106 protein-coding genes and 2 riboswitches (2 of these 108 only partly in view) are annotated in these 115,343 nt (G+C 59.3%); of the genes, 39 read left to right on the top strand and 67 right to left on the bottom strand.

Translation table 11 applies throughout. The annotated features are described in order from the left end of the window. On the bottom strand, positions 1-137 hold the 5' portion of the coding sequence (locus O8B93_RS04715; RefSeq protein ID WP_269708599.1) for an AGROH133_08824 family phage infection protein. 250 nt of this gene lie to the left of the window's left edge; the window shows 137 of its 387 coding nt (coding positions 1-137); it begins with the start codon at positions 135-137; its stop codon lies beyond the left edge, outside the window. Positions 138-217: 80 nt separating this feature from the next. Next, a complete protein-coding gene (locus O8B93_RS04710) occupies positions 218-2,434 on the bottom strand; it encodes a primosomal protein N' (RefSeq protein ID WP_269708598.1) in 2,217 nt (738 codons plus the stop codon). A 121-nt stretch (positions 2,435-2,555) separates the two neighbouring features. Between O8B93_RS04710 and O8B93_RS04705 the strand changes: the two genes are divergently transcribed. Both O8B93_RS04705 and O8B93_RS04700 read left to right on the top strand, forming a co-directional pair. Beyond that, on the top strand, positions 2,556-3,503 hold the full coding sequence (locus O8B93_RS04705; RefSeq protein WP_269708597.1) for a tyrosine recombinase XerC: 948 nt from the start codon (positions 2,556-2,558) through the stop codon (positions 3,501-3,503). An 80-nt stretch (positions 3,504-3,583) separates the two neighbouring features. Next, on the top strand, positions 3,584-4,681 hold the full coding sequence (locus tag O8B93_RS04700; RefSeq protein WP_269708596.1) for a TraB/GumN family protein: 1,098 nt from the start codon (positions 3,584-3,586) through the stop codon (positions 4,679-4,681). On the opposite strand, the gene O8B93_RS04695 is transcribed toward O8B93_RS04700, so the two are convergent. From O8B93_RS04695 to sdhC, 16 genes are all read right to left on the bottom strand, one after another. Continuing rightward, entirely contained in the window at positions 4,665-5,153 is a 489-nt protein-coding gene (locus O8B93_RS04695) for a DUF2867 domain-containing protein (RefSeq protein ID WP_269708657.1), read from the bottom strand. The two genes, O8B93_RS04700 and O8B93_RS04695, sit on opposite strands and share 17 nt — an antisense overlap. Before the next feature lie 85 nt (positions 5,154-5,238). After that, a complete protein-coding gene (locus O8B93_RS04690) occupies positions 5,239-5,739 on the bottom strand; it encodes a cytochrome b (RefSeq protein WP_269708595.1) in 501 nt (166 codons plus the stop codon). 127 nt (positions 5,740-5,866) lie between these two features. Further along, on the bottom strand, positions 5,867-7,273 hold the full coding sequence (gene lpdA, locus O8B93_RS04685; RefSeq protein ID WP_269708594.1) for a dihydrolipoyl dehydrogenase: 1,407 nt from the start codon (positions 7,271-7,273) through the stop codon (positions 5,867-5,869). Positions 7,274-7,340: 67 nt separating this feature from the next. Further along, a complete protein-coding gene (locus tag O8B93_RS04680; protein WP_035258084.1) occupies positions 7,341-7,988 on the bottom strand; it encodes a LysE family translocator in 648 nt (215 codons plus the stop codon). Between the two features lie 11 nt (positions 7,989-7,999). Further along, positions 8,000-8,413: an MAPEG family protein gene (locus tag O8B93_RS04675; protein ID WP_269708593.1), complete on the bottom strand. Its 414-nt coding sequence runs from the start codon at positions 8,411-8,413 to the stop codon at positions 8,000-8,002. 70 nt (positions 8,414-8,483) lie between these two features. Then, the gene (gene odhB, locus O8B93_RS04670; protein WP_269708592.1) at positions 8,484-9,716 is read right to left on the bottom strand and encodes a 2-oxoglutarate dehydrogenase complex dihydrolipoyllysine-residue succinyltransferase; all 1,233 of its coding nucleotides are present in this window, start codon (positions 9,714-9,716) and stop codon (positions 8,484-8,486) included. Positions 9,717-9,769: 53 nt separating this feature from the next. Beyond that, the gene (locus O8B93_RS04665; protein WP_269708591.1) at positions 9,770-12,766 is read right to left on the bottom strand and encodes a 2-oxoglutarate dehydrogenase E1 component; all 2,997 of its coding nucleotides are present in this window, start codon (positions 12,764-12,766) and stop codon (positions 9,770-9,772) included. Positions 12,767-12,945: 179 nt separating this feature from the next. Then, positions 12,946-13,848: a succinate--CoA ligase subunit alpha gene (gene sucD, locus O8B93_RS04660; protein WP_046799538.1), complete on the bottom strand. Its 903-nt coding sequence runs from the start codon at positions 13,846-13,848 to the stop codon at positions 12,946-12,948. 17 nt (positions 13,849-13,865) lie between these two features. Then, positions 13,866-15,059 carry an ADP-forming succinate--CoA ligase subunit beta gene (sucC, locus tag O8B93_RS04655; RefSeq protein WP_269708590.1) on the bottom strand — a complete coding sequence of 398 codons (1,194 nt, stop codon included), beginning with the start codon at positions 15,057-15,059 and terminating at the stop codon, positions 13,866-13,868. A 32-nt stretch (positions 15,060-15,091) separates the two neighbouring features. Then, on the bottom strand, positions 15,092-16,054 hold the full coding sequence (mdh, locus tag O8B93_RS04650) for a malate dehydrogenase (RefSeq protein WP_269708589.1): 963 nt from the start codon (positions 16,052-16,054) through the stop codon (positions 15,092-15,094). A 178-nt stretch (positions 16,055-16,232) separates the two neighbouring features. After that, positions 16,233-17,396 carry a cell division protein ZapE gene (zapE, locus tag O8B93_RS04645; RefSeq protein ID WP_269708588.1) on the bottom strand — a complete coding sequence of 388 codons (1,164 nt, stop codon included), beginning with the start codon at positions 17,394-17,396 and terminating at the stop codon, positions 16,233-16,235. 92 nt (positions 17,397-17,488) lie between these two features. Further along, positions 17,489-18,031, bottom strand: coding sequence for a protease inhibitor Inh/omp19 family protein (locus tag O8B93_RS04640; protein WP_269708587.1), 543 nt, complete (start codon positions 18,029-18,031; stop codon positions 17,489-17,491). Between the two features lie 205 nt (positions 18,032-18,236). Continuing rightward, positions 18,237-19,016, bottom strand: a complete 780-nt coding sequence (locus O8B93_RS04635) for a succinate dehydrogenase iron-sulfur subunit (protein ID WP_052818754.1) — start codon at positions 19,014-19,016, stop codon at positions 18,237-18,239. A gap of 15 nt (positions 19,017-19,031) precedes the next feature. After that, positions 19,032-20,873, bottom strand: coding sequence for a succinate dehydrogenase flavoprotein subunit (gene sdhA / locus O8B93_RS04630; RefSeq protein ID WP_269708585.1), 1,842 nt, complete (start codon positions 20,871-20,873; stop codon positions 19,032-19,034). Positions 20,874-20,880: 7 nt separating this feature from the next. After that, entirely contained in the window at positions 20,881-21,261 is a 381-nt protein-coding gene (gene sdhD / locus O8B93_RS04625; protein ID WP_269708584.1) for a succinate dehydrogenase, hydrophobic membrane anchor protein, read from the bottom strand. Between the two features lie 11 nt (positions 21,262-21,272). Next, on the bottom strand, positions 21,273-21,665 hold the full coding sequence (sdhC, locus tag O8B93_RS04620; protein ID WP_174009399.1) for a succinate dehydrogenase, cytochrome b556 subunit: 393 nt from the start codon (positions 21,663-21,665) through the stop codon (positions 21,273-21,275). A 304-nt stretch (positions 21,666-21,969) separates the two neighbouring features. Here sdhC and O8B93_RS04615 point away from each other — a divergent pair, with 304 nt between their 5' ends. Then, a complete protein-coding gene (locus tag O8B93_RS04615) occupies positions 21,970-22,338 on the top strand; it encodes a hypothetical protein (protein WP_269708583.1) in 369 nt (122 codons plus the stop codon). On the opposite strand, the gene O8B93_RS04610 is transcribed toward O8B93_RS04615, so the two are convergent. Genes O8B93_RS04610 through tsaD form a run of 5 tightly spaced genes read right to left on the bottom strand, consistent with a single transcriptional unit; the run spans position 22,339 to position 25,842 of the window. Further along, a complete protein-coding gene (locus tag O8B93_RS04610; RefSeq protein ID WP_269708582.1) occupies positions 22,339-22,983 on the bottom strand; it encodes a class I SAM-dependent methyltransferase in 645 nt (214 codons plus the stop codon). Between the two features lie 7 nt (positions 22,984-22,990). Further along, a complete protein-coding gene (locus O8B93_RS04605; RefSeq protein ID WP_003504993.1) occupies positions 22,991-23,434 on the bottom strand; it encodes an EVE domain-containing protein in 444 nt (147 codons plus the stop codon). Between the two features lie 6 nt (positions 23,435-23,440). Then, positions 23,441-23,734: a YciI-like protein gene (locus O8B93_RS04600; RefSeq protein ID WP_269708581.1), complete on the bottom strand. Its 294-nt coding sequence runs from the start codon at positions 23,732-23,734 to the stop codon at positions 23,441-23,443. 27 nt (positions 23,735-23,761) lie between these two features. Continuing rightward, on the bottom strand, positions 23,762-24,745 hold the full coding sequence (locus O8B93_RS04595; RefSeq protein ID WP_269708580.1) for an NAD(P)H-dependent glycerol-3-phosphate dehydrogenase: 984 nt from the start codon (positions 24,743-24,745) through the stop codon (positions 23,762-23,764). Next, complete coding sequence (tsaD, locus tag O8B93_RS04590) at positions 24,745-25,842, bottom strand: tRNA (adenosine(37)-N6)-threonylcarbamoyltransferase complex transferase subunit TsaD (protein ID WP_269708579.1); 1,098 nt, start codon at positions 25,840-25,842, stop codon at positions 24,745-24,747. Before tsaD ends, O8B93_RS04595 begins: the two co-directional genes overlap by 1 nt. Positions 25,843-25,915: 73 nt before the next feature. On the opposite strand from tsaD, the gene hemC reads away from it, so the two are divergent. The 6 genes from hemC to O8B93_RS04560 all read left to right on the top strand — a co-directional run bounded on the left by hemC (position 25,916) and on the right by O8B93_RS04560 (position 32,122). Further along, positions 25,916-26,845: a hydroxymethylbilane synthase gene (gene hemC / locus O8B93_RS04585; RefSeq protein ID WP_269708578.1), complete on the top strand. Its 930-nt coding sequence runs from the start codon at positions 25,916-25,918 to the stop codon at positions 26,843-26,845. Positions 26,846-26,849: 4 nt separating this feature from the next. After that, positions 26,850-27,590, top strand: a complete 741-nt coding sequence (locus tag O8B93_RS04580; RefSeq protein WP_269708577.1) for a uroporphyrinogen-III synthase — start codon at positions 26,850-26,852, stop codon at positions 27,588-27,590. Between the two features lie 73 nt (positions 27,591-27,663). Beyond that, on the top strand, positions 27,664-29,115 hold the full coding sequence (locus tag O8B93_RS04575) for a COG4223 family protein (protein WP_269708576.1): 1,452 nt from the start codon (positions 27,664-27,666) through the stop codon (positions 29,113-29,115). 4 nt (positions 29,116-29,119) lie between these two features. Beyond that, the gene (locus O8B93_RS04570; RefSeq protein ID WP_269708575.1) at positions 29,120-30,898 is read left to right on the top strand and encodes a heme biosynthesis protein HemY; all 1,779 of its coding nucleotides are present in this window, start codon (positions 29,120-29,122) and stop codon (positions 30,896-30,898) included. A 14-nt stretch (positions 30,899-30,912) separates the two neighbouring features. Beyond that, on the top strand, positions 30,913-31,401 hold the full coding sequence (locus O8B93_RS04565; RefSeq protein WP_269708574.1) for a tellurite resistance TerB family protein: 489 nt from the start codon (positions 30,913-30,915) through the stop codon (positions 31,399-31,401). After that, positions 31,391-32,122, top strand: coding sequence for a glutamine amidotransferase (locus tag O8B93_RS04560; RefSeq protein ID WP_269708573.1), 732 nt, complete (start codon positions 31,391-31,393; stop codon positions 32,120-32,122). The genes O8B93_RS04565 and O8B93_RS04560 overlap by 11 nt, the downstream gene beginning before the upstream one ends. A 12-nt stretch (positions 32,123-32,134) precedes the next feature. Here the strand turns inward: O8B93_RS04560 and O8B93_RS04555 are convergent, their stop codons facing one another. After that, positions 32,135-33,367, bottom strand: a complete 1,233-nt coding sequence (locus O8B93_RS04555) for an MFS transporter (RefSeq protein WP_269708572.1) — start codon at positions 33,365-33,367, stop codon at positions 32,135-32,137. A 243-nt stretch (positions 33,368-33,610) separates the two neighbouring features. Here O8B93_RS04555 and O8B93_RS04550 point away from each other — a divergent pair, with 243 nt between their 5' ends. Then, positions 33,611-33,901: a YggT family protein gene (locus tag O8B93_RS04550; protein WP_003492418.1), complete on the top strand. Its 291-nt coding sequence runs from the start codon at positions 33,611-33,613 to the stop codon at positions 33,899-33,901. Further along, complete coding sequence (locus O8B93_RS04545) at positions 33,898-34,209, top strand: DUF167 domain-containing protein (RefSeq protein WP_269708571.1); 312 nt, start codon at positions 33,898-33,900, stop codon at positions 34,207-34,209. Before O8B93_RS04550 ends, O8B93_RS04545 begins: the two co-directional genes overlap by 4 nt. 5 nt (positions 34,210-34,214) lie before the next feature. Here O8B93_RS04545 and ppa read toward each other — a convergent pair whose 3' ends face one another. The 5 genes from ppa to O8B93_RS04520 all read right to left on the bottom strand — a co-directional run bounded on the left by ppa (position 34,215) and on the right by O8B93_RS04520 (position 39,671). Then, the gene (gene ppa, locus O8B93_RS04540) at positions 34,215-34,748 is read right to left on the bottom strand and encodes an inorganic diphosphatase (protein ID WP_269708570.1); all 534 of its coding nucleotides are present in this window, start codon (positions 34,746-34,748) and stop codon (positions 34,215-34,217) included. After that, positions 34,738-34,905 carry a hypothetical protein gene (locus O8B93_RS04535; protein ID WP_269708569.1) on the bottom strand — a complete coding sequence of 56 codons (168 nt, stop codon included), beginning with the start codon at positions 34,903-34,905 and terminating at the stop codon, positions 34,738-34,740. The genes ppa and O8B93_RS04535 overlap by 11 nt, the downstream gene beginning before the upstream one ends. Before the next feature lie 12 nt (positions 34,906-34,917). Beyond that, complete coding sequence (locus O8B93_RS04530) at positions 34,918-35,424, bottom strand: GNAT family N-acetyltransferase (RefSeq protein WP_006310825.1); 507 nt, start codon at positions 35,422-35,424, stop codon at positions 34,918-34,920. Positions 35,425-35,639: 215 nt separating this feature from the next. Next, positions 35,640-37,460 (bottom strand): translational GTPase TypA, encoded by a 1,821-nt coding sequence (gene typA, locus O8B93_RS04525; RefSeq protein ID WP_269708568.1) that lies wholly within the window; start codon positions 37,458-37,460, stop codon positions 35,640-35,642. Positions 37,461-37,610: 150 nt separating this feature from the next. Further along, positions 37,611-39,671, bottom strand: a complete 2,061-nt coding sequence (locus O8B93_RS04520) for a M3 family metallopeptidase (protein WP_269708567.1) — start codon at positions 39,669-39,671, stop codon at positions 37,611-37,613. A 75-nt stretch (positions 39,672-39,746) separates the two neighbouring features. On the opposite strand from O8B93_RS04520, the gene O8B93_RS04515 reads away from it, so the two are divergent. From O8B93_RS04515 to O8B93_RS04505, 3 genes are read left to right on the top strand one after another with little or no spacing between them, the layout of a single operon-like run. After that, positions 39,747-40,049: a hypothetical protein gene (locus O8B93_RS04515; protein WP_269708566.1), complete on the top strand. Its 303-nt coding sequence runs from the start codon at positions 39,747-39,749 to the stop codon at positions 40,047-40,049. Further along, positions 40,007-40,465: a MarR family winged helix-turn-helix transcriptional regulator gene (locus tag O8B93_RS04510; RefSeq protein WP_269708565.1), complete on the top strand. Its 459-nt coding sequence runs from the start codon at positions 40,007-40,009 to the stop codon at positions 40,463-40,465. The genes O8B93_RS04515 and O8B93_RS04510 overlap by 43 nt, the downstream gene beginning before the upstream one ends. 5 nt (positions 40,466-40,470) lie before the next feature. Next, positions 40,471-41,667, top strand: coding sequence for a multidrug effflux MFS transporter (locus O8B93_RS04505; protein WP_269708564.1), 1,197 nt, complete (start codon positions 40,471-40,473; stop codon positions 41,665-41,667). A 54-nt stretch (positions 41,668-41,721) separates the two neighbouring features. On the opposite strand, the gene O8B93_RS04500 is transcribed toward O8B93_RS04505, so the two are convergent. Then, positions 41,722-42,945 carry an argininosuccinate synthase gene (locus O8B93_RS04500; RefSeq protein WP_026363761.1) on the bottom strand — a complete coding sequence of 408 codons (1,224 nt, stop codon included), beginning with the start codon at positions 42,943-42,945 and terminating at the stop codon, positions 41,722-41,724. Between the two features lie 315 nt (positions 42,946-43,260). On the opposite strand from O8B93_RS04500, the gene O8B93_RS04495 reads away from it, so the two are divergent. Further along, positions 43,261-44,115: an SDR family NAD(P)-dependent oxidoreductase gene (locus O8B93_RS04495; RefSeq protein ID WP_269708563.1), complete on the top strand. Its 855-nt coding sequence runs from the start codon at positions 43,261-43,263 to the stop codon at positions 44,113-44,115. Positions 44,116-44,249: 134 nt separating this feature from the next. Continuing rightward, positions 44,250-44,897: a LysE family translocator gene (locus O8B93_RS04490; protein WP_269708562.1), complete on the top strand. Its 648-nt coding sequence runs from the start codon at positions 44,250-44,252 to the stop codon at positions 44,895-44,897. A gap of 38 nt (positions 44,898-44,935) precedes the next feature. Here the strand turns inward: O8B93_RS04490 and O8B93_RS04485 are convergent, their stop codons facing one another. From O8B93_RS04485 to O8B93_RS04455, 7 genes are all read right to left on the bottom strand, one after another. Continuing rightward, on the bottom strand, positions 44,936-45,730 hold the full coding sequence (locus O8B93_RS04485; RefSeq protein ID WP_269708561.1) for an ABC transporter ATP-binding protein: 795 nt from the start codon (positions 45,728-45,730) through the stop codon (positions 44,936-44,938). Beyond that, positions 45,727-46,608 carry an ABC transporter permease gene (locus O8B93_RS04480; protein ID WP_003505036.1) on the bottom strand — a complete coding sequence of 294 codons (882 nt, stop codon included), beginning with the start codon at positions 46,606-46,608 and terminating at the stop codon, positions 45,727-45,729. The genes O8B93_RS04485 and O8B93_RS04480 overlap by 4 nt, the downstream gene beginning before the upstream one ends. A gap of 106 nt (positions 46,609-46,714) precedes the next feature. After that, positions 46,715-47,668: an ABC transporter substrate-binding protein gene (locus O8B93_RS04475; RefSeq protein ID WP_269708560.1), complete on the bottom strand. Its 954-nt coding sequence runs from the start codon at positions 47,666-47,668 to the stop codon at positions 46,715-46,717. Positions 47,669-47,776: 108 nt separating this feature from the next. Further along, a complete protein-coding gene (gene rlmN / locus O8B93_RS04470) occupies positions 47,777-48,949 on the bottom strand; it encodes a dual-specificity RNA methyltransferase RlmN (protein ID WP_269708656.1) in 1,173 nt (390 codons plus the stop codon). Positions 48,950-49,215: 266 nt separating this feature from the next. Continuing rightward, complete coding sequence (locus O8B93_RS04465) at positions 49,216-49,719, bottom strand: invasion associated locus B family protein (protein WP_080827110.1); 504 nt, start codon at positions 49,717-49,719, stop codon at positions 49,216-49,218. 298 nt (positions 49,720-50,017) lie between these two features. Then, positions 50,018-50,398 (bottom strand): YkvA family protein, encoded by a 381-nt coding sequence (locus O8B93_RS04460; protein ID WP_006310844.1) that lies wholly within the window; start codon positions 50,396-50,398, stop codon positions 50,018-50,020. Between the two features lie 51 nt (positions 50,399-50,449). Next, a complete protein-coding gene (locus tag O8B93_RS04455) occupies positions 50,450-50,755 on the bottom strand; it encodes a 4a-hydroxytetrahydrobiopterin dehydratase (RefSeq protein ID WP_269708559.1) in 306 nt (101 codons plus the stop codon). Positions 50,756-50,814: 59 nt separating this feature from the next. On the opposite strand from O8B93_RS04455, the gene O8B93_RS04450 reads away from it, so the two are divergent. Continuing rightward, positions 50,815-51,294 (top strand): low molecular weight protein-tyrosine-phosphatase, encoded by a 480-nt coding sequence (locus tag O8B93_RS04450; RefSeq protein ID WP_269708558.1) that lies wholly within the window; start codon positions 50,815-50,817, stop codon positions 51,292-51,294. On the opposite strand, the gene thpR is transcribed toward O8B93_RS04450, so the two are convergent. Both thpR and O8B93_RS04440 read right to left on the bottom strand, forming a co-directional pair. Next, positions 51,228-51,821 (bottom strand): RNA 2',3'-cyclic phosphodiesterase, encoded by a 594-nt coding sequence (gene thpR, locus O8B93_RS04445; RefSeq protein WP_269708556.1) that lies wholly within the window; start codon positions 51,819-51,821, stop codon positions 51,228-51,230. The two genes, O8B93_RS04450 and thpR, sit on opposite strands and share 67 nt — an antisense overlap. A 68-nt stretch (positions 51,822-51,889) precedes the next feature. Next, positions 51,890-52,540 (bottom strand): arylesterase, encoded by a 651-nt coding sequence (locus tag O8B93_RS04440; protein ID WP_269708555.1) that lies wholly within the window; start codon positions 52,538-52,540, stop codon positions 51,890-51,892. 90 nt (positions 52,541-52,630) lie between these two features. Between O8B93_RS04440 and O8B93_RS04435 the strand changes: the two genes are divergently transcribed. The 3 genes from O8B93_RS04435 to O8B93_RS04425 all read left to right on the top strand — a co-directional run bounded on the left by O8B93_RS04435 (position 52,631) and on the right by O8B93_RS04425 (position 56,900). After that, on the top strand, positions 52,631-53,341 hold the full coding sequence (locus O8B93_RS04435) for an ABC transporter ATP-binding protein (protein ID WP_269708554.1): 711 nt from the start codon (positions 52,631-52,633) through the stop codon (positions 53,339-53,341). After that, complete coding sequence (locus O8B93_RS04430) at positions 53,338-55,899, top strand: ABC transporter permease (protein ID WP_269708553.1); 2,562 nt, start codon at positions 53,338-53,340, stop codon at positions 55,897-55,899. The genes O8B93_RS04435 and O8B93_RS04430 overlap by 4 nt, the downstream gene beginning before the upstream one ends. Before the next feature lie 218 nt (positions 55,900-56,117). Next, a complete protein-coding gene (locus O8B93_RS04425) occupies positions 56,118-56,900 on the top strand; it encodes a Bax inhibitor-1/YccA family protein (RefSeq protein ID WP_080827103.1) in 783 nt (260 codons plus the stop codon). Positions 56,901-57,012: 112 nt separating this feature from the next. On the opposite strand, the gene O8B93_RS04420 is transcribed toward O8B93_RS04425, so the two are convergent. The 3 genes from O8B93_RS04420 to acnA form a co-directional block, all read right to left on the bottom strand. Continuing rightward, complete coding sequence (locus O8B93_RS04420) at positions 57,013-57,405, bottom strand: DUF2794 domain-containing protein (RefSeq protein WP_269708552.1); 393 nt, start codon at positions 57,403-57,405, stop codon at positions 57,013-57,015. 370 nt (positions 57,406-57,775) lie between these two features. Continuing rightward, a complete protein-coding gene (locus O8B93_RS04415) occupies positions 57,776-58,516 on the bottom strand; it encodes a DUF1223 domain-containing protein (protein WP_174009425.1) in 741 nt (246 codons plus the stop codon). A gap of 190 nt (positions 58,517-58,706) precedes the next feature. Then, on the bottom strand, positions 58,707-61,400 hold the full coding sequence (acnA, locus tag O8B93_RS04410; protein WP_269708551.1) for an aconitate hydratase AcnA: 2,694 nt from the start codon (positions 61,398-61,400) through the stop codon (positions 58,707-58,709). A 269-nt stretch (positions 61,401-61,669) separates the two neighbouring features. Between acnA and ccmA the strand changes: the two genes are divergently transcribed. From ccmA to O8B93_RS04385, 5 genes are all read left to right on the top strand, one after another. Next, positions 61,670-62,311, top strand: coding sequence for a heme ABC exporter ATP-binding protein CcmA (ccmA, locus tag O8B93_RS04405; RefSeq protein WP_269708550.1), 642 nt, complete (start codon positions 61,670-61,672; stop codon positions 62,309-62,311). 202 nt (positions 62,312-62,513) lie between these two features. Further along, positions 62,514-63,173 (top strand): heme exporter protein CcmB, encoded by a 660-nt coding sequence (ccmB, locus tag O8B93_RS04400; protein ID WP_173987904.1) that lies wholly within the window; start codon positions 62,514-62,516, stop codon positions 63,171-63,173. Positions 63,174-63,247: 74 nt separating this feature from the next. Next, entirely contained in the window at positions 63,248-64,009 is a 762-nt protein-coding gene (locus tag O8B93_RS04395) for a heme ABC transporter permease (protein ID WP_269708549.1), read from the top strand. A 4-nt stretch (positions 64,010-64,013) separates the two neighbouring features. Then, the gene (gene ccmD / locus O8B93_RS04390) at positions 64,014-64,187 is read left to right on the top strand and encodes a heme exporter protein CcmD (RefSeq protein ID WP_269708548.1); all 174 of its coding nucleotides are present in this window, start codon (positions 64,014-64,016) and stop codon (positions 64,185-64,187) included. Then, positions 64,184-64,783 carry a DsbE family thiol:disulfide interchange protein gene (locus tag O8B93_RS04385; protein ID WP_269708547.1) on the top strand — a complete coding sequence of 200 codons (600 nt, stop codon included), beginning with the start codon at positions 64,184-64,186 and terminating at the stop codon, positions 64,781-64,783. Before ccmD ends, O8B93_RS04385 begins: the two co-directional genes overlap by 4 nt. Before the next feature lie 19 nt (positions 64,784-64,802). Here the strand turns inward: O8B93_RS04385 and O8B93_RS04380 are convergent, their stop codons facing one another. The 7 genes from O8B93_RS04380 to O8B93_RS04350 all read right to left on the bottom strand — a co-directional run bounded on the left by O8B93_RS04380 (position 64,803) and on the right by O8B93_RS04350 (position 72,181). Then, positions 64,803-65,984, bottom strand: a complete 1,182-nt coding sequence (locus O8B93_RS04380; RefSeq protein ID WP_269708546.1) for a GGDEF domain-containing protein — start codon at positions 65,982-65,984, stop codon at positions 64,803-64,805. Between the two features lie 119 nt (positions 65,985-66,103). Beyond that, on the bottom strand, positions 66,104-66,700 hold the full coding sequence (locus O8B93_RS04375; protein ID WP_269708545.1) for a DUF2585 domain-containing protein: 597 nt from the start codon (positions 66,698-66,700) through the stop codon (positions 66,104-66,106). Beyond that, positions 66,697-67,347: a septation protein A gene (locus O8B93_RS04370; RefSeq protein WP_269708544.1), complete on the bottom strand. Its 651-nt coding sequence runs from the start codon at positions 67,345-67,347 to the stop codon at positions 66,697-66,699. The genes O8B93_RS04375 and O8B93_RS04370 overlap by 4 nt, the downstream gene beginning before the upstream one ends. A gap of 2 nt (positions 67,348-67,349) precedes the next feature. Then, positions 67,350-68,786, bottom strand: coding sequence for a signal recognition particle-docking protein FtsY (ftsY, locus tag O8B93_RS04365; protein ID WP_269708543.1), 1,437 nt, complete (start codon positions 68,784-68,786; stop codon positions 67,350-67,352). 32 nt (positions 68,787-68,818) lie between these two features. After that, entirely contained in the window at positions 68,819-70,093 is a 1,275-nt protein-coding gene (gene mtaB, locus O8B93_RS04360) for a tRNA (N(6)-L-threonylcarbamoyladenosine(37)-C(2))-methylthiotransferase MtaB (protein WP_269708542.1), read from the bottom strand. Next, positions 70,090-70,989, bottom strand: a complete 900-nt coding sequence (dapF, locus tag O8B93_RS04355) for a diaminopimelate epimerase (protein WP_269708541.1) — start codon at positions 70,987-70,989, stop codon at positions 70,090-70,092. Before dapF ends, mtaB begins: the two co-directional genes overlap by 4 nt. Positions 70,990-71,110: 121 nt before the next feature. Then, on the bottom strand, positions 71,111-72,181 hold the full coding sequence (locus tag O8B93_RS04350) for an MBL fold metallo-hydrolase (protein WP_269708540.1): 1,071 nt from the start codon (positions 72,179-72,181) through the stop codon (positions 71,111-71,113). Positions 72,182-72,507: 326 nt separating this feature from the next. Between O8B93_RS04350 and ffh the strand changes: the two genes are divergently transcribed. The 5 genes from ffh to trmD all read left to right on the top strand — a co-directional run bounded on the left by ffh (position 72,508) and on the right by trmD (position 76,208). After that, positions 72,508-74,079, top strand: coding sequence for a signal recognition particle protein (gene ffh, locus O8B93_RS04345; protein WP_269708539.1), 1,572 nt, complete (start codon positions 72,508-72,510; stop codon positions 74,077-74,079). A gap of 9 nt (positions 74,080-74,088) precedes the next feature. Then, complete coding sequence (locus O8B93_RS04340; protein WP_269708538.1) at positions 74,089-74,406, top strand: chorismate mutase; 318 nt, start codon at positions 74,089-74,091, stop codon at positions 74,404-74,406. Between the two features lie 33 nt (positions 74,407-74,439). After that, the gene (gene rpsP / locus O8B93_RS04335; RefSeq protein WP_006310876.1) at positions 74,440-74,817 is read left to right on the top strand and encodes a 30S ribosomal protein S16; all 378 of its coding nucleotides are present in this window, start codon (positions 74,440-74,442) and stop codon (positions 74,815-74,817) included. A 120-nt stretch (positions 74,818-74,937) separates the two neighbouring features. Beyond that, on the top strand, positions 74,938-75,504 hold the full coding sequence (gene rimM, locus O8B93_RS04330; protein ID WP_121690746.1) for a ribosome maturation factor RimM: 567 nt from the start codon (positions 74,938-74,940) through the stop codon (positions 75,502-75,504). Positions 75,505-75,509: 5 nt separating this feature from the next. Then, entirely contained in the window at positions 75,510-76,208 is a 699-nt protein-coding gene (gene trmD / locus O8B93_RS04325) for a tRNA (guanosine(37)-N1)-methyltransferase TrmD (RefSeq protein ID WP_269708537.1), read from the top strand. Here the strand turns inward: trmD and O8B93_RS04320 are convergent. Further along, positions 76,190-76,936 (bottom strand): sulfite exporter TauE/SafE family protein, encoded by a 747-nt coding sequence (locus tag O8B93_RS04320; RefSeq protein WP_269708536.1) that lies wholly within the window; start codon positions 76,934-76,936, stop codon positions 76,190-76,192. The two genes, trmD and O8B93_RS04320, sit on opposite strands and share 19 nt — an antisense overlap. A gap of 268 nt (positions 76,937-77,204) precedes the next feature. Here O8B93_RS04320 and rplS point away from each other — a divergent pair, with 268 nt between their 5' ends. From rplS to O8B93_RS04300, 4 genes are all read left to right on the top strand, one after another. Further along, on the top strand, positions 77,205-77,744 hold the full coding sequence (gene rplS, locus O8B93_RS04315; RefSeq protein WP_006310880.1) for a 50S ribosomal protein L19: 540 nt from the start codon (positions 77,205-77,207) through the stop codon (positions 77,742-77,744). A 323-nt stretch (positions 77,745-78,067) separates the two neighbouring features. Beyond that, entirely contained in the window at positions 78,068-79,801 is a 1,734-nt protein-coding gene (locus tag O8B93_RS04310) for a type I secretion system permease/ATPase (protein ID WP_269708535.1), read from the top strand. Beyond that, a complete protein-coding gene (locus O8B93_RS04305; protein WP_269708534.1) occupies positions 79,794-81,107 on the top strand; it encodes an HlyD family type I secretion periplasmic adaptor subunit in 1,314 nt (437 codons plus the stop codon). Before O8B93_RS04310 ends, O8B93_RS04305 begins: the two co-directional genes overlap by 8 nt. Before the next feature lie 179 nt (positions 81,108-81,286). Further along, positions 81,287-82,249 (top strand): rhizobiocin, encoded by a 963-nt coding sequence (locus O8B93_RS04300; protein WP_269708533.1) that lies wholly within the window; start codon positions 81,287-81,289, stop codon positions 82,247-82,249. Positions 82,250-82,371: 122 nt separating this feature from the next. Here the strand turns inward: O8B93_RS04300 and O8B93_RS04295 are convergent, their stop codons facing one another. After that, complete coding sequence (locus tag O8B93_RS04295) at positions 82,372-83,649, bottom strand: MFS transporter (RefSeq protein WP_269708532.1); 1,278 nt, start codon at positions 83,647-83,649, stop codon at positions 82,372-82,374. A 415-nt stretch (positions 83,650-84,064) separates the two neighbouring features. Between O8B93_RS04295 and leuC the strand changes: the two genes are divergently transcribed. Then, a complete protein-coding gene (leuC, locus tag O8B93_RS04290) occupies positions 84,065-85,474 on the top strand; it encodes a 3-isopropylmalate dehydratase large subunit (RefSeq protein WP_269708531.1) in 1,410 nt (469 codons plus the stop codon). Between the two features lie 57 nt (positions 85,475-85,531). On the opposite strand, the gene O8B93_RS04285 is transcribed toward leuC, so the two are convergent. From O8B93_RS04285 to O8B93_RS04255, 7 genes are all read right to left on the bottom strand, one after another. Beyond that, positions 85,532-87,046, bottom strand: a complete 1,515-nt coding sequence (locus O8B93_RS04285) for a M48 family metalloprotease (RefSeq protein WP_269708530.1) — start codon at positions 87,044-87,046, stop codon at positions 85,532-85,534. 253 nt (positions 87,047-87,299) lie between these two features. Beyond that, entirely contained in the window at positions 87,300-88,016 is a 717-nt protein-coding gene (locus O8B93_RS04280; RefSeq protein ID WP_269708529.1) for a thiamine ABC transporter ATP-binding protein, read from the bottom strand. Continuing rightward, a complete protein-coding gene (thiP, locus tag O8B93_RS04275) occupies positions 88,013-89,638 on the bottom strand; it encodes a thiamine/thiamine pyrophosphate ABC transporter permease ThiP (protein ID WP_269708528.1) in 1,626 nt (541 codons plus the stop codon). Before thiP ends, O8B93_RS04280 begins: the two co-directional genes overlap by 4 nt. Positions 89,639-89,657: 19 nt before the next feature. Next, positions 89,658-90,671, bottom strand: coding sequence for a thiamine ABC transporter substrate binding subunit (gene thiB / locus O8B93_RS04270; RefSeq protein WP_269708527.1), 1,014 nt, complete (start codon positions 90,669-90,671; stop codon positions 89,658-89,660). A gap of 36 nt (positions 90,672-90,707) precedes the next feature. Then, positions 90,708-90,818: riboswitch (TPP riboswitch) on the bottom strand. 45 nt (positions 90,819-90,863) lie between these two features. Beyond that, positions 90,864-91,256 carry a VOC family protein gene (locus O8B93_RS04265; RefSeq protein WP_269708526.1) on the bottom strand — a complete coding sequence of 131 codons (393 nt, stop codon included), beginning with the start codon at positions 91,254-91,256 and terminating at the stop codon, positions 90,864-90,866. 97 nt (positions 91,257-91,353) lie between these two features. Then, positions 91,354-93,180 carry an ABC-F family ATP-binding cassette domain-containing protein gene (locus tag O8B93_RS04260; RefSeq protein ID WP_269708525.1) on the bottom strand — a complete coding sequence of 609 codons (1,827 nt, stop codon included), beginning with the start codon at positions 93,178-93,180 and terminating at the stop codon, positions 91,354-91,356. A 4-nt stretch (positions 93,181-93,184) separates the two neighbouring features. Next, on the bottom strand, positions 93,185-93,838 hold the full coding sequence (locus O8B93_RS04255) for a thiamine diphosphokinase (protein ID WP_269708524.1): 654 nt from the start codon (positions 93,836-93,838) through the stop codon (positions 93,185-93,187). Positions 93,839-93,928: 90 nt separating this feature from the next. Beyond that, positions 93,929-94,005: riboswitch (SAM riboswitch) on the top strand. A gap of 82 nt (positions 94,006-94,087) precedes the next feature. Here O8B93_RS04255 and metA point away from each other — a divergent pair. Together metA and O8B93_RS04245 are read left to right on the top strand one after the other, a co-directional pair. After that, complete coding sequence (metA, locus tag O8B93_RS04250; RefSeq protein WP_080827074.1) at positions 94,088-95,014, top strand: homoserine O-acetyltransferase MetA; 927 nt, start codon at positions 94,088-94,090, stop codon at positions 95,012-95,014. A gap of 74 nt (positions 95,015-95,088) precedes the next feature. Continuing rightward, positions 95,089-96,108: an aldose epimerase family protein gene (locus O8B93_RS04245; RefSeq protein ID WP_269708523.1), complete on the top strand. Its 1,020-nt coding sequence runs from the start codon at positions 95,089-95,091 to the stop codon at positions 96,106-96,108. Positions 96,109-96,123: 15 nt separating this feature from the next. On the opposite strand, the gene mtgA is transcribed toward O8B93_RS04245, so the two are convergent. Then, the gene (gene mtgA / locus O8B93_RS04240; RefSeq protein ID WP_370363052.1) at positions 96,124-96,771 is read right to left on the bottom strand and encodes a monofunctional biosynthetic peptidoglycan transglycosylase; all 648 of its coding nucleotides are present in this window, start codon (positions 96,769-96,771) and stop codon (positions 96,124-96,126) included. A 236-nt stretch (positions 96,772-97,007) separates the two neighbouring features. Between mtgA and O8B93_RS04235 the strand changes: the two genes are divergently transcribed. Then, positions 97,008-97,922 (top strand): polyprenyl synthetase family protein, encoded by a 915-nt coding sequence (locus O8B93_RS04235; RefSeq protein ID WP_269708521.1) that lies wholly within the window; start codon positions 97,008-97,010, stop codon positions 97,920-97,922. 30 nt (positions 97,923-97,952) lie between these two features. Here the strand turns inward: O8B93_RS04235 and O8B93_RS04230 are convergent, their stop codons facing one another. The 6 genes from O8B93_RS04230 to O8B93_RS04205 all read right to left on the bottom strand — a co-directional run bounded on the left by O8B93_RS04230 (position 97,953) and on the right by O8B93_RS04205 (position 106,488). Then, on the bottom strand, positions 97,953-98,615 hold the full coding sequence (locus O8B93_RS04230) for a YiaD family glycine zipper/OmpA-like lipoprotein (RefSeq protein WP_269708520.1): 663 nt from the start codon (positions 98,613-98,615) through the stop codon (positions 97,953-97,955). 66 nt (positions 98,616-98,681) lie between these two features. Continuing rightward, positions 98,682-99,932: a flavodoxin-dependent (E)-4-hydroxy-3-methylbut-2-enyl-diphosphate synthase gene (ispG, locus tag O8B93_RS04225; RefSeq protein ID WP_269708519.1), complete on the bottom strand. Its 1,251-nt coding sequence runs from the start codon at positions 99,930-99,932 to the stop codon at positions 98,682-98,684. Positions 99,933-100,052: 120 nt separating this feature from the next. Beyond that, positions 100,053-101,243 carry an MFS transporter gene (locus O8B93_RS04220; protein ID WP_269346796.1) on the bottom strand — a complete coding sequence of 397 codons (1,191 nt, stop codon included), beginning with the start codon at positions 101,241-101,243 and terminating at the stop codon, positions 100,053-100,055. A gap of 12 nt (positions 101,244-101,255) precedes the next feature. Next, positions 101,256-102,056 (bottom strand): DeoR/GlpR family DNA-binding transcription regulator, encoded by an 801-nt coding sequence (locus O8B93_RS04215; RefSeq protein ID WP_269708518.1) that lies wholly within the window; start codon positions 102,054-102,056, stop codon positions 101,256-101,258. A 127-nt stretch (positions 102,057-102,183) separates the two neighbouring features. Next, positions 102,184-105,645, bottom strand: a complete 3,462-nt coding sequence (gene pyc, locus O8B93_RS04210; RefSeq protein WP_269708517.1) for a pyruvate carboxylase — start codon at positions 105,643-105,645, stop codon at positions 102,184-102,186. A gap of 105 nt (positions 105,646-105,750) precedes the next feature. Further along, complete coding sequence (locus tag O8B93_RS04205) at positions 105,751-106,488, bottom strand: helix-turn-helix transcriptional regulator (RefSeq protein WP_269708516.1); 738 nt, start codon at positions 106,486-106,488, stop codon at positions 105,751-105,753. 336 nt (positions 106,489-106,824) lie between these two features. On the opposite strand from O8B93_RS04205, the gene O8B93_RS04200 reads away from it, so the two are divergent. Continuing rightward, a complete protein-coding gene (locus O8B93_RS04200) occupies positions 106,825-108,591 on the top strand; it encodes a glucan ABC transporter ATP-binding protein/ permease (RefSeq protein ID WP_269708515.1) in 1,767 nt (588 codons plus the stop codon). Positions 108,592-108,684: 93 nt separating this feature from the next. Here the strand turns inward: O8B93_RS04200 and O8B93_RS04195 are convergent, their stop codons facing one another. Then, on the bottom strand, positions 108,685-108,930 hold the full coding sequence (locus O8B93_RS04195) for a hypothetical protein (RefSeq protein ID WP_269708514.1): 246 nt from the start codon (positions 108,928-108,930) through the stop codon (positions 108,685-108,687). Positions 108,931-109,287: 357 nt separating this feature from the next. After that, positions 109,288-115,343: the 3' portion of a glycoside hydrolase family 94 protein gene (locus O8B93_RS04190; protein ID WP_269708513.1), read on the bottom strand. It continues 2,440 nt past the right edge of the window; the window shows 6,056 of its 8,496 coding nt (coding positions 2,441-8,496); its start codon lies off the right edge, out of view; its stop codon occupies positions 109,288-109,290.

Here is a 115,343-nt window from a genome sequence, read left to right as displayed (position 1 = left end):
TCGCCGGCAGGCTGCAGACCGAAGGCACGAAGCGTCAACCCCGGCGCAAACATGAAAAACAGGCCGATGATGGCTGATACCACCGCCGCACCGAAGGCCAGTTGCTCGCCGAATTCGGCCGGAAAATAAAACTCCATCTCGTTCCCCAAATCATTGTGTTGTTCGCTCGCGTTATGACACGGTCATGACAACGGGAAAACGCCCTCTTTGGCAAAGTTCAAAGGAAACTTTGCGGATCGATATCGAGCTGTACATGCACGCTGCCCCGTTCCTTCGGACCATTGGCCAGCAATGTACGGAGAAAAGACTGCATGTCCGAATTGCGCCGCCCGTGCACCAGCAACCGAAAACGGTGACGGCCACGGATCAGCGCCAGCGGCGCTTCCGCCGGGCCAAGCAGCATGATGCCGGTGACCTGCGGCGCGGCGGCCCTTAGACCACGCGCATGAGTTTCGGCCTCCCCACGCGTATCGGCGGAGACGATGATTGAGGCGAGCCGGCCGAAGGGCGGCAGAACGGCCTTTTCCCGCTCCACGATCTCCCTTTCGTAAAAGGCCGAAGCATCACCCGAAACGATGGCCTGCATGACAGGATGTTGTGGCTGATAGGTCTGCAGAAGACCATGGCTCTTCAAACCCGTGCGCCCGGCACGACCGGTCACCTGCGAGAGCAGCTGGAACGTCCGCTCCGCCGCGCGCGGATCGCCATTGGCAAGGCCGAGATCGGCATCGACTATGCCGACAAGCGTCATCAGCGGGAAGTTATGCCCCTTGGCGACCAGCTGCGTACCGATGACGATATCGGCCTCGCCCTTGACGATGGCCTCCAGCTCCAGCCGCAGCCGCTTGACGCCCATGAGATCGGAGGAAAGCACGATGGTGCGGGCCTCGGGAAAATGTTTCTCCACCTCCTCGGCAATGCGCTCCACCCCCGGCCCGCAGGCGACCAGATGATCGAAAGTTCCGCATTCCGGGCAATGATCGGGTGTCGGCTCGTTATGCCCGCACTGGTGACACTGCAATTGATTGCGGAAGCGGTGTTCCACCAGCCAGCTGGAACATTGCGGGCACTGGAAACGGTGGCCGCAGACCCGGCAAAGCGTCAGCGGCGCATAACCGCGGCGATTGAGGAACAGCAGCGCCTGTTCGCCCTTCTCGATCGTCTTGCCGATACCGCGCAGCAGGACAGGTGAGAGAAACCCTCCCCGTTCCGGCGGATGGCGGCGCATATCGACGAGGTGCAGGTCCGGCATCGCCGCATCGCCGAAACGCGTATGCAGGTGAATGGTATTGTACCGGCCGGAGCTGCCGTTCACCTGACTTTCCACCGAGGGCGTGGCCGAGACCAGCACGACGGGGAATTCGGCGATACGCGCCCTCACCACAGCCATGTCGCGGGCATTATAAAAGACGCGATCTTCCTGCTTGTAGGCCGGGTCGTGCTCTTCATCGACAATGATAAGACCGAGATTGTCGAAAGGCAGGAAAAGCGCCGAGCGCGCGCCAGCCACCACCTTTACCTCACCCGTTACCGCCTGCCGCCAGACCTTCTCGCGCATCCGCGGCGACAGGTCCGAATGCCATTCCGCCGGTTTCGCGCCGAAACGATCCTGAAAACGCTCCAGAAACGCCGCCGTCAGGGCGATTTCCGGCAGCAGGATAAGGACCTGCTTGCCCTGACGAAGCGTTTCGGCCACCGCCTCGAAATAAACCTCGGTCTTGCCCGACCCGGTCACACCGTCGATCAGCGAGACATGAAAACCGCCCTTGCGCACATCCTCGAGTATCTCCGAAGCGGCCTGTTTCTGCGGCCCTTCCAGACGCGGTTCGACATAGTCTGGATCAGGCTCGGCCACGACAGGCGGCGCGGGCAGGAAAACCGTCTCGAACACGCCCTGCTTGACGAGACCGTCGATGACGCTCGTCGAGACGCCGGCGGCATGGGCAAGCCCGCTTTTCGTCCAGCCATGCCCTTCGGCCGCCAGCTCCATCACCCGTTCGCGGGCGGGGGTGAGACGCTCCGGCCGGCCTTCGGTCAGTCGCAGGCCCTCAATCATCGGCTCGGGATCGAAGGCGGCGGGCGCACGCAGCGCCATGCGTGCCACGAGGCCTGGCGGAGACAGCGTATAGGCGGCAACCCAGTCCACGAAGCGGCGCATCTCCGCCTTCAGCGGCGGGCACTCGAAACTTTTGGTGATGGGCCGCAGCTTCTTCGGATCGACGCCCTTCTCTCCGGCATCGTCCCACACCACGCCGAAGACCTGCCGGGGACCAAGCGGCACCTGCACGACGGAACCCGTCTCGACCACCATATCCTCAGGCACAGCATAGCTATAGGGCCCGGGCGCCGGCATGGGCACGAGAACGGGCACCGTACGCGTGGGCGACGGCGGGTCGAACAGAGCCCCAAACAGATCGGACGAATCTTTTGCCATGATGTGGCGACCATGCCCCGGCGACAGGAAAAAGGAAACCGCCCGGATGTAGTGGGCGCGTCCGGCAAAGTCCACCTCTTAACCAAATGCTGACCATAAGCGCATAGTTTCAAGGCATGGAATGGAGCGCCGCGTGACCGAAATCCTGACATTTGCCGAACTCGATCTCCTGAACGAGCGCCAGTCCTGGCTCACCACCCTTGCCGGCGAACGCCGCCTTGCCGACAACACCGTCGAGGCCTATGAGCGCGACACGCGTCAGTTTCTGACATTCCTCACCGGCTATATCGGCAGGCCCGCCGCCATAAGAGATATAGCCGATCTGCGCCCTGTCGATCTGCGCGCCTTTCTGGCCAACCGACGCAAGGAAGGCGCCGGTGCGCGTTCGCTCGGCCGACATCTGGCGGGACTGCGCTCGTTGCTGCACCACCTGCAGGAAAAGGGATTAGTCAATGCGGCCGGCGCCACCGCCATGCGCGCACCAAAACAGCCGAAATCCCTGCCGAAGCCGCTGACCGACCGCCAGGCACTGAAGATCACCACGGCTGAGGCGCAGTTGAACGAAGAACCCTGGATCGCCGCCCGCAACGCCGCGGTTCTTTCGCTGCTTTATGGCTGCGGTCTGCGCATTTCCGAGGCGCTGGGTCTCGCGCCGGCCGATTTTCCGCCCGGCGCCCGCAGCCTGCGCATCACCGGCAAAGGCAACAAGACGCGTATAGTGCCGCTGCTCGCAGTGGTGACGGAAGCAGTCGATGCCTACAGGAAGCTTTGCCCCTATGCCTTGGCGGCGAATGAACCAATGTTCCTCGGCGCACGCGGCGGCAAGCTGCAGCCCGCCATCATCCAGCGCGAAATGCAGAAGCTGCGCGGCGCTTTTGGCCTCCCGGAAAACGCCACCCCGCATGCGCTGCGCCATTCCTTCGCCACCCATCTTTTGGCCGGCGGTGGGGACCTGCGCACTATTCAGGAGCTGCTCGGCCATGCGAGCCTCTCCACCACGCAGGTCTATACCGGCGTCGATACCGCAAGATTGCTGGAAATCTACGATAACGCCCACCCACGCGCCTGAAGCAGGAAATGGTTAACCATAAACATTAACCAGACGTCCAAACCACAGTTCTATAAGCGAACAAGAACCGGATTGGATCGATGCACAGCCTGATAAAACCTCAAAATCTCACCGCCACCCTGATGGGCAAGACCGGCGACGCGCTGCTCTGGCTGCTCGCTGCCCTGCATGTCACCGCTGTTGCCATTCTGCTCATGACCTTGCTGTCGCTCAATGAAGCGGGGGCCGCAGAGCAGAAAATCACCTGCTCGGGCAGCGACATTCTCGTGGAGATGCGCAAGACCGATCCGCAAGCTTTCGCGAAGATCGAACAGGAAGCGGCCGCCATTCCGAACGGCAAGGGCAATTTCTGGCGCATCGAAAAGGCAGGCACGGCCCCGTCCTATCTTCTCGGCACCATGCATGTCACCGATCCGCGTGTTCTGGAAATGCCAACCGCCGCCAGCCCCGCTTTCGAAAAGGCCGCGACTGTGATCGTGGAGTCGGACGAAATCGTCGACGACAAGAAGGTCGCGGCGTCGCTGCTGAGCAAGCCTGAACTTACCATGTTTCTGGATGGCAAATCGATCACCGACATCCTGTCGCCCGAAAATGTTTCGCGTCTCGAAAAAGGCCTGAAAGAGCGCGGCATTCCGCTGAATGCGGTTTCGCGTATGAAGCCCTGGATGCTTTCGAGTTTCGTCGCCCTGCCCGCCTGCGAGTTCGCCCGCAAGGCAACCGGCCTCTCCTTTCTCGACAAGAAGCTGGCCGAAGACGCGATTGCGGACGGAAAACGACTTGTCGGCCTTGAAACCATGGTCGAGCAGCTGACGGCCATGTCCGAGTTGCCAATGGAGTTTCATCTGCAGGCGCTGATAGAAACGTTGGAACTCGGCGACCGCATGGATGACGTCATGACGACCATGACCGATCTCTATGTCGCAGGCGATATCGGCATGACCATGCCCATGCTGAAAAGCATCGACCCCAAAAAGACAGCAGCGGAAAGCGAACAGGGCTACGCCGCCTTCGAACAGCGCATCATCACCGACCGCAACCATGTCATGGCTGATAGGGCCACCCCTGAGCTTGCCAAGGGCAATGTCTTCATGGCCGTCGGCGCGCTGCATCTGCCTGGTGAGGAAGGCCTTGTCGAACTGCTGCGCGCAGAGGGTTTTATGCTCACGCGGGTCGACTGAACCACGCAGTCTGGGTGCTGACAGGCCGGACATCGGTGCAGAACGGCCGCATCGTCGCCGGCACGATACGACGGTGAAACGGGCCGACGGCAAGAAGGTAGAGCCTACCGAACACGTTCTTGCGCCGCACGAGGGTGGTGACACTCACCAGCTGGCGGCTTTCCTGTTCTTCCAGGTCAACGGCGATCCGGAAATCGAGATGGCGGTCGTCAAAGCCCAGCACGGTCCGCTCCCGGCTGGAGGACAGAATCGGAAATCCGCCCGCCGAAGCGCCGGCCACCAACTCGACCGTTTTTAAGCCAAAAAGCGAAACGACGCGGTTTCGAAGTACCATCAGCCCGCTAATCCATGCCGGAGGATGATCGAGAAGAAGCCTGCTCACATCGAGCGAGGTCATTCCCGGTCTCATCATCTCTCCCTGAAAGCGATCGCACCAGCCGGCGCCCGGCAATATGTCTTCGCTGTTTCGCATCCCTGTACCCCAGCCGCCCGGTGCGGCAAGGCCATCCTCCTCTTTTTCCAACGGGGCGGGAACGCGACAAACCGCCGCTCGGACCCTAGCCATGCGTCATGCGCTTCAAGACATTGGTGCGCCAGTAGAACTGGTGAACCAGAACGGCGGCGACATGGCCGGCGATCAACACCCACATCAACACCTTGAACGGGCCGGAATGCAGCTGCCCTGCCGCTTGAATCCCGAAATAATAAGCGGCGATGCCGGATAGCGGCAGGACGAAGAACAGGGCGTAGAAAGTGAAATGCGCTACCTTCGCGGCAATCTGAAACGGCCGAGGTTCTTGGGCTGGATGCGGCGGCACACCCTGGAAAAAGCGCAGACAGAGGCGCAGAACCGCAAGCAGCAGAATGGCGAAGCCGACATAGGCATGGATATTGGCCGACGAAATCTGGTCCGGCGTCAGCGTCTCACCCCGCCGCATCAGCCGGTAGGCATGGGCCATGGCGTCGGGAAACAGCAGATTGAAGAAGATCAGAAGCGCCATTGCCCAGTGAATGACACGCTGCGGAACGGAGAAGGAAACTTGACTGGAATATGCCATTTTATTGCCTTTTATCAAAAGGTTAGACAGGCTATGGCGCGAGTATGAAAAACCCCGGCCTGCATGGCAAGCCGGGGTTTAACAGATGACTGAAATTTAATATTTGAGCGTCAGGCTCAAACGCCGATCACATGTGGATCGGCTTGAAGAAGGTGGCAAGTGCTGCTTCCTTCACGGCTTCCGACATGGTCGGATGCGCGTGGCAGGTGCGGCCGAGATCTTCCGAAGAACCGCCGAACTCCATCAGCACGGTGATTTCGTGGATCATTTCGCCAGCGCCGAAGCCGACGATGTGACCGCCGAGAACTCGGTCGGTTTCCTTGTCGGCAAGGATTTTCACGAAACCATCCGTCACCTGCATGGCGCGGGCGCGACCATTGGCGGTGAAGGGGAACTTGCCGACCTTGTAGGCGATGCCAGCAGCTTTCAGTTCCTCTTCGGTCTTGCCGACGGAGGCGATTTCCGGCTGGGTATAAACGACCGCCGGAATGACGTCGTAATTCACATGGCCGCGCTGACCGGCGAGAATTTCAGCAAGCGCAACGCCTTCGTCTTCCGCCTTGTGCGCCAGCATCGGGCCCTTCACCACATCGCCAATCGCGTAGATGCCATCGACATTGGTCTTGTAGTGGCCGTCTATTTCGACGCGGCCACGGCTGTCCAGCACGACGCCGGCTTCCGCAAGGCCGAGACCTTCGGTATAGGGCTTACGGCCGGTTGAGATCAGCACGACGTTTGCTTCCAGCGTTTCGGCAGCGCCGCCCTTGACCGGCTCGAACACGACCTTTGCGCCGGCAGCGGTCTTTTCAACGGCCGTTACCTTTGCGCCGAGCTTGAAATCGAGACCCTGCTTGGCCAGCAGACGCTGGGACTGCTTGGAAACTTCACCATCCATGCCACCGAGAATATTGTCGAGATATTCGACCACGGTCACCTTGGCGCCGAGACGCGACCAGACCGAACCAAGCTCGAGGCCGATGACGCCACCACCAACGACAATCAGCTTTTCCGGAACCTTGGAAAGAGCGATCGCACCGGTAGAGGACACGATGACGCTTTCATCGATATCGACCTGAACGCCTGGAATGCCGGCAACGTCAGAACCGGTGGCGATGACGATGTTCTTCGCCTCGATTTCCTGGGTCTCGCCCTTGTCGTTGGTGACGGAAACTTTGCCGGCGGAAACCACCTTGCCGGTGCCCTGGAAGGCATCGATCTTGTTCTTCTTGAACAGGAATGCCACGCCGTCGACATTGGCCTTCACCACGCCGTCCTTGTGGCCCATCATCTTTTCAAGGTTGAGCTTCGGTGCGGCGACTTCGATACCGAGCGAATCGACACCATGGGCGACATGCGCGAAGGTTTCAGATGCGTGCAGCAGCGCCTTCGAGGGAATGCAGCCGACATTGAGGCAGGTGCCGCCATAGGTCGCGCGCTTTTCGATAACAGCGACCTTTAGGCCCAGTTGTGCCGCCTTGACCGCGCAAACATAACCGCCGGGGCCTGTGCCGATTACAACTACATCATATGCCATGTTCGTTTTCCTGATTGATGTCGGGCAAGATACCGGATCATAGCCCTGCTTCCATTTGACCTGAAACTCAGGCCGCTTTTTCCGTTGCGAGTTTTATACCGAGAGCGATGAAGACCACGCCACTGGTGCGGTCGATCCATTGGCTGGCGCGCTGAAATGCGGCGCGCATGCGCGGCGTCGTCATGAACAGGCTGACGCCAACGAACCACAGGATAAGGCAGCTTGCCATGACAAGGCCGTATCCGAATTTGATGCCAACAGGCGTATGCGCATGAACCACCGTCGAAAAGATCGACAGGAAGAAGAACACCGGTTTGGGATTGAGCGCGTTTGCGGCAAAACCGAGCGTGAAGGCCTTGAGCCCGGTCTGGTCGCTTTTGGCTCGAACGCCGTCCTCACCACCTTCCGCCGTCGGCAATTCGGTCTTGCCGGCGCGCAGCGCCTTGATGCCGATATAGATCAGATAGGCAACACCGAGCCATTTGACGATGTTGAAGAGATAAATCGACTGGGAAATGATGAGGCCAAGTCCAAGGATCGTATAGGTAACATGGAACATCAGCGATGTTCCGACGCCGAAGCTTGTGATGATGGCCTGCTTGCGTCCATGCACCATGGCCTGGCGCATGACCATCGCAAGGTCGGCGCCCGGCGATACAATTGCGAAAGCGAAAATGGCCATCAGCGAGGTCAGTTCGATAAGATATTGGTGCACCACATCAGACCTCAGAACATCAACACGACAAACATCAGCACAAGTCCAAGCATTGAACCCAACCAGACGAAAGACCGGATATAGGGCACGCCTGCCAGATAGAGCGGAATATAGATGATGCGGCAGATCAACCACAGCCACGCGCCAATAAGCGCAAGTCCGGCCGGATCGCCCGCCATGATAACGCCGAAAGCCAGTGCCAGAAAAGCCGGATAGGTCTCCCGGAAATTCGCCGATGCGCGCGAAGCGCGACCGGAGAGCTTGCCCTGTGGCTTCTGCTCACCGTCTCTCGGACCGGCATTCCATTCGCGCCCCAATTCTCTGGTCGCCGTCATCCCCTGCAACAGGACATGCACGACGAGAAGAAGAACGCTTAGACCGATAAGCGGCAAAAAAGGCGAAGCGGCGAGAAATGTCGGCTGCACGTCTGCTCTCCCGGGTAGTCTTTCAGCGGGGCTTCACTTGAACCCCCGCTGAAATGAAAAGCAAGACCGATTAAAGATCGAGAACCAGACGTTCCGGATCTTCCAGGCTTTCCTTGACGCGCACGAGGAAGGTCACGGCTTCCTTGCCGTCAACGATACGGTGATCGTAGGAGAGCGCAAGATACATCATCGGACGGATGACGACCTGACCGCCGATGGCGACCGGACGCTCCTGGATCTTGTGCATGCCGAGAATGCCCGACTGCGGTGCGTTGAGGATCGGTGAAGACATCAGCGAACCGTAAACACCACCATTGGTGATGGTGAAGGTGCCGCCCTGCATGTCGGCCATGCCGAGCGAACCGTCACGGGCTGCCTTGGCGAGACGACCGAGTTCCTTTTCAACACCGGCGATGGAGAGCTGGTCGGCATCGCGGATAACCGGAACAACGAGACCCTTGTCGGTACCGACAGCCATGCCGACGTGACAATAGTTCTTGTAGATGATGTCCGTGCCGTCGATTTCAGCATTAACGGCCGGCAGTTCCTTCAGCGCGTGGGTCACGGCCTTGGTGAAGAAACCCATGAAGCCGAGCTTGACGCCGTGCTTCTTCTCGAACACGTCCTTGTAGCGGTTGCGAAGGTCCATAACCGCGCTCATGTCCACCTCATTATAGGTGGTGAGCATGGCGGCAGTGTTCTGCGCATCCTTCAGGCGGCGGGCGATGGTCTGGCGCAGACGGGTCATCTTGACGCGCTCTTCGCGAACCTGATCCTGCTCGGCCGAAACCGGACGGGGGGCTGCAACCGGAGCAGGTGCAGCGGCTGGTGCCGAAACGCCCTTGGCGACAGCGGCAAGAACGTCGCCCTTCAGAACCTGACCACGCTTGCCCGAACCGTCGACCTGATCGGCGGACAGGTTGTTTTCAGCAAGCAGCTTGCCAGCGGCAGGTGCCGGCGGCATGGCGCTGCCAGCCGGAGCGGCGGCTACGGCGGCGGCGGGTGCCGGTGCGGCGGCGGGCGTAGCAGGTTTTGCCGCAGGTGCCAAAGTCGCAGCACCGGCAGCACCTTCGGCGATCTGGCCGAGAAGCGCGTCGAGACCAACGGTCTCGCCGTTCTGCGCAACGATTTCGGTCAGCACGCCGGAAGCGGGTGCCGGGACTTCGACGGTAACCTTGTCGGTTTCCAGTTCAACGAGCGGTTCGTCGGCCTTGACGGTATCGCCGACCTTCTTGAACCAGGTGCCGACGGTCGCTTCGCTGACGGATTCGCCGAGGGTTGGTACGCGGATTTCAGTGGCCATGATCTAGTTCCGTTATTCGGGTGTCTTTTTTACGGGGCGATGCGGGAGAGTTTTCACTCTCCCAGCGCGTCTTCCAGGAACGCAGCAAGCTGCGCCAGATGCTTGGACATCAGGCCGGTCGCCGGAGAGGCGGCAGCCGGACGGCCCGTGTAACGGACCTTCCGGTACTTGGCGTCGATATGCGCCAGAACCCATTCCAGGTAAGGATCGATGAACGACCACGAACCCATGTTCTTCGGCTCTTCCTGGCACCAGACCATTTCCGCGTGGCGGAAACGGGAAAGCTCGTTGATGAGCGCCTTTGCCGGGAACGGATAAAGCTGTTCGACGCGCAGCAGGTAGACGTCGTCGATACCGCGCTTTTCACGCTCTTCGAGAAGATCGTAATAGACCTTGCCGGTGCACATGACGACGCGACGGATCTTCGCGTCCTTCTGCAGCTTGATCGGGCCATCCTTGATGACTTCAGCATCGTCCCAGAGGAGACGGTGGAAGGAGGACTCGCCGGCCAGCTCCGCCAGAGACGAGGTGGCGCGCTTGTGGCGCAGCAACGACTTCGGCGTCATCAGGATCAGCGGCTTGCGGAAGTCACGCTTCATCTGGCGGCGCAGGATATGGAAGTAGTTGGCAGGCGTCGTCACATTGGCGACCTGCATGTTGTCTTCCGCGCACATCTGCAGCCAGCGTTCCAGACGGGCGGACGAATGTTCCGGACCCTGACCTTCATAACCATGCGGCAGAAGGCAGACGAGACCGGACATGCGCAGCCACTTGCGTTCACCCGAGGAGATGAACTGGTCGAACACCACCTGGGCACCGTTGGCGAAGTCACCGAACTGGGCTTCCCACAGTGTCAGCGCATTCGGGCGGGCAAGCGAGTAGCCATATTCGAAGCCGAGAACGGCTTCTTCCGAAAGCATCGAGTTGATGACTTCGTAACGGGCCTGCGTCGGGGCGAGATTGGCAAGCGGGATGTAACGCTCTTCGGTTTCCTGATCGTAGAGAACCGAGTGGCGCTGCGAGAAGGTGCCGCGTTCGCAATCCTGACCGGAAAGACGGATCTTGTGGCCGTCAACGACAAGCGAACCGAAAGCCAGAGCTTCCGCCATTGCCCAGTCGATGCCTTCACCCGTCTCGATCATCTGCGAGCGGTTTTCCATGAAGCGCTGGATCGTGCGGTGCGCGGTGAAACCTTCCGGAATGGTCGACAGTTTCTTGCCGATTTCCTTCAGCTGCTTCATCGGCACGCCGGTCTTGCCGCGACGCTGCTCATCGGCATTGTCGGCAGCGCGCAGGCCGGACCACTGACCATCCAGCCAGTCGGCCTTGTTGGGCTTGTAGGACTGGCCTGCCTCGAACTCCTGCTCGAGATGGGCGCGCCAGTCCGCCTTCACCTTCTCGAAATCGCCTTCGGTGATCAGACCTTCGGCAATCAGACGGTCGGCATAGATGCGGGCGACAGTCTTGTGGCCACGAATAACCTTGTACATCTTCGGCTGCGTGAACGCCGGCTCGTCGCCTTCGTTATGGCCGAAGCGGCGGTAACAGAACATGTCGACGACGACAGGCTTGTGGAACTTCATGCGGTATTCGGTCGCGACCTTCGCGGCATAGACAACCGCTTCCGGATCGTCACCATTGACGTGGAAGATCGGCGCTTCGATCATCTTGGCGACGTCCGACGGGTAAGGCGACGAGCGCGAGAAGGCCGGATTGGTCGTGAAACCGATCTGGTTGTTGATGATGAAGTGCATGGTGCCGGCAACCCGGTGACCGCGCAGGCCGGACAGGCCGAGAATTTCGGCAACCACGCCCTGACCCGCAAAAGCGGCATCACCGTGCAGAAGCAGCGGCAGCACCTTGGCGCGTTCGGAAAGCGGAATGATGTCGCCGTCCCACTGCTTGGCCAGCTGGTCCTGCTTGGCGCGCGCCTTGCCCATGACGACAGGGTTGACGATTTCAAGGTGCGACGGGTTGGCCGTCAGCGACAGGTGGACCTTGTTGCCGTCGAATTCGCGGTCGGAGGAGGCACCGAGATGGTACTTCACGTCGCCCGAACCCTCGACATCGTCGGGCTTGAACGAACCGCCCTTGAATTCGTGGAACACGGCGCGGTGCGGCTTGCCCATGACGTTGGTCAGGACGTTCAGGCGGCCACGGTGGGCCATGCCGAGAACGACTTCTTCCAGGCCTTCCTGGCCGCCGCGCTTGATGATCTGTTCCAGCGCCGGGATCAGCGATTCACCGCCATCGAGGCCGAAACGCTTGGTGCCCTTGAAACGCACGTCGAGGAACTGCTCGTAACCTTCGGCCTCGACCAGCTTGGACAGAATGGCCTTCTTGCCCTCAGGCGTGAAGTCCACACCCTTGTCCGGGCCTTCGATACGCTCCTGGATCCAGCCCTTTTCTTCCGGGTTGGACATGTGCATGAATTCGACGCCGAGCGTCGAGCAATAGGTGCGCTCGAGAATCTCGACCATCTCGCGCACGCTCGCATATTCGAGGCCGAGCACGTTATCGATGAAAATCTTGCGGTCGTAATCGCTTTCCTCGAAGCCGTAGGACTTCGGCGAAAGCTCATTGTAATCTTCGACGGCGCTGGCGATGCCGAGCGGATCGAGCTTGGCATGCAGGTGGCCGCGCATGCGGTAGGCGCGGATCATCATGATGGCGCGAACGCTGTCACGGGTCGCTTGCAGCACTTCCGCTTCGCTGACGGGCTTGCCGGTATCGGCGCTCTTAGCTTCAGCCTTCGCCTGAACCTTTTTCTCGATGGCCTTTTCGACCGTGGCCCAGTTACCGTCGAGTGCGGAGACCAGTTCGCCATTCGCCGGGATCGGCCAGTTGGCACGCTTCCAGGAGGCGCCCTTGGCCGCCTTCTTCACATCTTCCGGATTATCGGACAACGCCTTGAAGAAGCTCTGCCACTCCGGCGACACCGAAGAGGGATCCTCTTCGTACCGGGCATAGAGCTGCTCGATATAGGCTGCATTCGCGCCGTCCAGAAACGACGTGATCTGAAACTGCTCGTTCGCTTCTTGCCTTGCCATTTTCGTTCCTGCGGACTTGTCCGTCCGCCTCCTCGATGCCGTTAGGGCCGTTTGACCAGCCTGCCGCTTTGATTATTGCTGTCTGCCGCCAGGGCGGTATGCCGTTCTGTCTATCGTCTTTGCGGCATCGGGCAGCGCAGCGATAAAGCCGCGCCGCCCGTTACCGGTCTCATGTGGTCTCAGCCCTTGAGGACTTCAACCAGTGTCTTGCCGAGGCGCGCCGGGGAAGGCGATACCTTGATGCCGGCTGCTTCCATGGCAGCGATCTTGGACTCTGCATCGCCCTTGCCGCCGGAAACGACAGCGCCGGCGTGGCCCATGGTGCGGCCCTTCGGAGCCGTACGGCCCGCGATGAAGCCGGCCATCGGCTTCTTGCGGCCCTTCTTGGCTTCGTCGATCAGGAACTGCGCCGCATCTTCTTCAGCCGAGCCGCCGATTTCGCCGATCATGATGATCGACTGCGTGGCTTCGTCGGCGAGGAACATTTCCAGGATGTCGATGAACTCGGTGCCCTTGACCGGGTCGCCGCCGATGCCGACAGCCGTCGTCTGGCCGAGGCCTTCATTGGATGTCTGGAACACGGCTTCATAGGTGAGCGTGCCGGAGCGCGAAACGATACCGACCGAACCCTTGCGGAAGATGGAGCCCGGCATGATGCCGATCTTGCATTCTTCCGGCGTCATGATGCCAGGGCAGTTCGGGCCGAGCAGGCGCGACTTCGAACGGTCGAGGCGGGCCTTGACACGCACCATGTCCATCACCGGAATACCTTCGGTGATGCAGGTGATGAACGGGATTTCCGCTTCGATGGCTTCGATGATGGCGTCAGCGGCACCTGCCGGCGGAACATAGATCACGGATGCATCTGCACCGGTCTTTTCCTTGGCTTCGGCAACCGTTGCGAAGATCGGCAGGCTTTCGCCCTTGGAACCGGTCCAGGTTTCGCCACCCTTCTTCGGGTGAATACCGCCGACCATCTGCGTGCCGTAGTAGGCAAGCGCCTGTTCGGTGTGGAAGGTACCGGTCTTGCCGGTCAGACCCTGAACAAGGATCTTCGTGTCTTTATTAACAAGAATAGACATTATTTCCGGTCCCTCAATTAGCCGTTGATCGCCGCGACGATCTTCTTGGCTGCGTCGTCCAGATCGTCAGCAGCCGTAATCGCAAGGCCAGATTCGTTCAGGAGCTTCTTGCCAAGTTCGACGTTGGTGCCTTCGAGGCGAACAACGAGCGGAACCTGCAAACCGACTTCCTTCACCGCGGCGATAACGCCTTCGGCGATGACGTCGCACTTCATGATGCCGCCGAAGATGTTGACGAGGATGCCCTCGACCTTCGGGTCAGCCGTGATGATCTTGAAGGCTGCCGCAACCTTCTCCTTGCCGGCGCCGCCGCCGACGTCGCAGAAGTTAGCCGGCTCTTTGCCGTAAAGCTTGATGATGTCCATCGTCGCCATGGCAAGACCTGCACCATTGACCATGCAGCCGATGTTGCCGTCGAGCGCCACGTAAGCGAGGTCCCACTTGGAGGCTTCGATTTCCTTGGCGTCTTCTTCGGTCTCGTCGCGCAGCGCCTTGACGTCTTCATGGCGGAACAGCGCGTTGCCGTCGAAGGACATCTTGGCGTCGAGAACGCGCAGATGGCCATTTTCCATGACGATCAGCGGGTTAACCTCAAGGAGAGCCATGTCCTTCTCGTTGAAGGCCTTGTAGAGGATCGGGAACAGCGACTTTGCGTCTTCGGCTGCAGCACCCTCAAGCTCGAGAGCCTTGGAGATCGCGGCAACGTCAGCGTCGCTCACACCCTTTTCCGGGTTGATGGCGATGGTATGGATCTTTTCCGGCGTGTCGTGGGCGACAGCTTCGATATCCATGCCGCCTTCGGTGGAAACCACGAAAGCGACCTGACCGACCGAACGGTCAACCAGCAGCGAGCAGTAAAGTTCGCGGGCAATGTCGGCGCCGTCTTCGATGTAGAGGCGGTTGACCTGCTTGCCGGCATCGCCCGTCTGGGCTGTTACCAGCGTGTTGCCGAGCATGTCGCGCGAATGGGAGACGACTTCGTCGATCGACTTCGCCAGACGAACGCCGCCCTTGGCGTCGGGGCCGAGTTCTTTGAACTTGCCCTTGCCGCGACCGCCAGCATGGATCTGGCTCTTGACGACGTAGAGCGGGCCGGGAAGCTGCTTTGCGGCAGCTTCGGCTTCTTCGACCTTGAGGATGGCGACGCCTTCAGCAACCGGCGCACCGTAGCCCTTCAGAAGAGCCTTGGCCTGATATTCGTGAATATTCATGGAATAATCCCTGTTTGGAGCCGCTTGAAATATTACTTCAGCGACGGAGCGATGTTGACGCAGGCTTCGCAAAGACCAGCGACAGCGCCGACGGATTTCTGGAAGGCGGCTTCTTCTTCCTTGTTCAGTTCGATCTCGATGATGCGCTCGATACCGCCGGCACCGATGATGGTGGGCACGCCGACATACATGTCGTCAACGCCGTACTGACCCGACAAGTGGGCAGCGGCGGGCAGAACGCGCTTCTTGTCCTTGAGGTAGGATTCAGCCATTTCGATCGCCGAAGCGGCCGGCGCATAATAGGCCGAACCGGTCTTCAGCAGGCCGACGATTTCAGCACCGCCGTCACGGGTGCGCTGGATGATCTGCTCAAGGCGCTCGGCGGTCAGCCAGCCCATCTTGACGAGATCGGTGAGCGGAATGCCGCCAACGGTGGAATAACGGGCGAGCGGCACCATCGTGTCGCCATGGCCGCCGAGAACGAAAGCCGTGACGTCCTGAACCGAAACGTTGAATTCTTCGGCAAGGAACAGGCGGAAGCGTGCGCTGTCGAGAACGCCGGCCATGCCGACGACCTTGTTCTTCGGCAGGCCGGAGAACTTCTGCAGCGCCCAGACCATGGCGTCGAGCGGGTTGGTGATGCAGATCACGAAAGCGTTCGGGGCATATTTCTTGATGCCGGCACCGACCTGTTCCATGACCTTGAGGTTGATGCCCAGAAGATCGTCGCGGCTCATGCCGGGCTTGCGGGCAACACCGGCGGTGACGATGCAGACGTCCGCGCCTTCGATGGCGGCGTAATCGGAAGCACCGGTGAGCTTTGCATTGAAGCCTTCAACCGGGCCGGACTGGGCAATATCCAGACCCTTGCCCTGCGGGATACCGTCGGCAATATCGAAGAGGACGATATCGCCCAGTTCCTTCAGGCTGGCGAGATGCGCCAGTGTGCCGCCGATCATGCCAGAACCAATAAGTGCAATCTTTTTGCGAGACATCGAATGCTTCCTCTTGAGCTTCAATTCAATTTCACCGCGCCAAACCGGCAGCCAAATTGTCGCACTTCGATTAGCCCCATTGGCCAAAATTGGCAACAGATTCTTTTGTGATGAATATTTTCAATCGTTTAGATCAATATTTTCTTACGTAAACGTAAGAAAATGCGTCACGAAAGTGTCAAACTTTCTGGCGCTTCTCGTGGTGCAACGCCAGATAATCCGCGCTGCGCATTTCAAACAGACGCGAGGCCGTGCGATCGAATTCGAAACCCTCGGTCCCCTTGCGCTTGCCGAGCAGATCTTCCGGCATGGCTGCGGCAGAGGCGAAAAGCCTGACGCTGTGATCGTAAAGCGCATCGATGAGGATGATGAAACGTTTGGTCTCATTACGCTTGTCCGCGTTCAGGAGCGGAATGTGATCGATGAAGACCGTATCGAAACGGTTGGCAATGGCGAGAAAGTCGGAAGCTCCAAGCGGCTTTTCACAAAGGTCGGAAAAGGAAAAGCGGGCAACCCGGCCGCTGGCGCGGGGCACGAGAATGGAACGGCCCTTCATGGCGATCTCGGTCGGCGCAACGAGATGACCGGCAATCATATGCCGCCATGCCATGTCCATCGCCTGATCCGCTGAACCGTCGAGCGGCGTCACGTAGACCGGCAGGCTTTCCAGCTTCTCCATTCGGTAATCGGTGGGGCTGTCCAGCGTCACCACATCCACATACTTCTTCAGCAGATCGACGAAGGGCAGAAACAGGCCGCGATTGAGCCCGTCCTTGTAGAGATTGTCAGGCACAACGTTGGAGGTCGTCACCAATGTGCAGCCATTGGCGAAAAGCTCGGTGAACAGCCGGGCGAGGATCATCGCATCGGCAATATCCGTAACGGTGAACTCGTCGAAGCAAAGAAGTTCTGCTTCCGCCAGAAGCTGGGCGGCGACGGGCGGAATGGGATCGGCCTGTTTGGTCTCGCCATTCTTCAGTTTCTGCCGGTGCGCATGCACTCGATTATGCACATCCGCCATGAATTCATGGAAGTGGCAACGCCGTTTGGACGAGACGGGCGCCATCTCGTAGAACATGTCCATCAACATGGTCTTGCCGCGACCGACGCTTCCATAGACATACAATCCCTTGACCGTCTTTGCCGGGCCGGACTTTCGGGCGAACATCCATCCGAGGGCGCTCGTTTTCCTGGCGGGCTTGCGTGCCTTCAGATCAGCAAGAATGCGGTCGAGATGGGCCGCAACGCCAAGCTGGGCGGCATCGGCCTGCAATGTGCCAGTTGCCGTCAATGCGTTGAGCTGCTCAACGACACTATGATTGTAATCAGGCAATGGCTTCATGGGAAAACGCCCCGGTCGCGGGCGCAGCAAGGCACCCGCGAGGAATGGAATGGCTCAGAACAAGGAAAGCGATCCGGCTGCACCGGACATGCTCATCGGCTGAGGCTGAGCGGCTGGCCGCTATTGGTCGTGCCGTCGAAGCGCGCATCGGCGCTCTTGTAGACGCGGCCAATCGTGTCACCCGAACGGTTCTTGAAGAGAACCATCTTGCCGGACACTTCCCAGGAGCCCATTGCCGTTAGCTCGCCCGAGCAACCGCGCGTGCCGCCACGCGAACCGCTGCCGAGGTTGGTGAGCGTCAGGAACATGTCGCAATTGGCGCCGCCATTGGAAACGCGCCAGTTGCCGACCATGGATTCCTTCGTCACATCAAGCGCCGCTGCCGGTGGGGCGGCAGAGGCGACATTTACGCCGCCAGGTGCTGCGGATGCAGGCGCCGATGGGAACTGGCTGCTGGAAGCGCCACCGGGCGGCGGCAATGCGCCGGACTGAACCGAGGGCACCGGCTGCGCCTGCAACGGCGGCGTATAACCGGGATTGTTGCTGCCGTTATTGTTGTAATCGTAGGAGGTACGTTGGCAACCGGCAAGGCTCATCACAACCGCAAGGCCCGTCACCACATATCTGAATTGCATATCAAGCTCCCGATTCTCTCGCTTCAGGAAAAACCATGACCAAACAAGAAGGCTGAATTATTACCAAAGCCTTATCTCGTGCAAGCGATGGCAGGGATAATTACCATTTCGGTCGATTTTTACCGAATTTTCCCAGGCCCGGTTGTAAAAAGAGCCGCGATCGAGACCGCGGCCGGATAGATTTTCTCTCTCAAACGAATCGCCGTTAGACGCGACGCTCGACCATCATCTTCTTGATTTCCGCGATCGCCTTGGCCGGGTTCAAACCCTTCGGGCAGGCCTGCGCGCAGTTCATGATGGTGTGGCAACGATAAAGGCGGAAGGGATCCTCGAGATTATCGAGACGCTCGCCAGTCGCCTCATCACGGCTGTCGATCAGCCAGCGATAGGCCTGCAGCAGAACGGCGGGGCCGAGATAACGGTCACCATTCCACCAGTAGCTGGGACAGGAGGTGGAGCAGCAGGCGCACAGAATGCACTCGTAAAGACCATCCAGCTTCAGACGATCCTCATGGCTCTGTTTCCATTCCTTGGCGGGCGTCGGCGAAACAGTCTTCAGCCAGGGCTCGATGGAGCGATGCTGGGCATAAAAGTTCGACAGATCGGGAACGAGGTCCTTCACAACAGGCATATGCGGCAGCGGATAAACCTTCACCGTGCCGTTGATCTCTTCCATGCCCTTGGTGCAGGCGAGCGTATTGGTGCCGTCGATATTCATCGCGCAGGAACCGCAAATGCCTTCGCGGCAGGAGCGGCGTAGCGTCAGCGTCGGGTCGATGTTGTTCTTGATGTAGAGAAGCGCATCGAGAACCATCGGGCCGCAATCGTCGACATCGATATAATAGGTATCGATGCGCGGGTTTTGGCCGTCATCCGGGTTCCAGCGATAGATGCGGTATTCGCGCACATTCTTGGCACCATCAGGCTTCGGCCAGACCTTGCCTTCGTTGATCTGGGAATTCTTGGGGAGAGCGAGTTCAACCATGTCCAGTTCCTCAAATCAGTAGACGCGCGCCTTCGGCTCGATCTTTTTCGGATCAATGCCGTCGGCGATCAGGTCGGTGTGAACCGGGCGATAGTCGAGCTTGACGTCGCCTTCGGGACTGACCCAGGCAAGCGTGTGCTTGCGCCAGTTCACATCGTCGCGACCGGCGAACGGACCATCGACGAAATCCTCACGGGCGTGCGAGCCGCGGCTTTCCTTGCGCGCTTCCGCGCCATAGACCGTGGTGATCGCGTTGGCCATCAGATTGTGCAGCTCAAGCGTTTCGACCAGATCGGAGTTCCAGACCATCGAACGGTCGGTGACCTTGACGTCCGGCAGCTCCTTCCAGATAGCCGACAGACGCTGGCAACCGCTTTCCAGCGATTCCTGCGTGCGGAACACGGCCGCATCGTCCTGCATGGCGCGCTGCATCTTGTCGCGCAGCACCGCCGTCGGCGTGGAGCCGTTGGCAAAACGCAGGCTGTCGAAACGTTCCATGATCTTGTCGCAGGCAGCAATGTCGAGCGCGGGAACCGGCGCATCGCGGTCGATGACCTGCGCGGCGCGAATGGCGGCGGCGCGGCCGAAGACCACAAGGTCGATCAGCGAGTTGGAGCCGAGGCGGTTCGCACCATGAACAGAGGCGCAACCGGCTTCGCCGACAGCCATCAGGCCGGGCGCGATGCGCTCCGGGTTGTTGGCATCGGCATTCAGCACTTCACCCCAATAGTTGGTGGGAATACCGCCCATATTGTAGTGAACCGTCGGCAGGACCGGGATCGGCTCGCGCGTCACATCGACGCCGGCGAAAATCTTGGCGCTTTCGGAAATGCCCGGAAGACGCTCATGCAGGATCGCAGGATCGAGGTGATCGAGATGCAGGAAGATGTGGTCCTTGTTCTTGCCGACGCCGCGGCCTTCACGGATTTCCATCGTCATGCAACGAGAGACAACGTCACGCGAGGCAAGATCCTTCGCCGATGGCGCATAACGCTCCATGAAGCGCTCGCCTTCGGAGTTGACAAGATAACCGCCTTCGCCGCGCGCGCCTTCGGTAATCAGGCAGCCTGCGCCATAAATGCCGGTCGGGTGGAACTGTACGAATTCCATGTCCTGAAGCGGCAGGCCGGCACGGGCAATCATGCCGCCGCCGTCACCGGTGCAGGTGTGGGCCGAGGTTGCGGAGAAGTAGGCGCGGCCGTAACCGCCGGTCGCCAGCACCACCATCTTGGCGGAGAAGCGATGGATCGTGCCGTCATCGAGGTTCCAGGCAACGACGCCCGTGCAACGGCCGTCTGGCGCCATGATGAGGTCGAGCGCGAAATATTCGATGAAGAATTCCGCATTGTTGCGCAGCGACTGGCCATAAAGCGTGTGCAGAATGGCGTGGCCGGTACGGTCAGCGGCAGCACAGGTGCGCTGCACCGGCGGGCCTTCACCGTAATTCTGCATGTGGCCGCCGAAGGGGCGCTGGTAGATCTTGCCTTCTTCGTTACGCGAGAAAGGCACGCCGTAATGCTCAAGCTCATAGACCGCCTTCGGCGCTTCCATGGCGAGATATTGCATCGCATCGACGTCCCCCAGCCAGTCGGAACCCTTTACGGTGTCGTAAAGGTGCCACTGCCAACAGTCGGGCGTCATGTTGGTGAGCGATGCGGCAATACCGCCCTGCGCCGCAACCGTGTGAGAGCGGGTCGGGAAAACCTTGGTGATGCAGGCCGTGCGGAAACCCTGTTCCGCCATGCCGAGCGTTGCGCGCAGACCCGCGCCACCGGCGCCCACCACGATCACGTCATAGGAGTGATCGACATAGGTGTAGGCCTTGCCATTCTGGGAAGGTGAACTGATCGATGCCATGGCGGACTTATCCTGCGAATGCGATTTTCAGAATGGCGAAGATGGAAAGACCGCCAATCAGAACCGCGAAAAACGTATTGAGCATCAGAAGAACGAGCTTCGAAACCTCGGCGTGAACGTAGTCTTCGATGATGACCTGCATGCCGAGCTTCATGTGAATGAGGCCGGAAACCAGCACCAGAGCCATGATGACCGCAACGAGCGGGTTCGACAGCGCGGCGACGACTTCCGGATAGGGCGCGCCGGCATATTTGATGAGGAAGATCACGAAGAAGATCAGCAGCGGAACGTTGGCGACCGCGGTGACGCGCTGGCGCAGGAAATGGTCGGTACCTTCCTTGGCGGAGCCGAGACCGCGAACCTTTCCGAGAGGTGTACGCATATCCATGAAAAATCTCCTCAGCGCACGATCAGGACAATGACCCAGATCAGCGCGGTCAGACAGATCGACGCGACCCACGAGGCCTTTGCCAGCTTGGTGGTAAAGTGCTTGTCGAAGCCATGACCCAGATCCCACATGAAATGGCGAAGGCCGCCCAGCATGTGGTGAACCAGAGCCCAAGTATAGCCGATCAGGATGAGCCTGCCGATGATCGTGCCCATCGCCCAGCTGACCCAGTCGTAATAGGCAGGGCCCGATGCGAGCGCGATCAGCCACCAGGCGACCAGTAGCGTCCCGAAATAAAGCGCCCCGCCAGTGATGCGGTGCACGATGGATGCAACCATCGTCGGGATAGGCTTGTAAATTTGAAGATGCGGCGACAGAGGCCGGTTATTTGTCACATTCGCCATCAGAACCTCGCGGCGTTTTCCCGTGCGCCCATCAAACCGGGCGCCCCCAAGCAACAGCACATGACGAAAGAATGTGCATTGCACCAACCGCGACGTTTAATCACATGGGGGCGTCATCACAAGCACATTTCATGACCGATTCGAATTTAATCGATTGGTTCACGAATTTTTTTTGGATTTTTTCATGTCAAAATAAAAAATCGAGCGTTTCCAAGATTTACGCCCTCAAAATATTTACCTTTACGTAATTCAGAAAAGGTGTAATTTACGATTGGTTAACCAATAAAACCGGAGCATGAGGCTCATGTTACAGCGCCGAATCGCCGCCCTGACCATGATGGTCGCAGGCGTCATTTTAACCTTCGTGCAACCGGCAGCAGCAGAGGATTTTTATGGTCGCCACCCATATCGGCATCATCAATCCGAAGTAAGCTTCTCTACCGATGGGTTGCCATCCGCCCTCCCCGGCGGCACCTATGTCGGCGGCATATCGGCACTGCGTGTGCGCGGAAACGGCAATTATTTCGCGATCAGCAGCGGATTTTCGCGAAAAGGTATTACGGATCGAGCGGCTCTGCAACTTGCGCCCAAGGCGAAAATCATCTCTGTCCATGCCGAAAACGCAGACGATGCCTGCGCCTACGAACATGGCGTCTGCATCATCAGGCCCTGATCAGATAAAACGCCACACCGTGGTCTTCTTCACTTCGCTGTCTTCCAGCGCCCGCGTCACCGGTACCTGATAGGTCGCCTCGGCGCGAAGGCGTTCTTTGGGCAGATAGGCTCGCCCCGGATCGCCGACAAGCACGCTCACACCCTTCTCCGTCAACTCCAGAAACCACGGCACGAGAAGATCGGCAAAGGCGCGGTCATAGAACACGTCGCCAGCCAAGAGGACATCGGCATCGACCGGCTTGCCGACGAGGTCGAACCCCGTAAAGCTGATATCCACGCCATTGAGCGCCGCATTCAACCGAATGGCCGTTTCCGTCCACGGATCGATATCGGCAGCGAGGACCTTGGCTCCACCGGCCTTTGCCGCGGCGATGGCAACCAGACCGGAGCCGCTGGCGAAATCCAGCACACGCCTGCCGCAAACGCTCTCAGGATGATCGAGAACATAGCGGGCAAGCCCCTGCCCGCCCGCCCAGGCGAAGGCCCAGAAGGGCGGCGGCAGGCCGATCTCTTCCAGCTCATCCTCCGTCTTCAGCCAAAGCTCGTGCGCCTCGGTGGCAAGATGAAGACGCAATTCCGGTACATGCGGCGGGCGCATGACACCGGTATTGTCGAAAATGAAGCGTTCGGGATCAGTCCTCACCGAAACATCAGTCCGGCGATTTCGGCGGATTGGCGAGGTTGCCCATGCGGCAGACCTCAAGATATTCCTCTTCCGTCACCGGCTGCACGGAAAGCCGCATGGAAGTGACGAGCGACATCTTCTCCAGCTTCGGGTTTGCCTTCACATCTTTCAGGGAAACCGGTTGAGGCATATCGCAGACGGCGCGGATATCAACGCAATCCCACTTCAGATCACCCTCCGCAGTCGAATCCGGATGCGACAAGGCACAGACTTCGACGATACCGACGACATCAAGCCCCTCATTGGAGTGATAGAAGAAACCTTTGTCGCCGATCTTCATGGCGCGCATGTTGTTGCGGGCCTGATAGTTGCGCACACCGGTCCATTCTTCACCGGCCTCGCCCTTGGCCTTCTGCATTTCCCAGGACCACTTGAACGGCTCGGACTTGTACAGCCAGTAATTCGCCATCTCCGGTCACGCTCCCGGATTGTTGAAGACCCAGTTATAGGGCTTCACGTCCACGCTTTCGAACAGGCCGGCCTTGGCATAGGGATCAGCCTCGGCGAGAGCCTTTGCCGCATCGATATCGGCAGCTTCCACGATGACAAGGCTGCCATTCGGCTTGCCTTCGGCATCCAGAAACGGGCCGGCGATCTTCAGCGTGCCCTCGGCATTCAGCTTGTTCAGATGTTCCAGATGGGCGGGGCGCGTTTCCATGCGCACACTCAGATGGCCGGGCTTGTCCTTGCAGATAAAGGCAAACAGCATTGTCGTCTCCTTATGGTCGGCCAACATTCATTCAGTGGTGATGGGCCGTGTCATCAATTGTTGCATGGCGCTCGCCACATCCAGATTGCCATCGATAATGGCGGCCACCGCTTCGGTAACCGGCATGTCGATTGCGTGATACTCGCCGAGCCGGGCGGCAACGGCTGCCGCAAAGGCGCCCTCCACCAGCCCGCCGGACATGTCCTTGCCCTCACCCCGGCCAAGCGCGATGCCGAAACGCAGGTTGCGCGACTGGTGGCTGGTGGCCGTCAGCACCAGATCACCAAGGCCGGAAAGTCCGCGCACCGTATCCGCCTTGCCGCCCATGGCGACGATGAGACGAGACATTTCGGCAAGCCCGCGCGAAATCAGCGCCGCCCGGGCGGAATCGCCAAGCCCCGCGCCTTCGACAATGCCGGCGGCGATGGCGAGAACATTCTTCAACGCCCCGCCAAGCTGCACGCCGATGCGGTCGGTCGAGGCATAAAGCCGGAAGGTCCTGCCGGAAATCGTGGTCGCCAGCCGTTCGGCAACTGCCGCATCCTCCGCCGCAATCGCCATGGCGGTCGGCAAGCCGCGCGCGATATCTGCCGCAAATCCCGGACCGGAAAGGACCGCAATCGGATGATGCGGCAGTTCCGCCTCCAGAAGTTCCGTCAGCAGACGACCGGAGCTGCGGTCGATACCCTTGGCGCAGGTGACAATGATAGAGTCGTTAGCCAGATAAGGGCCATAATGACGGGCGGCGTCGGCATGGGCCTGCGAGGGCATGGCGAACAACACGATACTGGCGCCAGCCAGCACGTCCGGCTCGGCCGAGAATTCAAGTGCATCCGGCAGCTCCACACCCGGCAGGGCGGCCTCGTGCACGCGGTCGCTCCGCAGATCGGCCATCAGTGATGGATCGCGGCCAAGCAGGGTCACGTCATGCCGGTTTTCCAGCGCGATGACGACGGCAAGCGCGGTTCCGAAGGCACCGGCGCCGATAACGACGATTTTTTCCCGCTGCATCAGGCCTTCGCTCCCCTTTTGCCGAAACCGATCAACGTCTCCGCGCTACCGTCAAGCGGCCAGCGAGAGCGTGGCGCGACCTCAAGCGCATCGGCTTGCCTGCCCTCCGCCATGCGCTCCAGCCCCGCCCAGGCGATCATCGCAGCATTATCGGTGCAAAGCCGGTGCGGCGGCGCGACGAAGCGGAAGCCGTGTGTATCGCAAAGTGCCTGCAGGGTCTGGCGGATTTCCTGGTTGGCGGCTACGCCACCGGCCACGACAAGAGCCGGTTCTCCATTGAGATGCGGAAATTCTTCTTTGAAACGCGCAAGGCCACGGCCGATCCGGTCTTTCAGAGTGCGCGACACCGCCTTCTGGAAGGAGGCGCAGATATCGGCAATATCCTGCTCCGAAAGCGGCGCGATGGCGGTCGCCGCCTGCCGCACCGCCGTCTTCAGGCCGGAGAAGGAAAAATCCAAACGGGTTTCGCCGACCATCGGACGCGGCAGTGGAAACCGGTTCGGGTCACCCTTCGCTGCCGCCTTCTCGACCGCTGGCCCGCCGGGATAGGGCAGACCCAGAAGTTTCGCGGTCTTGTCGAAAGCTTCACCCAAAGCGTCATCGATCGTGGTGCCCCAGCGCTCATAGTCGCCGACGCCGCGCACCAGCACCAGCTGGGTATGACCGCCGGAAACCAGCAGCATTAGATAGGGGAAAGACAGGCCATCGGTCAGCCGCGCCGTCAGCGCATGGCCCTCCAGATGGTTGATGGCGTAAAGCGGTTTGCCGGCCGCCTTGGCGATGGCCTTCCCGGTCATCAGGCCCACCAGCAGGCCGCCAATGAGACCGGGGCCGGAGGTGGCGGCAATGGCATCGACATCGGCAAGGGTGACGCCCGCCTGTTCCAGCGCTTCTTCCACCAGCGTGTCCAGCGCCTCGACATGGGCGCGCGCAGCAATTTCCGGCACCACGCCGCCATAGGCACTGTGTTCCTCAAGCTGCGACAAAACGACGTCGGAGACGATCTCGCCACGCCCGTCCGCATGCCGAACCACAATGGATGCAGCGGTTTCGTCACAGCTTGTCTCTATGCCGAGGATACGAAGAAAGGGGGTCATCAAATCTGTTCGTTCATTGCGATCATGCGCGGAGTTGGTCTAAGACAACTCCGGTAACAATGGATAGACGCGGATGCAAACAAAACCTTTCCGAATCGGCACGCGCGGCAGCCCGCTGGCGCTCGCACAGGCTTATGAGACCCGCAGCCGGTTGATGGCGGCGCATGGTCTGCCGGAAGAGATGTTCGAGATCGTCGTGCTGTCCACCAAGGGCGACCGGATTACCGACCGCGCCTTGTCGGAAATCGGCGGCAAGGGCCTGTTCACGGAGGAACTGGAAAACCAGCTTCTGTCCGGCGAACTCGATATTGCCGTGCACTCCTCCAAGGACATGCCGACGGTTTTGCCCGAAGGCCTGCATCTCTCCGCCTTCCTGCCGCGTGAAGACATGCGCGACGCCTTCATCGGCCGCACGGCACCGAAGCTTCTGGAGCTGCCGCAGGGCGCGGTTGTCGGCTCCGCCTCTCTGCGCCGCCAGGCACTGATCCGCCGCCTGCGACCGGATCTCCGCGTCATCGTTTTCCGCGGGCTGGTCGACACTCGTCTGCGCAAGCTGGAGGAAGGCCAGGCGGATGCGACGCTTCTTGCCTTTGCGGGCCTGAAGCGGCTCGGCAAGGACAATGTGCCAACGGAAATTCTCGATCCGAAAGAGTTTCCCCCCGCTCCGGCCCAGGGCGCGATCGGGGTCGAGAGCCGCATCGGTGACGCCCGCATGGATGAATTGTTGGCTCCCATAAACGACAGGCCCACTTATGACGCCGTGACCTGTGAGCGCGCCTTTCTGGCAGCGCTTGACGGTTCCTGTCGTACCCCCATTGCCGGTTACGCCACCTGCGAGGGCGATAACTTGCATTTTTCCGGCCTGATCCTCACCCCCGATGGCCAGACAAGCCATGGCATCGAAATCTCCGGCAACCGCAAGGACGCGTTGATACTGGGGAAAAAGGCCGGCGAAGAGGTGCGCGCCAAAGCGGGCAGCAATTTCTTCGAAGGCTGGAGCTGAGCCGATGCGCATCGTCGTCACCCGGCCGCAGCGTTCGGGCGAAAGGACGGCCGCAAAGCTTGAAGCGCTCGGCCATGAGCCGGTGCTTCTGCCGCTGTTTTACCCCTCCAATCATGGCGAACGCGCCATGGTGGCGCTGTCCGATCCGGCTGGAGCCATCGCGGTGACCAGCGCGGAAGCCCTGCGGGCGATGGCAACGTCCGGAGAGCAACTCGCCCCCTATCTGTCAAAACCGCTTTTCGCCGTCGGCGGGGCAACCGCGGAAGCGGCGAGAAAAACCGGCTTCGAGCAAATATTCACCGCCTCCGGAGATGCTCTGGGTCTGACCGCGTTGGTTAAACAGCACCGCGCTTTTTTGACTGAGGAAGAACCCTTGCTCTATCTCGCCGGCAGACCACGCGGCTCGGTTTTCGAGGAAGGCCTTGCCGCTGCCGGCATTCCCTTCAGAACGGTCGACTGTTACGAGATGCTGCCCTCGGATATTTCCGAAAACACGCTCGAAACGACGCTTCTCGAAACGACCGCCGATATAGTCCTGCTTTACTCCTCGGAAGCGGCGCGGGCTTTTTTCCGTCATGCATCGACGGATAAATACGCGACGGCGCTGACCGCGACAAAATTCATCTGCATCAGCCGCAATGTGCTTTCTCTGGTTCCGGAAATCTTCAGCTCAAATGCCAAGGCCGCCGAAGAGCCGAGCGAGGCCGCGATGTTCGAACTTCTGCACCATAACTCTGGAACCTAATTCGACCTCGCCTCTTTCCTTTGCCGCCGTCACTGACTAGGTTTAGAGTACTGCAGGCAGAAATGAGGTTGTCATGGTATCGGGAAAGCCGCCACGCCACTCCAAGTCCAAAGCCGAACCGGTCACAATCGACCTGGACGCAAAAGACGTGAAAGCAATTTCCGCCGATGAGGACGCTGCAAGGACGGAGGAAAAGCCCGGTGACCAAACGCCGGCCGCAACGGCGGAGCCGAGCGTTGCAGAAACAAAGCCCGCAGCAACAGCTGGCAATCCCCCGCCAGTCTGGGATCAGCCGCACAAAACCCCTATCGAGCCTGAGCCCAACGTCGGCAAGACGGAGGTAGAACCTTCCGCGCCGAAGGCAGAAAGCTCTGTGGACAAGCCAAAAGAGCCGGCTTCACCAGCTGCAGCACCGCCAAAAGCCGATGCCAAACCGGCAACGAGCGCCAACGGGGCGAGCGCCGCTGCCGCTGCCGCAGCCTCCTCAAAGCCGACCTTTGGCTCCACAGCCTCCACTAGCGCATCCGGCAGCGCCGCTGCCACGGCAAAGCCCTCAGCAGCCACCGCCTCATCTGGACCGGCCAAACCCTCCACGCCGCAAGAGGCGGAGCGTAAACAGGCAGCAACCTCGGGCCTGATCGCTGCCGGCATCGTTGGCGGCCTCGTGGCGCTGGCCGCCGCTGGCAGCATGCAATATGCGGGTATCCTGCCTTCCTTTAACGCGGGCAAAACCGGAAGCGATGAAATCGCCGCGCTGAAATCCGATCTCGGCGGTCTGCGGCAGCAGCTCGCCAATGCTCCGGCGGCAGACACATCGGCCCTGGAACAGCGCATCGCTAGGCTGGAAGGGGCAAAGGGTGAAGCGCCGCAGGTGGATGGACTTTCGGAAAAAATCACTGCGCTGGAAGCTGCCCTGCAATCGGAGCGATCCGCGCAGGCCTCCGCCACATCAGAACTGACGCGCCGCCTTGCGGATGCGGAAGCCAAGATCAACGAGCCGCGCGACGATATCGAAGTCGCCCGTGCGATTGCATCGGCCGCACTGAAGGCAGCGATCGATCGCGGCGGACCGTTCCTCACCGAACTCGACACGCTCTCCAAGGTCACGCCTGACGATCCGGCCATCGCATCGCTGCGATCCTTTGCCTCAACCGGTGTGCCATCCCGTTCAGAGCTGATCCACAAATTCCCCGATATCGCCAATGCGATGCTGTCGGCCATCAACCAGCCCGACCCCAATCAGGGCATCATGGAACGCCTGACCGAAAGCGCCTTCTCGCTGGTGAAAGTTCGTCCGGTCGGAAATATCGAGGGTGAGACAGCCGACGCGATGATCGCACGCATGGAGAACAAGCTGCGCAACGGCGATCTGCAGGGCGCGGCTCTTGAATGGAACGGGCTTCCCGAGGCGGCCAAGACGGCATCCGCGGACTACAAGAAATCTCTGGATGCGCGTATCGAGGTCGAAAACCTCGTGGGCGGCACGTTGAACCGTGCCATCACCAGCACCGGCAGGCAGGGGTAAGCGCATGACCAGAATTCTGACTTTCGCCGTTATCGTTCTGGCGCTTGGTTTCGGTTTCTCCTGGCTGGCGGACAGGCCGGGCGTGCTTTCCATCGTCTGGCAGGGCCAGCTGATCGAAATGAGCCTGATGGTCGCCGCCTCCATCATTGCGGCGCTGGTCGCCGCCGTCATGCTGGTCTGGTGGGTCGTCAACGCCATCTGGACATCGCCCAACGCCGCCCGCCGTTATTTCCGTGCCCGCAAGCGCGACCGGGGTTATCAGGCTCTCTCCACCGGCCTCATTGCCGCCGGTGCTGGCAACGCCATTCTTGCCCGCAAGATGACGGCCCGTACACAGGGACTGCTGAGTGCCGATCAGGAACCACTGATCCATCTGCTCGATGCACAGGCCGATCTGATCGAAGGCAAATATGACGAGGCGCGGCGCAAATTCGAAGCCATGGCCCGCGATCCCGAGACCCGTGAACTTGGCCTTCGCGGCCTTTATATCGAGGCGCGCCGTCAGGGCGCCTACGAAGCCGCCCAGCAATATGCCGAGGATGCGGCGGAAAAAGCACCCTATCTGCCCTGGGCGGCACAGGCGACGCTGGAAAACCGTTGTCGCAACGGACAATGGGACGATGCCATCCGCCTGCTCGACCAGCAGAGAGCGGCCAGCGTCATCGAACGCGGCGAGGCGGAGCGGCTAAGAGCGGTGCTTCTTACCGCCAAGGCCGGCGAAAAGCTGGAAAGCGACCCCGTGGGTGCCCGCGAGGATGCCAAACACGCGCTCAAGCTTGCCAAGAGCCTCGTTCCGGCAGCACTGATCGCGGCAAAATCCTATCTGCGCGAAGACAATCTGCGCAAGGCGGCAACGGTTCTGGAACCCGTGTGGAAGAACGATCCGCATCCGCAGATCGCCCAGCTTTATGTCCGCGCCCGCAGCGGCGATACCGCCATAGACCGGCTGAAACGCGCAGAGCGGCTGGAAAGCCTGAAACCTAACAATATCGAGTCGCTGTTCGCCGTGGCGCAGGCAGCGCTCGACGCCAAGGAATTCGCCAAGGCACGGGCCAAAGCCGAAGCCGCCGCGCGGATCGAGCCGCGCGAAAGCATTTTCCTGCTGATGGCCGATATTGAAGAGGCCGAAACCGGTGATCAGGGCCGGGTGCGCTATTGGATGGCACAGGCGCTACGCGCGCCGCGTGATCCTGCCTGGGTGGCCGATGGCATCGTCTCTGAGAAATGGCTGCCGGTGTCTCCCGTCACCGGTCGTCTCGACGCCTTCGAATGGAAAGCGCCGTTTGGTCAGCTTGAAGGACCCGTTGAAGATTTGACGATCGAAAACGCTATTGCGGCAGCACCGGCCAAAGCTGAACCAGTGGCAAAGACAATCATTGTTGAAACCCCACCCGAAACAAGAGTTGAGGCGAAGCCTGCTCCGGCCCAGAGGGCCGAGATGAAGCCTGTCGTCCCATCGCAAAAAGAGAAAAAGCCCATCACGATCGCCATCCCACCGCAAACAGAGGCGTCGGCCGAAAAAGCGGAAGCCGTGCCCTTTTTTGGCGGTGCTCCTGATGATCCGGGTGTCAAGAAGTCGGGCGTGGAGGCTGAAGCCAAGACAAAGGCGGTCGTGCCGCCGCAGAAAGAGACAAAGCCAGCCACAATCGACCCGCCAAAGCCAAGTGATGTATCGGCTGAAAAGAGGGAAGCTTTGCCGTTTTTCGGCGGCGCCCCGGATGATCCGGGCGTCAAGAAGTCAGGCGCGGAAGCCGAACCCAAGACCCGGCTCAAACTCTTCTGACCAGCAGGCTATCGATGTTCCAGCAAATACAGTCGTTTATTCAGAACCTCGTCGGCCCGAATGCGGGTGACTTCAGCCCTGATGATCTGAGGGTGGCGGTAGCCGCCCTCTGTTTCCAGGTGATGGAAGCGGATGGCACCGTCTCGAAAAGCGAGCGTGACCGCCTGCGCGAGATTCTGCACGAATATTACCACCTCGATGGCGGCAAGCTCGATGCCCTTCTTACCGCCGGTCAGGAGGCGGGCAAAGAAGCGGTCGATTATTACCGCTTCACCGCCGATATCCGCCGCCATCTCGATGAAGATCAGCGCGTGGAGCTTATTGGAATATTATGGGATATTGTTTACGCTGACGGCGAACGAAGCGAAATGGAAGATCATGTGATCTGGCGGGTGGCCGATCTGCTTGGTGTTTCCGTGCGCGACAGGGTTCTGCAACGTCAGCAGGCCGCCACGAGGTCCGGGCCCGCTGAAGAAAGCGAAAACGAAGACGATGCTGTTTGACCCCTCAAGGCAACAGAGAGAACAACCTTCGCTGCTAGTCGTCCTGCATCAGGAACGTTCCACGCCCGGCCGCGTCGGCCAGATACTGGTGGAAAAAGGGTACCGCCTCGACATACGACGCCCCGCACTGGGTGATGACTTGCCACAGACGCTGGAACGCCATGCCGGCGCCATCATCTTCGGCGGCCCGATGAGCGCGAATGACCCACATGATTATATCAAAGCCGAAATCGACTGGCTGAAGGTGCCGCTGAAGGAAAACAAACCCTTTCTCGGCATCTGTCTCGGCGCGCAGATGCTGTCCAAACATCTGGGCGGCAAGGTGGAGGCCGACAGGGACGGCAAGGTGGAAATCGGCTGGTATCCGCTTCACGCCACCGAACACGGGCGGCTTTTGATGCCGCATTGGCCGACGATGGTCTATCACTTCCACAAGGAAGGGTTCGAACTGCCGCGCGGCGCCGAGCTTCTGGCTTCAGGCGAGACCTATCCCAACCAGGCCTATCGTTATGGAAAAAATGCCTGGGGCCTGCAGTTTCACGCCGAACTCACCCGCGCCATGATGCATAGCTGGGTGGTGCGTGGCGCGCAGCGTTTCGGCATGCCCAATGCGCAGGTCGGCAGCCAGCATCTGGAAGGCCGCATGCTGTTCGACACGCCGCTCAGGGCATGGCTCGGCAATTTTCTCGATCTGGTTTTTGAAGGCAAGGCGCAGCGCTAAGACCTTACGGGGTCATTGCGGCGCATCCAGATTGTCGATCTTGCGCAGCTTGGAAAAACCAAGCGCCCAGATGACCGCCACCGCAAGCGTCCCTGCCCCGCCGATAACGACGGCCGGCACAGCACCCACGACATGGGCCATGGTGCCGGCGCGGAACTCACCCAGCTCGTTCGATGCGCCGACAAATACCATGTTCACGGCATTCACGCGCCCGCGCACCTCATCCGGCGTCCAGAGCGCGATCAGGGTCTCGCGGACATAAACCGACACCATGTCCGATGCACCCATGACCACCAGCGCGGCGATGGACAGCCACGCGGTTTGCGAGAGCCCGAAGACCACGGTGGAAACGCCGAAGAGGCCAACACCGACAAACATCAGCAGACCGGCGCGGTGACGGATGGGCCTGAAGGCCAGAATGACCGCAACCGTGATCGCGCCGATTCCGGGGGCCGCGCGCAAAAGCCCGAGACCCCAGGGCCCGAGTGTCAGCACTTCCTTGGCAAAGATCGGCATCAAAGCGACAGCACCGCCCAGCAGCACAGCGAAAAGGTCGAGCGAGATCGCGCCGAGGACGATCTTCTCCTGCGAGATGAATTTGAACCCGGCCAGCATGGTTTCCAGGCTGATGGCTTTTGCCGGCCCACGTTGTTCCGGCTTGCGGATCGCCAGGGCAAGCGTTGCGGACACGATGAACAGCACGAACGCCACGCTATAAGCGGTAGACGCACCGAGGCCATAAAGCAGACCACCGGCAACCGGGCCGAGGATCGATGCCATCTGCCAGGAGGACGAATTCCAGGCGATTGCGTTCGGCAGATCTTCGACGGGCACGAGATTGGGCGCCAGCGACTGGACCGCCGGCCCCATGAAGGCCCGCTCAATGCCGAAGACGACGAGAATGGCGAAGACCGGCCAGGGGGAAAAGCTGTGCGTCAGCGTGAGACCGAGGAGCGCCAAAGCACAGAGCGCCGCCATCAGCAGACATATCGCCATGATGCGCCGGCGATTGTGCCGGTCGGCGACCGTTCCCGTGACAAGGATCAGAAGCAGCGACGGCAGAAACTGGAAAAGACCGATCAGGCCAAGATAAAAGGCGTTGCCTGTCACCTCATACATCTGCCAGCCGACAGAAACGCTGACGATCTGGATGGCGAAGGCCGAAAAAAACCGAGCGCTGAAAAAGCGGCGATAGGAACTATGCCGGAATGCGCCAAAGCGGTTTTCGGCAGAAGGCAGGGACATCGGCTGTGCTCGCGAGACAATATGAGAGCTTTGCAATAGAGCGATATGATAGGAATCGCCAGCCCTCAACAGCGGGATGACGAAAAGTGTGAGCGGTTTTCGTCTGGAATCCCGCGCAAAGCCGTGAATCAGATTGTGATGATCGCCGGTCGCTCAGACCAAAGATCATTACGATCTGGCGGAACACTTGCCGGTTCACGCGTCAATGTCTAAATGTCTTGCAACCAAGATACGGAGATATTGATGCTTGCCCTGTTTCAGACCATCGATCTGGCCTTGAACCTCTATACGTGGGTGCTGATCGCCAGCGCTATTTTTTCCTGGCTTTACGCCTTCAACGTCATCAATTCCCGCAACCAGTTCGTGAACGCCATCGGGAGTTTCCTGGTCAATGTCACGGAACCGGCCCTGCGCCCCATCCGCCGCATTCTGCCCAATCTCGGCGGCATCGACATTTCGCCGATCATCCTGCTGCTGATCATCTTCTTCATTCGCTCCTTCATGTGGAACACGCTTTATCCGATGACCGTTTGAGCGGGTTCTGGCGAAAACACGATGATCATGTCCGCCTGTCCGTTCGCCTGACGCCGAACGGCGGGCGGGATATGATCGACGGCGTGGAGCAGGATGCCGACGGGAACGCGCATCTGAAAGCCCGCGTCAGCGCCGTGCCGGAAGGCGGCAAGGGGAACAAAGCCCTCATTGTTTTGCTGGCAAAAAAACTCGGCCTGCCCAAATCTTCCATCACCTTCATTTCAGGCGAAACAGCGCGTAAAAAAATCCTCCGGATCGATACCGACCCGGAGGATTTCGAAAAGCTTTTTAAAAAGCTGGCGGTTTAGGCCTGTCAGCCCTGCGCCTTGTAGCGCTCGATGGCTTCGACGATCAGCTTCTTGGCAACGTCGACATCCTGCCAGCCACCCATCTTCACCCACTTGCCGGGCTCCAGATCCTTGTAGTGCTCAAAGAAATGCTCGATCTGCTTCAGCGTGATTTCCGGCAGGTCGGTGTAATTGTGGACCTTGTCGTAACGGCGCGTCAGCTTCGGAGCCGGCACGGCGAGGATCTTCTCGTCCTTGCCACCATCATCTTCCATGATCATCACGCCGATGGGGCGGACATTGATCACGCAGCCGGGAACCAGCGGACGGGTGTTGCAGATGAGAACGTCGATCGGGTCGCCGTCGTCGGACAGGGTGTGCGGCACGAAGCCATAGTTACCCGGATAGGTCATCGGCGTGTAGAGGAAGCGATCGACGATCAGCGCACCGGCATCCTTGTCCATCTCGTACTTGATCGGGTGTCCACCCACCGGCACTTCAACGATGACATTCACGTCATTCGGCGGGTTCTTGCCTATGGAAATTGCATCAATACGCATTCGCTTCCCTCAATTCGACGGGTTGGATTTGGTTTTCGATACTGGGAAAGTCGCCGCATTGCAACATGGCTTTGAGCGGATAAGACAGAATGCCGGATTTGAGGTTATCGCGATTACGCATGGCGGCCGCAAAAAAACACACCATCGCGTAATCCATCCGCAGCTCTTGTCAGTTCCAGACGAAACCGACCTTCCGCAACGACTTGCCGCCGAAATCTTCCATGCCTTCGGCAATGTCGCGGCCGCCATGCGAACGGAAGAACCGATTGGCGACGTCACTGTCTTCGAGGCACCAAACGACGATGCCATTGCAGCCAAGCGATGTCAGCAGCCTGCGGGCCTCCGTGAACAGCAGTGAGCCGAGCCCGATGCCCTGATATTCCGGCCGCAGATAAAGTTCGTAAATCTCGCCGTCATGCGGCAGCCCGCGTGCACGGCTAAGACCGAGCGTCGCATATCCGGCAACCACACCGGCCACTTCCACCACCAGCATGGTGGCAGAGCCTCTCGTCGCCTTCTTCCACCAGATCTCTCCGCGGCGCTCCAGCATCTGCGTCAACGGCCGGTGCGGAATAAGCCCCGCATAGGCCTGTTGCCACGACAGACGGTGCGCTTCGGAGATGGCGCGCGCATCATGCGGCTCGGCACGGCGAACATCGATGGATAACGTTTTCATAACGCGATTCTGGCCCCGGCCACGGAAACTTGCCAGTCATAAAGGTTAACGCCGGCAGGCTTACCCACAGCCTATTCATGTGGACGACCAGGAAAAATTAACGCATCCTTAACCTTTCGCACAAGCACCTTTCGACTCATGCACACATAAAAACGAATGCATAAAAAAACCCGGCTCAGGGCCGGGTTTTTAAAATTCATAACGACTAACCGCAATCAGATTGCGAGCTTGGCCTTTTCGAAACGCTTGCGGTCGTTTGCGTCGAGGAACATCTTGCGCAGACGGATCGACTTCGGCGTCACTTCCATAAGCTCGTCTTCCTGGATCCACGAAAGAGCGCGGTCGAGCGTCATGCGGATCGGCGGCGTCAGCTTGACAGCTTCATCCTTGCCGGCGGCGCGGATGTTGGTCAGCTGCTTGCCCTTCAGCACGTTCACTTCGAGATCGTTGTCGCGCGTGTGAATACCGATGATCATGCCGGCATAAACCTTCTCACCCGGCTCGATGATCATCGGGCCGCGATCTTCCAGGTTGAACATGGCGTAAGCAACAGCCTCGCCCGAACCGTTGGACAGGAGAACACCGTTGACGCGACCGGCAATCTGGCCCTTGAAGGGCTGATAGTCGTGGAACAGACGGTTCATGATGGCCGTACCGCGCGTGTCGGTCAGCAGTTCCGACTGGTAGCCGATCAGGCCACGGGTCGGAGCATAGAACTTCAGACGAACGCGATTGCCACCGGAAGGACGGAGCTCAGCCATTTCAGCCTTGCGCTCGGACATCTTCTGAACGACGACGCCGGAATGCTCTTCATCGACGTCGATCACGACTTCTTCGATCGGCTCCAGCAGGGTGCCGTTCTCATCCTTGTGCATCACAACGCGCGGACGCGATACAGCAAGTTCGAAGCCTTCGCGGCGCATGGTTTCGATCAGAACCGCCAGCTGCAATTCGCCACGACCGGAAACGAAGAACGAATCCTTGCCTTCGGCTTCTTCGATCTTCAGCGCAACGTTGCCTTCGGCTTCCTTGAACAGACGGTCGCGGATAACGCGGCTGGTAACCTTGTCGCCTTCGGTGCCGGCAAGCGGGCTATCGTTGACGATGAACGACATGGTGACGGTCGGCGGATCAATCGGCTGCGCGGTCATCGCCTCGGTCACGGACGGATCACAGAAGGTATCGGCGACCGTACCCTTGGAGAGACCGGCAATGGCAACGATGTCGCCCGCATGGGCTTCTTCGATTGCAGTGCGCTCGATACCGCGGAAGGCAAGGATCTTGGAAATACGACCGGTTTCGATCGTCTTGCCATCCTGGCCCAGAACCTTCACGGCCTGGTTCGGCTTGATCGAACCGGAAGCGATGCGGCCGGTGATGATACGACCGAGGAAGGGGTTGGCTTCGAGGATCGTGCCGATCAGACGGAACGGACCTTCTTCGACCTTGGGCTCCGGAACATGTTCGAGAACCAGATCGAGCAACGGTGCAAGACCCTGATCCTTCGGACCTTCCGGGTTGACGTTCATCCAGCCGTCGCGGCCAGAACCGTAGAGGATCGGGAAGTCGAGCTGCTCGTCGGTCGCGTCGAGGTTTGCGAAGAGGTCGAAGACTTCGTTGATGACTTCTTCATGACGGCCATCCGGACGGTCGATCTTGTTGATCGCAACGATGGGACGAAGACCAACCTTCAGCGCCTTGCTGACCACGAATTTGGTCTGCGGCATCGGGCCTTCGGAGCTGTCGACCAGAACGATCGCGCCATCCACCATCGACAGGATACGCTCGACTTCACCGCCGAAATCGGCGTGGCCGGGGGTATCGACGATGTTGATGCGAACACCCTTCCACTCCACCGAGGTCGCCTTGGCGAGAATGGTGATGCCGCGTTCCTTTTCGAGGTCGTTGCTGTCCATCACGCGCTCTGCAACGCGCTGGTTGTCGCGGAACGAACCGGATTGCTTCAGAAGCTCGTCCACGAGCGTCGTTTTTCCATGGTCAACGTGCGCGATGATCGCGATGTTGCGAAGTGCCATTGTTCAAAATCTCTGAGGTTGGGCGCTATATTGATGAGATACGCCAATTTAGTTTGGCGCGCTCATAACCTTTTTTTTGCAAATGCGAAAGGGGGGCTCATGTCATAAGCCCCCTGCGCTCAGTTTCTAGCTGAGAATTATGACAGTCTCTTATAGAAGACCGCGCTTCGAAAGCATCGCATCCGGGCTCGGCATCTTGCCCCGGAAGGCGAGATAGGCCTCCTCCGGATCGATCGAACCACCGACGGAATAGATATTGTCCTTCAGCCGGCGCGCAATCTCACCGTCAAAGGCATTGCCGGTTTCCTCAAAGGCAGCAAAGGCATCGGCATCGAGAACTTCCGACCACATGTAGGAATAATAACCGGCGGAATAGCCATCGCCAGAGAACACATGCTGGAAATGCGGCGTCGCGTGCCGCATGACGATGGATTTCGGCATATTGAGGCCAGACAGTACCTCACCCTGAACCGCCATCGGATCGGCGACGCTGTCGCGGGTGTGGAACGCCATGTCGACGATCGCCGAGGAGGTGAATTCCACCGTGCTGAAACCGGCATTGAAGGTCTGGGCGGCCAGAACCTTGTCCAGCAACGTCTTCGGCATCGGCGCGCCAGTCTCATAATGCAGCGCGTATTTTTCCAGAATTTCCGGCACCGTCAGCCAATGTTCGTAAAGCTGCGACGGCAATTCGACGAAATCGCGCGAGACACCGGTTCCGGATACCGAGGGGTAGGTTACATCGGAGAGCATACCATGCAAGGCATGGCCGAATTCATGGAACAGCGTGCGCGCATCGTCGAGCGAAAGCAGCGCCGGTTTTCCTTCGGCTGGCTTCGCGAAATTGCAGACATTGTAGATGATGGGGATTTCACCGACGGTGCCGTTCTTCAGCGGCAGCTTGTGCTGCGACTGGAAGGAACTCATCCATGCGCCTGATCGTTTGGAGGGGCGGGCGAAATAGTCGCCGAGGAACATGGCCTTCAGATCGCCCTTGTCGTCGCGGATTTCGAAAATCCGCACATCGGGGTGATAGCCGGCAACGCCCTTCACTTCGACCGCATGAATCGCAAACAGCCGCCCTGCCACATCGAAACAGGCTTCGATGATCTTTTCCAGCTGCAGATAGGGCTTCAATTCCGCCTCGGAGAAATTAAACTTCTGTGCCCGGAGCTTTTCGGCATAATGCCGCCAGTCCCAGGGCAGTACCTCATGGTTCTTGCCTTCCTCGGCGATGATGGCGGCAAGTTCAGCCTCTTCCTCGCCCGCACGTTGAACGGCTTTTTCCCAGACCTGACCGAGAAGACCATTCACTGCATCCGGTGTCTTCGCCATCGTATCATCCAGCTTATAGGCAGCGAAATTCGCATAACCGAGAAGCTTTGCCTTTTCCTCGCGCAGTTCGAGCGTGCGGCGGACAATCTCGCGATTGTCGGTCTCGCCGCCATTTTCGCCCCGCGCAACCCAGGCCTTGAAGGCCTGTTCGCGCAGGTCACGCCGTTCGGAAAAGGTCAAAAAAGGCTCGATGATCGAGCGGGAAAGGGTAACGGCAAATTTTCCGTCCTCGCCATGTTCGCGGGCAGCCCCTGCCATCGCATCGCGCAGAAAACCGGGAATGCCCGCAAGCTCTTCCTCCGTAGAGAGCAGAAGCTTCCAGTTCTTTTCATCCGCCAGCACATTCTGCCCGAATTTCGCGCCGAGACCGGCAAGTTCCTCATTAATCGCAGCCAGCCGCTCCTGCCGATCCCTGGGCAATTTGGCACCGGAGCGCACGAAACCCTTCCAGTGCCGTTCGAGAACACGGCTCTCTTCGCCCGTCAGCCCAAGCGCCTCACGCTTTTCCCACAATGTGTCGATGCGCTTGAACAGCGCCTCGTTCATGCCGATCTTGGAATAATGCCGTGACATTTTCGGTGCGATTTCCCGCTCCAAAGCCTGAATCACACCATTTGTGTTGGCGCCGGCCCTGTTCCAGAAAAGTGACGAGATACGCGAGAGATCGTCACCGGCGATTTCGAGTGCGGTCACTGTATTTTCAAAACTCGGCGCCTGCGCATTGCCCGCAATCGCATCGATTTCATGTTCGTGGGACGGAAGGGCGGCATCGAAGGCCGGCGCGAAATCCTCATCCTTGACCGCATCGAATTTTGGCAGACCATTATGACCGTTCCAGTGAACGAGTGCGGGATAAAGCGCGGTCTTCAATGGCATTTCATCTTCCTTGTGCAATTCCGTTTCAAACCCATATGGGCATGCCTCTACCGCCAATTCAATATGCGGATGGTGATGACCGACGATGCGGATTTCGTGCTTGTTAGCCATTTCCTGAACCGACTTAAATTATCCTCTTCATCGGCAGGGTGGGCGAAGTCGAAAAAGAGCCGAAGGCCCTGTCTTTTTTGCTTCGGCGTAACAATCGTCGACTATATTGCCGAATATCCAGCAATTGAACTGACGCATGTTTTACTCGATTTTCGACAATATGATTTGTGCACCATTGATTATCGCCCGGAATTTAGTAAGGCTGACTTACGAAAAGGCGAAGCATGGGCACGAAACGCGAAAAAGATTCACTGGCATTTCTGCTGAACAGCGGCGCACGCCTGCTGAACAGTGCTTTTGAGCGCCGAATTTCTGAAGCCGGACTGGGCCTGACCCCCGGCGAAGCACGCGCGTTGCTGACGGTTGCCGTGGTTGATGGCAGTAAGCAGTCGGACATTGCCGCCCGTCTCGGCATCGAGCCCATGACGATCTGCGCCTATCTCGACAAGCTGCAATCCCTCGATCTCATCGAGCGCCAGCAGGACCCCCAGGACAGACGCTCCAAACGCATCGTATTGACAAAAAACTCCACCGAGATGCTGGAAGCCGTGCGCCAGGAAATTGATGAACTCGTCCGTCACGCCACACGTGGTTTGAACGAAGAAGAAGTCGCGCTTTTCCGCAGCTTCCTGCAGACGCTTCGCGACAATCTCCAGCCGGAACAGCCGGGCCAGAGCTGCTGAATACAATGCCGCCAGAACCGATCATGTCGACAAAACGCACAGCCCTGCTCGGCGCGTTGCTGACGGCGCTGGCGCCGATTTCCATGGCGATCTATACGCCTGCCATGCCGGAACTGACGCAGGTTTTCGCCACGAATGAAGCCGCGATAAAATTCAGCCTCTCGCTTTATTTTGCCGGTTTCGCCCTGGCGCAACTGCTCGCCGGACCTGCTTCCGATGCCTTTGGCAGGCGTAGGGCGAGCCTCGTTTTCCTGTCGGTCTTTCTGGGCGGCGGGCTGCTGGCGATTTTTGCCCCGACGATAGAAGTGCTGCTCCTCGCCCGGCTCATTCAGGGCATCGGCGCCTCCGTCGGCATGACGGTGGCGCGCGCCATCGTCCGCGACCAGTTTACCGGCGCGGAAGCCTCCAACATCATGAACCTGATCGGCATCATGCTGGCCGTCGGCCCCGCCCTCGGACCAACGATCGGCGGGCTTTCACTTGCGGCTTTCGGCTGGAAATCGGTGTTTTTCCTCATGGCCGGTCTCGGCGCCGTCGCCATCTTGTCCGTCGTGGTTTTCCTGCGCGAAACGACGGTCCCGGACAAAAGCCTGATCCGTCCCCCTCGCCTCCTGTCGGCATACGGCACCTTGCTGACAGAACCACGCTTTCTTCTGGCCGCCCTCGTGCTTGGCGGTTCCATCGGCGCGCTTTATGCGCAGGCCACCATGCTGACCTTCATCCTTATCAACACGGTCGGCATGACACCCACCGCCTTCGGCATCGGCATGCTGATGCAGACCGGCGCCTATTTCTTCGGTTCCATCGCCCTGCGATACATCGCACCGCGACTGGGTGATCGCCGTTCCGTCATGCTGGGCCTCTGCTTTTCGGGAACAGGCGGCGTGCTCATCCTCCTGTCGGTCTTTCTGATACCGCCGTCGTTCTTCTCCATCATGGGGCCTGTGGCGGTTGCAACGATCGGTATCGCCTTGCTGACACCCTCGATGGTAACGGCGGCACTTGCACCCTTCCCGCATATTGCCGGCTCTGCCTCGGCGATGATGGGCTTCATCCAGATGGGATCGGGTTTTGCGGGCGGCGCTGCAGCATCGCTCATCGGTTCACCCTTGATCGGTTTCGGCATCATCATCCCGGTGATGGAATTCACCGCAGTTGCCAGCTATATCGGCTTCCGCATCGTCTCCAGAAGAGAGACATGAAAAAACCCGCCGGCGTCACTGCCCGCGGGTTTCATAATCTTCACATCAGCAGAATTACTTGCTGAGGTTACGCTTGGCCAGCGTGCGAAGACGCAGCGCATTGAGCTTGATGAAGCCAGCAGCATCCTTCTGGTCGTAAGCGCCGTGGTCATCCTCAAAGGTCACCAGCGCGTCGGAATAAAGCGACTTGGCGCTCTCGCGGCCAGTGACCATGACATTGCCCTTGTAGAGCTTCAGCGTCACTTCGCCTTCCACATGCTCCTGGCTCTTGTCGATCAGCGCCTGCAGCATTTCGCGCTCCGGCGAGAACCAGAAGCCGTAATAGATCAGTTCTGCGTAACGCGGCATCAGCTCATCCTTGAGATGCGCTGCACCCCGGTCGAGCGTGATGGATTCGATGGCGCGATGTGCGGCAAGCAGGATGGTGCCGCCGGGCGTCTCGTAAACGCCGCGCGACTTCATGCCGACGAAACGGTTCTCGACCAGATCAAGGCGGCCGATGCCGTTTTCACGGCCGTAATTGTTGAGCGTGGCGAGAAGCGTCGCCGGCGACATTTCAACGCCGTTGATGGAGCAGGCATCACCCTTGCGGAAACCGACCTTGATGACGGTTGCCTTGTCGGGAGCCGCTTCCGGCGAGATTGTGCGCATATGCACATATTCAGGCGCTTCCTGTGCCGGGTCTTCCAGAACCTTGCCCTCGGAAGAGGAGTGCAGCAGGTTGGCGTCGACGGAGAATGGCGCCTCGCCCTTCTTGTCCTTGGCGACCGGAATCTGGTGCTGTTCGGCGAAATTCAGGAGGTCGGTACGGCTCTTGAACGTCCAGTCACGCCACGGAGCAATGATCTTGATATCAGGGTTCAGCGCATAGGCCGAAAGCTCGAAACGGACCTGATCGTTGCCCTTGCCGGTGGCGCCATGGGCGATGGCGTCAGCGCCGGTCTTCTTGGCAATCTCGATCAGGTGCTTGGAAATCAGCGGACGGGCAATCGAAGTGCCGAGCAGATAGACGCCTTCATAAACGGCGTTGGCGCGAAACATCGGGAACACGAAATCACGCACAAATTCTTCGCGGACGTCCTCGACGAAGATTTCCTTGATGCCCAGCATCTCGGCCTTCTTGCGTGCCGGCTCAAGCTCTTCGCCCTGGCCGAGATCGGCGGTGAAGGTTACGACTTCAGCACCGAGTTCCGTCTGAAGCCATTTCAGGATGATCGAGGTGTCGAGGCCGCCGGAATAGGCGAGAACGACTTTCTTAACGTCTTTCGGAAGTGCCATAGTGATGTCCATCTGCATGATGACGGCATCTGGGCACCGCCATTTCCTTGGGATTTCGGCACTTTTACAGTGCAACCCGAAATGTGTGAAGCGCTTTTCCGTGAGATAAGCGACAAAACAATTGATGGGCGCGCATGATGACGGATGGCGAACGGCCGCGCGGATGGGAACGAAGCAATTGTCACATGCATTTAGAAAATTCGCGCTTTATCATAAAGCGGCGCGATCGACTTGAAGACCGTGAATGAAGCCACTCAGGTTCAGGCAACGTTGCAAACCGCTGGAAACAGCAGAAACGACGCGAAGGAGAAACCTATGACGACCATCCACCCTGCATTCAAGGAAGATAATGTCGCTGTCATAACAGGTGCGGCATCCGGCATCGGACTTGCCGCCGCCCGTAAATTCGCCGGTTTCGGCATGAGCGTCGTGCTCGTCGATCTCGATGGCGAAAAGCTCGCCGCAGCCCATGCGGATATTCTGACCGTCACCAAGGGCGGGGAAGCGCAGATCGTCGCCATTCCGACCGACGTCTCGAAACTCGATGAGCTGGAAGCATTGGAGCGCGCCGTGATCCAGCGTTTCGGGCGTGTCCACGTCCTCATGAACAATGCCGGCATCCAGCCGGGCAGCGCCATCTTCGGACCCCAGGCCAACTGGGAAAAGATTATCGGCGTCAATCTGATGGGCGTCGTGAATGGCAGCCGCGTCTTCGGCCAGGGCATGATCACCCATGGCGAACCGTCGCTGATCATCAATACCGGCTCGAAACAGGGCATCACCACGCCTCCGGGTGATCCGGCCTATAACGTCTCGAAGTCCGGTGTGAAAACCTTCACGGAAGCGCTTCAGCACGAATTGCGTAATATCCCGAACGGCGCTGTTTCCACCCACCTGCTGATCCCCGGTTTCGTCTTCACCGGCCTGACTGCCCATGGCAGGACTGAAAAGCCGCAGGGCGCCTGGACCGGCGAGCAGACCATCGATTTCATGATCGAGAGCATCGGCCGCGGCGATTTCTACATCCTCTGCCCTGATGGCGAAGTGGATCGTCCAACGGATGAGAAGCGCATTCTCTGGGCGGCCCAGGACATCGTCCAAAACCGCCCGCCGCTCTCACGCTGGCATACGGAATATTCCGCCGCCTTCACCAGCTTCCTGAAAAACTGAAGTTCCAGCCGCCGTACTCACAAGGGTACGGCGGCTACTCTCCTCCCCCGCAGGCGCGTCATCACTCAAAAACATTGGCAGAAACACGAAACCGCGTTAAGCAACCGCAATCTCCAGATTTTACGGGTGCCGCGATGGATTTCGTTCCGAGCCTGCCAACATTGATCGCCTTCACCATTGCCATTCTGCTTCTGGCGGTAACGCCGGGGCCTGACATGACGCTCTGGATCAGCCGCTCGCTGCGCGAAGGCCGGGCAGCAGGATTCATGACGCTGGTGGGGACCAATATCGGCATCACCGTGCATACGATGCTGGTCGCCTTCGGTGTCGCAGCCCTCATCGTCGCCTCGCCGACCGCCTTCATGATCCTGAAAACCGGTGGTGCGGCCTATCTGGTCTGGCTCGCCATTCAGGCGATCCGCAAGGGTTCGGATTTCGTGATGGTGAAAAGCACCGGTGAGAAAGCACAGGCCTCCCTGAAATCAGCCTTGCTGAACGGCATCTGGGTCAATCTGCTGAACCCCAAGGTCATCATCTTTTTCATGACCTTCCTGCCGCAATTCGTCAGCGCAACCGATCCGCACGTCACCGGCAAACTGATCTTCCTCGGCATCTGGTCCATCATCGTGGCGCTGCCGATCGGTATCGGCATCGTTGTCGCCGCCGATGTTCTCTCCGCTTGGCTGCAGCGCAACCGGAAAGTTCTGCGCGGGCTCGATTACACGATCGCCGGTGTCTTCTCGCTTTTCGCGGTCAAGATTTTCTTCACGCAAACGCGCTGAGGGTAAATAAAAAGGCGCCGGAAGGCGCCTTTTTGCAATCAGCCGATCAACAGCTCGTCATCGTCAAGCGTCTGGCCGCGTATCTTGCGGAACATCTCGATCAGGTCTTCGACCTCGAGATCCTTGCGGCTGTCACCGGAGACGTCGAGCACGATTTCACCGGCGTGCAGCATGATCGTCCGGGTGCCATAATCTAGCGCCTGACGCATGGAATGGGTGACCATGAGGGTCGTCAGCTTGCGCTCCGACACCACCTTGCGGGTCAGTTCCATCACGAATTCCGCCATGCCGGGATCGAGTGCCGCCGTATGTTCATCCAAGAGCAGCACGTCCGAGCCGGATAGCGTCGCCATGACAAGCGAAACCGCCTGCCTCTGCCCACCCGACAGAAGATCCATACGGTCCTTCAGACGATTTTCGAGACCGAGATTGAGCGAAGCGATACGTTCCCCGAAGAAATCCCGCCTACCGCGTCCAAGCGCCGACGACAACCCGCGACGCTCGCCGCGAGATGCCGCTAGCGCCAGGTTCTCCTCGATCGTGAGCGCACCGCAGCTGCCCGCCAACGGGTCCTGAAACACGCGCGCCACCCGTCCCGCCCGGCTCGCGGTCGGCTTGCGGGTGACATCGGCGCCGCCGATCATCACCTTGCCCGCCGTTGGCAGGACATCGCCGGCCAGAACACCGAGAAGTGTGGATTTGCCCGCACCATTGGAGCCGATGACGGTGACGAAGGAACCATCCTCGATGGTGAGATCGATCTTGGCCAGCGCCTGCTTTTGCAGCGGCGTACCACGCCCGAAGACGACCTGGATATCGGAAAGCGAAATCACGATGTTGCTCCCCCACGGCGCAGTCGCGGCAGGATCAATGCGATGGCCACCAATACCGCCGTTACGAAATTGAGATCGGACGCCTTGAGACCCAGCACATCACTCGACAAAGCCAGCTGAATGGCGAGACGATAGGCGATGGAGCCGAAGACACAGCCGATCAGCGCGATCAGGATGCCGCGCGCGCCGAACAAAGTCTCACCGATGATGACGGCCGCAAGCCCGACAACGATGGTGCCGACACCGGAGGTCACATCCGCAAAACCATTGGTCTGCGCAAACAATGCGCCGCCAAGAGCCACCAGCGCATTCGAAAGCGCCATGCCGAGATAGATCTGGTTCCCGGTCTTCACGCCCTGCGCCCGCGCCATCCGCGCATTGGCACCCGTCGCTCGCATGGCAAGGCCCGCATCGCTTTCAAGAAAACGCCAGACGAGAATGACCGCGATCAGCACCAGCGCACCAACAAAGAGCGGCCGCACCAGATATTCGGAAAGGCCGAGACCGTAAAACGGCGAAATCATCGTGTCCTGATTGAGCAGCGCCACATTCGGCTTTCCCATCACCCTAAGATTGACGGAAAACAGCGCGATCATCGTCAGGATCGAGGCAAGCAGGTTCAATATCTTGAAACGAACGTTGAGCGTGGCGGTCACAATGCCGGCGGCAGCGCCAGCAACCATGGCAATCGCCGTCGCGACCCAGGCATTCAGACCGGCGATGATCAGCACGGCAGCCACGGCGGCGCCAAGCGGAAACGAACCGTCCACGGTCAGGTCAGGAAAATCAAGTACGCGGAAAGCGAGATAGACGCCGATCGCCACGAAAGCGAAGACCAGTCCCAGCTCCACGGCACCCCAGAAGGCGATTTGGCTCACGGTAATGTCCTTGTTATTGCCGCCATCAGGCGGATACGGGCACCGTCTCGTGCCACGTAAAACGGGCGGCGAAATGCCGCCGCCCGCAATTCAGTCAGGTTGCAGTTCAGTCGATGACCTTGGTGGCGCGCTTCGTCACGCTTTCAGGGAAGGTGACGCCAACTTTTTCGGCAACCTTCTTGTTGATGACGAGATCGGTGCCGACAGCCACGGTTGCCGGAATTTCACCGGGCTTTTCACCCTTGAGGATGCGGACAACAACGGCGCCGGTCTGCTTGCCAACGTCGAAATAGTTGAAGCCGAGGGCTGCAACCGCGCCACGGGCAACGGAATCCGTATCAGCGGCATAAAGCGGGATCTTCGCCTCAGAGGCAACACCGGCTACCGCCTCGAAAGCGGAAACGATGGTGTTGTCGGTCGGAACGTAGATCACGTCGGCCTTGCCGACCAGTGCGCGGGTTGCGCCCTGCACTTCTGCGGACTTGGTGGCGACGGATTCGATGACCTTCAGGCCGGCCTTGTCAGCTTCGGCCTTCAGCAGGGCGAGCGTCGAGGCGGAGTTGGCTTCGGCGGAGTTGTAGATGAAGCCGATGGACTTGGCGTTCGGGGAGATTTCCTTGATGAGCGCCAGGTGCTCGCCAACCGGCAGCATGTCGGAAAGGCCGGTCACATTGCCGCCGGGCTTTTCCATGCTCTTGATAAGCTGTGCGCCGACCGGATCGGAAACCGCCGTGAAGACGACCGGAATGTCGCGCGTGGCCGCGACGACAGCCTGAGCCGACGGCGTGGAGATCGGCACGATGACCGAAGGAGCATCGCCCACGAACTGGCGCGCAATCTGCGCTGCGGTGCCGGGATTACCCTGTGCGGACTCGTAAAGGAACTTGAGGTTCTCGCCTTCCTTGTATCCAGCTGCGGCAAGAGCTGCCTTGACGCCGTCACGGGCGGCGTCGAGCGCCGGATGTTCGACGATGGCGGTGACGGCAACGGTGACGTTTTCAGCCTTGGCCGGCAGAACGATGGCGCTCGCGGCAGCGAGAGCCAGAATGAATGCGCGCATGGATATCCTCCTGTTGGTTCCCTGTTTTCGTCTTTCTAGGAACAAGACAGACCGAAATCAATCGGAGAACCGCCGGAAAACCAGCTTTATGGCGCAAATGCGGCTTATTCAGTCGTCTGCGCCGTGGTTGGCGATCATCATCGCCTCAAAAGCCAGTCTTTCGGTCTTGCGCATGCGTTCCGATTCCGACTTCAACTGGCCACAGGCGGCAAGAATGTCGCGGCCGCGCGGCGTGCGGATCGGCGACGCATAACCCGCCTGATTGATGAAGTCGGCGAATTTTTCGATCTGCGCCCAGTCGGAGCACTGGTAGTTCGTGCCCGGCCAGGGATTGAACGGAATGAGATTGATCTTGGCGGGAACGCCCTTCAGAAGCTGCACCAGCATCTTTGCGTCTTCCAGGCTGTCATTGACATCCTTCAGCATCACATATTCGAAGGTGATGCGGCGGGCATTGGAAAGACCCGGATAGTTGCGGCAAGCCTCGATCAGTTCCTTCAGCGGATATTTCTTGTTGATGGGCACCAGCATGTCGCGCAGATCGTCGCGCACAGCATGCAGCGAAATCGCCAGCATCACGCCGATCTCATCACCCGTGCGGAAGATTTCCGGCACGACACCGGAGGTAGACAGGGTAACACGACGCTTGGAAAGCGACAGGCCGTCACCGTCGGTTGCAATCAGAAGCGCGGTCTTCACATGCTCGAAATTATAGAGCGGCTCGCCCATGCCCATCATCACGATGTTGGACACCTTGCGGCCTTCGCTTGGCACATAAGCGCCAACCGGTGTCGAACCATCCGGAAAATCGCCGAGCCGGTCACGCGCCAGCAGCAGCTGGGCAAGAATTTCCTCGGCCGTCAGGTTGCGCACCAGGCGCTGCGTGCCGGTGTGACAGAAGGAACAGGTCAGCGAACAGCCCACCTGGCTCGATATGCACAGGGTGCCGCGCCCTTCTTCGGGAATATAGACCATCTCGATCTCAACGGGACGGCCAGCGCCGCGCGGCGGAAAGCGCATCAGCCATTTGCGGGTGCCGTCATTGGAAATCTGCTCCTCGACGATTTCCGGGCGGGCGATGGTGAAGGCCGCCTTCAGCTTCTCGCGAAGTTCCTTGGCGACATTGGTCATATTGTCGAAATCGGAGACGCCGCGCACATAAAGCCAGTTCCACAACTGGCTGACGCGCATTTTCACCTGCTTCTGCGGCACACCGATCTCGGCCAGCGCCTCGCCCATTTCCTCACGCGTCAGGCCGATCAGCGACGGCTTGCCGGACATGAGATCGCTATTGGCGATCAACGGGGCTTTGACTGCCAGGCCGGCAGGAGCTTGCATTACGGACATCACGTTATCCCATCGTTCCATGCATCGCACGACCGGCCTGTCGGAAAGGCGGAAAATCGTCTGCATGTCGAGAAAATCAAAGGCGGAGCACTTTTCGCGCATCCGCCTGTCAATGTTGCCGCGCCTTTAGCATCAAACTGGCAAAAACGCAAATGGCCGGTCGAGGACCGGCCATTCACAAATCTGACAAAGCGTCAGGATTACTTGCAGCTCTCGATCTGTTTGAAAGCAGCCGAAATGCCCGACAGCGAATAGGAATAGGACGTCGCGGTACCGCGGCCGGAAACCGCCTTGACCGTCATCGACTTGCCACCCTTCATGGCGGCGACGAGCGCCGGCTCTTCAGCGGCGTTTTCAACCCAGGCGGCCTTGTCCTTGGTAAACATGACGAAGTTCTTGTTATCGATCGTCACATTGACCTTGGAGCCCTGCTTCAGCGGATAGCCCACCATGGCCTGCGGCTCGTAGGAGATGTTCTGGCCGGGACGCTGCGAGACGATGAAGAAAATATCACCATGGTCAACGCTTGCCGGTTCCTTGGATGTGGGAATGGAAAGAACGTAGCAGACGGTGCTGTTGCCCGATTTGTACGAATAGGCACCCCAGGCATTGAACTGCTGGATGCGCGTGGGCGACTGTGCAGATGCTACGCCGACGCTGGTCAGCAAAATGGCCGCTGCGGTTGCTACACTTCTTACAAACATAGAATTTCCTGCCGGGTTATTGTCTTCCATTGGCCCGAAGCAGCGGCGGGCTCCATTTTCTGGATCGGCCACGTTCAGGTGCGGATCGTCTTTTCTCATTGTGGTCGGAAAGCGGTTACCAAACCGTCAACAACACGCATAAAATGCCGGAAACGTCTTGCGGTGTTACAGATTGGCGACTTCCCGACGCTTTGAGGAGAACGGCGTGGCACGCCCTTCCCTCGTGTGTAAAACACATAAATTCAGGCAAGAATTTGTCACTCGCGAGGCTCTGCCGGGCGGACACATCACAGAGACGTTACCCGGCTTCCTGCTGTCGCTTCAGCATGGCGTCAGCCGCCTCGTAATGTTCCATCTTGATATGGGCGCGGATCATCGCGAGTGCGGCAGTAATGACCGCGATATCATCGGTAAAACCGACGACCGCCAGCATGTCCGGCACCGCATCGATGGGCATGATGAAATAGGCAAGGGCGGCCAGAATAATACCCTTGGCGCGCAATGGCGTGTCGCGGTCGATCGCGCAATAATACGCCGCAGCCGCGTCGCGCGCGAAGGGAACCTTGGTCATCACCCGCTTCAGCTTGGGCCAGAATTTGGCGCGCACGACATTCTCACGCTCCTGCTGCTTGTCGGTTTCACCCGGCAGAAGAATTTCACCGATTTTCACATCATCCATGATCGACGGTCCTCCGGTCATGACTATTATATGGGACTGAGCGCCCGCCGTTCAATTCCCCCGGCCCGCAGCCGCCTTCTGCATGGCTTCGGCCAGAAGAAAATCCCGCTCGGTCACACCCTGCGAATCATGGGTGGTGAGGCAGACCTTGACCCGCGAATAGACGTTTGACCATTCGGGGTGATGATTGAGCTTTTCCGCCGCAAGAGCAGACTCGGCCATGAAACCGAAGGCTTCGGCAAAATTCGAAAACTTAAAGGAGCGAACGATCGCCGCCCCGTCTTCACGCAGCGACCAGCCCTCGAGTTTCGACAATGCCTGCCGGATGGCGTCCGGTTCAAGTCTGGGATATTTCATGAATCTTGCCTCCGCTTGATAACCACTAACGTCTCAACGACCGGATCGACGCATCGTTCATGAAACATATCACCGTTCTTTTCGTCTGCATGGGCAATATCTGCCGCTCGCCGCTTGCCGAAGGGGTTTTGAAAGACATCGCCGATGGTGAAGGTCTGTCCGACCAAATCACCGTCGATTCCGCCGGCACCGGCGGCTGGCATGCGGGCGACGCGCCCGATCCGCGATCTGTCGCCATGGCGCGGCGACACGGCATCGATATTTCCCGGCAGCGGGCAAGACAGGTAACGCGGGCTGATTTCGAGGCCTTCGACCTCATCCTCGCTATGGACGAAAACAATCTGGCGAACCTGCTTCAACTCAGCCCGGAAAGACATCGGCACAAAATCCATCTCTTCATGGATTATGCCACGGGCCGCCGGGAGAACGTCCCCGATCCCTATTACGGGGCCGAGGACGGGTTTCTTGATGTCTACAACATGCTCTTGGCGGGATGCAGGTCGCTGCTCGAAAAGATCGAGCTGGACCGCGCCTCGTGAAGCGGGAAGGCCTCTTCGACGACATAAGGCCCACCGCCCACAGATTCCTTCGACGACATCAGCACGAAACGGCCGACCGTGAAGGGCGAGGTGCGGAAGTTGCCGCGTCCGGAAAGATAATGCACCACATCATCCACACGCGAGGAACGCAGCCGCGCCAGTGTGACATGCGGCATGAACTTGCGCGGATCGGGCGGGAGGCCGATCCGCTGACAAATTCGCTCGACTTCCGCTTGAAGCGCATGCATTTCCGGTGAGGGAGAAACCCCCGCCCAGATGGAATGCGGTTTCTTGGAGCCGAAGGAACCCATGCCGGTGAGATTGAGCTGGAACTCCGGCCTTTCGATCCGGTCCAGCCTGTCAACGACCTCATCGGCGGTCCGCCCGTCGATGTCACCGATAAAACGCAGGGTTATGTGATAATTCTCCACATCAATCCACCGGGCTCCCGGCAGACCACCGCGCAACAATGAGAGGCTCATCGCCGCATTGCGCGGAATTTCGAGGGCGGTAAACAGTCTCGGCATGGCGAGCTCCCCGAATCTCTTGGCAGAACAAGCATAGCGAATCACGCAATGCAGATGGGCGCAAGTGCTTATTTTTTTTGCGCACCGATTGTGTTGATGAAGCTTTCAACAGCCGGCAAAGATTTCTCCACCATCACCGCCACCCCCTTGGTATTGGGGTGCATCTTGTCCTCGAGCTTCAAGGCATCATCCGTCACGACGCCATCCAGAAAGAAGGGATAAAGCGGCAGGTTGTATTTTTCAGCCAGCCTTGGAAAGATCGGGTTGAACCGCTTGGCGTAATCTTCACCCATATTCGGCGGCGCCATAATGCCGACCAGCAGCACGGCTATATTGCGTTTCTGGAAACTGGAAATGATGGCATCGAGGTTCTTTTCCGTCTGTTCCGGCGCAATGCCGCGCAGCGCGTCATTGGCACCGAGCTCCAGAATGACCCCCTCGGTTCCATCCGGAACCGACCATTCCGCCCGGGCCAGACCGCCGGAGGAGGTATCGCCGGAGACACCGGCGTTAGTGATGGCGACATTGATGCCCTTCGCCTTCAATGCAGCTTCAAGCTGTGCCGTGTAGCTGTCGGTGGGGGGAAGCTGATACCCGGCCATGAGGCTGTCGCCGAGGCCGACCAGTTGCAATGTCCGCTCCTGCGCCGTTGCGGAAACGACGGAAAAGGCACCCGCGAGGATGACGATGAAGTGAAACAGGGCAGCTTTAAATCTCATCACGGCTTTCCTAACTTGGTTCACATTGTCTGAAACACCGACCGCATTGACCGCCAGAACGCTTCATCACCCTATATAGGAACGCGAATTGTGACGAAAAGCATCATAGAGCTGAAGAAGGCCGACCTCACCCTCGGTAACGCCGCCGCCTCCGTCCACGTTCTCAAGAACATCGATCTTTCCATCGACGAAAGTGAAGCGGTCGGTATCGTCGGCCCCTCCGGTTCGGGAAAATCGACTTTGCTGATGGTGCTTGCCGGTCTGGAGCGGCTCGACAGCGGCGAAATCGTCATTGCGGATACGCAACTGCACAAGCTCGGCGAAGATGCACTGGCGGATTTTCGCGGCCGGAATATCGGCATTGTGTTCCAGTCCTTCCATCTCATCGTCAATATGACGGCGCTGGAGAATGTGGCGGTTCCGCTGGAATTGGCCAACGCCCCCAATCCCTTCGAGATCGCTAGGCGCGAACTCATTGCCGTCGGTCTCGGTGAACGTCTCAACCACTATCCCGGTCAGCTTTCCGGCGGCGAGCAACAGCGTGTCGCCATCGCCCGCGCGCTTGCCCCCTCACCAGCCGTGCTGATCGCCGACGAACCGACCGGCAATCTCGATACCGATACCGGAAAACAGATCGCCGACCTTCTGTTTGCCAAACAGGCTGAACGCGGCATGACCATGGTGCTCGTCACCCATGATCCGTCGCTCGCCGCCCGCTGCTCGCGCCAGATCAAGGTGCGCTCCGGCGAGATCGAGGGCGACAGCGCCCGCCCCCAGATGGCACGGGCAGTATCGGCATGATCGGCTCGATTTTCCCATCTTTCGCCAACATCAGAAACGCCGCAAGGCTGGCCCGGCGTGAAATCCGCGGCGGTCTGCGCGGCTTTTATATTTTTCTCGCCTGTATTGCGCTGGGAACCGGTGCGATCGCCGCCGTCAATTCCGTGTCCCGCGCGGTCACCAGCGCCATTGCTACCGAAGGTCAGTCCATCCTGGCCGGGGATGTGCGCTTCGAACTGCGCAACAGGGAGGCGACGGCAGAAGAGCGCTCCTATCTCGACAGCCTCGGCACCGTCGCGGTTTCCACAGGGTTGCGATCCATGGCCCGTCTTGCCGACGGCTCCGAACAGACCCTGACGGAGGTGAAAGCCATTGACGGCGTCTATCCGCTCTATGGCTCCTTCGTCGCTGACCCCAATCGACCGCTGGGCGAGCTTCTGGCTGGCAGCGGCGATACCTATGGCGCCGTCGCAGCGCCGCTTCTGCTGGAACGGCTTGGCATCAAAGTCGGTGATGAAATCCTGCTCGGCAATACCAAGCTGAGATTGACCGGCACCGTGGTCGACGAGCCGGATGCGCTGTCCGATGGCTTCGGTTTTGCCCCGAGGCTTGTCGTCAGCCGCGACGCCCTCTTCGCTTCAGGCCTCATCCAGACCGGCAGCCTCGTCGAACACGCCTACAAGATCAAACTGAACGACCCGGCGACGCGGGCAACCATGACCGACGCAGCCAACAAGGCCTTCCCCCAGGCCGGCTGGTCCATCCGCACCAGCGACCGGGCAGCGCCCTCGCTCACCGAAAACGTCAACCGCTTTTCGCAATTCCTCACGCTGGTGGGCCTCACCGCCCTCATCGTCGGCGGGGTCGGCGTCGCCAACGCCGTTCGCGCTTTTCTCGATTCCAAGCGGACGACGATCGCCTCGCTGAAATGCCTGGGTGCACCGGCATCGGTGGTCACCATGACCTATCTCTTCCAGATCGCCTTCATTGCTGCCGTCGGTATCGTGATCGGCCTTGTGGTCGGCGCTGTCGCGCCGCTTGTCGCCATGCGGTTTCTGGAAGGCGTGCTGCCGGTGCCGGAAGGGCTTGCCTTTTATCCCAGCGCGTTGGGTCTTGCCGCCCTGTTCGGCCTGTTGACGACGCTCGCCTTCGCCATCGTGCCACTCGGACAGGCGCGTGAGGTTCCGGCAACGGCACTGTTCCGCGAACAGGGTTTCGAGGAGGGTACCTGGCCCTCCTGGCCTTATCTCGCCGCAACCGGCCTGCTTCTGGCGGCGCTGGCCGCACTCGCCATCTTTTCGGCGGAAGACCGTTTCATCGCTTCCGTGTTTCTTGCAGCCATCGCCTTTGCCTTCGTGGTGCTGCGGCTGGTCGCTTCGGGCGTCAAGGCCATCGCCAAACGCAGCCCGCGCGTTCATTCAGCCGCCCTTCGGCTGGCGATCGGCAATATTCACCGCCCCGGCGCACTTACCCCCTCGGTCGTTCTTTCCCTCGGCCTCGGGCTCACCCTGCTCGTGACGCTGACGCTGATCGATGGCAATCTGCGCCGTGAACTGACGGACAGTCTGCCGGAAAAGGCACCGAATTTCTTCTTCGTGGATATTCAGGGCAGCGAAGTTCAGGGTTTCCGCGACCTCCTGAAACGGGAAGCGCCCGAGGGAACCCTGACCGAAGTACCGATGCTGCGCGGCCGTATCATGGCTCTGAACGGCACGGACGTAACGAAAATGGAGGTGCCGCCGGGAGGACGCTGGCTGCTGCGCGGCGACCGGGGCATAACCTATTCTGAGAATAGGCCCGAAAATGCGACGCTGACGGAGGGAACATGGTGGGAGCCGGATTATAGCGGCGAACCGCTGGTTTCCTTCGCGGCGAAAGAGGCGGGGGATCTGGGCCTCAAGATCGGTGACAAAGTCACGGTCAATGTGCTCGGCCGCAGCATCACGGCCAAGATCGCCAATCTGCGCAATGTCGAGTGGGAATCCCTCTCGATCAATTTCGTGATGGTGTTTTCGCCCAATACCTTCCGCGGCGCGCCGCATGCCTGGCTTGCGACCCTTGCCGACCCTTCCGCAACCGCCAGCGACGAAGGCCGCATATTGCGTGCCGTCACCAACAGCTATCCGACGATCACCAGCGTGCGCGTGAAGGATGCGCTTGATGTCGTCAACCGGCTGGTCGGACAGCTTGCCACCGCCATCCGCGCGGCTGCGGCCGTGGCGCTCATCGCGTCCGTTCTGGTGCTTGCCGGCGCCCTCGCCGCGGGCAACCGCGCCCGCACCCATGACGCGGTGATCCTCAAAACGCTGGGCGGCACGCGAAACCTGCTCATCCGCGCTTTCTCATATGAATATATGATGCTCGGCCTCGCCACAGCCGTCTTCGCGCTTTTTGCCGGCGGCGTTTCCGCATGGTTCGTGGTCGCCCGCATCATGAAACTGCCGTCCAGCTTCCTGCCGGATGTGGCGATCGGCACGCTTGTCATTGCCCTGGTCATGACCGTTGGCATTGGTCTCATCGGCACCTGGCGGATTCTCGGGCAGAAGGCGGCACCGGTTCTGCGGCAGGCGGGGGAATGATCATCGGTTGTGCGCCGCTTAACTTTAACGATTAATTCTTTGTAATGATCGCCAAAATGTGAGTGCTTTTCGCGCATATGGTGTCTTTTCGGCAGCAAAAGGCCTTGTATCGGACACGTTCTGCCATCATATTCGTCAGTAGGCTTGCTGAAGCTCCGCAGCGGCGCCCGGGAGGTATCCCGACACCGTAGCAATTACGGAGCTCAAAAGAGGAAACAATGGCTGATTTCAATAACTACCAGAACCGCATGGCGCAGACGCGTGCACAGTCTGGTGCGATGATCGATGAAGGTCTTCGCGCCTATATGCTGAAGGTTTATAACCTGATGGCGCTGGCTCTGGTCATCACCGGCGTCGCGGCCTTTGGCTTCGCCATGCTTGCTACGACAACCGATCCCGCCGCCGCGGTTGCAACGTTGCCGAATGGCAAGATGCTGACCTCCCTGGGCGCCCTTGTTTATGCGTCACCGCTGCGCTGGGTCGTCATGCTGGCACCGCTCGGACTGGTCTTCTTCCTTAGCTTCCGTATCCAGAACATGAGCGTTTCCGCGGCTCAGTCGACCTTCTGGGTTTATGCCGCTCTTATGGGCGTGTCGCTGTCCTCGATCTTCCTCAGATATACTGAAGGAAGCATCGTACAGACGTTCTTCGTGACCGCTGCTTCGTTCGGCGCACTCTCGCTTTACGGTTATACGACGAAGAAGGACCTCTCCGGCATGGGGTCGTTCCTGATCATGGGTCTGTTCGGCCTCATCATCGCCTCGATCGTCAATATTTTCCTTGGTTCCGGCGCCCTGCAGTTCGCGATCTCCGCGATCGGCGTGCTGATCTTCGCAGGCCTGACCGCCTACGACACCCAGAAGATCAAGGAAATGTATTTCGATGCCGACGATGTTGCCGTGGCTGGCCGCAAGGCCATCATGGGCGCGCTGACGCTCTATCTCGACTTCATCAACCTCTTCACCTTCCTGCTGCAGTTCCTCGGTAACCGCAACGACTAAGGCTGAGAGGCTTTGAGACAAACATACAAAAGGCGGCCCTTCGGCCGCCTTTTTATTTGGGACTATCCACATCAGCCTGCGCTCCCTTGGAGGTAGACCAGCCAGTTAAAAGTCACTCGATAAGCTTTAGAACCTTGTCGAAAACCTTGAGAACCTGCGGCAGATCATGGCCGCGCTTGAGAATGCGGCCATCGACATTCACTACGCTATAGGCGCCCTGTTTCGTCGCCAGCTTGGGGTTCTTCTCGATCCTGTAAAGCGGCATTTCACCCGAACGTTTGAAGACGGAAAACACCGCCTTCTCCTTTAGATGGTCGATGGCGTAGTCACGCCATTCCCCCTCGCCAACCATACGGCCATAGATTCGCAGAATCGCATCCAGCTCGCGGCGGTGAAAGGTGACCGGCAAAGGGTCCTTGTTCGTCTTATATTCACGGAGATCGATAACGGTGGAATTGTCGCGTGAAGCGGTCTGCACCTGCTGCACATCCGGTTGATCGGTCATCCAATACCTCCGAATCCACCCAAATCATTAGATCAATGTGAGCCTGAGGCATCAAAATTGCAAGCCTTGCGCCATCAGGAGAGTTTGACACGCTTCAGGCAGCAATGGGCAAGCAGGAGGCGTGACCGCACCTGCTGCCAAAGCTCCGCTGAGGGGCTGACGCCATAAAAGCAGAGGTAAAAATTGGTAACCATTTAGGCACCCATTTTAGGCGGGGCTGCCGTATTTCGGTCAAACCATGGCCCGAATTGGGTGGAATAGTCCTATTGTCAATTGATGCCTAGGCACCAAGATGACCCGGTCCGGTGCATTGACCCTTTACCCCCAGCCCCCAATGCCCGGATCGGATCTTCCATCGCCAGAGTGGCGATTACTGTGTTTCATTCCCCAGCAGAATACTTGCGCCGACGATAGCCGCCGGATCGCCGCTGGCATTTGCCGTCTGCAACAGCACGGCGCAGCCACCCTTTTTCACCTTTGCCACCACGCTTGCCGGAAGCTTCACCGTCATCGGTGAACCATCCCACATGCCGACGGTCTGCACATCGTAGACGCTGTGCCAGTAGGACATTTTTTTGCCCTGGTTATCGCCCTTCTGCACATCCACCGTTTGTTCGCGGGTAAAATAGGCGACCACCACATCCGCCCTGCCGCTGCCGGCACCGATATCGATTTCCACCTCGTTTCCGGCAAACTTCGACGAAACAGGCACGTTCAGCCCCTTGCCCTCCTGCTTGAAGGCGTCCAGCCTGTCATAGATACCGCGGACATCGGCACCCTTGACGTGGTCGCGGCCGTTCAGAATGGCCTGCGGCGTATAGACCCCGTTGCGACCGAGTGCGCGCATGTAACCATATTGCCGTTCGGTATTTTCCTTCGATGCCAGCGAATCGGTCCAGCCGAGATAATTCCAGTAGTCGACATGGTAAGAAAGACCGACGACATCGCCCTTCTGGATCATCTTGCGCAACGCCTCATCCGCCGGCGGGCAGGACGCACATCCCTGCGATGTGAACAATTCGACGACGCCCTTCACGGCCTCCTGCGCCTGCGCGGAGGTGACGAGGAACGTGCCGAGAAGACATATCGACAGGGGGAATTTCAGCGGCATTACAAAAACCTTTGTCCGGAAAAGATCCAGACGAATTGATGCGATCAATCCTGCCGGGATGCAAACCGGAAAATAACGTCTATTGCCCTTCAATAGAAAGTCACGAAGGGGTGAGCGACAATCACAAAAAAAGAGACCAGGAAATGGAAAGGCGCCGGGATTTCTCCCGGCGCCCTCGATTGTTGAAGTTTTAGGCGGCCAAATCGCGAAGAACGGTCTGCAGAATGCCGCCATTGTTCATGTAGATCACCTCGTCCAGCGTATCGATGCGGCAGAGAAGCGGCACTTCCTTCACCGAACCGTCGCTATAGGTGATCTTGGCGATCTTCTTTTCACGCGGCTTGATTTCGCCTTCGAGACCATCGATCTCGACGACTTCGTCACCCTTGAGATCAAGGCTCGCCCAGGTCGTGCCTTCTTCGAAGACGAAGGGAACGACACCCATGCCGACGAGGTTGGAGCGGTGGATACGCTCGAAGGATTGCGCGATGACAGCCTTGACGCCGAGCAGGTTCGTGCCCTTCGCCGCCCAGTCGCGGGACGAGCCGTTACCATATTCGACACCGGCAAAGATGACGAGCGGGACGCCCTCCGCCTTGTATTTCATGGCAGCGTCGTAGATCGACATCTCTTCCTTGGACGGATAATGGATGGTGTAGCCACCTTCCTTGCCGTTCGGGCCGAGCATGTGGTTGCGGATGCGGATATTGGCGAAGGTGCCGCGCATCATCACTTCATGGTTGCCACGCCGCGTGCCGTACTGGTTGAAGTCGGCCACGGCAACACCATGCTCCGTCAGATAGGCGCCGGCAGGCGATGCAGCCTTGATCGAACCGGCCGGAGAAATATGGTCGGTGGTGATCTTGTCGCCGAAGAGACCGAGGACGCGTGCGCCCTTGATGTTCTTGAGACCGGTGCCTTTTTTGCCCATGCCGACGAAATAAGGCGGGTTCTGAACGTAGGTCGATTGGTCGTCCCAGGCATAGGTCTGGCCCGGCGGAACCTGAACGGCCTGCCAGTTCGCATCGCCCTTGAACACGTCGGCATACTTCGTTTCATAAAGCTCGCGGGTGACGTATTTCAGGATGAATTCCTGGATTTCCTTGGAGGTCGGCCAGATATCCTTGAGATAGACAGGATTGCCGTTCTGGTCGTCGCCGATCGGCTCCTTCGTCAGGTCCTTCTGGACCGTGCCGGCAAGGGCGTAGGCCACGACGAGCGGCGGCGAGGCCAGATAGTTCGCCTGAACGTCCGGCGAAATGCGGCCTTCGAAGTTGCGGTTGCCAGAGAGAACGCCAGCGGTGATCAGGCCCTTGTCATTGATCGTCTTGGAGATCGCAGGCGGCAACGGACCGGAATTGCCGATGCAGGTGGTGCAGCCAAAACCGACGAGGTTGAAACCGATCGCATCGAGATCCTTCTGCAGACCTGACTTGTCGAGATATTCGGCGACCACCTGTGATCCCGGGGCAAGCGAGGTTTTCACCCATGGCTTGGACTTCAGCCCCTTGGCGACCGCATTGCGGGCGAGAAGGCCGGCGGCGATGAGAACCGAAGGGTTGGAGGTGTTGGTGCAGGAGGTGATGGCGGCAATTGCCACATCGCCGTGGCCGAGATCGAAAGCTTCGCCTTCAACGGCATAGCGGCTCGAAAGCTGGGCCGGCTTCTTGTAGTCATTTTCAAGCGCCGTCGCGAAATTCGGCGCGATGGTTTCAAGCGGCAGGCGGCCTTCCGGACGCTTTGGGCCAGCCATGGAAGGCACGACGTCACCAAGATCGAGTTCCAGCGTGTCGGTGAAGACCAGGTCGGAACCATCGCCGGTGCGCCACATGTCCTGTGCCTTCGAATAGGCCTCGACGAGCGCGATACGGTCCTTGGCGCGGCCGGACATCGTCAGGTAATTGATGGTTTCGCCGTCAACCGGGAAGAAGCCGCAGGTCGCGCCATATTCCGGGCCCATATTGCCAATGGTCGCACGGTCGGCGAGAGACATCGAATCAAGGCCGGGACCGAAGAATTCGACAAATTTCGAAACCACGCCCTTCTTGCGCAACATCTGAACGACGGTCAGCACGAGGTCGGTCGCGGTGACGCCTTCCTTCACCTTGCCGGTCAGCTTGAAGCCGATGACCTCGGGCAGAAGCATGGAGACGGGCTGGCCGAGCATGGCTGCTTCAGCCTCGATACCACCAACACCCCAGCCGAGAACGCCGAGGCCATTGATCATGGTCGTGTGGCTGTCGGTGCCGACGCAGGTATCCGGATAAGCGATCGTCTCGCCTTCCTCTTCTTTCGTCCACACGGTTTGGCCGAGATATTCGAGATTGACCTGGTGACAGATGCCCGTGCCGGGCGGAACCACGCGGAAGTTCTTGAACGCCTGCTGGCCCCACTTCAGGAAGCGGTAACGCTCGCCGTTGCGCTCATATTCAAGTTCCACGTTGCGCGCAAAAGCGTTAGGCGTACCGAATTCATCAACGATAACAGAGTGGTCGATGACCAGATCGACGGGGACGAGCGGATTGATCTTTTCCGGATCGCCCCCAAGAGCTTTGATACCGTCACGCATGGCGGCAAGGTCGACCACGGCGGGAACGCCGGTAAAGTCCTGCATCAGAACGCGGGCGGGGCGGTAGGCGATTTCGGTTTCGGTCAGGCCCTTGTTACCAAGCCATTCGGAAACCGCCAGAATGTGCTCCTTGGTAACAGACTGGCCATCCTCGAAACGCAGCAGGTTTTCCAGAAGAACCTTCATGGAATAGGGCAGCTTGGAAACGCCCTTCAGGCCATTGGCTTCAGCCTTGGGAAGGCTGAAATAGACATAGTCCTTACCATCAACGGTAAGGACGGAACGACATTGAAAACTGTCGAGTGATTTGGGCATGGATTAAAACCCCGCTTACACTGATAGCCAACACGTTCGTGCGGACACCTATGCACTCATGCACATCAGGATGCGGGTACGACCATTTCCGCTGTCCGCACGTGAAAATTGCTCCTCGCAATCGTCAAGTCCGGCGCAAGATGATGTTCACGCCGGCCGCTGGCGTGGTTGACACCCATATAGATAATTTCGGAGAAACGTGCCAGACCATTCCACGAAGCTAATCGATTTTTTTATCGAAACGACGAAATCTTAAACGGAACCGCAGCATGGATTTGACGGCGGAAAATCTTGGCGTGCGACGCGGCGAAGATTTCATATTCATGAACATTTCCTTCAAGTTAAGCGACGGAGAGGCGCGGGTGCTGACCGGACGCAACGGCTCGGGAAAATCCACGCTCCTGCGCACGGTGGCCGGCCTGCTGCGTCCCGAAAAGGGGCGGGTGAAGATAGCCGGCGAAGGAATAGACGCCGAGATGCGGCCGTCGGAGGCATGCCATTATCTTGGCCATCGCAATGCGATGAAAACCGAACTGACCGTTGCGGAAAATCTGCGCTTCTGGAAGGACTTCCTCGGCGATTTCCCCGGCAGCACGGGCGTGGCGATCGATGAGGCAGCGGAGATCGTTGGTCTCGCCGGCATCATACACCTGCCATTTGGTTATCTCTCGGCCGGCCAGCAGCGACGTTTTGCCATGGCGAAACTCCTGGTCGCCTCGCGGCCGGTGTGGATTCTTGACGAGCCAACGGCGGCGCTCGACAGGGCTGCGGACGCCATGTTTACCGATCTCGTGAAAAGCCACCTCGGAAAAGGCGGCATCGTCCTGGCTGCGACCCATCAGCCTTTGGGACTGGAGAAAGCGCAGGAATTGCAGATGACGGGGTTTGCGGGTGTGGAGGCTTGGGCATGACGGCGATGTGCTCGCGGCTTACCCCCCTCTGCCCTACCGGGCATCTCCCCCTCAAGGGGGGAGATCGACTCGCGGCTAGGCCTCGACAATCTCAACGCTCGAGAATGGAGTGGTGGAAGGGCATCTTGCCGATCTCCCCCCTTGAGGGGGAGATGCCCGGCAGGGCAGAGGGGGGTAAAGCCCCGAACGCGGAGCAACCCCAATGACCGCCCTCTTCCTCCGCGACATCAAACTCTCGATCCGCGCCGGCGGTGGCGCGCTAATCGGCGTGCTATTCTTCATGACCGTGGTTGCCGTCATCCCCTTCGGTGTCGGCCCCGATCTCAATCTGCTCGCCCGCATCGGCCCGGCCATCGTCTGGATCGGTGCGCTTCTGTCCGCCCTTCTCGGCCTCGACCGGCTGTTTCAGGCCGAACGGGATGACGGCTCCCTCGATCTCATCCTGATGCAGGAAACCCCGCTGGTGCTGACCGTCTTCGTCAAATGCCTGGCGCATTGGGTCACGACAGGCCTGCCGCTGGTGCTGGCATCACCATTGCTCGGCCTGTTCATGAACATGGACGAGGTGGCGATCGGTGCCGTGATGCTCACGCTTCTTGTCGGCTCACCGGCCATCACCTTCATCGGCGCGGTGGGCGCGGCGGTTGCCGTTGCCCTGCCGCGTGGTGGCCTTCTGGTTTCCATCCTCGTCCTGCCGCTCGCCATTCCGGTGCTGATCTTCGGCGTCAGCGCTTCCTATGCGGCGGTGCAGGACCCGGCGCCCTTCATGCCGCCATTTCTCATTCTCGGCGCGATCACGTTATTTTCAGCCGTGACCGGCCCTTTCTTCGCCGCTTTGGCGCTGCGCAATGTTATGGATTGACGAAACCGTGATGGATGATCCCCGATTGACAGGGATCAATTGCGGGGCGGCCATTCTCGGGTTACACAAACGGCATGAACGAGCAGACCTTCACCATCACCAAATTCAGCGATCTCGCCAACCCCACCCGGTTTCTGGCCCTGGCGGCGCGCATTCTGCCCTGGCTCGCCGGGCTCACGGCGCTGGTGCTGGCCGCTGGTCTTTATCTCTCCTTCACCACTGACGGTGACTACCAGCAGGGTTACACCGTGCGCATCATGTATGTGCATGTGCCCTCCGCCTGGCTGGCGATGATGTGTTATTCGGTCATGGCGGTCTCTGCCATCGGCACGCTCGTCTGGCGTCATCCGCTGGCGGATGTCAGCCACAAGGCCGCAGCCCCCATCGGTGCTGCCTTCACGCTGATTGCGCTCATCACCGGCTCGCTCTGGGGCAAGCCCATGTGGGGAACCTGGTGGGTGTGGGATGCACGGCTCACCTCCGTTTTTGTGCTTTTCCTGATGTATCTCGGGCTGATAGCGCTCAACCGCGCCATGGATGACCCGTCGAGAGCAGCCCGCGTCAGCGCCGTGCTGATCCTCGTCGGTTTCGTGAATATTCCGATCATCAAGTTTTCGGTCGAATGGTGGAACACGCTCCACCAGCCGGCAAGCGTCATCCGCATGGGCGGTTCCGCCATCGATGCGGAGTTTCTCTGGCCGCTTCTGACCATGGCGATCGGTTTCACGCTGCTGTTCTTCACCTTGCACATCGCCGCCATGCGCAATGAAATCTGGCGCCGGCGCGTGGCCGCGCAGCGGCGGCTTGCCGCGCGCATGGCCAACCGGGAGGGCTGAGGTGATGACACACGCTTTTTATATCGGCATGTCCTACGCGGCGACCGGCCTTGTCGTTCTCTGTCTCATCGCCTGGGTCGTCATGGACGGTCAGGCACGTAAACGGGAACTGAAGGAACTCGAAGCATCCGGCGTTCGCCGCAGGGCGAGAGCCGCTTCCGCAGGTGATGCGCAATGACGCAGGCCGACCACGACACCAAGCCCAAAACAACAGGCCGTGCCCGTTATGCGCTGGCACTGCTGCCGCTTCTGCTGTTTGGCGGTTTTGCCTTCATTGCCGGCAAAATGCTCTACGATCAGGACGTGAACGGGCTGGATATCAGCGCTATCCCTTCAGCACTCATCGGTACCAAGGCCCCCGCCTTGTCGCTGCCGCCACTGGAGGGTTCCAACCTGCCGGCGCTCACCGACGCCGCTATCAAGGGCAAGCTGACGCTGATCAATGTCTTCGCTTCCTGGTGCATTCCCTGCCGGCAGGAGCACCCGCTGCTTCAGGAATTGTCAAAGGACAGCCGCATCACCGTCGTCGGCATCAATTACAAGGACAAATCGGACAATGCGCTGCGCTTCCTCGGCGAACTCGGTAATCCATTTGCCGCGATAGGCATCGATCCGAACGGCAAGGCAGCAATTGACTGGGGCGTTTATGGCATTCCCGAAAGTTATCTCGTCGGTGCTGATGGCACTATCCTTTATAAAAAGGTCGGGCCCTTCGATGCCCGCAGCATAGAGCGAGACCTGCTGCCAGCCATTGCGGCGGCGACAGGACAGTAGCCGCCGCGCCAGAAGGGCGTCACGCCTTGGTAACGACCCTGAGCGCAGGCCCTTCCGCAGGCAAACGTATGCCTTCCAGCACGACCTGATCGCGACCACCGCGCTTTGCGGCATAAAGGCTGTCATCGGCCCGCTTGATAGCGTCGTGGATGGAATGATCTCCCCTCGCGACGGCCGAGACACCGAAACTTGCGGTGATCTGGCTGGTAACGCCGCGGTTGCGCCAATCGAGAGACGAAAGACCCGTGCGCAAGCCATTGGCAAGCTGGCCGGCCGCAGCAGCCGTCTGCCCGGGCAGGAAGACCACGAATTCCTCGCCACCGAAACGCGCCACCAGCGCATCCTCGGGCGCGTTTCGCCTGAGGAGATCGGAAAGGCCGATGAGCACGATATCGCCGGCCGCATGACCGTAGACGTCGTTGATGCGCTTGAAATGGTCTATGTCACAGGCGATGATCGCACCGTCAGGCGTATCGTTGCGAAAATCGGGAACGCGCCGGTCGAAACCACGGCGGTTCAGCACATCCGTCAGTGGATCGTGCTCCGCCGCATGCAGATGCCGGTCGACAGTTACGGAAATCTGGCTCGCCAGCACGGAAAGGGCGAGCAGGAAGCCGAAGATGCTCGCGGCAAGCTGCATGTAGAAGGCATAGTCGGATTCGAAAAATTCGCTGAGCTCGATCATCGAGCCACCCGGCGTCATCACCAGCAGCATGCCTATGCGCACCAGCGTTTCCAGCACCACAAGACAGGCAATTCCCACCATCAGCCTGTCGGCAAGCGCCACCGGCCGCTTCCGCACGATCCAGACCGGGATAGTAAGCAAAAGGGCACAGACGAGATCGCCGATGACGAGTTCGCGTTTCAGATCCGGCGTGACGAAAACATGGAAGGCGACCAGCAATATCGCCACCGCCACAATCGACAGCCGTGCCTTGGTATAAAGCGGCCGCTCAAAATGGGTGAGCAGCGCGTGGCCAAAAAAGAAGAAGGCGGAGAAGAACAGCAGGTTCGAAAGGATCGCCTGGACTTCGAAAGGCAGGCTGCCAAGCACCAAAGGCGTGGCAAAACCAAGAGCCGCCGAGAGATAACCGATGCCCCAATAGCGCGCCGAAGCGTGGCCGATCCTCTGCAGGAACAGGAACACCACGCCGAAGGTCAGCATGATGAAGGGGAGAAGATAGGCGAAATTATCTTGCAACGGAATCTGCCAGGGAGAAACGGGCCTTTGAAGCCTGACGTTACCGTAATGCCCTTAAGAAAGCCTGCATATAACGCGTGGTTTCTGGGCCTTTCCGGCCAAAATCTCGGCGAACCCGTTCACATTTGCGGGAGCGCGTTCTGCCATTCCTTGATCGCTTCGACGGGCCAGACCAGCATCACCACATTCAGCGTCAGATTATCGCGGATAAGCCAGCCGGTGAAGATTTCGAAGAAGATGGCGATCACGACCGTCAGCCATACCGGTACGCGGGCGGCAAAGAGGAAACCCAGCGCCATGAAAACTGTGTCCATCGCCGAATTCAGGATGCTGTCGCCGGTGTACCCCAGTGCCATGGTCGCCGTGCGATAACGATCGATGATGATAGGCGAGTTTTCGAGAAGCTCCCACGCCGCCTCGATCAGAACCGCGAAAGAAAGACGCAAGGAAAGCGGTTTGTTGCGGAACAGCAGCCAGGCGAACCAGTAGAACAGGAAGCCGTGAATGATATGCGAAGGCGTATACCAGTCGGCAAGATGCTGGGAATTGCCCGGCGTGTTCACACCGGGCTCGAACAGCTTCACATAACCGCATTCGCAGATGGGAATACGGCCCATGGCATAGAGAATGACGATCTGGAGGAGAAGCAGCCCGGCGGCCACGCCGAACCATCTAAGCGAACGCGAACGGGAAGCCGACATCTCCGCAATTGTCATTTTTCGTCCTTGCCGAGAGGTTCGACAGAATGGCGCATGACGAGCGGCATCTGCGCCATGGTAAAAATGATGGTGATCGGCATCGTGCCCCACACCTTGAAGGCCACCCAGGTATCGGTGGTGAACATGCGCCACACCACCTCGTTCAACACCGCGAGAAACAGGAAAAACACGCCCCAGCGCAGCGTCAGCTTGCGCCAGCCCTCATCCGTCAACCTGAAGGCCGAATTGAAAACGTAACCCAGCAGCGACTGGCCGAAGAACAGGCCGCCCAGCAGAATGACACCGAACAGCGTATTGACGATGGTCGGCTTCATCTTGATGAAGGTGTCGTTCTGCAACCACAGCGTCAGTGCGCCGAATACGAACACCACGATGCCCGATATCAGCGGCATGATCGGCAGCTTCCGCGTCAAAATCCAGGACACGGTCAAGGCGGTGGCCGTCGCAATCATGAAAAGGCCGGTGGCGATGAAGATCGGACCGCCGAATTCCGTCAGCACCGGAAAGGTGGAAGCGAGCCATTCGCCGCGAGAATTGGCGAAAAAGAATACCATGAGCGGACCAAGCTCGAGCACGAACTTCAAGAGCGGGCTGATTTCCGCCACCATCTTTTCGCTTTCCTTGGAATTGCTTTCAATATCCATACTCAAACTCCCGCAATGGCCTTGGCGAAATCTTCCGCCTCGAAGGGCTCCAGATCATCAACACCTTCACCCACACCGATGAAATAGACCGGCAGCTTATGTTTGGCAGCAATGGCGACGAGGATCCCGCCCCGCGCCGTGCCATCCAATTTTGTCATAATCAGGCCCGAAACACCCGCAACATTGCGGAATATCTCCACCTGGTTCATGGCGTTCTGCCCCGTCGTCGCATCCAGCGTCTGGAGCACGGTATGCGGCGCATCCGGATCGAGCTTGCCGAGCACGCGCACGATCTTTTCCAGCTCCGCCATCAATTCCGTCTTGTTCTGCAGACGGCCGGCTGTATCGATGATGAGCACATCGCTTTTCTGCGCCCGCGCCTGTTCATAGGCGTCATAAGCAAGACCGGCGGCATCGGCACCGAGCTTGGTGCCGATGAATTCCGAGCCGGTGCGGTCCGCCCAGATTTTCAGCTGCTCGATTGCCGCCGCACGAAACGTGTCGCCAGCCGCAAGCATAACCTTCAAGCCCGAGCCGGAAAGCTTGGCGGCAAGCTTGCCGATGGTCGTCGTCTTGCCGGTGCCATTCACACCGACAACGAGAATGACATGCGGCTTGTGCGAAAGATCGAGTTCCAGCGGCTTGGCCACAGGCTTCAGGACCTTGGTAATCTCGCCCGCCATGATGCGCGCCACATCCTCGCCGCTGACATCCTTGCCGTAGCGTTCCGAAGACAGGGCGCCGGTGATGCGCATGGCGGTCTCGACGCCGAGGTCCGACTGGATGAGAAGATCTTCCAGCTCGTCGAGCGTATCCTCATCCAGCTTGCGTCTGGTGAAGAGTGCAGAAATCTGCATGGTCAGCTGCGACGAGGTGCGGGCAAGACCGGCCCGCAGGCGCTGAAACCAGGTCAATTTTACCTGGGGTGCGGCAGGAACAGGTTCCTGCCGTTCGCTTGCCGATGAAAAGCCCTTGGGCAAGACCGGAGGAATGGCAGACGATTCGACCGCACTCGCGGCTTCCGCCTCATCGAGCAATGCATCCATAGCATCCGCATCGAGCCCGGCATCCAGGGGTTTCGACACAGGTTCCCGCTGCTCTTCGGCAGCGGCTTCCGCCTGCAGCAGGGATAAGGGCACCAAACCCATATCGCCGGAAAGCTCGGCGCCTGGCAGAAGTGGCGCGTCCTCTTCCTCATCGTCTTCAGCCGGGGCAACATCGACGGCCTCGTCGGCAACCGGCCCCCCGGCCGTCTCCATTTCCAATTCGGAAACCGGGTCCTTGTCGACAGGGTCATGCGCTTCAGCGTCGCTCAGCGCGGCTTCGAAGGAGGCATTTTCATTGCCGCGCCCAAGCGCAGCCTCGTCTTGCGGCCGCTCTTCCGTTTCGGCCTTGTCCTTGCCGAACGAAAAGACTTTTTTGATGAAGCCGAGGGCCATGGTTGTTCCCGTGTCTTTTCTCTTTGGTCGCCTCAGGCCGCATCCGCCGCCAGAAGCTTCATGTTCAGATGTTTGCCGTTGTGGCCGGTAATCGCAACCTGCGCAAGAGTGCGCGGGGCAAGATCAGGCGCTGCCACCAGCGTGAAATTGTCGGTATGGGCAAAACCGTTGTTTTCGACGAGGATCGTCTGCACTGAACCGACCATGTTTTGCAAATGCGCCTGTCTCAGCGCCTCGCCGCGCGCCCGAAGCCGTCCCGCCCGCTCCTTCACCAGCGCCCGATCCAGCTGCGGCATGCGCGCCGCCGGCGTGCCCGCACGCGGGCTGTAAGGGAAGACATGCAGGCTGGAAATACCGCATTCTTCCGCCAGCGTCGCGGCGTTTTCCAGCATCTCTTCCGTCTCGGTCGGGAAACCGGCAATCATATCCGCACCAAAGGCGATATCGGGCCTCAGCGATCGCACCTCGTGACAGAAGCGAATGGCATCAGCCCGCAAATGACGACGTTTCATGCGTTTCAGGATCATGTCGTCGCCATGCTGAAGGGACAGGTGCAGATGCGGCATGAAACGCGGCTCATCGGCAATCAGATCCATCAGATGATGGTCGGCCTCGATACTGTCGATGGAAGAAAGCCGCAGGCGCAGGATGTCAGGAACCTGCTTCAGCAATGCCTTGGCAAGGTAACCGAGCGACGGCTCGCCGGGCAGGTCGGCACCATAACTCGTGGCATCCACCCCGGTCAGCACGATTTCGCAATAGCCGCTTTCCGTCAGCCTGCGCGCCTGATCCACCACCGCACCCATCGGCACGGAGCGGGAATTGCCGCGCCCATAGGGAATGATGCAGAAGGTACAACGATGATCGCAGCCGTTCTGCACCTGAATGAAGGCGCGCACATGCCCGTCTATGTGCTTGACCATTTGCGGCGCGGTCGCCTTGATGCTCATGATATCGTTGACGCGCAGCTTTTCTTCCGCCGAGACGCCAAAATCCGGCAGCGCACGATAGGAAGCGCTTTTCAGCTTTTCCTCATTGCCCAGCACCGCATCCACCTCGGGCATTTCGGCAAAGGTCTGCTTTTCGGTCTGGGCGGCGCAGCCGGTGACGATGATACGCGCATGCGGATTGTCCCGTCGTGCGCGGCGTATGGCCTGGCGCGCCTGCCGCACAGCTTCGCCCGTCACGGCGCAGGTATTGACCAGCACGGCATTGTTGAGCCCCGCCTTTTCGGCCTCCGCCCGCATCACTTCCGATTCATAGGTGTTGAGACGGCAGCCGAAGGTTATGACCTCGACGCCACTCATACAGCCCCCCGCTCGACCGCATCCCGCGCCCAGACGCCCGTGACGGGATCGACGGAACCCGACCATTCCCATTCGGCCGGGCCGGTCATGATGACGTGATTATCCTCACGCCAGTCAATCGTCAGCGGCACGCGGATGGGGCTGGAGGCAACATCGATGGTGACCTTTCGGCCGGTGCGGCCGGTGCGAGCTGCGGAAACGGCCGCCGAACAGGCGGCGGAACCGCAGGCAAGCGTCAACCCCGCGCCGCGCTCCCAGGTGCGGGTGCGAAGCGCGCTGTCGGAAATCACCTGCGCCAGCGTGATATTGGCCTTTTCCGGAAACATCGGATGATTTTCGAGAAGCGGCCCGAAACGTTCGAGATCAAACGTCATCGGATCGCGATCAACCCAGAAAATCGCATGCGGGTTGCCCATGGACATGACCGCAGGCGAATGCAGGATTGGCGCATCGATCGGCCCGATCTGCAATTCGATGCGGCTCGTATCGTGGAATTCTTCAGACAGCGGAATGTCGCTCCAGCGGAAACGCGGCAGGCCCATATCAACCGATATCATGCCGTCTTCATGCTCGACGGCGTTCAGAATGCCAGCGACCGTCTGGAAGGTGAAGCTGGTCTTGCCGGTTTCGGAAGACAGCGCCTGCACCACGCAGCGCGTACCGTTGCCGCAAGCCTGCGCCTTGGTGCCATCGCAATTGAGGATATCGATGAAGGCATCCGTGCCGCTGACACGCGGATCGTGGATCGCCATGATCTGGTCGAACTGGGTAGCAGGATCGGTATTAAGGGCAATCGCGGCATCAGGCGTGACCATATCTTTGCGGCCGCGCATATCGACAACGAGGATCTTGTTGCCAAGCCCGTTCATCTTCGCAAATTCGACCGTGTCCGCCATCGCCTTAAACCTAAAAAACTGCCTGAAACCGGTTTGCATGCGGGATTTTCCCGCGCTTTCGCCCTATATGGCGGAAAGGTCGACAAATTACCAGACTGTTGCAGCGCAAACGGGGCGGCCGTCAGGCGGAAGGCACGTCGAAAACCTCACCCGGGCGCATCGGCCGAAAACGGCTCTCCTCCACCCCCTGCTCCGTCAGTGCTGCCTTGAGGGCCGCAAGCGGCGCATCCACCGCCTCATCGGTAAGCTGCACCGTACCCCAATGGTGGCCGCAGACATGCGCCGCACCACAAAGCTTCATACCCTCCACGGCTTCTGCCGGGTTCTGGTGCTGGCCCTTCATGAACCAGCGCGGTTCGTAGGCGCCGAAAGGCAGGTTGGCGAGGCGGAACTCACCATGCTTCTTGCGAGCAGCAGCGTAATTGAGACCCTCGTGGAAGCCGGTATCGCCAATATGGTAGATTTTGCCGCCGGGCGTTTCGATGACGAAGGCAGCCCAGAGAGCCATGCGCCGATCGTTCAAACCGCGCGCCGACCAGTGATGGCAGGGCTCGAAGTGAATTTTCACCGAACCCGTCTCCACCACATCGCCCCAGTCCCCCACCTTGATGCGCGCCGCCTCGACGCCCGTACGGATGACGGCGTCATTGCCAAGCGGAGTGATGAAAAGCGGCTTGTGCGCCACATGCAGGCGCTTCAGCGTTTCCATATCCAGATGGTCGTAGTGATTATGCGTCACCAGCACCAGATCGATGGGCGGCAGGTCTTCGAAACGGATGCCGGGCGGATTAACCCGCTTGGGGCCGGCAAAGCTGAACGGGCTGGTGCGCTGCGACCACACCGGATCAACGAGAATATTCAGCCCCGCCGTCTGTATGAGAAAGGAGGCATGGCCGACGAAGGTGACACGCATATCCCTGCCTTCGATCCGGGTCTCCGGTTTCGCGAAGGGAAAAGGGCTCGGATAGCTTTCCGGCCATGTGGCGCGCTCGCCATTAAAGCGCCATTTCAAAAGGCCCATGAAATTGCCGGGCGGTGTCCCGCCGGGATTGAAAAAGCGCACTCCGTCGAAGTGATCGGAGATCGGGCCGCTGTAATAGGCGCTGGCGCTCGAACGGCGTGCATAAAGGCCGCCGCCCGCCAGAGCGAGCAGGCCAAGTGCGGAAAAACGAAAAAAGTTTCGACGTTTCATGACAAAGGTATAGGAAGCGCAATGGCGCCGTTCAAGCGCTGCCAATAGCGGCTTGCAGCCGATCACGCAAAGATGACTTGCGGGCTTTGTCGGCCAGAAACCGGCGCCGCCTTGACTTTTCCCGCACTTTCCTGTTTATCCCGCCCATCAGCTGGCAGTTTCACGACTCCAAGCCGCCGACCGGGACCCGAAAAGGTATAAAGAGATCCCGGAGGTCAACACCCGACAGCGCGACGCGCCCTCGGGTGCTTTTTGGCTTTGCGTCTTGTTTTTGCCAGCGAAAGCACCGACGTTTCGGAAACCCCGGAACGAAGAAGGAAGAAACGATGTTTGAAAACCTCCAGGACCGCCTTGGTTCCATTCTGAATGGACTGACCGGCCGTGGCGCGCTGACGGAAGCCGATGTTGCCGCCGCCCTGCGCGAGGTTCGCCGTGCGCTTCTGGAAGCGGACGTGGCGCTGGAAGTGGTGCGTTCCTTCACCGACAAGGTGCGTGAAAAGGCTGTCGGCGCAGCCGTTCTGAAATCCATCAAGCCCGGCCAGATGGTCGTCAAGATCGTGCATGACGAGCTTGTCGAAATGCTCGGCACCGAAGGCGTCTCGATCGACCTGCACGCGGCCGCCCCCGTCGTCATCATGATGGTGGGTCTGCAGGGCTCGGGTAAAACCACCACGACCGGCAAAATCGCCAAGCGCCTGACCGACCGCGACAAGAAGAAGGTGCTGATGGCATCTCTCGACACGCGTCGTCCGGCCGCACAGGAACAGCTGCGCCAGCTTGGCGTCCAGACCGGCGTCGATACGCTGCCGGTCATCGCCGGCCAGTCGCCGACCGATATCGCCGCGCGTGCCGTACAGGCTGCCAAGCTCGGCGGCCACGACGTCGTCATTCTCGATACCGCCGGCCGCACGCACATCGACGAACCCTTGATGCTGGAAATGGCCGACATCAAGAAGAAGTCCAACCCGCATGAAATCCTGCTGGTCGCGGATTCGCTGACCGGTCAGGACGCCGTCAATCTGGCACGCAATTTCGATGAGCGTGTCGGCATCACCGGTCTCGTGCTTACCCGTATGGACGGCGACGGGCGCGGTGGTGCGGCCCTCTCCATGCGCGCCGTCACCGGCAAGCCGATCAAGCTGATCGGTATCGGCGAGCGCATGAACGAACTCGACGAGTTCCATCCACGCCGTATCGCCGACCGTATTCTCGGCATGGGCGACATCGTCTCGCTGGTCGAAAAGGCCGCCGAAAACATCGATGCGGAAAAAGCCCGCTCCATGGCCGAGAAGATGGCCAAGGGCAAGTTCGACCTCAACGATCTGGCCGACCAGCTTGGTCAGATGAAGAAGATGGGCGGCATGGGCGGTATCATGGGGCTGATGCCCGGCATGGCCGGCATGAAGGACAAGATGGCGTCAGCCGGTATGAACGACAAGATGTTCGACCGCCAGATCGCTATCATCTCGTCCATGACCAAGGCCGAGCGCGCCAATCCGGACATTCTGAAACACAGCCGCAAGAAGCGCATCGCCGCCGGTTCCGGCACGGATGCCGCCGAAATCAACAAGCTCCTGAAGATGCATCGCGGCATGGCCGACATGATGAAGGCCATGGGCGGCAAGGGCAAAGGCGGCATCATGAAACAGATGATGGGCGGCATTGCCGGCAAGATGGGCCTCGGTGGCATGATGGGCGGCGGCATGCCTGATCTGTCGAACATCGATCCGAAGCAGCTTGAAGCGCTTCAGAAACAGGCTGAAGCGGCCGGTCTCGGCAAGCCGGGGGCAATGCCCGGTCTTGGCGGTCTGCCGGGTGGATTGCCAGGTCTTGGCGGCGCAAAGCTTCCGGGTCTCGGCGGCATGCCGGGGCTTCCCGGTTTTCCGAAGAAGAAGTGAGGCACACCGGTGAACGATGTAGAGGTTAAGGCCCAGCTTTCCGAATACCGCCAGTCGATCGACAATATCGATGCCGCACTGGTTCACATTCTTGCCGAACGCTTCCGCTGCACCAAGGCAGTGGGCGTGTTGAAGGCAACATACAGTTTGCCGCCGGCCGACCCGGCGCGCGAGGAATACCAGATCGAACGCCTTCGCCGTCTTGCGAAGGACGCCAATCTGGACCCGGATTTCGCCGAGAAGTTCTTGAACTTCGTCATCAAGGAAGTCATCCGGCATCATGAAGCAATAGCCGCCGAACATGGCGGTCATGAAAAGACCGCCTGACCGGCGGACAAGCCATCTTAAGGAGTAAATCACATGGCACTGAAAATTCGTCTCGCACGCGGTGGTTCCAAGAAGCGCCCGTATTACCAGATCGTCGTTGCTGACGCCCGTTCGCCCCGCGACGGCCGTTTCCTCGAGAAGGTCGGTTCCTGGAACCCGATGCTTGCCAAGGACAACCCGCTGCGCGTTGAGCTGAAGGCTGACCTCATCAAGGAATGGATCGCCAAGGGCGCACAGCCGACCGACCGCGTTCTGCGCTTCCTCGCAGAGGCAGGCCTTGCCGAGCGCGCCGCTCGCAGCAACCCGGAAAAGGCACTGCCAGGCAAGCGCGCTCTGGAACGCGTTGCTGAAAAGAAGCAGAAGGCTGAAGATGCAGCCGCTGCTGCTGCGGAAGCCTCTGCTGCAGAATAATCTGCACGGAAACTTTTGAAGAACGGGTGGCGTGGTTTTCCATGCCACCCGTTTTTTGTTTATTTTGGCGTCAACAAACCTTAAAGCTGACGCAACCAACACCAGAAGACGGACGGCCCGATGGCAAAGCTGGAAAACCCGATACTCATGGCAAAAATCGGCGGCGCGCAAGGCCTTCGCGGCGAAGTCCGTGTGAGCACCTATACCGACGACCCGATGGCGTTGGGCGACTACGGCAATCTGGTCACCGCCGATGGCCGCGTCTTTGAAATTCTGGAAGTTCGCGAGGGCAAGAATGTCGTCGTCGTCCGTTTCCGTGGCATTAACGACCGCAATGCGGCCGAAAGCCTGAACGGGCTGGAACTCTTCATTGAACGCGACAATCTGCCGGATGACGAACTGGACGATGACGAGTTTTATTATGCCGATCTCGAAGGGTTGGAAGCCGTCGATGCCGAGGGCAAAAGTTATGGCGCCGTCAGCGCCGTCTATGATTTCGGTGCAGGCGATCTGCTGGAACTGAAAGGCGCGGGTCGCCGGCCAGCCCTCATTCCTTTTTCCGAGGCCGCCGTGCTCGAGATCGATCTGGAGGCCGGGCGCATTCTCATCGATCCGATGGCCGCCGGCCTTATCGACAATCCTGACGACAAGGACCAAAACGGCATGCCGCCGTTCGGTAAGAAATAAATCCAATGACCTTCAAGGCCACCGTTCTGACGCTCTACCCGGAAATGTTTCCGGGACATCTCCAATATTCGCTGGCAGGCAAGGCGCTGGAGCGAGGGCAATGGTCGCTGGATGCCGTACAAATCCGCGAATTTGCCGCCGACAGGCACAGAAGCGTCGATGATACACCGGCAGGTGGTGGCGCTGGCATGGTGCTGAAGCCCGACGTATTGGCCGCGGCCATCGATCATGTTTCCAATGGCGATACGCGGCCACGGCTGCTGATGAGCCCGCGCGGCAAACCCCTGTCCCAGAACCGCGTGCGCGAACTGGCGGCCGGCGAAGGCGCGATCATCGTCTGCGGCCGCTTCGAGGGCGTGGACCAGCGCGTCATCGAGGCACGCGGGCTGGAGGAAGTATCGATCGGCGACTACATTCTCTCCGGCGGCGAACCCGCAGCGCTGACGCTTCTGGATGCTGTCGTCCGCATCCTGCCGGGCGTCATGGGCAACGATCTCTCGGGCGTGCATGAAAGCTTCGAGGGCGGGTTGCTGGAGCATCCGCATTATACCCGCCCTCAGCTCTGGGAAGGCCGCGATATTCCCGCCATCCTCACCTCAGGCAATCACGCCGCCATCGACAAGTGGCGACACGAGCAGGCTCTGGCGTTGACGAAGGAAAGACGGCCGGATCTGCTCAAAAAAACTCAGGCCGAGACGAAATAATAGGCCGTCAGCACCAGCCCGACGGCAATGACAAGCCAGCGGATGATCCATTGCGGCACCCGTCTTGCCGTGTGCACGCCCACATAACCGCCAAGTGCCGCCGCCGGGAACATGATGAGCGCCGCCCACCAGGACACGACGCCGCCGCTGACGAAGATCGTAATGGCGATGACGGCAATCACCACCGATAGCAGGTTCTTCAGGGCGTTCAGATGGTGATAGCTGCCGCCCGAGGTTACCCCGAGAATGGCGAGCATCATAATGCCCATGCCGGCCCCAAAAAAGCCACCATAGATGGAAGCGAGCCCCTGAAAGACGAGGCTCGGCAGATTGCCGGGAGAGCGCTCCGCACTCGCCCTCGGCCTTAGCCACGGGCCCGCAGCAAAAACCGCCGTGGCGGCCAGTAGCAGCCAGGGTACAAGCTGGCGGAAGGAGGGGTTGTCGAGCGACAGCAGAAGCAGCGCCCCTGCGAGCCCACCGACGACAGAGACGACAGACAGCGAGACCGCTTCGCGCCAATGTGTACGGATTTCCGGCCCATAGGCGATAACGGAAGTGATATAGCCCGGAAACTGCACGATCGCCGAGGTGGCGTTGGCGACGATGGGCGGCAGGCCGGCAAGCGTCATCGCCCCGAAGGTCAGGAAGGTGCCGCCACCGGCGATCGCATTAACGACACCAGACAGAAAACCGGTCGCAAACAGTATGAGAACGATGAAAATTGACATGGCCCCTCCCAAGGTTCTCATGCCATATCCGGCAGCAAGCCGCTTCGCAACTGCCGGAGCACGGCGCATAATTGATAAAAAATTGTCATGAAAGGGATGACAAATGGCGCATCCTCGTGTATGTGCCCGCGTGGAATTGGGGTTTGCCCCTTTAACCGCAAGCAAAGAATGGCGAACCCGCTCCTGCCGCAAGGCATGGTCTGAAGGCATTGACCGACAGGCGAACCGTTGAGCGCTCTGGCTGTTTCAGAAGAAATCAGAGGTTAACATGACCAATATCATTCAGCAGCTGGAAGCCGAACAGGCTGCCAAGATCGAAGCAAAGCGTACCCTGCCTGAGTTTTCTCCGGGCGATACGCTGCGCGTCAACGTTCGCGTGACGGAAGGTAACCGTACCCGCGTTCAGGCTTACGAAGGCGTTTGCATCGCCCGTTCCGGCGGCGGCCTTTCCGAAAGCTTCACCGTTCGCAAAATCTCCTACGGCGAAGGCGTCGAGCGCGTATTCCCGATCTACTCCCCGCTGGTCGAAGGCGTTGAAATCGTTCGCCGCGGTAAGGTTCGCCGTGCGAAGCTCTACTACCTGCGCGACCGTCGCGGCAAGGCTGCCCGTATCGTTGAAAACACCGGTACGCGCGCCCGCAAGCTGAACGAATCCGAGCGCCAGGCAGCTGCCGAAGAAAAGGCACGTCTGGAAGCTGAAAAGGTAGCAGCAGCACAGGCTCTCGCCGCCGAAAAGGCAGCAGCCGAAGCCGCCGAAGCCAAGGCAGCGGAAGAAGCAGCAAAGGCTGCAGAAGCCACCGCGGAATAAGATTTCCATTTCGATGGATGCACGAAAGGCGACCTTCGGGTCGCCTTTTTTGTGATCTCAGGCCGCCAATCGAAAACCGCAGGCCAAACTGCCAATTCGATACCTGGCCCGAATTACGGGCGGTGGGCTAGAAACCTTAAGAAACACCGTCGCTTCTTCCCGTCTGCTGGTCCCACTTCAGGTTTTTTCTGGATAAACCAACAGATTCCAAACAGATAACGGATATTTACTTAGTTTTTTCAGGCGGGTGTTTTAGCCCATCCTCGAATAGCATTGCCTAATCCCTTTTATTGTGCAATTTTCTTGCTGTTTTAGGTGTTATTATGTTTTTATTTAATTCTTTTTTAACAAAAAATAAGTCCGCTTTCTTCGCGGTTGGCCTCGCCAGCGCGTTGATGAACATCCTTAATCTTTCCGGCTCGCTTTTCATGCTGGAAGTTTACGACCGCATTTTGCCCAGCAAGAGCATTCCATCTCTTGTGGCTTTGGTCGTTCTCCTGATTGTTCTCTACGCGTTTCTGATGGGCTTCGACGCATTGCGAGGCCGCATTTTGGCGCGCATCTCCGACAATATGGATGATGCGCTCAATCAGAAGCTTTTCAGGGCATCGATCAGCGCACCGCTTCTTGCCTCCAGCAAGATCGACGGACTGCAGATCGTCGGTGATCTCGATCAGATCCGCCAGTTTCTCTCTGGGCCCGGACCAGCAGCCTTTTTCGATATTCCCTGGCTGCCCATCTATCTTCTGATCTGTTTTGCCCTGCATCCCTGGATCGGTTTTGCGGTGCTCGGCGGCGCCGTGGTTCTCGTCGTGCTGACGCTTCTGACCAATTGGCTAACCGAAAGGGCGACAAAGCAGGCTTACACCGCAAGGGGCCAGAGAAACGTGCTTGTCGGCAGCAGCCAGCGCAACATCGAATCCATCAGGACCATGGGCATGATGGGTGCGGTGACGTCGATGTGGGACGAATTGCACTCCAAGTATCGCTCCGTGACCCTGTCGACGTCAGACACGGCCGGCATGCTCGGCGCCATGTCGCGAACATTCCGCCTGTTGCTGCAATCCGGCGTCATGGCCATCGGCGCCGTGCTTGTCATCGACGGCCATGCCTCGGCGGGCAGCATCATCGCAGGATCGATCCTTTCTGCAAAGGCGCTCGGCCCGGTCGAACATGCGATTGCGAACTGGCGCAGCTTCATGACCGCCCGGCAGGGCTGGAAACGGGTCAACGAGTTTTTGGAACTGGTGCCGGAGCCAGCACCGCCGCTCTCCCTGCCGCGTCCGCAATTTACCGTTGCCGTCGATCGTGTCACCGGTGGCCCGCCCAGTGGTGCACGCGATACGGTCGCCGACATTTCCTTCACGCTGAATGCGGGCGATGGGCTGGGCATCATCGGCCCAAGCGCATCGGGAAAATCCACCCTGGCGCGTTTGATGACCGGCATCTGGCCCTATGAGCGCGGCTCCGTCCGCTTCGATGGGGCAGCACTCAACCAGTGGGACTTCGAGTTCCTCGGCAAATCCATCGGCTATATGCCCCAGCAGGTGGAACTGATGCCGGGTACGGTCGCGCAGAATATCGCGCGGTTCGACCGCAACGCGACCGCGGAATCGATCGTTGCCGCCGCCAAGGCCGCTCAGGTGCATGAGCTGATCCTGAACCTGCCGAATGGCTACGATACCCCAATAGGCGATCGCGGCGAGGCTTTGTCGGGCGGGCAGAAGCAGCGCATCGGCCTTGCCCGCGCGCTGTTCGGCGAGCCCTTCTTCGTCCTTCTCGATGAACCGAATTCCAATCTGGACAGCGAAGGGGAGGCTGCCCTGCGCAATGCCATTGGCGACATCAGGGCGCGCGGCGGCATTGTCGTCGTCATTGCCCACCGCCCCAGCGCCCTCGAAAGCATCAATATGGTGATGGTGATGAGCAATGGCCGGATGCTGCGCTTCGGCACCAAGGAAGAGGTGCTTGCGCAAATCCTGCGGCAGAATATCCGCCAGGTGCCCGAGGGGGAAGAAACGCGCAAGATTGAAAACCGGGTGAGCGAAAATGGCTGAAACAGAAAAAGCCGGCACGACGAATTCATCCATTCTCAGGCACTCGGCCGCCGTGGTCGTTCTCGGCCTCGGCCTTCTCGTCGGAATGGGCGGCTGGGCGGCTTTCGCGAAGCTTGCCGGCGCCGTGGTGGCCACGGGCCGGGTGGTCGTTGAAGGCAATTCCAAAAAAATCCAGCATCTTTCTGGCGGTATCGTCAGTGAGATCAATGTCGTCGAGGGCGACAGGGTCGCCGCCGGTCAGATCCTGTTGCGGCTGAGCTCCACCGTCGTTCAGGCAAACCTCTCCATCGTTGAGAATACGCTTGCACAACTCTATGCGCGCCGTGCCCGTTTGCGGGCGGAGATCGCCGAAGAACCCTCTTTCGCCGTGATCGAAGATCTGACGGCACTGACGAGTTCGAAGGCGGCCAAAACCTTCATCGATAGCGAACAGAGCCTTTTCAACAGTCGTCGCAACGCGTTGATCGGCATGAAAAAGCAGCTTGCCACACGCAAGGACCAGCTGACCGATGAGGCACGCGGCCTCGACGTACAAGTCGAAGCCACGGAAAATGAACTCGCCATTGTGAAGGAAGACGTGTTCAAGACAGATGAGCTCTTGAAAAAAGGCCTAGTCACGCTCCAGCGTCTCAATCTCCTCAAGCGTCAGCTTTCCAATCTTGAAGGTCAGCAGGGCCAATATATTGCGGCTCGTGCACAGACCGTGGGCAAGCTGAGCGAACTGGACCTGCAATTGCTTCAGCTCGACGAAGACCGCAAATCGGAAGTCACGAAAGATCTGACATCGATCGAAGCAACCGTGGCAGAATATGAAGAGCGGCTGGCGGCAACACGCGACCAGCTCGATCGTCTCGACATCCGCTCGCCGATTGCCGGTCGCATCTATCAGCTTTCAGTGCACAACATAAACGGCGTCATTCAACCCGGTGAGGTGCTGATGCTGGTGGTTCCTGACAAGGATGAACTGGCAATCGAAGCCAATATAACCCCGCGAGACATCGATCAGATATATGTCGGGCAGCCGGTTACCGTTCGCTTCACGGCGTTCAATCAAAGCACGACACCGGACTTGAGCGCGGAAGTTGCTGTCGTCGCGCCTGATCTGCAAACAGATTCCCGAACTGGCACATCCTATTATGTCCTGCGCATCAGACCCGACAAGGCTGGCATGGGGCATCTACCTGGCGGGAAGTTGTATCCTGGCATGCCGGCGGAAGTATTTATCCAGACCAGCGAGAGGAGTGTGCTCTCCTATTTTGTGAAACCATTCCAGGATAGACTCAGAAAGACCTTCGTTCAGGAATAATTTCTTGCTCCTGCAGCAAAACCAAGAATAATTTTCAACACACCAAATACGCGATTTTTTTGAAAAAACGATTTTCTTATATTGTATTATGGTTTTTTATGTATTAAATATCACCCGCAATAATTAACAGAAACTTAATTTCAATTCATCCATTTCTCAAAAATTTATAGGAGTTTAAAATGGCGTTAAAAGTAACGTTCGGTAATGGTGGCGCCGCTTCGGTTTCCTCGCTCACCAGCCTCATTGATCAGGAAGCTTATAAGCTCCTCACGGAATCGACCGCTCAGGTTAAGAACGGTTCCTCGATGGAATCCGGCAGTGTCAACGTCGGCTCCGTCGCTGTCGCCGGCACTGGCGCTGGCGGTACGGTCGATGTTGGTTATGATGCCGCCGCGAACGGCTTCAAATTCGACGTGTCCTCGGCATGGAACTCGGTAAAGAACGCTCTCGCCCAGTCCGACACCTCTGAAAACCTTACTTTCAAGGATTTCGTCCAGGTCGACGTACATCTCGGCGGCACCGGTTCGTCCACCGTTGAGGTTCTCAATGCCAAGCGCGGCAACATCTCGACCGGCGCAGGCAATGACACGGTCACCGTCTCTGTCGTTTCGAATGAAAAGACCTGGGTGAACAATTTCAACATCGACACCGGCGCAGGCAACGACACGATCGTCGTCAAGGCTGGCGCTGCATTCAATGATACGTCTGCAGCTGGCACGGGTGGCCTCGCTGCCAATACCGGCGCTGTGAATGGTGGCGCCGGCATCACCGATGGCAGCTTCACCTCCGTCAAGATCGACGCCGGTGCAGGTAACGACTTTATCGACCTGAGCGGCGTAAAGCTTGCTTCGTCGCTGGTGACCGGTGGCAAGGGCATCGACCACATCATTGCAAGCGGTGGCGCCGATACCTTCGTCTTCAATCTCGGCGACATGGCCAAGAGCTTCGCGACCGATACCATCGAAGGCTTCAACGCCTCCATGGACAAGCTCAAGCTGGTCGGCACGGTAATCGATAACTGGGCGGTGTCGACGATCGATAACGACACTATCCTCAGCTACAACGTTTCTGGCGAGCACAAGGGTGAGAAGATCATTGTTGCCGGTGTCCACCTGACCGGTAGCGATTGGTTCACCGCATAATTCTCTCAAAGAGAATTTCATCTATTATCGCTTAGAATGATTGTGGCCCGGAAACATCCGGGCCACAATTTTTTACGTATGCGACGCTCGGCAATCGCCTCAACCGTCGCAATCTTCCAAAATCAGGCAGCCTTGACCTGAGTGCCCATTTTACGCGTTGCGATGATGACCAGCACCCCTGCGAGCGCCAGGCAGAAGGCAAGGAAGAACATCGGCGCGATGGTGCTGCCGGTCTGGTCCTTGATCCAGGGCACGACATTCTGTGCCACGAAGCCACCGAGATTACCGACGGAATTGATCGCGGCGATACCCGCAGCCGCACCCGCTCCCTTGAGGAAACGCCCGGGCAGGCTCCAGAACACCGGCTGGCCGGCAAAGATGCCTGCGGCAGCGACGCAGAGAAAGGCGAACTGCAGCACCGGATCGCTGAGCAATGCCGACATCAGCAGGCAGAAAGCGCCAACGAAAGCCGGGCCGACGATATAGGGCGTCTTGTTCTTCGCCTTATCGGCTGCCGAAGGCACGACGAACAGGGCGATGGCGACGATAATCCACGGTATGATATTGATGAAGCCGTTGGTGGTGTTGGAAACACCGAAGCTCTTCACGATCGTCGGAAGCCAGTAGCTGAGACCATAAGCGGCCAGCGGAAAGCCGACATAGCAAAGCGCCATGAACAGAACGCGCGGGTTGACGAGGGCCTTGAACCCGTCTTCCGCATGCTCTTCCATGCCCTTGTTTTCTTCGGCCAGCCGGTTCTTCAGCCAGTCCTTCTCATCCTGAGTGAGAAACTTCGCCTTGTCAGGCGTATCATCCAGATAAAAGAAGGTGACGACGCCAGCGATGACGGCGGGAATACCCGTTGCCAGAAACACCCATTCCCATCCGGCGTAACCGAGGAAACCATCGAGATCGAGCAGCATGCCGCCGAGCGGCGCACCGACCGCATTGGCAAGCGCGCTGAAAATCATGAAGAGGCCGATCATGCGGCCGCGATAATCACGCGGGAACCAGAGCGTCATGAGGAACAGCACGCCGGGGAAGAAGCCAGCTTCGCAAAGTCCGAGCAGGAAACGCAGGATGTAAAACATCGTGGCATTCTGCGTATAGGCAAGCGCTATGGTGACTGCGCCCCAGGAAACCAGAATGCGGGCAAACCATTTGCTGGCGCCGAAACGGTTGAGGAACAGGTTGCTCGGCACTTCGAAGAGGAAATAACCGATGAAAAACAGCGAAGCGCCAAGACCGTAGGCATATTCGCTCAGACTCAGCGCATCGACCATCTGCAGCTTCGCATAGCTGACATTCTGGCGGTCAATATAAGCGATGAGGTAGAGAAGGCCAAGAAACGGCATCAGCCGCCAGGTGATCTTCGATATGAGGGCCTTTTCGGATACCATGTGCTTTCCTCCCTTCGATTTCTCGTCGAATGCAAATGATAAGGGAACCCATCTATATGTGCGCCGCAAAATAGGCAAGTTGCGCCGCACCATATCAATCGCAAAGCATTGCAACGCAGGCGATCCAACCGTGGTGCAACGCATATGAGTGAAACTACTCCACCCTTCGGCGTGTCTCCCAAGCATTCATATTGCCGTAAAACCATCGATCTGCTATGAAAGTTGCCATGGGATCTAAATTCGGATGTCTCGCTCAGAATGTTTATGTGCTGCAGGACCACAAGCGTCTGCCGGCACGGTTCTTTGCGCGCATTTCCGGGGCGCTCAACAGCCGACTTAGGCTCGCCTGACAGCATCCGCTGTCCACCGTCTTTCTGAACCCTGATTACCCTTTTCTATGACAAGGCACAGAGCCATGAGCGCACCCCGCACCTTATATGACAAGATCTGGGACGACCACGTCGTCAATCGTGACCCGGACGGAACCTGTCTTCTCTACATCGACCGTCACCTCGTGCATGAGGTGACGAGCCCGCAGGCCTTCGAAGGCCTGCGCATGGCCGGCCGGCCGGTGCATTCGCCAACCCGCACGCTCGCCGTGGTCGACCATAACGTTCCGACCACAGCCGACCGGCTGGAAGGCATCAAGAACGAGGAGAGCCGCATTCAGGTGGAAGCGCTTGCGCAGAACGCCAAGGAGTTCGGTGTCGAATATTATTCCGAGCGCGACAAGCGCCAGGGCATCGTCCACATCGTCGGCCCCGAGCAGGGTTTCACCCTGCCGGGCATGACGATCGTCTGCGGCGACAGCCACACCTCCACCCACGGCGCTTTCGGCGCTTTGGCGCACGGTATCGGCACGTCGGAAGTGGAGCATGTTCTGGCCACCCAGACGCTGATCCAGAAAAAGGCCAAGAACATGCTGGTGCGTGTCGATGGCAAGATTCCGGAAGGCGTGACGGCCAAGGATATCATCCTTGCCATCATCGGCGAGATCGGCACGGCTGGCGGCACCGGCCATGTGATCGAATTTGCCGGCGAGGCGATCCGCTCGCTCTCCATGGAAGGGCGCATGACGGTCTGCAACATGACCATCGAGGGCGGCGCCCGCGCCGGTCTTATCGCACCCGATGAAACGACTTTCGATTACATCAAGGACAAGCCGCGTGCGCCGAAGGGTGAAACGCTGGAACAGGCCATCGGCTACTGGAAGACGCTGAAAACCGACGAGGGCGCCCATTATGACAAGGTTGTCATCCTCGATGCAGCCAACCTGCCGCCAATTGTCTCCTGGGGTTCATCTCCGGAGGATGTGACCTCCGTTGAAGGCATCGTTCCCAATCCCGATGATATCGAGGAAGAAAACAAACGCACCTCCAAATGGCGCGCGCTTGACTATATGGGCCTGAAACCCGGCACGCGCATCACCGATATCGCCATAGACCGCGTCTTCATCGGCTCCTGCACCAATGGCCGCATCGAGGATCTGCGGGCGGCGGCAAAGATCGTCGATGGCCGCAAGGTGGCTTCCACCGTCTCGGCCATGATCGTGCCCGGCTCCGGCCTCGTCAAGGAACAGGCGGAAAAGGAAGGTCTGGACAAGATTTTCCTCGACGCCGGTTTCGAATGGCGCGAACCGGGCTGCTCCATGTGCCTTGCCATGAATGACGACCGCCTGAAGCCCGGCGAACGCTGTGCCTCGACCTCGAACCGCAACTTCGAGGGCCGTCAGGGCTATAAGAGCCGCACCCACCTCGTCTCGCCGGCCATGGCTGCGGCCGCGGCAATCGCCGGCCATTTCGTCGACGTGCGTGAGTGGCAATAATTCTTGCCGATGCCAGAAAACAAAAACCCCGGAGTGATCCGGGGTTTTTCTTTGGCTCTATTCCGAAATGATCTTCACCCGCTGCCCCGGCTGAATCGTGGCCGTGGCGCTCATCGCATTGATCATGCGGAACATGTCGAGCTTCCGGTCAGTTCCCATCATCCGGGCCGCCATCGTCGCCACCGTTTCACCGGGCTTCACCGTCACCACGCGTACTCTGAGCGGCTTCAGGGAGGCAATCTCCTGCGGTGTCATCTTGCGGAAGCTGGTGCGCAATGTATTGGCGATGGAATCGAGCTGTGTATTGCCCTTCGGCACGGCGGTCAGGAAACGGAATATCTGCTGGCCGACACGAATGACGGTCACGTCGAAATCCCATTTATCGGCGCTGGCGCGGGCTGTCGCGGCCTCCAGACCATTGATCTGGGTTTCCTTGACGGTTTCCGGCAACAGGCCGGCAACCCACCCGCTGGTCAGGTAATTGGCAAGGCTCGTCTGTTTCGGATCGGCGACGCCGTCGAAACGGATCGCCATATCGCCCGGTCCCGTCGCCAGAACGGCCTCCACCTTGTTGTCGATGACGAAACCTTCCGGCACGTCGAAACGGATGCCCAGCGTTCCATGCAGGAATGTCTGGCCGCGCACATAACCCTCCTGCGGGCTGTCCCCATAAAGCAGGCCGTCTATGCCATCCAGAAACCAGTCGCGGCCACGATCCCCGACCTGCCCTTCCTGTCCGAAGGCACGGGCGTGACGGCGCGCCAGCTCGATGCGCTGTGGCGTGTTGGGGTGGCTGGAAAGGAAGTCGAGGCTCTGGTCGTTTTCAGGATCGGCCGAGGAGAACCGCGCATAGGCTGCCATGGAATCCAGAAAACGCGGCGATGCATAAGGGTCGTAACCGGCCTCGCCCAGCATGCGAACGCCGATGACGTCTGCCTGCAACTCCTGCTGACGGGAGAAGGCAGCAAGCCGCAGTTTACCGCGTGCCAGCGCCTGTTTGCCGGCGAGATCGCTCGATAGAACTTCCGCAACCACGCGGCTGGCAATCACCTCCGCCTCTTCGCGGCGCTGGCGTTCGATGCCGTGGTTTGCGGTCACATGGCCCATCTCGTGCGACAGCACGGCCGCCACTTCCGAGGCATCATTGGCAAGCGCCAGAAGCCCGCGTGTCACGTAAAGATAGCCGCCGGGCAAGGCGAAAGCATTGATGGCGGGCGAATTGAGAATGGTGATGCGGTAGGATTGCTGCGGATTTTCCGAGACGGCCGTCAGCGCACCCGCAATGCGGGCGACCAGCCGTTCCGTCTTCGCATCGCGATATTCGCCGCCATAACTTGCCACGATGCGCGGATGTTCGCGCGCGCCCATCTGGGCACGCGGATCATTCTTCTGCACCTCTTCCACAGTCTGCGGATTGTCAGAGGGACGCAATGTCGACTGGTAGGCCGGGCTGAACAGGGACTGGCATGATGACAGCAGCACGGCGGACGCCGTCAGCGCGGACCATGCCGCAGCAAGCCTGCCGGAACGGCGAAGGCCTGAACCGGAGAAAAGCCTCCGCTGTGCAGTCATGCTATTTTTCATTCTCTATGCCTGCCCCTAACGTTCCTGATCATCCGTTAATTGCAGACCAGAATAACAGATTCGCCCCAAAGGGCGATGAATGCCAAAGCGGTAAAAACGATCCATCAAGTCCGGAATATTCCTGAAGAACGCAATAATTCCCATCTTTTCTCGGGCAACAACTTGAAACTGGCAAGTGCAAATTAGCGCCATTGAAGTTATCTAAAGCGATTGCCAGCGGCACGCGTCGAAAATAAGGCGATCAGCCATTCAGAAAACTATCGACCGCCTTCACATTTTGTGTGGTGAAGAAATCTGCGGTCGAGCCTGCATAGACAACACGGCCGCGATCGAGAAAAACCACCCGCCGCGCCAGTTTTTTTATGTCGTCGGGGTGATGAGTGACAATAATCACCGTATTTTTTGTTTCGGCGTGCAAGTCGAGAAGCAAAGACGTCATCCCCGCCCGCAATCCCGGATCGAGCGCGGCGAAGGGCTCGTCGAGCAGCATGACCGGTTTTTGCCGCACCAGCGCACGCGCCAGTGCCGCCCTTTGCCTTTCCCCGCCGGAAAGCGTGCCCGGCAGGCGCTTGTCGAAACCCGCAAGACCGACGCGCGCCAGCGCCACCTCGATCCTCTGCCGGTCTTGTGCCCGCAATTTCAGGCCGGGGCTGACGCCAAGAGCGACATTGGTGAAAATATCGAGATGGGCGAACAGATTATTGTCCTGAAAGATAGATGAAACCGGCCTTTCCGAAGGGTCCCGTGCTATCATGTCCTGTCCGTCGATCACCACACGGCCGGAATCCGGCGCCTCAAAACCGGCAATGAGATTGAGAAGTGTCGACTTGCCCGAACCGGAAGCACCCACGACGGCAGTCACCTGACCTTGCGGAAAGGTACAATCAAGTTCGAAATCCTGCGTTCCAAGCCGCAGCCTGACCTTATCCAGCTCAACGGCAAAATCATCGCCTGTCATATGCCAGCCCTTGCTGATTGGGATTGCCTGGAAATGCCGCCTGCGGCAAGCAGCAGGCAAACGACACCGAGGAGGAAGGCATAACCGGCGGCATCATTGGTGCGATAGCTGCCCATATTGCTATAAACCAGCCAGGGCAAGGTGACGAAATTTTCCGATCCGAACAGTGCAACTGCCCCGAGATCGCCGAGCGACAGCGCCATGGCAAAAGAAAGTGCCATCAGCATGGGCCGCCACAGAACCGGCAGATCGGCAAACCGCAGCCGCGAATAGCCCTGAAGCCCGAGACTGGCGGAAAGACGGCCAGTGCGCAGGAAGTGGCTGGTGAAGGCCGGCTCCATCACCCGCATGGCCAGCGGCAGGGCCATAAGCATATTGATGAGCGCCACGAGAACGGGCGCATAAAAGCTGACATCACCGAACACCCGCAGCAGCAGGAACCATCCGCTTCCCAGCACGACGGGCGGAACAAGCAGCACCAGCGACGACCCCACCCCAAGCAGGGCGGAAAGCAGGCCGAGAGGCCACGCCACCTGGCGTCTGGAGCCGATGGCCTGACGTGCGCCAATGATCGCCATGCAGCAGAGGACGACGAGAATTGCCGACAGCATGGCGATTAAAACACTGGTCGCCGCAGCACGCAGGAAGACCGGCGCGATGAGCAGACGTGACAGATCGGCCTGCAGCCCAGAGACGGCTATTGCGACAAGCGGCAGCCCGACCAGGAAGACGGCAAAAACGATTGCCGCACCATCCCACAGCCGCGCGCCTGTCGTTCTGCCGTCGAAACGGCGGATGTTACGACCGAGCGAGGAGATTTCCGCTTCCGGCGATGGCAAAAAGGCGAGGAGGCCAAGCAGGACTGCCGTGAGGACGATCTGCAAAACCGAAAGCGCGATTGCCCGCTGCGGATCGAAATCGAACCGCAGCGCCTGATAGATCGCCACCTCCAGCGTTGTCGCCGCCGGCCCGCCGCCGAGAAGAAGCACGAGCGTGAAACTGGTGGCGCACAGCATGAAAACCAGCCCGGCAATGCCGGGAATGAGCCGCGAGACCACCGGCCATTCGATGAAGCGGAAAACCGAAGCCGGCTCCATGCCGAGACTTGCCGCCATGCGCCAATATTCCCCCGGAATACGCTCCAGCCCAGCCAGCATCAGCCGCACGCAAAGCGGCAGATTGAAAAAGACGTGAGCAATGAGAATGCCGGAAAGGCCGTAGATACTGAAAGGCTCATCCGCCCCGGCAAAAACAAGGGCACTGTTCAAAAGACCCTGCCTGCCCCAGATGGTGATGATGCCGAAGGCGCCGACGATCACCGGCAGCCCCATCGGCACCGCCATCAGCCGGATAATCCAGATTCTTCCGAGAAACTCTTTCCGCCGGGCGAGCGCCAGAGCGACCGGCAGGCCAAGAACGATGGACAACAGGGTGGACAGCGTCGCCTGGTACAGCGTGAAGCGCAGGATACGCAACGTATAGGCATCCATGATACCGACGGCGGATGCGCCGGCATCAAAGGACAATAGCGCAAAAACCGCGAGCGCCATGAACAGGAAAACGGCGGCAAAAGCCGCCGTCCCGAAAATGATCGACCGCCGATAATCACGACGCAGCATCATGCGCGGGCGCGCCTCTTCCTCAGTTCATGCTCATGGCGGCAAGCCATTCGTCGATCCAGGCCTTGCGGTTCTTCGCCACTTCTTCCGGATCCATCAGGAAGGTCTTCTGCGGCACAACAAGTTTGGAAAATGCCTCGGGCAAGGGTGCCGAGGTTGCCGCGACGATCATCATCCAGTTGTTTTCGGGAATGGCATCCTGAAAACCTGATGTCAGCGTGAAAGCGAGAAACTGCTTTGCCAACTCCTTGTGCGGCGCGTTTTTGAGAAGTCCGGCCACTTCGATCTGGATGTAATGCCCTTCGGAAAAGGCCGCAGCCTGATAACGGTCCGACTTTTCGGCGACCATATGATAGGCGGGCGAGGTGGTGTAGGAGAGCACCATCGGCACCTCTCCCTTGGTGAAGAGGCCATAGGATTCCGACCAGCCCGGCGTGACGGTGAGAATGCGCTTTCTGAGCTTCGCCCAGGCCTCCGGCGCCTTGTCGCCATAAACTGACTTTACCCACAAAAGCAGGCCAAGCCCAGGCGTGGAGGTACGCGGGTCCTGAATGGCGATCTTCTGCGCTGGATCGCCTTCCACCAGTTCTTTAAGGCTCGCCGGCGGGTTTTTCACCGTCTGCGTGTCATAGATGACAGCGAAATGCCCATAATCATACGGTACGAAAACATCGTCCTTGTAACCGCCCGGTACCTTGGCCGCCGATGCATCGATGCCGCTGGCGTCAAAAAGCCCGGTCTGTTTGGCTTCCGCGACAAGATTGGTATCGAGCCCGACCACGACGTCCGCCTTGGAACCGCTGCCCTCAAGTTTCAGACGGTTAAGCAGCGCCACGCCATCCGCGACACCGACAAAATTGACCGTGCAGCCGCAGACCTTCTCGAAGGCTTCCTTCACCTTGGGGCCGGGACCCCATTCGGAAACGAAGCTTTCATAGGTGTAGACGGTCAGTTCCGGCTTGTCCTGCGCCGCGACGAAACCGGGCAGAAGCAGCGAGGCGGCAATGACGGAATTCAGGAAAAGACGACGGCGCACGGGTATCTCCTCAAAAACGAGAAGGAATAGCCGCTTGCCTTTAAGCCGTCTAATCCCTCCGCCGGTATGAACCGGATCAGGTTCTTCGGGTTGGCAAGCCTCTCAGCCTTCTGCACAAAAGCACAGAAGACACCCCGTTAGATCAAGATGATGGTTTAGTCCCGTCGTCCGTGATTGGCAAGATGGGCGAGATCAGCCCTGTCCCGTCATATGCACCAGCTCCCAGACATGACCGTCGGGATCCTGAAAGCTGCCGGCATACATGAAGCCGTGATCCTGAACCGGTTTCCAGCTGCTGCCCCCGGAGGCAAGCGCTGTTGCGATCATGCCGTCGATCTCCTCGCGGCTCCCGGCGGAAAGGCAGGTCAGAACCTCGGTGCTTTGCTTGGCATCGGCGATATCGCCATTGATGAAATCGCGAAACCGCTCCTCCTGAAGGAGCATCACGAAGATGTTCTCCTCCACGATCATGCAGAGCGTGCGGTCGTCGGAATATTCCGGATTGAAACTGAAACCGAGGGCCGTGAAGAAACTTCTCGATGCCTCGATATTCTTGACCGGCAGATTGACGAAAATCATGCGCATTTTCAGACCTCCTCCAAACAAACGCGGTCATAGAACGGTAATTCCGCTTGCCTGTCAAAGGCCGAAGAAGGACTGCTCGAACGGGCCCCGCCTGGCTTCAGCTCTCCAGTTCCTCGCGTAGCATTTCCAGTTCCAGCCATTCCTCTTCCATAGTCTCCAGCTTTTCGCGCAACTTTTCCATTTCCTGCGCCAGCTTATTGAAAGTGGCCTGATCCTTGGCGAAGAGTTGCGGATCAGCCATGCGCTGTTCGCGTTTTGCGATCTCTTCCTGGGCCTTTTCCATCTCCTTCGGTAGATTTTCGAGAGCGAATTTCTGCTTGAAGGAAAGTTTGCCCTTGGCCTTTGCAGGCTCCTGCGATGGTGAGGCTGAAGATACCGCCTTGGCCTTTTCCTGCCTTTCGGCCTTGCGTTTTTCTTCCGCCACACCCTTGCGCTGCGCCATCATGTCCGAATAGCCGCCCGCATATTCGATCCAGCGCCCATCCGGCTGATCGGGGTTGGCGGGTGCGATGGTGGAGGTGACGGTGCGGTCGAGAAAATCACGATCATGGCTGACGAGAATGACCGTGCCGGAAAAACCGGCGACGATCTCCTGCAGCAGATCGAGCGTTTCGATATCGAGATCGTTGGTTGGTTCGTCGAGGATCAGAAGATTGGTCGGCCTGGCCAGAATGCGCGCCAGAATAAGACGGGCGCGCTCCCCGCCGGAGAGATTGCGGATGGGTGTGCGCGCCTGCTCCGGCTGGAACAGGAAATCCTTCATGTAACCGGTGACATGCTTCACTTCGCCCTTGACGAGAAGATTGTCACCACGCCCGTCGGTCAGATAATGCGCGAGCGTTTCGGCGGGATTGAGATCCTCACGCTTCTGGTCGAGCGTGGCGATCTCCAGATTGGTGCCGAGCTTCACCGTGCCGCTATCGGGCTCAAGCTGGCCCGTCAGCATCTTCAGAAGCGTGGTTTTGCCTGCACCGTTCGGCCCGACGAGACCAATGCAATCGCCACGATGAACCCTGAGCGAAAACGGTGCCACGATCACTCGCTCACCATAAGCCTTGGTGATGGCATCTGCCTCGATGACCAGCTTGCCGGATTCTCGCCCTTCGGTGACGGTTGCCTGTACGGAACCCTGCGGTCCCTTGTGGCCGCGATATTCCGCGCGCATGGCCTGAAGCTCGCCGACGCGGCGCATATTGCGCTTGCGCCTTGCGGTCACGCCGTAGCGCATCCAGTGTTCTTCGCGCTCGATGGCCTTGCCGAGCTTATGCTGTTCAAGCTCTTCCTCTTCCAGCACCTTGTCGCGCCACTCCTCGAAATGGGCAAATCCACGATTGAGGCGGCGCGACTGGCCGCGATCGAGCCACACCGTGGAGGTCGAGACCTTCTCCAGAAAGCGCCGGTCGTGGGAGATCAGCACCAGCGCACTGCGCGTCTGCTGCAGCTCGCTTTCCAGCCATTCGATGGTGGGAAGGTCCAGGTGGTTGGTGGGCTCGTCCAGCATCAGAATATCGGGTTCCGGCGCCATGACGCGGGCAAGTGCCGCGCGGCGCGCTTCGCCGCCTGAAAGGCTTTCCGGATTTTCCTGCCCGGTAAGACCCAGATGCTCGAGAAGATAGGTCACGCGATAGGGATCGTCACCCGGCCCGAGCCCCGATTCCGCATAGGCCTGAATAGTGTCGTAACCGGCAAAATCCGGCGCCTGTTCCAGATAACGAATGGTGGCGGCGGGATGCCGGAAAACTTCACCCGACTGCGCTTCAACCAGGCCGGCGGCGATCTTCATCAGCGTGGATTTGCCCGAGCCATTGCGTCCGACAAGGCAGATGCGGTCACCGGGCTCCACCTGGAGGTTGGCGCCGTCGAGCAGCGGGGTCACGCCGAAGGTCAGCTTGATATCGTCGAGTTTCAGAATTGGGGGTGCCAAGGCGTCAGGCTCCGGTCAGATCATAAGGGCGGGCGAGCACGATGGCTTTGCCGCTTTTCAGCGAGAAATGCACAAGGCCGCCATTCGCGACATTGGAAATAGTGCGGGAGGAACCGAAAGCAAGCGCGAAATCATTGAGCGGATAACGCACATTGCCGATATCGAGCCCCTCCAGGGCGGTGAATCCGGCAACCGAGAACAGCGATCCAGCCGGCAGATCAATGGTGAGCGACCCGGCAAGCAGCGGCCTCGCCTCTTCTTCACCGGAGGTCAGCGTCACCTCGAAACCACGCTCCGCAAGCGCCACCGCATAAAGAAGGTGCTGAAGCGCATGGTCGCTTCGCGCGCCGCCGAGCGCACCCACCAGCAGCAGCGAATGCGCGCCACGCGACAGCGCCTCGGACACCGCGATCTCACCATCCGTAACGGCCTTTGCGGCCGGATAGGGTTGCCGCGTCACATCGGGCCAGGCCTCGAGCAGCTCTTGGCTGGCGGAATCGAAATCTCCGACCCACAGTTCGGGCGTGAGACCAAGCGGCACGGCATGACGCATGCCGCCGTCAGCCGCGATCACGCGGCTATTGACGACCGCCTGTTTCAGACGATCGGTCACCGCGACATCGCCGCCAAGCAGAATGGTGAAGCGCTCTTTGTTCATGTCCTGCCTTACCGCACCTCGGTCGAAAATGGAAAGCCGAAACCCCGATGAAATCAGCCTATATTGATTTTCGCCGGCTTCGGGATTATGAAACGCCTCAGTGGTGATTTGCCGACCGGCTTGCAGCCACTTTAAAGAAGTCGCTAAAGGGTCGAGGAAAAGGGCAATTTCCTGGGACCGGCCGCGATTTCGCTGCCGGTTTTTTGTTTTCGCAACGTTCTTTACGTGATCCGGAAAAGAGAGTTCGACATGCCGATCAAGATTCCCGATACGCTTCCCGCCTTTGAGACCCTCGTTCATGAGGGTGTGCGGGTCATGACCGAAACGGCGGCCATCCGGCAGGATATCCGCCCGCTCCAGATCGGGCTTCTGAACCTCATGCCGAACAAGATCAAGACGGAAATCCAGATGGCGCGCCTCGTTGGCGCCTCGCCGCTGCAGGTGGAATTGTCGCTCATCCGCATCGGCGGTCACCGCGCCAAGAACACGCCGGAAGAGCATCTCCTCTCCTTCTATGAAACGTGGGAGGAAGTGCGTCACCGCAAGTTCGACGGCTTCATCATCACCGGCGCACCGATCGAACTGCTCGATTATGAAGACGTGACCTACTGGAACGAGATGCAGCAGATTTTCGAATGGACGCAGACCAACGTCCATTCGACCCTGAATGTCTGCTGGGGCGCAATGGCCGCCATCTACCATTTCCACGGGGTGCCAAAATACGAGTTGAAGGAAAAGGCTTTCGGCGTTTATCGTCACCGCAATCTTTGCCCCTCATCGATTTACCTCAACGGCTTTTCGGATGATTTTCAGGTCCCGGTCTCACGCTGGACGGAAGTGCGTCGCGCCGATATCGAGAAAAACCCCGAACTCGAAATCCTGATGGAGTCAGAGGAAATGGGCGTGTGTCTGGTGCATGAGAAGGCAGGCAACCGGCTCTACATGTTCAATCATGTCGAATATGATTCCACCTCTCTGTCCGACGAATATTTCCGAGACGTGAACTCCGGCGTGCCCATAAAGCTGCCGCATGATTATTTTCCGCATAACGACCCGGAGCTCGCCCCGCTCAACCGCTGGCGCAGCCATGCCCATCTGTTTTTCGGAAACTGGATCAATGAAATATACCAGACGACGCCCTATGATCTCCAAGCCATAGGCAAACTGGCCGCGTAACTGCGGCATTGCGAATTGCCGGAAAATGACGCAACGTCTGCCCGGCAATTCGCAACACCAGGGAGAATGACGAGATGAGCGACGCTGCGGCACGGGAAGATTTCGGTTTCACGGCGACCGGCGAAAAGGTCGAACGCGTCACCATCTCGAAAGACGGTTTGACGGCGAAAGTCATCACCTGGGGCGCGGTCATCCAGGATCTGCGGCTTGACGGCCACCAGGCCCCGCTGGTGCTCGGCTTCGAAAAATTCGAGGATTACAAATACTCCTCCTATTTCGGCGCCACGCCCGGCCGCAACGCCAATCGCATCGGCAATGGCAAGTTCGCAATCGATGGGCACGACTATCAGCTGGAACTGAACGAAAAGGGCGTGACCCATCTGCATGGCGGCAGCGACGGCATGGGCAAGCGCAACTGGATGCTGATGGAACATGGCGAAAGCCATGCTGTCCTGCAGATCATCGATCCCGATGGCCGCGCCGGTTATCCCGGCAACTGCACGGTCACGGCCACCTATACGATCCGCGATGGCGGTGTGCTTTCGGTGGTTTATGAAACGGTGACCGACCAGCCGACCATCGCCAATGTCTGCCAGCACTCCTATTTCAATCTCGACGGCGCGGATACCGCACTCGGCCATGAGATCAGCATCGCCGCTGACTTTTACCTTCCGACCAACGAACAGCAGATACCGACAGGCGAAATCCGCTCCGTCGAAGGCACCGTCTTTGACCTGCGCCACACGACGCCGATGCGGCGCAAGGAGAATGGCGAACAGGTCCTTTACGACCACAATTTCTGCCTCTCGCCCGAGCGTCGCGCCAAGCGCAAGGTCGCCCGTGCCTATTCGCCCGCCTCGGATATCGCCCTTGAGGTTCATACGACAGAGCCAGGCGTGCAGCTCTATTCAGCCTTCAAACTGGACGTACCCGTTCCGGGCCTCGATGGTCGCCGCTATGGCCCCTTCGCCGGTTTCTGCCTTGAAACGCAGATTTGGCCTGACGCCGTCAATCACCCGGATTTTCCGCACGCCATCCTGCGACCCGGCGAAACGCTGCGTCAGGAAACGGATTATATTTTTAGGAAGGGCTGAGGCAGAGGGCCGGAATCAGTCCAGCACACAGCCGACATAGCCACCCGAGGCGCGGGCACGACGCTCGATAAGGCCTGCCAGCCGCTGCAGGCCGCGACCGGGTTTGCTCGCAACCCGGTCGATGGGATTGGGCAGGGAGACGGCCAGCAGCGCCGCCTGACGGGAGCTGAGCTTGGCGGCAGGTATCTTGAAATGATGCTGGGCTGCCGCCTCGATGCCGTAAATGCCCGGTCCCCATTCGGCGACGTTGAGATAAATCTCCATCATCCGCTTTTTCGACCAGACGAAATCAGCCGCGATTGCCAGCGGCAATTCCAGCCCCTTGCGCAGGAATGAGCGTCCGTTCCACAAAAACAGGTTTTTGGCCGTCTGCATCGGAATGGTGCTGGCACCGCGGGTGGAGGCCCCATCCAGTGCATTGCTGACCACGGACTGCATCTGGTTCCAGTCCACACCGCCGTGGAAACAGAACTGCCCATCCTCTGACATCATCACGGATTGCACCAGGCGCGGCGAAATATCCTCGAGTGGCACCCAGCGCCTGTCATAACCCTGCAGGGTTACGAGATCGGCAAGCATCAGCGTCGAAACAGGCCTGATGAACGGCAACGCATAAACCGGGATCAGCAGATAGGGCAGGATCAGCAAAGCCAGCAAGGTCATGATGATGCGCTTTGCCAACGTGCGAAAATCCACCTTCGGACTGCTCCGGTCTTCCGCCAGCACGGCGTATTCTGCGTCGCTTTCAGGCGTACTGCTCAATATCCGTCCCCGCGCCCACGCCAATTGAAGCCTTTCATAGTCCATTGCCGTCTTCAAGGCGAGTCCGGTCACACCGTTGCAGCTCAGGAATCACGAAAAGGTTTGCCTGCTTTCGTCCGGCATGCCAAAGAGCCCGCATGGACGCTCAGATGACGAATTTCGAAACGCGGCTACGCGAAAACGCGGCGAAAACCGAAGCGCTGCTTGGCCACCTGCTTTCCGGCGAGGCACGCGCGGAGGAGATCACACGCCCGCAAAAGCTGCTAGAGGCCATGCGCCATGGCGTGCTGAACGGCGGCAAACGCCTGCGGCCTTTTCTCGTCATCGAAAGCGTCGCGCTTCTGGACGGAGATGCTGAGGCCGCCCGTTATGTCGGCGCAGCACTCGAATGCCTGCATTGTTATTCGCTTGTCCATGACGATCTACCGGCTATGGACGACGACGACCTGCGCCGTGGCCAGCCGACCGTGCACCGCAAATTCGACGAGGCAACCGCCATCCTCGCCGGCGACAGCCTGCTGACGCTTGCTTTCGACATCATCGCCTCGGATGACAATCCGCTGGCGGCCGAGCGCAAGGCCGCCCTCGTTCTCTCGCTCGCCCGCGCCGCCGGTATTGGTGGCATGGCAGGCGGGCAGGCCCTTGATCTCGCTGCCGAAAAGAAAGCGCCTGATGAGGACGGCATCATTACATTGCAGGCTATGAAGACCGGTGCCTTGCTGCGTTTCGCCTGCGAGGCCGGCGCGATCATTGCTGGCAGCGACCCGTCCGAGCGGCAAAGACTACGCCTCTTCGGCGAAATGATCGGCCTCGCCTTCCAGCTTGCAGACGATCTTCTGGATCTGACCGCCGACGCCGCCACCATGGGCAAGGCGACCGGCAAGGATGCCGCACGCGGCAAGGGCACGCTGGTAGCCTTGCGTGGTGAAGTATGGGCGCGCGAAAAGCTTCAGGAACAGGTGGCGGAAGCCAGCGAACTCCTGGCCCCCTATGGCGAAAAGGCCGCGATTCTCATCGCGGCCGCAAGATTCATAGCCGAACGGAAAAGCTGAGCGGATACCTCTCAGCTTTTCATCATCCAATCAGCCCTTGAGCGGCGAAATCAGCACTTCGACACGGCGGTTTTGGGCACGGCCGTCCGACGTGGCATTCGAGGCGATCGGCTGAGACGGGCCGAAGCCGAGCGTCGAAATACGGCGCTGGTCGACGCCGCGTGCACCGAGATAATTGGCAACAGAGGCCGCGCGACGCTCGGAAAGCGCCTGGTTATGCTGCAGGCTGCCGGTGGAATCGGTATGGCCGTTGATGTCGATGAGCGTGCGGTTGAACTTGTTCAGCACGATCGCGACGGAATCGAGCGTCTGGTAGAACGGCGGAATGACCTGGTCCTGATCCGTGGCAAAGGTGATGTTGGACGGCATGTTGAGCACGATGCTGTCGCCGCGGCGGGTCACCGAAACACCGGTTCCCTGAAGCTGGGCGCGAAGCTCGGCTTCCTGTCCGTCCATGTAGTTGCCGATAGCACCGCCCGCGAGAGCACCGATGCCCGCACCGATAAGCGCCGCGTTACGGCGACCAACCGGCGAACCACCGACAGCCAGACCACCGAGAGCACCAACAACAGCGCCGATGCCGGCACCGCCCGCCGTGTTCGACATCTTCTGCTCGCCCGTATAGGGGTCGGTGGTAGTGCAGGCGGAAAGATAGGTGCCGCAAAGGGCGACGATCGCGAATTTTTTGATCATGTGTTTTGATGCTCCGAGAGGTTCAGGAGGTAGGACAGTGGAATTCCGGCCTTTTCACGGTCGTTTTTACTCCGCCGCATCTTTCTGGCCAAAACGCTTTTCGATGTAATCGATCACAAGCGCTTCGAAATCGGCGGCGATGTTGGGACCACGCAGGGTGAGTGCCTTTTCGCCATCGATGAAAACCGGTGCAGCCGGGCTTTCGCCGGTTCCGGGCAGCGAAATGCCAATATCGGCATGTTTGCTTTCGCCGGGACCGTTGACGATGCAGCCCATGACGGCGACGTTGAGCGCCTCGACACCGGGATATTTCTCACGCCAGATCGGCATGTTCTTGCGAATATCGTTCTGGATGTTCTGCGCCAGTTCCTGAAACACGGTGGACGTGGTCCGCCCGCAGCCGGGACATGCCGCCACAACAGGAATGAATTGCCGAAAGCCCATGACCTGCAGCAGTTCCTGCGCTACCTGCACCTCGCGGGTGCGGTCACCATTCGGCTCCGGCGTCAGTGAAACGCGGATCGTATCGCCAATGCCATGCTGAAGCACGTAACCCATGGCAGCGGACGAAGCGACGATGCCCTTCGAACCCATGCCCGCCTCCGTCAAACCCAGATGCAGGGCGTGGTTGGATCGTTCCGAAAGCATCGAATAAACGGCGATCAGATCCTGCACCTGGCTGACTTTGGCAGACAGGATGATGCGGTTGCGCGGCAAGCCGATCTCTTCGGCAAGCTCGGCGGAAATCAGTGCCGATTGTACGATGGCCTCACGCGTGACCTGACGGGCGGAGAGCGGAAAACCCTGTTCCTTGTTCCTGTCCATCAGCGTCGTCAGCAATTCCTGATCGAGCGAGCCCCAGTTGACACCGATGCGGACGGGCTTGTCGTAACGGATCGCCATTTCGACGATTTCGCCGAACTGCTTGTCCTTCTTGTCCTTGAAACCGACATTGCCGGGATTGATGCGGTATTTCGCCAATGCCTCGGCACAGGCCGGGTGATCGGCCAGAAGCTTGTGGCCGATATAATGGAAATCGCCGATCAGCGGCACATCCATGCCGAGACGGAGCAGCCGCTCGCGGATTTTCGGCACAGCGGCCGCACTCTCATCGCGATCGACGGTAATACGCACCATTTCCGAACCGGCCCGAAAGAGCGCCGCCACCTGTTGTACGGTGGCATCGATGTCGGCGGTATCGGTATTGGTCATCGACTGCACGACGACGGGCGCACCGCCCCCCACGATCACACCGCCTACGTCTACGGCGACGGATGCACGGCGGGGCTTCGGGTCGTAATCGGCATGTGACGTCATGGCGGTCTCTGGAGCTTGCGGCAAGGTCTAGCAATTGAGGTGAAACAGGCAAGCCTGCTTGTCAACACCCAACGCGCTGGAGCTTCTACTTTACCGCAATCATGGCAAAATTCGAGACGCCTATTCCTTGCCCGCACCATCCGCATGGCGGGCGAGCCGCGAAAGCAGAAAAACCACCACATGCAGCAAGGGAAGCGCGATGAAGACACTGGCAAGGCCGGTATGTTCTGCAATGAAGCCAATGGCGGAGGGCGCCACCAGAATACCGGAGTAACCCATGGTGGTAACGACCGAAAGGCCAATTCCCGGCGCCAGCCCCGGCATATTGCCTGCGGCCGAAAAAGCGATGGGCACCATGTTGGAAATACCGATGCCGGCAATCGCGAAGCCGATGATGGCGATGGTGGAATTACCCGCGAGACCGGCAATGACGAGACCGATGATCGACATGGCCGAGCAGAAGCGCAAGGTCGTCACGGCGCCAAAGCGGTCACGCACCAAGTCGCCGGCAAAACGCATCACTGCCATGGTCATGGAAAAGGCCGCGAAGGCAAAACCGGACTGCGATACGGAAGCGCCGAGCTCATTGCGCAGATAAAGGGCACCCCAATCGAGGATGGCCCCTTCCGGGATCATCGAGAACAGCGCCATCAGGCCGATGATCCACGGTAGCGGCGTCAGCGGCAGGCCACCTTTCGGGCGCTCCTCCTCAGGGTGCGGACGGTCCGCCAGAACCCGCGGCCACGCAATGACCAGAAGCACGAGCGCGATGACGGTAAGTGCAATGGCGTGGCCCTGCACACCGATGGCGGTGATGAGGTAACCGCCGAGACCGGCCCCGATGAGGCCGCCGAGGCTCCAGAAAGCATGACAGGACGACATGATCGCCCGACGCATATCGCGCTCCACCGCCACGGCATTGGCGTTCATGGCGACATCCATCGCCCCCGTCAGCCCGCCAAACAGGAACACCGCAATCACCCCTGCCCAGACGGTGCCGGCCCAGGAAATGAAAAGCAATGTCGGCAGAAAGATCGCGGCGGTGACGAGGCTCACCGTACGCGAGCCGAAACGGGCGATCTGCGACCCGGCAATCGGCATGAAAACCAGTGAACCGATACCGAAAACGAGAATGATCAGGCCGAGCGCACTTTCGCTGAGGGACAGGCGTGCGGCAAATTCCGGAATCTTGGGCGCCCATGACCCCATCATGAAGCCGTTCATCAAAAACAGCAGCGAAACGCCAAGCCTGTGCCGCGTCAGATAGGAGGAGCGTGTGCCTGTCGGCGAAAATGTCGTGGGGCCATTCATCGGCAATATCCTTCAGACTTGACCATGAGAAAACGGGGCAGCGTCGTCTTCGCCGCAATAAACGTCTACGCCTTGTGCCGAAAGCGACTCGACCAATGCTCGGTCGGCATCCCGTTCCAGCACGAGGCAAAGCGGTGGGGAAAAATCATGGACGTGGAAAGCAGCCTTATGGCCGAGCTTTTCCGTGGTAATCGCGGCGATCACCCGCTGGCTGGCACTACAGGCAAGCCGCTTGAACACCGCATCCTCGAAAACGTCCGCCGAAAGGCCCGTCTCCGCAGCAACGCCGCAAACACCGAGGACGCATAGATCTGGCCGCATCAGCTCAAGCTGCCGGAGCGCCATGGCATCGATCGCCGCACCAACGGCCGGATCGACCTTGCCGCCAATCAGCACCAGATCGATATCGGCCCGCCCCGTCAGCTCGGCAGCTATGGCGGGCGTATTCGTCACCACGGTCAGATTGAGCCCGGCCGGTATCGCTCTTGCAATGGCAAGATTGGTCGACCCGGCATCGATGAAAACCACCATGCCCGGTTCAATAAGCGGAACGACGGCGCGGGCCAGCATGGCCTTGCGGTCGGCATCCTCTGCAATCCGGGTTTTCAGTGGCACCGTCGTGCTGTCGGAAAGCAGCGCCCCGCCATAGACGCGCAGGCATTCCCCCCGTGCCGCCATCTCGCGCAGGTCGCGGCGCACCGTGTCTTCGGAAACGCCGAAATTCTGGGCCAGATCCTGCGCGAGCACGCGGCCGCTCTGCCGCAACTGCGCTAGGATGAGCGCCTGCCGCTCACTGACGAAATGATCACTCATCGGGACTCATGCATAAACAAGAATAAACGTGCACGAACATGCATAATCAAGTTTTTGCCGGAGCGCAATAAAAAACGCCCGCCGGGAAGGCGGGCGTCTCTAACTCTATTGCCGATGAGGTACGCCGTTATTCAGCGTAGGAGATCAACAGATCCTTGGCATCGATCTGGTCACCGGGCTTTACAAGAACTTCAGCAATCTTACCGTCCCGTTCGGCATGCAATGCGGTTTCCATCTTCATGGCCTCGATCGAGAGCAGCACGTCGCCGGCCTTGACCTCCTGACCCTGGTTGATGAAGACGCGGCTGATAACGCCCGGCATCGGCGCACCGATATGGGATGCATTGCCGGGTTCTGCCTTGCGACGCACCGCGGAGCCGGAGGCACCATGGGCGCGATCCGGCACCTTGATGCGGCGCGGCTGGCCGTTGATCTCGAAGAACACCGTCACCATGCCCTTATCGTCAATGCCGGACGAAGCCTGATTGACGATGACGAGCGTCTTGCCGCGTTCGATATCGGCAAACAGTTCTTCGCCATCCTCCATGCCGTAGAAATAGGCATGGGTGGGCAACACGGAGACCGGGCCGTATGTCTCGGCGGTCAGCGCGAAATCGGTGAACACCTTCGGATACATCAGATAGGAGGCAAACTCGAAGTCATCGACCTTGCGCTCCAGCTTGGTCTCGATCACCTTCCGTTCGGCATCGAGATCGGCATCTTCCAGAAGCGAACCCGGACGAACCGTGTAAGGCTTTTCACCCTTCAGCGCCTTCTTCTGCAGCGCTTCCGGCCAGCCACCCGGCGATTGGCCAAGATCGCCCTTCAGCATGGAGACGACAGAGTCCGGGAAGGAAACCTCCTTATCCGGGTTTTCGACATCGGCCACCGTCAGGTCCTGGCTGACCATCATCAGCGCCATGTCGCCGACTACCTTGGAGGACGGCGTCACCTTGACGATATCACCGAACATCCTGTTGGCATCGGCATAGGCCTGCGCCACCTCGTGCCAGCGGCTTTCGAGCCCCAGCGAACGGGCCTGTTCCTTGAGATTGGTGAACTGGCCGCCCGGCATTTCATGCAGATAGACTTCTGAGGCAGGCCCTTTGAGGTCGCTCTCGAACGCCGCATATTGATTGCGCACGGCTTCCCAATAGAAGGAAATGCGGCGGATCCATTCGGTATCGAGACCCGTATCGCGTTCCGATCCGGCGAGTGCCTCCACGATCGAGCCGAGGCAAGGCTGCGATGTATTGCCGGAGAAGGCATCCATTGCAGCATCGACGGCATCGACGCCCGCATCCACAGCCGCAAGAACGGTCGCAGCGGAAATGCCCGATGTATCATGGGTGTGGAAGTGGATCGGCAGACCGGTCGCCTCGCGCAGCGCCTTGAACAGAACCTTGGCGGCAGCCGGTTTCAGCAGGCCCGCCATATCCTTGACGGCGATGATATGGGCGCCGGCCTTTTCCAGCTCGACGGCGAGGTTGGTATAATATTTGAGATCATATTTCGGACGTGCCGAATTCAAGAGATCGCCGGTGTAGCAGATGGTTGCCTCGCAGAGCTTGTTCTCCTCGGCAATCGCATCCATCGACACCCGCATGTTCTCCACCCAGTTCAGGCAGTCGAACACGCGGAAAAGATCGACGCCGCCCCTTGCGGCCTGACGGACAAAATACTTCACGACATTATCGGGATAGTTCTTATAACCGACGCCGTTGGCACCACGCAGAAGCATCTGCAACAGCAGGTTCGGCGCACCTTCGCGGATGAGCGACAGGCGCTCCCACGGATCTTCGGTCAGGAAGCGCATGGAAACGTCGAAGGTCGCACCACCCCAGCATTCCAGCGACAGAAGCTGCGGCAGCGCCTTGGAGTAAACGCTGGCGACACGGGCGATATCATGGGTACGGACGCGGGTGGCCAGCAGCGACTGGTGTCCGTCGCGCATGGTTGTATCCGTGACCAGCACGCGCTTTTCATTGCGCATCCAGTCCGCAAAGCCCTTCGGGCCCAGCTTGTCCAGCAATTGCTTGGTGCCCTCGGGCGTCGGCGCATCGATATAAGGCACGATGGGCTTTGCCGCCTTGTCCGCAGGCTTCGCACGACCCTTGGTTTCGGGGTGACCATTGACGGTCACATCTGCCAGATAGGTCAGAAGCTTGGTAGCGCGGTCCTGACGCTTGACCTGCGCGAACAGCTCCGGCGTCGAATCGATGAAGCGCGTCGTGTAGGTGTTGTTGCGGAAGCTGTCATGACCAATGATGGCTTCAAGAAAAGTGAGGTTGGTCGCAACGCCGCGGATACGGAATTCGCGCAGCGCGCGATCCATACGGTTGATCGCCTCATCCGGCTGCGGTGCCCAGGCAGTGACCTTGACGAGCAGCGGATCGTAATAACGGGTGATGACAGCACCGGTATAGGACGTGCCGCCATCCAGACGGATGCCGAAGCCAGAAGCGGAGCGATAGGCGGTGATGCGGCCGTAGTCAGGAATGAAGTTATGTTCCGGGTCTTCCGTCGTGATGCGGCACTGAAGCGCGTGACCGTTGAGGCGGATATCCTCCTGGCGCGGAACGCCGGATTCCGCCGTGCCTATGGCAGCGCCTTCGAGAATATGGATCTGCGCCTTGACGATATCGATGCCGGTCACGACTTCGGTGACGGTATGCTCCACCTGGATGCGCGGATTGACCTCGATGAAGTAGAATTTTCCGGTATCTGCATCCATCAGATATTCGACAGTGCCGGCACCGATATAGTTGGTCGCAGCCGCGATCTTCAGGGAATAGGCGGCCAGTTCCTGGCGCTGCGCTTCTGACAAATAGGGAGCAGGCGCCCGCTCGACGACCTTTTGATTGCGCCGCTGGATAGAACAATCGCGCTCGAACAGATGCACGACATTGCCATGCGTATCACCGAGAATCTGGCTCTCGACATGGCGGGCGCGCTCGACGAGCTTTTCCAGATAGACCTCATCCTTGCCGAAGGCGGCCTTCGCCTCGCGCTTGGCTTCCGTCACCTCACGGGCAAGATCTTCCTTTTTGCGAATGGCGCGCATGCCGCGGCCACCACCGCCCCAGGAGGCCTTCAGCATAACGGGATAGCCGATTTCCTCGGCCATGCGCTCCACTTCCGCTATATCGTCCGGCAGCGGATTGGTAGCGGGAACAACGGGGACATCAACCGAAATCGCCAGATTGCGGGCAGCGACCTTGTTGCCGAGCTGGCGCATCGTATCCGGCGTCGGCCCGATGAAGGTGATGCCTGCCTTTTTGCAGGCCTCCACAAATTCTGGACTTTCGGACAGAAGACCATAACCGGGATGAATCGCATCCGCTCCGGAGAGCTTGGCCACGCGGATAACCTCCTCGATCGAAAGATAGCTCTCGATCGGCCCCATATCCTTGGCGAGATGCGGACCCCTGCCGACCTGATAGGATTCGTCCGCCTTGAAGCGGTGCAAAGACAGCTTGTCCTCTTCCGCCCAAATCGCAACGGTTTTGATCCCAAGCTCGTTCGCTGCCCGGAAAACGCGGATCGCAATTTCGGATCGGTTGGCAACAAGTATTTTCGATATCTTCAAGACGGTCTCCCCACACGCCAAAACAGAATTCTGCTGCACTGCGGAATAAAGCAGCAAAACCAAGTCTTGGAAAGGGCAATTCCGGCGAGAACTGTCCTGTTTGCGCTAGCTTAACAGACCGTGGCGAAAAGCAAGCGCTACGGTGTGCTGCCGGTTCTTGGCGCTGAAACGGCGCTGAATTCCGTTGATGTACCAGTCAACCGTGTGGTTGGAGATCGATAGCTGGCGTCCGATTTCGGTGGAAGTCATGCCATCCGCCATCAGCGCCAGCACCTCCATTTCGCGCCGTGTCAGCTCGAGAGCTGAAACCTCGGGGGCATTGCTTAAGCCATGGGCCTGGCCGGAAAGATCGAGCAGCCGCCAGAAGACGGTGCGGGTAGCTGCATCGAGGAGTTCGACGTGCAGGGAGGGCAATTGCCGGTCCGGGCCACCAATGAAGACAGCACCGATAAATCCCGCACGGCCGTGCACGGGAAAGGCATAACCGCCCTGCAGGCCATATCGGCCGGCATCGTTAAAAAACACGCTTGCCCTTTTGCGATGCATCGCGCGCGGCAGGCCCTCAAGCGCTTCTTTCCACTGAAACGGCTTGTGCACCATGCCGATCACCTTGCGCACGGGATCAACGAGATTGTATTTTTTGGCCCTGTAAACTTCCAGCCAGCCGTCGGGAAGATGCTCTGCGAGAATCTGGCCGGCAGAGGCGAGTTCGCCTGTCATCCGTCTGCTGACGAGAAAATATTCGAAGCCATATTCGCGAATGAGCTTGGCAAATTCGGAGCGAACGCGGTCGGCGCTTCCTGCCTGAGAACACGCAGAGATGAAGTGAAGAATATCATGCATAAAGACACGGGGTCCGGGCTTGGCTTGAAGGGATGACACGAGGACAAGGTCCCGCAATGACGTCATGTTACTCGGGCGCCGGTCGGTTCAGATTGAACATATCGTCGTTAGCAATCCCTGAAACGAAGATGCGAAATCTTGTGGTGGCAGGCCCCCGGGAAACATCGGGTTCGGTTTTTTCGGTTCGCACGCGCGGTCAATCTGTTAAGCCGCCATTCAGACAGGAAGAGCGATAATTACACAAAATTCGCCGTCTCATGCAACCTTGCTAAAGTAGCATTGCGTTGAGGCCGAACAATCAACCGCTCGAAAAGACGCCCGGACTGGATTGAAAATTTGACCTTGTTTCAGGTTTACACACGCGCTCTGCGCTATCTGACCGTTCATAAATGGCGTGTGACGGTGGTCGTCATCGCCAACGTCATTCTTGCAGCGATCACCATCGCCGAACCCGTGCTGTTCGGCCGGATCATCGACGCCATCTCATCCGGCACCAATGTCACGCCCATTCTCATTCTGTGGGCGGGTTTCGGCGTCTTCAACACCGTCGCTTATGTCGCGGTCGCCCGCGAGGCCGACCGTCTGGCCCATGGCCGGCGCGCAACGCTCCTGACGGAAGCTTTCGGGCGCATCATTTCCATGCCGCTCTCCTGGCATCATCTGCGCGGCACATCCAATGCCCTGCACACGCTGCTGCGCGCCAGTGAAACGCTGTTCGGCCTCTGGCTGGAATTCATGCGCACGCATCTCGCTACCTTCGTGGCGCTGGTGCTGCTCATCCCGACCGCCATGGCCATGGACCTGCGCCTGAGTTTCGTCCTGATCGGTCTCGGCATCGTCTACTGGTTCATCGGCAAATGGGTGATGGGCCGCACCAAGGACGGCCAGGCTTCGGTAGAGGAGCATTATCACAGCGTTTTTGCCCATGTCAGCGATTCCATCAGCAACGTGTCGGTGCTGCACAGCTACAACCGCATCGAAGCTGAAACCAAGGCGCTGAAATCCTTCACCGAAAAACTGCTGAGCGCCCAATATCCGGTGCTCGACTGGTGGGCCTTCGCCAGTGCCCTGAACCGCACCGCCTCCACCGTTTCTATGATGATCATCCTCGTCATCGGCACCGTGCTCGTCAAGAACGGCGAATTGCGCGTGGGTGACGTCATCGCTTTTATCGGTTTCGCCAATCTCCTGATCGGCCGTCTGGACCAGATGCGCCAGTTCGTGACACAGATTTTCGAAGCCCGCGCCAAGCTCGAGGATTTCTTCGTGCTGGAGGATTCCGTCAAGGAACGGGAAGAGCCTGGCGATGCCCGCGAATTGTCGAATGTCTCTGGCACCGTGGAGTTCCGCAATATCAATTTCGGTTTCGCCAACACCAAGCAAGGCGTTCACGACGTCTCGTTTACAGCCAAGGCCGGCGAGACCATCGCGATCGTCGGGCCGACCGGTGCGGGCAAGACCACGCTGATCAACCTTCTGCAGCGTGTCTACGACCCCGATTCCGGCCAGATCCTGATCGACGGTACCGATATTTCAACGGTCACTAAAAACTCGCTGCGCAATTCCATCGCGACCGTGTTCCAGGACGCCGGCCTGCTGAACCGCTCCATCCGCGAAAACATCCGCCTTGGCCGTGAATCGGCCACCGATGCGGAAGTGGTGGAAGCAGCAGCAGCGGCGGCGGCAACGGATTTCATCGACAGCCGCATCAATGGCTATCTGACCCAGGTGGGCGAGCGCGGCAACCGACTTTCCGGCGGCGAGCGCCAGCGTATCGCCATTGCCCGTGCGATCCTGAAGAACGCACCCATTCTGGTTCTCGACGAGGCGACCAGTGCGCTGGACGTGGAAACCGAGGCCCGCGTGAAGGCCGCCGTGGACGCGCTGCGAAAGAACCGCACGACCTTTATCATCGCTCACCGCCTTTCCACGGTTCGCGATGCCGATCTCGTCCTGTTCCTCGATCAGGGCCGGATCATCGAGAAGGGCACTTTCGATGAACTGACCCAGCGCGGCGGTCGCTTCACCTCGCTGCTGCGCACCAGCGGCCTGCTGACGGAAGACGAAGGCCAGCAGCCGCGACCGAAAGCCATAGCCTCCTGAGGCCTTGGCCGAGACAAGTAAAGCAAGGGCGGACAGCGTTGTCCGCCCTTTTTCTTTGCCCGCTTTCCCGAGACCGGGCGAACCATGGATCGCCTATCGGAAAATTCCGGCCAGAGAATTTGACAGCCAAAAATCTATCTGCCCGAAGGGCAGAACATTCCCCAGGAAGGCAACAAAACCTGCGACGACGTTGAATGCTAAAATTCCGAGAAACACGCCGAGCATGATTCCGACGCTCGTTTTCCGAGGATAGCGTGCCAACCAGCACGACAAGGCCAGGGAAAGAATGGTAAACGATGCCAGCAGGGCGGTTTCCGTAGAAGATGCGCTGAACTGCAAAGCCCCTCCTTCCCGATCCGCCTAGTTCACAGAGAAATCGACGAAGACTCCTGCGTTACGGTCGTTTTCTGAAACGGACCATACATGCCGATTCCCTGCCATGGAACATCTTTGGGAAATGGCTCTCTCGCGACTGCCTTCTCGGCCTGAAGGGATCGCGGCCTTCATGACCTGACAATCCGGCCCCGCTGATCGTGGCTCTCGTGGATACCCTGTTCGATTACCGCCGATCTTCGGTCGATGATTTCGAAGGGGGCTGAGCATAGCGAACCAGAGGAGAAAGCTTGCCCCACAAAAACCCAGGCCCCTGCGTCACCGCAGGGGCCTGGGTTTAAAGGCGCACAGGAGCATGTCATATCAGTCGAAGGGGATAACCCCATCACCGGCCGCCAGGTCCTTACCGTCGACGGACACGGAGACGTCCGTCGCGCCGGCCTTGCGGCTAACGACGATGTCCTTGACCTTGCCGTCGAGCGTTATCTTGATCGAGAAACCGCTCCAGTCTTCCGGCAGCGACGGCGAAATATGCAGCTTTCCGTCGGTGCGGGTGACACCGAGAATACCCTCGACAGCGGCACGGTAGAGCCAGCCGGCGGAGCCGGTGTACCAGCTCCAGCCGCCACGGCCGGCATAGGCGCCTTCACCATAAACATCGGCGGTCACCACATAGGGTTCGACCCGATAGGTTTCCGACGACGCCGCATCCAGCGCGTGGTTGACCGGGTTAAGCAGCTTGAAGCAGTTCCAGGCCTCCTGCGCGCGGCCCTGCTTGGCAAGCGCAAGAACCACCCAGGTCACCGCATGGGTATATTGTCCGCCGTTTTCGCGCACACCCGGCGGATATCCCTTTATGTAGCCCGGATCATGCGGGGCACGCGAGAAGGGCGGTGTGAACAGCCGGATGATACCAGTCTTTTCGTCGACCAGATGCTCCATGACGGCGTCCATCGCCTGGCGTGACCGGCCTTCCTCACCCTCACCGGAGAGAACGCTCCAGCTCTGGCCGAGCGAATCGATCTGGCATTCCTCGCTGCTGGCCGAACCGAGCGGCGTGCCGTCATCGAAATAGCCGCGACGATAATAGCTGCCATCCCAGCCCGCCGTTTCCAGCGTCTGGCGCAGTTTTTCACGGTGCGAGGCCCATTTCCCGACCCGGTCGGTATCACCGCGCTTCTCGGCGATACCGATGAAATCGCGAAGCGCACCGGCCAGGAACCAGCCGAGCCAGACGCTCGTGCCCTTGCCGCCAACACCCACACGGTTCATGCCGTCGTTCCAGTCGCCGCCGAGGATCAGCGGCAGGCCGTTCTCCCCCGTGCGGTGAATGGCAAGATCGAGCGCCAGCGCCGCATGTTCGTAAAGCGTGGCGGATCTGTCACTCGTTTCCGGCTGGAAGAAAGCATCGTGCTGACCGGGCATCAATGCCGGTCCCTTCAGGAAAGGAATGCTCTCATCAAGGATGGCGGCGTCGCCAGTCGCCGAAACATACTGGTTGATCGCATAAGCGAGCCAGACGACGTCGTCCGAGATGGTCGTGCGAACACCGGCGCCCGTCAGCGGCAGCCACCAATGCTGTACGTCGCCTTCCGGGAACTGGCGGCCTGCCGCGCGCAGGATTTGCTTGCGGGCGAGATCCGGCTGGTAGAGCAGGAAGGCCAGCGTATCCTGCAACTGGTCACGGAAGCCGAAGGCGCCGCTCGACTGGTAAAAGGCGGTACGCGCCAGAATGCGGCAGGCCAGCGCCTGATAGGGCAGCCAGCTATTGACCATATGGTTGAAGCCGGCATCGGGCGTGGAGACCTGCAACTGGCCGGTAAAACCCGTCCAGAATGCCTTGCTTTCTTCCAACACAGACAGGAAGTCCGCCTGGCGAACATCCTTCACCAGCGCTTCGGCCTCTTCCGCATTGTCGGCATCGCCGAGAATGAAGGTCATGTGGCGTTCTTCGCCGGGCTTCAGGTGGATTTCCTGCATCAGCGCGGCACAGGGATCTCCGTCAACCTCGGTGCTGCCGCTGAGTGCGGCACCGGACACGATGCCCTGCGGCGCCTGCGCCGAACCGAAGCGGCCGATGAATTCCCGGCGGCTTGTGGTGAAGCCGCTGGCCTCACTATCGAGTGTCAGGAACGAGGTGCGGGCGCTATAGTCGATGCTGTAGGGGTTGGATGCGAAGATCGCGTTGTTGCCCGCATCATGCCTGCTCAGGATAAACGGCGCGGATTTCTGGCCATTATTGCCAAGCACCCACTCCACATAGGCATAGACCTTGAGACGACGGCTTTTCGAACCCTTGTTGCGCACGATGACCTGCGAGAACTTGACCGGCTTTTCGCGGTCAACTGTTTGCGTCAGCTCGACTTCGAGCGTGTCCGCCACGCCGGTCAGGATGGAGTAACCAAGACCATGGCGGGTTTCGAACATGGCTTCTGGATCACGCGACAGCGCGGCACAGGGCGTATAGAGCTTTCCTGTTTCCACGTCGGCGACATAGAAGGCCTCACCCGGCCGGTTGATGACGGGATCATTGGTCCAGGGCGTCAGCTGATAATCGCGCGAATTGCGGCTCCAGCTGAAACCGGCGCCTTCGGCCGAAATATGGAAACCGAAATTCTCGTTCGAGATAACGTTGATCCATGGATGCGGCGTGGACTGCCCGCCATTCAGGCGCACAACATATTCCTGGCCGTTCTTGGCAAAGCCGCCGAAACCGTTCCAGAAATCGAGATCGCCCGCATCCTCGACCGCCTCCGCAACCGGGAAGGCCGGCACGGGCAGACGGGCCTGTGCAACATCGGAGGTGCCGTCAGGACCACGATTGGCCGCAAACAGCGAGACCGCGCGGTTGATCTGATCGACAATCTTGCCGTTGCGCACATGCAGCACGACACGGGAAGCGGCGAGAAGCGCGCTCCAGGTCTCTTCGTCCATCAGGTCGCGGCGAACGGAGAAGACGTGCGGGCGACCGCCATCGGCAGGATTGATGCGGCGCTGCGTCTCGGAAATATGATCGAGCGCATGCTGCATGTCCTGCGCATAGGACGCAGCCCGTTCGTTGACGATGACAAGATCGAAGATCACGCCGCGCGAACGCAAATATTCGTGGGCGCTCAGCGCCTCGCGGGCGATATCCATGTCCATGTCGTCATTGATGCGCAGGCTGAAAATCGGGAAATCGCCCGAAATGGCAAGCGGCCACAAGGCGCGCTGCGAGGCGAGGCCCGTTTTCAGCGTTTCCGAATCCGCACGCAGATGCATGTCCGGGTAGGTCAGGTAACGACCGAGATGCTGGAAGGCGGCCGCCTGCTGCGAGGTAACGCCCACATGGCGCATCTGTACCTGCGTACGCGTCCAGGCATGCACAAGTTCATGCGCGAAGGCATCCGGATGACGATAACGGTCGATTGCCTTGTCGACTTCTTCACGGCTTGGCGCAGCAATCGTCCAGAAGATCACACTCACCTTCTTGCCCGCCGGCACGCGCACGGTACGCCGTAGTGACAGGATCGGATCCAGCGTGAAACCATCGGTGCTGGAGAGCGTCGCGCCGGCATCGAATGCCGCCGCTTCGCGCAGCGACCGTCCGCGACCAATGAACTTGGCGCGATCGGTCTCGAACTCCGTCGGGCGCGACGGGCCGGCATTGTCGGCCGCCAGATGCGCAATGACGGTGCCCGGCTCGTTCGGGCTGCGACGGTTGCGCCACGCACGGATGACGTCGCCGCGGCGGCCGATCTCCGTCTGCACGAACATGCGCGAGAACAGCGGATGGGCGTTGTCGTCATCTTCAGACGCGATGACAGGCTCCATATAGGAGGTCACTTCGATATAGCGATCCTCAGAACCGACATTAAGCAGGGTGACGCGACGGCCTTCGGCATCGTGCTCGGTGGCGACGATGCATTCGACCACGCTCTGCAGATCGCCTGTTGTCTTGTGGAATTCGGCCTTGTCATCGGTGAAGACCGTCTTGGTCTTTTCACCCTCGAAGACACGCGGCTCCGCTGTCGCACTCCACCACTGTCCATTGGTGGTGTCACGCAGGAAGATGAAGGTGCCCCAGCGGTCATCGGTCGGATCGGCCTTCCAGCGGGAAATTGCCTGCCCGTTCCACTTCGAATAACCCGCGCCCGTCGAGGTGAGCATGGTGGAATAGTGGCCATTCGAGAGGAACACCACCTCGCGATCTCGCACCGCCGGATCGGCAATGGAGCGCACTTCCGCACGCAGCAGGTCGGCCTGTTCCTTGCCGGGTGTTTCTGGCTCGTATTTGGCGCTCATGACCGGTACTTCGCGCGGCGCCTTTTCCTGGAGCAGCAATTCGGCCGCTTCGATCACCGGATCGGAATGGAAGAGTTCGCGCAACACGCCATCGAAGGCGACGTTGGCGACGGCCGCAATCGACATGCCGTGATGGTGAGCATAATAGTTGTAGACGACCGCGCAGACCTTACCGTCAGGCACACGTGTCGGCGTGAAATCCACCGCATCGTGGAAACCATACTGGCCAAGTGCGCCAAGCTTTCGCAGTTTGTCGAGGTTCTCAAGCGCACCATCCGGATCATACTGGCTGGCGAGGATCGATGCGTAAGGCGCAATCACCGCATTCTGGCCAAGGCCGCGCTTAAGGCCAAGCGTCGGCACACCGAAGTTGGTGTACTGGTAGTTCATGTTGTGATCGCGGGCGTTGAAAGCCGCTTCGGAAATGCCCCATGGCGTGCCGAGACGGCGTCCATGGTTCATCTGTTCCTTGACGATCAGATTGTTGGTCTGGTTGAGGATGCCACCCTGACGCTCCTGCATGACAAGCGGCGGCATCAGATATTCGAACATCGAGCCCGACCACGACACCAACGCGCCCTGCGCACCGATCGGCACGACCTGGCGGCCGAGACGGTACCAGTGTTCAGTCGGCAGATCGCCCTTGGCGATGGCAAACAGGCTGGTCAGGCGGCATTCGGAGGCCAGAAGGTCGTAGCAGGCCTCGTCCAGCTCCTTGCTTTCAACACGATAACCGATCGACAGAAGACGACGATCCTTGCGGTAAAGGAAGGTGAAATCCATCGAGAAGGCGAGGTTGCGGCTGCGATCGCGCAATGATGCGAGACGCTGGCGCAGCGGCTCCATATTGGTGAGGTCGATGGCGCTGTCGGAAATATGCGCTTCACAGGATTCCACCAGCAATTGCGCCCAGCGGGTCACTTCCGCACTCTGCGCGGACTTCACCTCGTGATCAACATTGGTGGCGAGCTTCTGAATGTCGCGTGCGAGCACCGCCAGATTGATGACGCGGATCGACGCAAATTCATGCTCGCGCTTGACGGAGGCGAGCGCGTTCGAGAAGCCGATGATACGCTCTTCGAGACGGCGGTGCAGCGGACGCAGGTTCTTGCGGTTGTCGGGCAGCGCCTTCAGCGTTTCGCGCAGGATGCCAGCAACGTCGCCAATACCATCCAGATTGCCCTGAAGATGGGCGGAAGGGGCTTCCGCCCAGTCGCGGCAGGCGGACGAAACCGCAATCAGGTGACCAGCGAGGTTGCCGCTGTCCACGGCCGAAACATAGCGCGGTCCAAGCGTCTGCAATGTATCAGTGTGATACCAGTTGTAGAGATGGCCACGATATTTTTCCATCTTCTCGACGGTCTGGATCGTGTTTTCGATCCTCTCCAGCGTATCGGCAAAGCTGATCCAGCCGAACTGGCGCGCCGAGATGACGGAGAGCAGATAGACGCCGATATTGGTGGGCGAGGTGCGCGAAGCAACGATCGGCTCCGGCGTCTCCTGGAAATTGTCCGGCGGCAGGTGGTTTTCCTGCGGCGTCACGAAAGCCTCGTAATAACGCCAGGTGCGGCGCGCGATCTTGCGCAGTTCGAAGGAGACGTGCTCGGAAACGAACAGCCGGTCTTCGGTTTCCGCAGACTGGCTGACATACCATGCAACGGCGGGAGACAGAACCCAGAGCAGCGTGAAGGGAATGCCGATCAGGAAGGCATTGTCGCCCGGCAGCGCCGCAAACAACAGGCCGAGCATGGCCACCACGGGCGCATGCCACATCTGGCGGTAATAATCGACGATGCTGCCCTGCGCGCTGGACTGCATGCTGGCGGCGGTGCGCCATTCCAGCATCAGCTTGTGGCTGACGAGCAGACGGTAAAGCGAACGGACGATCGCATCCGTCATCATGCAGGCGGCATCGGCAATGAAGACGATACGCAGCGCAACCTGCGCATTGGTGGCACGGATTTCCGACCAAATGGTGTGGAAATGCGCCTGCGGCACGATATCGGTGGAGCGCGGCACGAGACCGGAGAGCAACGAGAGCGTAGGCGCGACAAACAGCGAGAAGATCAGCAGGATCTGCCAGATCAGCGCACCGAGCGGATCCATGAAATACCAGCCGAGGATCGAAGCGAAGA

This window comes from Martinezella rhizogenes, from assembly GCF_027460065.1.
Taxonomy (GTDB): Bacteria; Pseudomonadota; Alphaproteobacteria; order Rhizobiales; family Rhizobiaceae; genus Agrobacterium; species Agrobacterium rhizogenes_C.
The sequence above is the reverse complement of the archived record's forward strand: the minus strand, read 5'-3'. Positions and strand labels throughout refer to the sequence as shown.

Coding starts and splice junctions, on each gene's coding strand:
- O8B93_RS04710 (WP_269708598.1), bottom strand. CDS start 2,434: ATGGCAAAAGATTCGTCCGATCTGTTTGGGGCTCTGTTCGACCCGCCG.
- O8B93_RS04705 (WP_269708597.1), top strand. CDS start 2,556: ATGGAGCGCCGCGTGACCGAAATCCTGACATTTGCCGAACTCGATCTC.
- O8B93_RS04700 (WP_269708596.1), top strand. CDS start 3,584: ATGCACAGCCTGATAAAACCTCAAAATCTCACCGCCACCCTGATGGGC.
- O8B93_RS04695 (WP_269708657.1), bottom strand. CDS start 5,153: ATGCGAAACAGCGAAGACATATTGCCGGGCGCCGGCTGGTGCGATCGC.
- O8B93_RS04690 (WP_269708595.1), bottom strand. CDS start 5,739: ATGGCATATTCCAGTCAAGTTTCCTTCTCCGTTCCGCAGCGTGTCATT.
- lpdA (WP_269708594.1), bottom strand. CDS start 7,273: ATGGCATATGATGTAGTTGTAATCGGCACAGGCCCCGGCGGTTATGTT.
- odhB (WP_269708592.1), bottom strand. CDS start 9,716: ATGGCCACTGAAATCCGCGTACCAACCCTCGGCGAATCCGTCAGCGAA.
- O8B93_RS04665 (WP_269708591.1), bottom strand. CDS start 12,766: ATGGCAAGGCAAGAAGCGAACGAGCAGTTTCAGATCACGTCGTTTCTG.
- sucD (WP_046799538.1), bottom strand. CDS start 13,848: ATGTCTATTCTTGTTAATAAAGACACGAAGATCCTTGTTCAGGGTCTG.
- sucC (WP_269708590.1), bottom strand. CDS start 15,059: ATGAATATTCACGAATATCAGGCCAAGGCTCTTCTGAAGGGCTACGGT.
- mdh (WP_269708589.1), bottom strand. CDS start 16,054: ATGTCTCGCAAAAAGATTGCACTTATTGGTTCTGGCATGATCGGCGGC.
- zapE (WP_269708588.1), bottom strand. CDS start 17,396: ATGAAGCCATTGCCTGATTACAATCATAGTGTCGTTGAGCAGCTCAAC.
- O8B93_RS04640 (WP_269708587.1), bottom strand. CDS start 18,031: ATGCAATTCAGATATGTGGTGACGGGCCTTGCGGTTGTGATGAGCCTT.
- O8B93_RS04635 (WP_052818754.1), bottom strand. CDS start 19,016: ATGGTTGAACTCGCTCTCCCCAAGAATTCCCAGATCAACGAAGGCAAG.
- sdhA (WP_269708585.1), bottom strand. CDS start 20,873: ATGGCATCGATCAGTTCACCTTCCCAGAATGGCAAGGCCTACACCTAT.
- sdhD (WP_269708584.1), bottom strand. CDS start 21,261: ATGGATATGCGTACACCTCTCGGAAAGGTTCGCGGTCTCGGCTCCGCC.
- sdhC (WP_174009399.1), bottom strand. CDS start 21,665: ATGGCGAATGTGACAAATAACCGGCCTCTGTCGCCGCATCTTCAAATT.
- O8B93_RS04615 (WP_269708583.1), top strand. CDS start 21,970: ATGTTACAGCGCCGAATCGCCGCCCTGACCATGATGGTCGCAGGCGTC.
- O8B93_RS04605 (WP_003504993.1), bottom strand. CDS start 23,434: ATGGCGAATTACTGGCTGTACAAGTCCGAGCCGTTCAAGTGGTCCTGG.
- O8B93_RS04600 (WP_269708581.1), bottom strand. CDS start 23,734: ATGCTGTTTGCCTTTATCTGCAAGGACAAGCCCGGCCATCTGAGTGTG.
- O8B93_RS04595 (WP_269708580.1), bottom strand. CDS start 24,745: ATGCAGCGGGAAAAAATCGTCGTTATCGGCGCCGGTGCCTTCGGAACC.
- tsaD (WP_269708579.1), bottom strand. CDS start 25,842: ATGACCCCCTTTCTTCGTATCCTCGGCATAGAGACAAGCTGTGACGAA.
- hemC (WP_269708578.1), top strand. CDS start 25,916: ATGCAAACAAAACCTTTCCGAATCGGCACGCGCGGCAGCCCGCTGGCG.
- O8B93_RS04580 (WP_269708577.1), top strand. CDS start 26,850: ATGCGCATCGTCGTCACCCGGCCGCAGCGTTCGGGCGAAAGGACGGCC.
- O8B93_RS04575 (WP_269708576.1), top strand. CDS start 27,664: ATGGTATCGGGAAAGCCGCCACGCCACTCCAAGTCCAAAGCCGAACCG.
- O8B93_RS04570 (WP_269708575.1), top strand. CDS start 29,120: ATGACCAGAATTCTGACTTTCGCCGTTATCGTTCTGGCGCTTGGTTTC.
- O8B93_RS04565 (WP_269708574.1), top strand. CDS start 30,913: ATGTTCCAGCAAATACAGTCGTTTATTCAGAACCTCGTCGGCCCGAAT.
- O8B93_RS04560 (WP_269708573.1), top strand. CDS start 31,391: ATGCTGTTTGACCCCTCAAGGCAACAGAGAGAACAACCTTCGCTGCTA.
- O8B93_RS04555 (WP_269708572.1), bottom strand. CDS start 33,367: ATGTCCCTGCCTTCTGCCGAAAACCGCTTTGGCGCATTCCGGCATAGT.
- O8B93_RS04550 (WP_003492418.1), top strand. CDS start 33,611: ATGCTTGCCCTGTTTCAGACCATCGATCTGGCCTTGAACCTCTATACG.
- ppa (WP_269708570.1), bottom strand. CDS start 34,748: ATGCGTATTGATGCAATTTCCATAGGCAAGAACCCGCCGAATGACGTG.
- O8B93_RS04535 (WP_269708569.1), bottom strand. CDS start 34,905: ATGGATTACGCGATGGTGTGTTTTTTTGCGGCCGCCATGCGTAATCGC.
- O8B93_RS04530 (WP_006310825.1), bottom strand. CDS start 35,424: ATGAAAACGTTATCCATCGATGTTCGCCGTGCCGAGCCGCATGATGCG.
- typA (WP_269708568.1), bottom strand. CDS start 37,460: ATGGCACTTCGCAACATCGCGATCATCGCGCACGTTGACCATGGAAAA.
- O8B93_RS04520 (WP_269708567.1), bottom strand. CDS start 39,671: ATGCCATTGAAGACCGCGCTTTATCCCGCACTCGTTCACTGGAACGGT.
- O8B93_RS04515 (WP_269708566.1), top strand. CDS start 39,747: ATGACCGACGATGCGGATTTCGTGCTTGTTAGCCATTTCCTGAACCGA.
- O8B93_RS04510 (WP_269708565.1), top strand. CDS start 40,007: ATGGGCACGAAACGCGAAAAAGATTCACTGGCATTTCTGCTGAACAGC.
- O8B93_RS04505 (WP_269708564.1), top strand. CDS start 40,471: ATGCCGCCAGAACCGATCATGTCGACAAAACGCACAGCCCTGCTCGGC.
- O8B93_RS04500 (WP_026363761.1), bottom strand. CDS start 42,945: ATGGCACTTCCGAAAGACGTTAAGAAAGTCGTTCTCGCCTATTCCGGC.
- O8B93_RS04495 (WP_269708563.1), top strand. CDS start 43,261: ATGACGACCATCCACCCTGCATTCAAGGAAGATAATGTCGCTGTCATA.
- O8B93_RS04490 (WP_269708562.1), top strand. CDS start 44,250: ATGGATTTCGTTCCGAGCCTGCCAACATTGATCGCCTTCACCATTGCC.
- O8B93_RS04475 (WP_269708560.1), bottom strand. CDS start 47,668: ATGCGCGCATTCATTCTGGCTCTCGCTGCCGCGAGCGCCATCGTTCTG.
- rlmN (WP_269708656.1), bottom strand. CDS start 48,949: ATGTCCGGCAAGCCGTCGCTGATCGGCCTGACGCGTGAGGAAATGGGC.
- O8B93_RS04465 (WP_080827110.1), bottom strand. CDS start 49,719: ATGTTTGTAAGAAGTGTAGCAACCGCAGCGGCCATTTTGCTGACCAGC.
- O8B93_RS04460 (WP_006310844.1), bottom strand. CDS start 50,398: ATGGATGATGTGAAAATCGGTGAAATTCTTCTGCCGGGTGAAACCGAC.
- O8B93_RS04455 (WP_269708559.1), bottom strand. CDS start 50,755: ATGAAATATCCCAGACTTGAACCGGACGCCATCCGGCAGGCATTGTCG.
- O8B93_RS04450 (WP_269708558.1), top strand. CDS start 50,815: ATGAAACATATCACCGTTCTTTTCGTCTGCATGGGCAATATCTGCCGC.
- thpR (WP_269708556.1), bottom strand. CDS start 51,821: ATGCCGAGACTGTTTACCGCCCTCGAAATTCCGCGCAATGCGGCGATG.
- O8B93_RS04440 (WP_269708555.1), bottom strand. CDS start 52,540: ATGAGATTTAAAGCTGCCCTGTTTCACTTCATCGTCATCCTCGCGGGT.
- O8B93_RS04430 (WP_269708553.1), top strand. CDS start 53,338: ATGATCGGCTCGATTTTCCCATCTTTCGCCAACATCAGAAACGCCGCA.
- O8B93_RS04425 (WP_080827103.1), top strand. CDS start 56,118: ATGGCTGATTTCAATAACTACCAGAACCGCATGGCGCAGACGCGTGCA.
- O8B93_RS04420 (WP_269708552.1), bottom strand. CDS start 57,405: ATGACCGATCAACCGGATGTGCAGCAGGTGCAGACCGCTTCACGCGAC.
- O8B93_RS04415 (WP_174009425.1), bottom strand. CDS start 58,516: ATGCCGCTGAAATTCCCCCTGTCGATATGTCTTCTCGGCACGTTCCTC.
- acnA (WP_269708551.1), bottom strand. CDS start 61,400: ATGCCCAAATCACTCGACAGTTTTCAATGTCGTTCCGTCCTTACCGTT.
- ccmA (WP_269708550.1), top strand. CDS start 61,670: ATGGATTTGACGGCGGAAAATCTTGGCGTGCGACGCGGCGAAGATTTC.
- ccmB (WP_173987904.1), top strand. CDS start 62,514: ATGACCGCCCTCTTCCTCCGCGACATCAAACTCTCGATCCGCGCCGGC.
- O8B93_RS04395 (WP_269708549.1), top strand. CDS start 63,248: ATGAACGAGCAGACCTTCACCATCACCAAATTCAGCGATCTCGCCAAC.
- ccmD (WP_269708548.1), top strand. CDS start 64,014: ATGACACACGCTTTTTATATCGGCATGTCCTACGCGGCGACCGGCCTT.
- O8B93_RS04385 (WP_269708547.1), top strand. CDS start 64,184: ATGACGCAGGCCGACCACGACACCAAGCCCAAAACAACAGGCCGTGCC.
- O8B93_RS04375 (WP_269708545.1), bottom strand. CDS start 66,700: ATGACAATTGCGGAGATGTCGGCTTCCCGTTCGCGTTCGCTTAGATGG.
- O8B93_RS04370 (WP_269708544.1), bottom strand. CDS start 67,347: ATGGATATTGAAAGCAATTCCAAGGAAAGCGAAAAGATGGTGGCGGAA.
- ftsY (WP_269708543.1), bottom strand. CDS start 68,786: ATGGCCCTCGGCTTCATCAAAAAAGTCTTTTCGTTCGGCAAGGACAAG.
- mtaB (WP_269708542.1), bottom strand. CDS start 70,093: ATGAGTGGCGTCGAGGTCATAACCTTCGGCTGCCGTCTCAACACCTAT.
- dapF (WP_269708541.1), bottom strand. CDS start 70,989: ATGGCGGACACGGTCGAATTTGCGAAGATGAACGGGCTTGGCAACAAG.
- O8B93_RS04350 (WP_269708540.1), bottom strand. CDS start 72,181: ATGAAACGTCGAAACTTTTTTCGTTTTTCCGCACTTGGCCTGCTCGCT.
- ffh (WP_269708539.1), top strand. CDS start 72,508: ATGTTTGAAAACCTCCAGGACCGCCTTGGTTCCATTCTGAATGGACTG.
- rpsP (WP_006310876.1), top strand. CDS start 74,440: ATGGCACTGAAAATTCGTCTCGCACGCGGTGGTTCCAAGAAGCGCCCG.
- rimM (WP_121690746.1), top strand. CDS start 74,938: ATGGCAAAGCTGGAAAACCCGATACTCATGGCAAAAATCGGCGGCGCG.
- trmD (WP_269708537.1), top strand. CDS start 75,510: ATGACCTTCAAGGCCACCGTTCTGACGCTCTACCCGGAAATGTTTCCG.
- O8B93_RS04320 (WP_269708536.1), bottom strand. CDS start 76,936: ATGTCAATTTTCATCGTTCTCATACTGTTTGCGACCGGTTTTCTGTCT.
- rplS (WP_006310880.1), top strand. CDS start 77,205: ATGACCAATATCATTCAGCAGCTGGAAGCCGAACAGGCTGCCAAGATC.
- O8B93_RS04310 (WP_269708535.1), top strand. CDS start 78,068: ATGTTTTTATTTAATTCTTTTTTAACAAAAAATAAGTCCGCTTTCTTC.
- O8B93_RS04305 (WP_269708534.1), top strand. CDS start 79,794: ATGGCTGAAACAGAAAAAGCCGGCACGACGAATTCATCCATTCTCAGG.
- O8B93_RS04300 (WP_269708533.1), top strand. CDS start 81,287: ATGGCGTTAAAAGTAACGTTCGGTAATGGTGGCGCCGCTTCGGTTTCC.
- O8B93_RS04295 (WP_269708532.1), bottom strand. CDS start 83,649: ATGGTATCCGAAAAGGCCCTCATATCGAAGATCACCTGGCGGCTGATG.
- leuC (WP_269708531.1), top strand. CDS start 84,065: ATGAGCGCACCCCGCACCTTATATGACAAGATCTGGGACGACCACGTC.
- O8B93_RS04285 (WP_269708530.1), bottom strand. CDS start 87,046: ATGACTGCACAGCGGAGGCTTTTCTCCGGTTCAGGCCTTCGCCGTTCC.
- O8B93_RS04280 (WP_269708529.1), bottom strand. CDS start 88,016: ATGACAGGCGATGATTTTGCCGTTGAGCTGGATAAGGTCAGGCTGCGG.
- thiP (WP_269708528.1), bottom strand. CDS start 89,638: ATGATGCTGCGTCGTGATTATCGGCGGTCGATCATTTTCGGGACGGCG.
- O8B93_RS04265 (WP_269708526.1), bottom strand. CDS start 91,256: ATGCGCATGATTTTCGTCAATCTGCCGGTCAAGAATATCGAGGCATCG.
- O8B93_RS04255 (WP_269708524.1), bottom strand. CDS start 93,838: ATGAACAAAGAGCGCTTCACCATTCTGCTTGGCGGCGATGTCGCGGTG.
- metA (WP_080827074.1), top strand. CDS start 94,088: ATGCCGATCAAGATTCCCGATACGCTTCCCGCCTTTGAGACCCTCGTT.
- O8B93_RS04245 (WP_269708523.1), top strand. CDS start 95,089: ATGAGCGACGCTGCGGCACGGGAAGATTTCGGTTTCACGGCGACCGGC.
- mtgA (WP_370363052.1), bottom strand. CDS start 96,771: ATGACCTTGCTGGCTTTGCTGATCCTGCCCTATCTGCTGATCCCGGTT.
- O8B93_RS04235 (WP_269708521.1), top strand. CDS start 97,008: ATGGACGCTCAGATGACGAATTTCGAAACGCGGCTACGCGAAAACGCG.
- O8B93_RS04230 (WP_269708520.1), bottom strand. CDS start 98,615: ATGATCAAAAAATTCGCGATCGTCGCCCTTTGCGGCACCTATCTTTCC.
- ispG (WP_269708519.1), bottom strand. CDS start 99,932: ATGACGTCACATGCCGATTACGACCCGAAGCCCCGCCGTGCATCCGTC.
- O8B93_RS04220 (WP_269346796.1), bottom strand. CDS start 101,243: ATGAATGGCCCCACGACATTTTCGCCGACAGGCACACGCTCCTCCTAT.
- O8B93_RS04215 (WP_269708518.1), bottom strand. CDS start 102,056: ATGAGTGATCATTTCGTCAGTGAGCGGCAGGCGCTCATCCTAGCGCAG.
- O8B93_RS04205 (WP_269708516.1), bottom strand. CDS start 106,488: ATGCATGATATTCTTCACTTCATCTCTGCGTGTTCTCAGGCAGGAAGC.